At 42.3% G+C, this 111,482-nt stretch carries 123 protein-coding genes and 1 pseudogene (2 of these 124 cut by a window edge); 55 read left to right on the forward strand and 69 right to left on the reverse strand.

From position 1 onward, the window contains the following. The 17 genes from QEP08_RS01930 to QEP08_RS02010 all read right to left on the reverse strand — a co-directional run. On the reverse strand, window positions 1-638 hold the start of the coding sequence (locus tag QEP08_RS01930) for a hypothetical protein (protein ID WP_285055118.1). The gene continues 2,362 nt to the left of window position 1, outside the view; only the first 638 of its 3,000 coding nucleotides appear in the window; it begins with the start codon at window positions 636-638; its stop codon lies off the left edge, out of view. A gap of 10 nt (window positions 639-648) precedes the next feature. Further along, window positions 649-1,092: a hypothetical protein gene (locus tag QEP08_RS01935; protein ID WP_285055120.1), complete on the reverse strand. Its 444-nt coding sequence runs from the start codon at window positions 1,090-1,092 to the stop codon at window positions 649-651. Between the two features lie 41 nt (window positions 1,093-1,133). Further along, complete coding sequence (locus QEP08_RS01940; RefSeq protein ID WP_285055122.1) at window positions 1,134-2,996, reverse strand: hypothetical protein; 1,863 nt, start codon at window positions 2,994-2,996, stop codon at window positions 1,134-1,136. Continuing rightward, entirely contained in the window at window positions 2,993-4,993 is a 2,001-nt protein-coding gene (locus QEP08_RS01945) for a sialate O-acetylesterase (protein ID WP_285055124.1), read from the reverse strand. Before QEP08_RS01945 ends, QEP08_RS01940 begins: the two co-directional genes overlap by 4 nt. Beyond that, window positions 4,986-6,866, reverse strand: a complete 1,881-nt coding sequence (locus QEP08_RS01950; RefSeq protein ID WP_285055126.1) for a hypothetical protein — start codon at window positions 6,864-6,866, stop codon at window positions 4,986-4,988. Before QEP08_RS01950 ends, QEP08_RS01945 begins: the two co-directional genes overlap by 8 nt. 6 nt (window positions 6,867-6,872) lie before the next feature. Beyond that, window positions 6,873-7,385: a hypothetical protein gene (locus QEP08_RS01955; protein ID WP_285055127.1), complete on the reverse strand. Its 513-nt coding sequence runs from the start codon at window positions 7,383-7,385 to the stop codon at window positions 6,873-6,875. Further along, on the reverse strand, window positions 7,382-8,206 hold the full coding sequence (locus tag QEP08_RS01960) for a hypothetical protein (protein WP_285055128.1): 825 nt from the start codon (window positions 8,204-8,206) through the stop codon (window positions 7,382-7,384). The genes QEP08_RS01955 and QEP08_RS01960 overlap by 4 nt, the downstream gene beginning before the upstream one ends. Then, window positions 8,203-8,736 (reverse strand): hypothetical protein, encoded by a 534-nt coding sequence (locus QEP08_RS01965; RefSeq protein ID WP_285055130.1) that lies wholly within the window; start codon window positions 8,734-8,736, stop codon window positions 8,203-8,205. The genes QEP08_RS01960 and QEP08_RS01965 overlap by 4 nt, the downstream gene beginning before the upstream one ends. Beyond that, window positions 8,733-8,921, reverse strand: coding sequence for a hypothetical protein (locus QEP08_RS01970; RefSeq protein ID WP_285055132.1), 189 nt, complete (start codon window positions 8,919-8,921; stop codon window positions 8,733-8,735). The genes QEP08_RS01965 and QEP08_RS01970 overlap by 4 nt, the downstream gene beginning before the upstream one ends. A 6-nt stretch (window positions 8,922-8,927) precedes the next feature. After that, window positions 8,928-9,227: a hypothetical protein gene (locus QEP08_RS01975; RefSeq protein ID WP_285055133.1), complete on the reverse strand. Its 300-nt coding sequence runs from the start codon at window positions 9,225-9,227 to the stop codon at window positions 8,928-8,930. Then, complete coding sequence (locus QEP08_RS01980) at window positions 9,227-9,745, reverse strand: hypothetical protein (RefSeq protein ID WP_285055135.1); 519 nt, start codon at window positions 9,743-9,745, stop codon at window positions 9,227-9,229. Before QEP08_RS01980 ends, QEP08_RS01975 begins: the two co-directional genes overlap by 1 nt. After that, window positions 9,742-10,722 carry a DUF6712 family protein gene (locus QEP08_RS01985; RefSeq protein WP_285055137.1) on the reverse strand — a complete coding sequence of 327 codons (981 nt, stop codon included), beginning with the start codon at window positions 10,720-10,722 and terminating at the stop codon, window positions 9,742-9,744. Before QEP08_RS01985 ends, QEP08_RS01980 begins: the two co-directional genes overlap by 4 nt. After that, window positions 10,709-12,094 carry a hypothetical protein gene (locus QEP08_RS01990; RefSeq protein WP_285055139.1) on the reverse strand — a complete coding sequence of 462 codons (1,386 nt, stop codon included), beginning with the start codon at window positions 12,092-12,094 and terminating at the stop codon, window positions 10,709-10,711. Before QEP08_RS01990 ends, QEP08_RS01985 begins: the two co-directional genes overlap by 14 nt. Next, window positions 12,091-12,390, reverse strand: coding sequence for a hypothetical protein (locus tag QEP08_RS01995; RefSeq protein WP_285055140.1), 300 nt, complete (start codon window positions 12,388-12,390; stop codon window positions 12,091-12,093). The genes QEP08_RS01990 and QEP08_RS01995 overlap by 4 nt, the downstream gene beginning before the upstream one ends. Before the next feature lie 295 nt (window positions 12,391-12,685). Then, window positions 12,686-14,347: a hypothetical protein gene (locus tag QEP08_RS02000; RefSeq protein ID WP_285055142.1), complete on the reverse strand. Its 1,662-nt coding sequence runs from the start codon at window positions 14,345-14,347 to the stop codon at window positions 12,686-12,688. Beyond that, on the reverse strand, window positions 14,322-14,987 hold the full coding sequence (locus QEP08_RS02005) for a hypothetical protein (RefSeq protein ID WP_285055144.1): 666 nt from the start codon (window positions 14,985-14,987) through the stop codon (window positions 14,322-14,324). Before QEP08_RS02005 ends, QEP08_RS02000 begins: the two co-directional genes overlap by 26 nt. Then, window positions 14,974-15,648: a hypothetical protein gene (locus QEP08_RS02010; RefSeq protein ID WP_285055146.1), complete on the reverse strand. Its 675-nt coding sequence runs from the start codon at window positions 15,646-15,648 to the stop codon at window positions 14,974-14,976. The genes QEP08_RS02005 and QEP08_RS02010 overlap by 14 nt, the downstream gene beginning before the upstream one ends. A 76-nt stretch (window positions 15,649-15,724) precedes the next feature. On the opposite strand from QEP08_RS02010, the gene QEP08_RS02015 reads away from it, so the two are divergent. Further along, window positions 15,725-16,402 (forward strand): hypothetical protein, encoded by a 678-nt coding sequence (locus QEP08_RS02015; RefSeq protein ID WP_285055147.1) that lies wholly within the window; start codon window positions 15,725-15,727, stop codon window positions 16,400-16,402. Between the two features lie 48 nt (window positions 16,403-16,450). Here the strand turns inward: QEP08_RS02015 and QEP08_RS02020 are convergent, their stop codons facing one another. From QEP08_RS02020 to QEP08_RS02055, 8 genes are all read right to left on the reverse strand, one after another. Next, a complete protein-coding gene (locus tag QEP08_RS02020) occupies window positions 16,451-16,657 on the reverse strand; it encodes a hypothetical protein (protein ID WP_285055148.1) in 207 nt (68 codons plus the stop codon). A gap of 12 nt (window positions 16,658-16,669) precedes the next feature. Next, on the reverse strand, window positions 16,670-17,227 hold the full coding sequence (locus QEP08_RS02025) for a hypothetical protein (RefSeq protein WP_285055149.1): 558 nt from the start codon (window positions 17,225-17,227) through the stop codon (window positions 16,670-16,672). 3 nt (window positions 17,228-17,230) lie between these two features. After that, window positions 17,231-17,554, reverse strand: a complete 324-nt coding sequence (locus tag QEP08_RS02030) for a hypothetical protein (RefSeq protein WP_285055151.1) — start codon at window positions 17,552-17,554, stop codon at window positions 17,231-17,233. Between the two features lie 53 nt (window positions 17,555-17,607). Beyond that, window positions 17,608-18,837, reverse strand: coding sequence for a hypothetical protein (locus QEP08_RS02035; protein ID WP_285055153.1), 1,230 nt, complete (start codon window positions 18,835-18,837; stop codon window positions 17,608-17,610). A gap of 13 nt (window positions 18,838-18,850) precedes the next feature. Further along, entirely contained in the window at window positions 18,851-19,954 is a 1,104-nt protein-coding gene (locus tag QEP08_RS02040; RefSeq protein WP_285055155.1) for a Clp protease ClpP, read from the reverse strand. A 71-nt stretch (window positions 19,955-20,025) separates the two neighbouring features. Further along, the gene (locus QEP08_RS02045; protein WP_285055156.1) at window positions 20,026-20,460 is read right to left on the reverse strand and encodes a hypothetical protein; all 435 of its coding nucleotides are present in this window, start codon (window positions 20,458-20,460) and stop codon (window positions 20,026-20,028) included. Beyond that, the gene (locus tag QEP08_RS02050) at window positions 20,438-20,866 is read right to left on the reverse strand and encodes a hypothetical protein (protein ID WP_285055158.1); all 429 of its coding nucleotides are present in this window, start codon (window positions 20,864-20,866) and stop codon (window positions 20,438-20,440) included. Before QEP08_RS02050 ends, QEP08_RS02045 begins: the two co-directional genes overlap by 23 nt. 3 nt (window positions 20,867-20,869) lie before the next feature. Further along, entirely contained in the window at window positions 20,870-21,382 is a 513-nt protein-coding gene (locus tag QEP08_RS02055; protein ID WP_285055160.1) for a hypothetical protein, read from the reverse strand. Window positions 21,383-21,397: 15 nt separating this feature from the next. On the opposite strand from QEP08_RS02055, the gene QEP08_RS02060 reads away from it, so the two are divergent. Beyond that, on the forward strand, window positions 21,398-21,799 hold the full coding sequence (locus tag QEP08_RS02060) for a hypothetical protein (RefSeq protein WP_285055162.1): 402 nt from the start codon (window positions 21,398-21,400) through the stop codon (window positions 21,797-21,799). Window positions 21,800-22,828: 1,029 nt separating this feature from the next. On the opposite strand, the gene QEP08_RS02065 is transcribed toward QEP08_RS02060, so the two are convergent. From QEP08_RS02065 to QEP08_RS02135, 15 genes are all read right to left on the reverse strand, one after another. Then, on the reverse strand, window positions 22,829-23,296 hold the full coding sequence (locus QEP08_RS02065) for a hypothetical protein (RefSeq protein WP_285055164.1): 468 nt from the start codon (window positions 23,294-23,296) through the stop codon (window positions 22,829-22,831). Then, complete coding sequence (locus QEP08_RS02070; RefSeq protein WP_285055166.1) at window positions 23,293-23,508, reverse strand: hypothetical protein; 216 nt, start codon at window positions 23,506-23,508, stop codon at window positions 23,293-23,295. The genes QEP08_RS02065 and QEP08_RS02070 overlap by 4 nt, the downstream gene beginning before the upstream one ends. Before the next feature lie 16 nt (window positions 23,509-23,524). Further along, a complete protein-coding gene (locus QEP08_RS02075) occupies window positions 23,525-26,479 on the reverse strand; it encodes a BT4734/BF3469 family protein (protein ID WP_285055167.1) in 2,955 nt (984 codons plus the stop codon). A gap of 166 nt (window positions 26,480-26,645) precedes the next feature. Next, window positions 26,646-27,149, reverse strand: coding sequence for a hypothetical protein (locus QEP08_RS02080; RefSeq protein ID WP_285055169.1), 504 nt, complete (start codon window positions 27,147-27,149; stop codon window positions 26,646-26,648). A 12-nt stretch (window positions 27,150-27,161) separates the two neighbouring features. Beyond that, complete coding sequence (locus QEP08_RS02085; protein WP_285055171.1) at window positions 27,162-27,491, reverse strand: helix-turn-helix domain-containing protein; 330 nt, start codon at window positions 27,489-27,491, stop codon at window positions 27,162-27,164. A 21-nt stretch (window positions 27,492-27,512) separates the two neighbouring features. After that, window positions 27,513-28,580, reverse strand: coding sequence for a phosphoadenosine phosphosulfate reductase domain-containing protein (locus QEP08_RS02090; protein ID WP_285055173.1), 1,068 nt, complete (start codon window positions 28,578-28,580; stop codon window positions 27,513-27,515). Then, complete coding sequence (locus tag QEP08_RS02095; protein WP_285055174.1) at window positions 28,577-28,984, reverse strand: hypothetical protein; 408 nt, start codon at window positions 28,982-28,984, stop codon at window positions 28,577-28,579. Before QEP08_RS02095 ends, QEP08_RS02090 begins: the two co-directional genes overlap by 4 nt. Next, window positions 28,981-29,286, reverse strand: a complete 306-nt coding sequence (locus tag QEP08_RS02100) for a hypothetical protein (RefSeq protein WP_285055175.1) — start codon at window positions 29,284-29,286, stop codon at window positions 28,981-28,983. Before QEP08_RS02100 ends, QEP08_RS02095 begins: the two co-directional genes overlap by 4 nt. A 61-nt stretch (window positions 29,287-29,347) precedes the next feature. Beyond that, window positions 29,348-29,749 carry a hypothetical protein gene (locus tag QEP08_RS02105; RefSeq protein ID WP_285055177.1) on the reverse strand — a complete coding sequence of 134 codons (402 nt, stop codon included), beginning with the start codon at window positions 29,747-29,749 and terminating at the stop codon, window positions 29,348-29,350. 74 nt (window positions 29,750-29,823) lie between these two features. Next, a complete protein-coding gene (locus QEP08_RS02110; protein WP_285055179.1) occupies window positions 29,824-30,213 on the reverse strand; it encodes a DUF3127 domain-containing protein in 390 nt (129 codons plus the stop codon). Between the two features lie 27 nt (window positions 30,214-30,240). Continuing rightward, window positions 30,241-30,573 carry a DUF4406 domain-containing protein gene (locus QEP08_RS02115; protein ID WP_285055181.1) on the reverse strand — a complete coding sequence of 111 codons (333 nt, stop codon included), beginning with the start codon at window positions 30,571-30,573 and terminating at the stop codon, window positions 30,241-30,243. 286 nt (window positions 30,574-30,859) lie between these two features. Continuing rightward, window positions 30,860-31,297 carry a hypothetical protein gene (locus QEP08_RS02120; protein ID WP_285055183.1) on the reverse strand — a complete coding sequence of 146 codons (438 nt, stop codon included), beginning with the start codon at window positions 31,295-31,297 and terminating at the stop codon, window positions 30,860-30,862. 11 nt (window positions 31,298-31,308) lie between these two features. Next, window positions 31,309-31,863 carry a response regulator transcription factor gene (locus tag QEP08_RS02125; protein WP_285055185.1) on the reverse strand — a complete coding sequence of 185 codons (555 nt, stop codon included), beginning with the start codon at window positions 31,861-31,863 and terminating at the stop codon, window positions 31,309-31,311. Further along, window positions 31,863-32,144, reverse strand: coding sequence for a hypothetical protein (locus QEP08_RS02130; RefSeq protein ID WP_285055187.1), 282 nt, complete (start codon window positions 32,142-32,144; stop codon window positions 31,863-31,865). The genes QEP08_RS02125 and QEP08_RS02130 overlap by 1 nt, the downstream gene beginning before the upstream one ends. A 1-nt stretch (window position 32,145) precedes the next feature. Continuing rightward, the gene (locus tag QEP08_RS02135) at window positions 32,146-32,367 is read right to left on the reverse strand and encodes a hypothetical protein (protein ID WP_285055188.1); all 222 of its coding nucleotides are present in this window, start codon (window positions 32,365-32,367) and stop codon (window positions 32,146-32,148) included. A 178-nt stretch (window positions 32,368-32,545) separates the two neighbouring features. Here QEP08_RS02135 and QEP08_RS02140 point away from each other — a divergent pair, with 178 nt between their 5' ends. The 4 genes and pseudogenes from QEP08_RS02140 to QEP08_RS02155 all read left to right on the forward strand — a co-directional run. Then, a complete protein-coding gene (locus tag QEP08_RS02140) occupies window positions 32,546-32,932 on the forward strand; it encodes a hypothetical protein (protein WP_285055190.1) in 387 nt (128 codons plus the stop codon). Between the two features lie 453 nt (window positions 32,933-33,385). Then, window positions 33,386-33,976 (forward strand): Crp/Fnr family transcriptional regulator, encoded by a 591-nt coding sequence (locus QEP08_RS02145; RefSeq protein ID WP_285055192.1) that lies wholly within the window; start codon window positions 33,386-33,388, stop codon window positions 33,974-33,976. Window positions 33,977-34,070: 94 nt separating this feature from the next. Then, entirely contained in the window at window positions 34,071-34,823 is a 753-nt protein-coding gene (locus tag QEP08_RS02150) for an SDR family NAD(P)-dependent oxidoreductase (RefSeq protein WP_285055194.1), read from the forward strand. A 7-nt stretch (window positions 34,824-34,830) separates the two neighbouring features. Next, window positions 34,831-34,929, forward strand: a pseudogene (locus tag QEP08_RS02155) (SDR family NAD(P)-dependent oxidoreductase); the annotation flags it as partial. Between the two features lie 18 nt (window positions 34,930-34,947). On the opposite strand, the gene map reads toward QEP08_RS02155, so the two are convergent. Beyond that, window positions 34,948-35,706 (reverse strand): type I methionyl aminopeptidase, encoded by a 759-nt coding sequence (gene map / locus QEP08_RS02160; RefSeq protein WP_285055196.1) that lies wholly within the window; start codon window positions 35,704-35,706, stop codon window positions 34,948-34,950. Between the two features lie 106 nt (window positions 35,707-35,812). On the opposite strand from map, the gene QEP08_RS02165 reads away from it, so the two are divergent. Beyond that, a complete protein-coding gene (locus QEP08_RS02165) occupies window positions 35,813-36,652 on the forward strand; it encodes a helix-turn-helix domain-containing protein (RefSeq protein ID WP_285055198.1) in 840 nt (279 codons plus the stop codon). Here QEP08_RS02165 and QEP08_RS02170 read toward each other — a convergent pair whose 3' ends face one another. After that, entirely contained in the window at window positions 36,653-37,924 is a 1,272-nt protein-coding gene (locus QEP08_RS02170) for a GDSL-type esterase/lipase family protein (protein ID WP_285055200.1), read from the reverse strand. A gap of 139 nt (window positions 37,925-38,063) precedes the next feature. On the opposite strand from QEP08_RS02170, the gene msrA reads away from it, so the two are divergent. The 3 genes from msrA to QEP08_RS02185 all read left to right on the forward strand — a co-directional run bounded on the left by msrA (window position 38,064) and on the right by QEP08_RS02185 (window position 40,041). Then, window positions 38,064-38,555 (forward strand): peptide-methionine (S)-S-oxide reductase MsrA, encoded by a 492-nt coding sequence (gene msrA / locus QEP08_RS02175; RefSeq protein WP_285055201.1) that lies wholly within the window; start codon window positions 38,064-38,066, stop codon window positions 38,553-38,555. 216 nt (window positions 38,556-38,771) lie between these two features. Next, window positions 38,772-39,137, forward strand: coding sequence for a GntR family transcriptional regulator (locus QEP08_RS02180; protein ID WP_285055202.1), 366 nt, complete (start codon window positions 38,772-38,774; stop codon window positions 39,135-39,137). Window position 39,138: 1 nt separating this feature from the next. After that, the gene (locus tag QEP08_RS02185) at window positions 39,139-40,041 is read left to right on the forward strand and encodes a slipin family protein (RefSeq protein ID WP_285055204.1); all 903 of its coding nucleotides are present in this window, start codon (window positions 39,139-39,141) and stop codon (window positions 40,039-40,041) included. Here the strand turns inward: QEP08_RS02185 and QEP08_RS02190 are convergent, their stop codons facing one another. The 5 genes from QEP08_RS02190 to QEP08_RS02210 are packed head-to-tail and all read right to left on the reverse strand — an operon-like array spanning window position 40,042 to window position 45,086. Further along, on the reverse strand, window positions 40,042-40,998 hold the full coding sequence (locus QEP08_RS02190) for a 2-dehydro-3-deoxygalactonokinase (RefSeq protein ID WP_285055206.1): 957 nt from the start codon (window positions 40,996-40,998) through the stop codon (window positions 40,042-40,044). Next, a complete protein-coding gene (locus QEP08_RS02195; RefSeq protein ID WP_285055208.1) occupies window positions 40,991-42,307 on the reverse strand; it encodes an MFS transporter in 1,317 nt (438 codons plus the stop codon). The genes QEP08_RS02190 and QEP08_RS02195 overlap by 8 nt, the downstream gene beginning before the upstream one ends. Next, a complete protein-coding gene (gene dgoD, locus QEP08_RS02200) occupies window positions 42,301-43,449 on the reverse strand; it encodes a galactonate dehydratase (RefSeq protein WP_285055209.1) in 1,149 nt (382 codons plus the stop codon). Before dgoD ends, QEP08_RS02195 begins: the two co-directional genes overlap by 7 nt. Before the next feature lie 14 nt (window positions 43,450-43,463). Then, window positions 43,464-44,087 carry a bifunctional 4-hydroxy-2-oxoglutarate aldolase/2-dehydro-3-deoxy-phosphogluconate aldolase gene (locus QEP08_RS02205; protein ID WP_285055211.1) on the reverse strand — a complete coding sequence of 208 codons (624 nt, stop codon included), beginning with the start codon at window positions 44,085-44,087 and terminating at the stop codon, window positions 43,464-43,466. A gap of 9 nt (window positions 44,088-44,096) precedes the next feature. Continuing rightward, window positions 44,097-45,086 (reverse strand): SMP-30/gluconolactonase/LRE family protein, encoded by a 990-nt coding sequence (locus QEP08_RS02210; protein ID WP_285055213.1) that lies wholly within the window; start codon window positions 45,084-45,086, stop codon window positions 44,097-44,099. Between the two features lie 235 nt (window positions 45,087-45,321). Between QEP08_RS02210 and kaiC the strand changes: the two genes are divergently transcribed. The 4 genes from kaiC to QEP08_RS02230 are packed head-to-tail and all read left to right on the forward strand — an operon-like array spanning window position 45,322 to window position 49,433. Next, window positions 45,322-47,067, forward strand: a complete 1,746-nt coding sequence (gene kaiC / locus QEP08_RS02215) for a circadian clock protein KaiC (RefSeq protein ID WP_285055215.1) — start codon at window positions 45,322-45,324, stop codon at window positions 47,065-47,067. An 11-nt stretch (window positions 47,068-47,078) separates the two neighbouring features. Further along, window positions 47,079-47,357 carry a circadian clock protein KaiB gene (kaiB, locus tag QEP08_RS02220; RefSeq protein ID WP_285055217.1) on the forward strand — a complete coding sequence of 93 codons (279 nt, stop codon included), beginning with the start codon at window positions 47,079-47,081 and terminating at the stop codon, window positions 47,355-47,357. After that, window positions 47,357-47,671: a circadian clock KaiB family protein gene (locus tag QEP08_RS02225; RefSeq protein WP_285055219.1), complete on the forward strand. Its 315-nt coding sequence runs from the start codon at window positions 47,357-47,359 to the stop codon at window positions 47,669-47,671. The genes kaiB and QEP08_RS02225 overlap by 1 nt, the downstream gene beginning before the upstream one ends. A gap of 16 nt (window positions 47,672-47,687) precedes the next feature. Next, window positions 47,688-49,433 (forward strand): ATP-binding protein, encoded by a 1,746-nt coding sequence (locus tag QEP08_RS02230; protein ID WP_285055221.1) that lies wholly within the window; start codon window positions 47,688-47,690, stop codon window positions 49,431-49,433. Between the two features lie 4 nt (window positions 49,434-49,437). On the opposite strand, the gene QEP08_RS02235 is transcribed toward QEP08_RS02230, so the two are convergent. The 4 genes from QEP08_RS02235 to QEP08_RS02250 form a co-directional block, all read right to left on the reverse strand. Continuing rightward, a complete protein-coding gene (locus QEP08_RS02235; RefSeq protein ID WP_285055222.1) occupies window positions 49,438-51,609 on the reverse strand; it encodes a pyrroloquinoline quinone-dependent dehydrogenase in 2,172 nt (723 codons plus the stop codon). A gap of 43 nt (window positions 51,610-51,652) precedes the next feature. After that, entirely contained in the window at window positions 51,653-52,501 is an 849-nt protein-coding gene (locus QEP08_RS02240; RefSeq protein WP_285055224.1) for a sugar phosphate isomerase/epimerase family protein, read from the reverse strand. Between the two features lie 73 nt (window positions 52,502-52,574). Beyond that, a complete protein-coding gene (locus QEP08_RS02245; protein WP_285055225.1) occupies window positions 52,575-53,207 on the reverse strand; it encodes a DsbA family oxidoreductase in 633 nt (210 codons plus the stop codon). Window positions 53,208-53,256: 49 nt separating this feature from the next. Beyond that, complete coding sequence (locus QEP08_RS02250; protein ID WP_285055226.1) at window positions 53,257-53,808, reverse strand: hypothetical protein; 552 nt, start codon at window positions 53,806-53,808, stop codon at window positions 53,257-53,259. A gap of 53 nt (window positions 53,809-53,861) precedes the next feature. On the opposite strand from QEP08_RS02250, the gene tam reads away from it, so the two are divergent. Continuing rightward, entirely contained in the window at window positions 53,862-54,656 is a 795-nt protein-coding gene (gene tam / locus QEP08_RS02255) for a trans-aconitate 2-methyltransferase (RefSeq protein WP_285055227.1), read from the forward strand. A gap of 135 nt (window positions 54,657-54,791) precedes the next feature. After that, window positions 54,792-56,219, forward strand: coding sequence for a Gfo/Idh/MocA family protein (locus QEP08_RS02260; RefSeq protein WP_285055228.1), 1,428 nt, complete (start codon window positions 54,792-54,794; stop codon window positions 56,217-56,219). 59 nt (window positions 56,220-56,278) lie between these two features. Here the strand turns inward: QEP08_RS02260 and QEP08_RS02265 are convergent, their stop codons facing one another. Further along, the gene (locus QEP08_RS02265) at window positions 56,279-57,043 is read right to left on the reverse strand and encodes a peroxiredoxin family protein (protein WP_285055230.1); all 765 of its coding nucleotides are present in this window, start codon (window positions 57,041-57,043) and stop codon (window positions 56,279-56,281) included. Between the two features lie 66 nt (window positions 57,044-57,109). Between QEP08_RS02265 and QEP08_RS02270 the strand changes: the two genes are divergently transcribed. From QEP08_RS02270 to QEP08_RS02280, 3 genes are all read left to right on the forward strand, one after another. Then, complete coding sequence (locus QEP08_RS02270) at window positions 57,110-57,466, forward strand: gamma-glutamylcyclotransferase family protein (protein ID WP_285055232.1); 357 nt, start codon at window positions 57,110-57,112, stop codon at window positions 57,464-57,466. Window positions 57,467-57,626: 160 nt separating this feature from the next. Continuing rightward, window positions 57,627-58,094, forward strand: a complete 468-nt coding sequence (locus tag QEP08_RS02275) for a rhodanese-like domain-containing protein (RefSeq protein WP_285055234.1) — start codon at window positions 57,627-57,629, stop codon at window positions 58,092-58,094. 88 nt (window positions 58,095-58,182) lie between these two features. After that, window positions 58,183-61,908, forward strand: coding sequence for a tetratricopeptide repeat protein (locus QEP08_RS02280; protein WP_285055236.1), 3,726 nt, complete (start codon window positions 58,183-58,185; stop codon window positions 61,906-61,908). A gap of 58 nt (window positions 61,909-61,966) precedes the next feature. On the opposite strand, the gene QEP08_RS02285 is transcribed toward QEP08_RS02280, so the two are convergent. Next, entirely contained in the window at window positions 61,967-62,575 is a 609-nt protein-coding gene (locus QEP08_RS02285; protein ID WP_285055238.1) for an FMN-binding negative transcriptional regulator, read from the reverse strand. A 132-nt stretch (window positions 62,576-62,707) separates the two neighbouring features. Here QEP08_RS02285 and QEP08_RS02290 point away from each other — a divergent pair, with 132 nt between their 5' ends. The 3 genes from QEP08_RS02290 to QEP08_RS02300 all read left to right on the forward strand — a co-directional run bounded on the left by QEP08_RS02290 (window position 62,708) and on the right by QEP08_RS02300 (window position 65,761). After that, the gene (locus QEP08_RS02290) at window positions 62,708-64,423 is read left to right on the forward strand and encodes a sensor histidine kinase (protein WP_285055240.1); all 1,716 of its coding nucleotides are present in this window, start codon (window positions 62,708-62,710) and stop codon (window positions 64,421-64,423) included. Continuing rightward, complete coding sequence (locus QEP08_RS02295) at window positions 64,420-65,178, forward strand: LytR/AlgR family response regulator transcription factor (RefSeq protein ID WP_285055241.1); 759 nt, start codon at window positions 64,420-64,422, stop codon at window positions 65,176-65,178. Before QEP08_RS02290 ends, QEP08_RS02295 begins: the two co-directional genes overlap by 4 nt. Before the next feature lie 82 nt (window positions 65,179-65,260). Continuing rightward, a complete protein-coding gene (locus QEP08_RS02300; protein ID WP_285055242.1) occupies window positions 65,261-65,761 on the forward strand; it encodes an ExbD/TolR family protein in 501 nt (166 codons plus the stop codon). Between the two features lie 19 nt (window positions 65,762-65,780). Here QEP08_RS02300 and QEP08_RS02305 read toward each other — a convergent pair whose 3' ends face one another. After that, entirely contained in the window at window positions 65,781-68,003 is a 2,223-nt protein-coding gene (locus QEP08_RS02305; protein ID WP_285055244.1) for an outer membrane beta-barrel protein, read from the reverse strand. 141 nt (window positions 68,004-68,144) lie between these two features. Here QEP08_RS02305 and QEP08_RS02310 point away from each other — a divergent pair, with 141 nt between their 5' ends. The 3 genes from QEP08_RS02310 (at window position 68,145) to QEP08_RS02320 (ending at window position 71,117) form a co-directional block, all read left to right on the forward strand. Beyond that, entirely contained in the window at window positions 68,145-69,170 is a 1,026-nt protein-coding gene (locus QEP08_RS02310; protein ID WP_285055246.1) for a sensor histidine kinase, read from the forward strand. Continuing rightward, window positions 69,160-69,870, forward strand: a complete 711-nt coding sequence (locus QEP08_RS02315) for a LytR/AlgR family response regulator transcription factor (RefSeq protein ID WP_285055249.1) — start codon at window positions 69,160-69,162, stop codon at window positions 69,868-69,870. The genes QEP08_RS02310 and QEP08_RS02315 overlap by 11 nt, the downstream gene beginning before the upstream one ends. Window positions 69,871-69,944: 74 nt before the next feature. Beyond that, on the forward strand, window positions 69,945-71,117 hold the full coding sequence (locus QEP08_RS02320) for an ATP-binding protein (RefSeq protein WP_285055250.1): 1,173 nt from the start codon (window positions 69,945-69,947) through the stop codon (window positions 71,115-71,117). 44 nt (window positions 71,118-71,161) lie between these two features. Here the strand turns inward: QEP08_RS02320 and QEP08_RS02325 are convergent, their stop codons facing one another. From QEP08_RS02325 to QEP08_RS02335, 3 genes are all read right to left on the reverse strand, one after another. Next, on the reverse strand, window positions 71,162-73,546 hold the full coding sequence (locus QEP08_RS02325) for an ABC transporter permease (protein ID WP_285055253.1): 2,385 nt from the start codon (window positions 73,544-73,546) through the stop codon (window positions 71,162-71,164). Between the two features lie 146 nt (window positions 73,547-73,692). Continuing rightward, on the reverse strand, window positions 73,693-74,136 hold the full coding sequence (locus tag QEP08_RS02330) for a VOC family protein (protein WP_285055255.1): 444 nt from the start codon (window positions 74,134-74,136) through the stop codon (window positions 73,693-73,695). Between the two features lie 86 nt (window positions 74,137-74,222). Further along, window positions 74,223-74,726, reverse strand: a complete 504-nt coding sequence (locus tag QEP08_RS02335; RefSeq protein WP_285055258.1) for a hypothetical protein — start codon at window positions 74,724-74,726, stop codon at window positions 74,223-74,225. A gap of 170 nt (window positions 74,727-74,896) precedes the next feature. On the opposite strand from QEP08_RS02335, the gene QEP08_RS02340 reads away from it, so the two are divergent. Next, complete coding sequence (locus QEP08_RS02340; RefSeq protein WP_285055261.1) at window positions 74,897-75,376, forward strand: DUF6265 family protein; 480 nt, start codon at window positions 74,897-74,899, stop codon at window positions 75,374-75,376. On the opposite strand, the gene QEP08_RS02345 is transcribed toward QEP08_RS02340, so the two are convergent. Then, complete coding sequence (locus tag QEP08_RS02345; protein ID WP_285055263.1) at window positions 75,357-76,013, reverse strand: class I SAM-dependent methyltransferase; 657 nt, start codon at window positions 76,011-76,013, stop codon at window positions 75,357-75,359. The genes QEP08_RS02340 and QEP08_RS02345 overlap by 20 nt on opposite strands. A gap of 140 nt (window positions 76,014-76,153) precedes the next feature. Here QEP08_RS02345 and QEP08_RS02350 point away from each other — a divergent pair, with 140 nt between their 5' ends. Together QEP08_RS02350 and QEP08_RS02355 are read left to right on the forward strand one after the other, a co-directional pair. Then, a complete protein-coding gene (locus QEP08_RS02350; RefSeq protein ID WP_285055265.1) occupies window positions 76,154-77,125 on the forward strand; it encodes an aldo/keto reductase in 972 nt (323 codons plus the stop codon). 43 nt (window positions 77,126-77,168) lie between these two features. Then, window positions 77,169-77,978, forward strand: a complete 810-nt coding sequence (locus tag QEP08_RS02355; RefSeq protein ID WP_285055270.1) for a helix-turn-helix domain-containing protein — start codon at window positions 77,169-77,171, stop codon at window positions 77,976-77,978. A 53-nt stretch (window positions 77,979-78,031) separates the two neighbouring features. Here the strand turns inward: QEP08_RS02355 and QEP08_RS02360 are convergent, their stop codons facing one another. Beyond that, window positions 78,032-78,472, reverse strand: a complete 441-nt coding sequence (locus QEP08_RS02360; RefSeq protein ID WP_285055271.1) for a hypothetical protein — start codon at window positions 78,470-78,472, stop codon at window positions 78,032-78,034. 142 nt (window positions 78,473-78,614) lie between these two features. On the opposite strand from QEP08_RS02360, the gene QEP08_RS02365 reads away from it, so the two are divergent. Continuing rightward, window positions 78,615-79,208 (forward strand): Crp/Fnr family transcriptional regulator, encoded by a 594-nt coding sequence (locus QEP08_RS02365; RefSeq protein ID WP_285055272.1) that lies wholly within the window; start codon window positions 78,615-78,617, stop codon window positions 79,206-79,208. Here the strand turns inward: QEP08_RS02365 and QEP08_RS02370 are convergent. Next, window positions 79,203-79,508: a hypothetical protein gene (locus QEP08_RS02370; RefSeq protein WP_285055274.1), complete on the reverse strand. Its 306-nt coding sequence runs from the start codon at window positions 79,506-79,508 to the stop codon at window positions 79,203-79,205. The genes QEP08_RS02365 and QEP08_RS02370 overlap by 6 nt on opposite strands. Window positions 79,509-79,764: 256 nt before the next feature. Then, the gene (locus QEP08_RS02375; protein WP_285055276.1) at window positions 79,765-80,109 is read right to left on the reverse strand and encodes a hypothetical protein; all 345 of its coding nucleotides are present in this window, start codon (window positions 80,107-80,109) and stop codon (window positions 79,765-79,767) included. Window positions 80,110-80,256: 147 nt separating this feature from the next. On the opposite strand from QEP08_RS02375, the gene QEP08_RS02380 reads away from it, so the two are divergent. The 7 genes from QEP08_RS02380 to QEP08_RS02410 all read left to right on the forward strand — a co-directional run bounded on the left by QEP08_RS02380 (window position 80,257) and on the right by QEP08_RS02410 (window position 86,266). Further along, a complete protein-coding gene (locus QEP08_RS02380; RefSeq protein ID WP_285055277.1) occupies window positions 80,257-81,090 on the forward strand; it encodes a DMP19 family protein in 834 nt (277 codons plus the stop codon). A 167-nt stretch (window positions 81,091-81,257) separates the two neighbouring features. After that, window positions 81,258-82,502: an IPT/TIG domain-containing protein gene (locus QEP08_RS02385; RefSeq protein WP_285055279.1), complete on the forward strand. Its 1,245-nt coding sequence runs from the start codon at window positions 81,258-81,260 to the stop codon at window positions 82,500-82,502. A 185-nt stretch (window positions 82,503-82,687) separates the two neighbouring features. Then, the gene (locus QEP08_RS02390) at window positions 82,688-82,936 is read left to right on the forward strand and encodes a hypothetical protein (protein ID WP_285055281.1); all 249 of its coding nucleotides are present in this window, start codon (window positions 82,688-82,690) and stop codon (window positions 82,934-82,936) included. Between the two features lie 44 nt (window positions 82,937-82,980). After that, window positions 82,981-83,793: a toxin-antitoxin system YwqK family antitoxin gene (locus QEP08_RS02395; RefSeq protein WP_285055283.1), complete on the forward strand. Its 813-nt coding sequence runs from the start codon at window positions 82,981-82,983 to the stop codon at window positions 83,791-83,793. 344 nt (window positions 83,794-84,137) lie between these two features. Continuing rightward, on the forward strand, window positions 84,138-84,698 hold the full coding sequence (locus tag QEP08_RS02400; RefSeq protein WP_285055286.1) for a hypothetical protein: 561 nt from the start codon (window positions 84,138-84,140) through the stop codon (window positions 84,696-84,698). Beyond that, window positions 84,698-85,600 (forward strand): hypothetical protein, encoded by a 903-nt coding sequence (locus QEP08_RS02405; RefSeq protein ID WP_285055287.1) that lies wholly within the window; start codon window positions 84,698-84,700, stop codon window positions 85,598-85,600. The genes QEP08_RS02400 and QEP08_RS02405 overlap by 1 nt, the downstream gene beginning before the upstream one ends. Window positions 85,601-85,618: 18 nt before the next feature. Continuing rightward, window positions 85,619-86,266: an energy transducer TonB gene (locus QEP08_RS02410; protein ID WP_285055290.1), complete on the forward strand. Its 648-nt coding sequence runs from the start codon at window positions 85,619-85,621 to the stop codon at window positions 86,264-86,266. Between the two features lie 148 nt (window positions 86,267-86,414). Here the strand turns inward: QEP08_RS02410 and QEP08_RS02415 are convergent, their stop codons facing one another. After that, window positions 86,415-86,729 carry a hypothetical protein gene (locus QEP08_RS02415; protein WP_285055292.1) on the reverse strand — a complete coding sequence of 105 codons (315 nt, stop codon included), beginning with the start codon at window positions 86,727-86,729 and terminating at the stop codon, window positions 86,415-86,417. Window positions 86,730-86,905: 176 nt separating this feature from the next. Here QEP08_RS02415 and QEP08_RS02420 point away from each other — a divergent pair, with 176 nt between their 5' ends. Then, the gene (locus QEP08_RS02420; RefSeq protein ID WP_285055295.1) at window positions 86,906-88,096 is read left to right on the forward strand and encodes a threonine aldolase family protein; all 1,191 of its coding nucleotides are present in this window, start codon (window positions 86,906-86,908) and stop codon (window positions 88,094-88,096) included. 33 nt (window positions 88,097-88,129) lie between these two features. On the opposite strand, the gene QEP08_RS02425 is transcribed toward QEP08_RS02420, so the two are convergent. After that, a complete protein-coding gene (locus tag QEP08_RS02425) occupies window positions 88,130-88,879 on the reverse strand; it encodes a CPBP family glutamic-type intramembrane protease (protein WP_285055298.1) in 750 nt (249 codons plus the stop codon). Window positions 88,880-89,057: 178 nt separating this feature from the next. Between QEP08_RS02425 and QEP08_RS02430 the strand changes: the two genes are divergently transcribed. Both QEP08_RS02430 and QEP08_RS20895 read left to right on the forward strand, forming a co-directional pair. Continuing rightward, window positions 89,058-89,711: a DUF4279 domain-containing protein gene (locus QEP08_RS02430; protein WP_285055301.1), complete on the forward strand. Its 654-nt coding sequence runs from the start codon at window positions 89,058-89,060 to the stop codon at window positions 89,709-89,711. Between the two features lie 239 nt (window positions 89,712-89,950). After that, window positions 89,951-90,100 carry a PLD nuclease N-terminal domain-containing protein gene (locus QEP08_RS20895; protein ID WP_431844603.1) on the forward strand — a complete coding sequence of 50 codons (150 nt, stop codon included), beginning with the start codon at window positions 89,951-89,953 and terminating at the stop codon, window positions 90,098-90,100. A gap of 20 nt (window positions 90,101-90,120) precedes the next feature. Here QEP08_RS20895 and QEP08_RS02435 read toward each other — a convergent pair whose 3' ends face one another. Continuing rightward, window positions 90,121-90,822 (reverse strand): hypothetical protein, encoded by a 702-nt coding sequence (locus tag QEP08_RS02435; RefSeq protein WP_285055303.1) that lies wholly within the window; start codon window positions 90,820-90,822, stop codon window positions 90,121-90,123. A gap of 252 nt (window positions 90,823-91,074) precedes the next feature. On the opposite strand from QEP08_RS02435, the gene QEP08_RS02440 reads away from it, so the two are divergent. From QEP08_RS02440 to QEP08_RS02450, 3 genes are all read left to right on the forward strand, one after another. Continuing rightward, window positions 91,075-92,070, forward strand: coding sequence for a hypothetical protein (locus QEP08_RS02440; RefSeq protein WP_285055306.1), 996 nt, complete (start codon window positions 91,075-91,077; stop codon window positions 92,068-92,070). Window positions 92,071-92,086: 16 nt separating this feature from the next. Beyond that, a complete protein-coding gene (locus QEP08_RS02445) occupies window positions 92,087-93,298 on the forward strand; it encodes a hypothetical protein (protein ID WP_285055308.1) in 1,212 nt (403 codons plus the stop codon). A 270-nt stretch (window positions 93,299-93,568) separates the two neighbouring features. After that, a complete protein-coding gene (locus QEP08_RS02450; RefSeq protein ID WP_285055310.1) occupies window positions 93,569-94,420 on the forward strand; it encodes an energy transducer TonB in 852 nt (283 codons plus the stop codon). Window positions 94,421-94,491: 71 nt separating this feature from the next. On the opposite strand, the gene QEP08_RS02455 is transcribed toward QEP08_RS02450, so the two are convergent. Further along, the gene (locus QEP08_RS02455; RefSeq protein WP_285055313.1) at window positions 94,492-95,556 is read right to left on the reverse strand and encodes a hypothetical protein; all 1,065 of its coding nucleotides are present in this window, start codon (window positions 95,554-95,556) and stop codon (window positions 94,492-94,494) included. A 92-nt stretch (window positions 95,557-95,648) separates the two neighbouring features. Here QEP08_RS02455 and QEP08_RS02460 point away from each other — a divergent pair, with 92 nt between their 5' ends. The 7 genes from QEP08_RS02460 (at window position 95,649) to QEP08_RS02490 (ending at window position 103,830) form a co-directional block, all read left to right on the forward strand. Beyond that, window positions 95,649-96,878: an IPT/TIG domain-containing protein gene (locus QEP08_RS02460; protein WP_285055315.1), complete on the forward strand. Its 1,230-nt coding sequence runs from the start codon at window positions 95,649-95,651 to the stop codon at window positions 96,876-96,878. A 268-nt stretch (window positions 96,879-97,146) separates the two neighbouring features. After that, entirely contained in the window at window positions 97,147-97,557 is a 411-nt protein-coding gene (locus QEP08_RS02465; protein ID WP_285055318.1) for a DUF805 domain-containing protein, read from the forward strand. 539 nt (window positions 97,558-98,096) lie between these two features. Beyond that, entirely contained in the window at window positions 98,097-99,494 is a 1,398-nt protein-coding gene (gene dgt, locus QEP08_RS02470; RefSeq protein ID WP_285055321.1) for a dGTP triphosphohydrolase, read from the forward strand. 44 nt (window positions 99,495-99,538) lie between these two features. Beyond that, the gene (locus QEP08_RS02475; protein ID WP_285055324.1) at window positions 99,539-100,288 is read left to right on the forward strand and encodes a hypothetical protein; all 750 of its coding nucleotides are present in this window, start codon (window positions 99,539-99,541) and stop codon (window positions 100,286-100,288) included. A 276-nt stretch (window positions 100,289-100,564) separates the two neighbouring features. Next, window positions 100,565-101,794: a phospholipase D family protein gene (locus QEP08_RS02480; protein WP_285055326.1), complete on the forward strand. Its 1,230-nt coding sequence runs from the start codon at window positions 100,565-100,567 to the stop codon at window positions 101,792-101,794. A gap of 105 nt (window positions 101,795-101,899) precedes the next feature. Then, the gene (locus QEP08_RS02485) at window positions 101,900-102,220 is read left to right on the forward strand and encodes a helix-turn-helix domain-containing protein (protein ID WP_285055328.1); all 321 of its coding nucleotides are present in this window, start codon (window positions 101,900-101,902) and stop codon (window positions 102,218-102,220) included. Continuing rightward, window positions 102,220-103,830 carry an Eco57I restriction-modification methylase domain-containing protein gene (locus QEP08_RS02490; RefSeq protein ID WP_285055329.1) on the forward strand — a complete coding sequence of 537 codons (1,611 nt, stop codon included), beginning with the start codon at window positions 102,220-102,222 and terminating at the stop codon, window positions 103,828-103,830. Before QEP08_RS02485 ends, QEP08_RS02490 begins: the two co-directional genes overlap by 1 nt. A gap of 63 nt (window positions 103,831-103,893) precedes the next feature. On the opposite strand, the gene QEP08_RS02495 is transcribed toward QEP08_RS02490, so the two are convergent. Beyond that, window positions 103,894-104,031, reverse strand: a complete 138-nt coding sequence (locus tag QEP08_RS02495) for a hypothetical protein (RefSeq protein ID WP_285055332.1) — start codon at window positions 104,029-104,031, stop codon at window positions 103,894-103,896. 272 nt (window positions 104,032-104,303) lie between these two features. After that, entirely contained in the window at window positions 104,304-105,362 is a 1,059-nt protein-coding gene (locus tag QEP08_RS02500) for a hypothetical protein (RefSeq protein WP_285055335.1), read from the reverse strand. Window positions 105,363-106,285: 923 nt separating this feature from the next. Between QEP08_RS02500 and QEP08_RS02505 the strand changes: the two genes are divergently transcribed. From QEP08_RS02505 to QEP08_RS02515, 3 genes are read left to right on the forward strand one after another with little or no spacing between them, the layout of a single operon-like run. Further along, window positions 106,286-106,813, forward strand: a complete 528-nt coding sequence (locus tag QEP08_RS02505; RefSeq protein ID WP_285055337.1) for a hypothetical protein — start codon at window positions 106,286-106,288, stop codon at window positions 106,811-106,813. Between the two features lie 25 nt (window positions 106,814-106,838). Next, a complete protein-coding gene (locus QEP08_RS02510; RefSeq protein ID WP_285055340.1) occupies window positions 106,839-107,276 on the forward strand; it encodes a hypothetical protein in 438 nt (145 codons plus the stop codon). A gap of 32 nt (window positions 107,277-107,308) precedes the next feature. After that, complete coding sequence (locus QEP08_RS02515; RefSeq protein ID WP_285055342.1) at window positions 107,309-107,590, forward strand: hypothetical protein; 282 nt, start codon at window positions 107,309-107,311, stop codon at window positions 107,588-107,590. A gap of 135 nt (window positions 107,591-107,725) precedes the next feature. On the opposite strand, the gene QEP08_RS02520 is transcribed toward QEP08_RS02515, so the two are convergent. Continuing rightward, window positions 107,726-108,277 carry a hypothetical protein gene (locus tag QEP08_RS02520; protein ID WP_285055345.1) on the reverse strand — a complete coding sequence of 184 codons (552 nt, stop codon included), beginning with the start codon at window positions 108,275-108,277 and terminating at the stop codon, window positions 107,726-107,728. 100 nt (window positions 108,278-108,377) lie between these two features. Then, window positions 108,378-109,439, reverse strand: coding sequence for a hypothetical protein (locus QEP08_RS02525; protein ID WP_285055347.1), 1,062 nt, complete (start codon window positions 109,437-109,439; stop codon window positions 108,378-108,380). Between the two features lie 321 nt (window positions 109,440-109,760). On the opposite strand from QEP08_RS02525, the gene QEP08_RS02530 reads away from it, so the two are divergent. The 3 genes from QEP08_RS02530 to QEP08_RS02540 form a co-directional block, all read left to right on the forward strand. Beyond that, the gene (locus QEP08_RS02530; protein WP_285055352.1) at window positions 109,761-110,600 is read left to right on the forward strand and encodes a hypothetical protein; all 840 of its coding nucleotides are present in this window, start codon (window positions 109,761-109,763) and stop codon (window positions 110,598-110,600) included. Window positions 110,601-110,662: 62 nt separating this feature from the next. Continuing rightward, window positions 110,663-110,989: a hypothetical protein gene (locus tag QEP08_RS02535; RefSeq protein ID WP_285055355.1), complete on the forward strand. Its 327-nt coding sequence runs from the start codon at window positions 110,663-110,665 to the stop codon at window positions 110,987-110,989. A 177-nt stretch (window positions 110,990-111,166) separates the two neighbouring features. Continuing rightward, window positions 111,167-111,482 carry the 5' portion of a hypothetical protein gene (locus QEP08_RS02540; RefSeq protein ID WP_285055358.1) on the forward strand. Its footprint extends 449 nt past the window's final position, so only the first 316 of its 765 coding nucleotides appear in the window; the start codon lies at window positions 111,167-111,169; the stop codon falls past the right edge of the window.

Raw genomic sequence — 111,482 nt, forward strand, 5'->3', positions numbered from 1 at the left:
ACTTGCATTGTGGTAGCCTGTATAGTTTCCATGGAAACATTGCCATCATTGAGCTTTGCTGTCATATCTACTATTGCAGGAATCGTCTGGTCAAATATTTCCCCACGTACATTGGTGAAAGTGAGCAGTAACCCCTCAGATTTTGTGATGACATCATCATCTACTCCTGTTAACCTCATCAGCGATCCTGCCAGCTCGTCCAGCTGCCCTTTAGTTCTACCTGCTATACCGCCAGTAGATTTGAGGGTCGCTTGAAGTGATGCCTGCCCTTGTTCTGATTCAGAATATGCCTGTTGTGCTCCGGAAACAAAGTTTGACAATGCGCTTACCGCCGTCTCAATCCCCTGGGCTAAAAGGTTACCACCTGCAATCGCTACAACATCACTCCAATTTCTTTTTAAATCATCCGCCTCCGTGTTTATACCCTTCATCTCTTTACGATATTCTTCCAGGGCGCGATTGAGTAATATCAGGTCTGCTTTCTGTTTAGCGTAACCCGGATCAGTCGACTTCATATTTTTGAACTCAGCGTTGAGCCGCCTCTGAGCGACTTCTAGCTCCCTTTGCGACGCTAACGCTTGTTTTCCATTGATAACAAGGTTGATTACTGCCTCGGTGTCTACTCTGCCTTTAGCCATTGGTATTCGATTAGGTTTGAGAGGTGATGATTTCAGAAATATTTTTCAGAACTGTCTCGCTCATTTTATCTGCAAGCAGCTCTCTCAGCCTGTAGATTTCAGCCATTTTCGGACGGTTCAGCCAGCGTTTTTCGGTACGGTTGACATAGCTAACATTAGCTCCGTATCTTTTAGCAGCGGTACGCATTTGTTTATTGGTGCCACGCTCGTAAGCTTTCAATCCTCTGCCTACATTCATATCCCGGAACCTGCCATATTGCAGGAATTTAAACAGGATACCCAGCAGCTCCCCTTGCTGGGATTGCACCTGATCCTTAAATGAATTATAAAGCTCATCAGTTACCCCGATTTTCTTTTTGCGGAGCTCTTTTTGCCAGCGCTCAATAGTTAGCTTCGCCCAACCCTGGACATATCCGCGGATCTGCATTTGATCAAATAAGGAATTACTGGCCATGGTATAAAAATCCGTTTACCCGCCCGCATGGGAAAGGACAGCTAAAAGATCACCCAAACCGGACTAGGGTCATAACCAGTGCTCGCCACAGGAATGACATACACGTATCCGGGACCGGACAGGAACGGATATTTACGTCCCTGGTACACCAGGGATGAAGGAGTGAGGCCATATACCCTAAACTCAGTTCCCGAATAATAGCCATCACCCGCATTGGTCTGGTACATAAAGCCGATATCACCACCAACCCCGTTTTTATCCGTGGGGACTTTTATAGTGGTGCTGTCGAATGTTTCTTCACTGTCTACATACCGCATTAGCTTAAACTCTGTGATAAAATCCCTCTCCGGATCGAAATAAACTTTATAGGTCATCGTGCCTTTCTGCGCTAAGATATCCGGTGTTTTCTGTATGGTTACCGCGGTATCAGCGGATATGGCTACCGTTTTCGCTTCAATGATGGTTTCAATGAGTTCTGTTCGGTTATTGGTATGGTTAAAACTGATCTGAGTAGGAATCGCTAAAATTTCGTTTCCTTCTGCAGAGCGGAAAAGGATCTTATGGTGCGGACGCATTTTACTCAATAGTCCGGGTGGAATGGATGCTTGTATTTTCACGGGCTTTCCGTCGTTCAGAAACCTGTAGAAGTCAGCGTCTGCCAAAGTTAATTCTACCGGCTCTGCTTCCGGAAACGTGCCGCCACCTGGTACATCGTACATTCCTTTGTAATAAAGCAGCCTGAGCTGCCAGCTGGTCAATTCCACGCTGAGGTCAGTTCTCATCCGCTGCTGGCATAGTGGAAAGCTATACCCCGCCTCCTGAATGGTTGCACGCAGTGTGCCGATGTCCAGGTTTACCTGGGTTTCCCCGTCACCGATGTTCAGCGTGTATTCCGGGTTGAAATTTGGGACTTCACTTGTTCCCAGGTTCATGGCAGGGTCTGACTCATCTACCTTTAAAGTAACGCTGTATCCTTTTTTATCCGGCGAATCGATTTCCTTAATTCTATTTACGTAGGGCCTGATGTCGTGGTAAAACCTGCTCGAAAGAATGTCAGTTGCGCTTTCTATGTATACCTTTTTTGCCATCAGGTCCACATCGTAGTTGAGTTTAAGACGCTCACGAACCTGCTTTAAAAAGTCGCCGATAAACATATCAGGCATGTATCCGTTTGAGGGTTTTGATTTGTTTCCCAGGCCCGGAACCCTGGTGAACAGGCATAACCGGTTATAGTAATCGCTTTCAAAAAAGCTTCCTTCCGCTTCAAATCCTAATATCTTGAATACCTGTTTGATAATATAGGTAAGCCTGAAGAATGGGACAATAATATTGTTTTCTGTAAAGTCGCCGGAATCAAACTGCTCGGTTTCGATGTCCCAAGAGTTCATCACATTGTTCCACAATGGCCCTTCTTCAACTTCATGCCATGCGGGGTTAAACACGGGGAAATGAACAGCCGGGTAACTGAGCGGATTCAGTGCCGTTTGTTTCATGTAAGCCTCAATAGCAGGTGTACTGGTGATCGGAGTTTCAGCGTCCACAAAATATGCCTCAGAAAGTTTGACAGTTTTCATGTAGGCTGCAACAGCGCCCAGATTAACCTTTAAGGTAAACTGTATCTGGCCATCGGCAATCTTGTATCGGAGGTTTCCGGAATAAAAGGACTCGCCCTCATCATAAACCCTGATGTCCGTTAATTCATAAAAGCTATTTTTTGTTTCCACCAAATGCCCGTTCTGAATGAAAATCTTATTGTTTTCCGTCAGCGGGGCTTTAGACTGATAAGACACATCCTGCACCAGTTTGTCATTGTCGCTGATCAGCGGCAGGTTTCGCTCAACAGGGATTGTGGTGTTGGCGAATAAGTCCAGGGCGCGGCCGGAAGGGTTTACGATGCGGATCATAAGTCCTTAATAAGGTCAAACACCTGTTCTCCCAATGAGATTGAAGATGCTGCATTGAAATGGTAGGAGTCCAAAAGTGCGGCTGCACCCATATCAATAAAGAAACAGTACGGATCTTCAGAAGCTATTTTTACTTGCGCCGCTTTGACAACAGCAGAATATTGTGCTGAGACGGTACTTATGGAGCCATATATTACGGGCAGCTTCGGGTTGTCAACTATTCCCCTCACGTAAGCTATTACGTTTTTAAAATTCTGATAGTAGTCATCCTGAGCTGGTGAAGCATAGTCGCCCTCTCCCTGATGCCAGATAAACGCTTTAAATTCGAATGCCGAACTTGCGGCTTTTGCTGCCCGGATCTGTTGCTCTAAAGAATTCATCAATACAACCCCGGACGGGACCCGCTCAAAGTAAGCATCCCAATAGCCACCTCCGTTTGTACCGAATTCAGATATCGCACACCCGCCTCTGGTGCGTTTTACGACGTAAATGTCATCATTTAAATAATCCTGAAGCATTTGATAAACGACCATATCATACGCCCATAAGGTGCTTGCATTGCTGTCGGATCCTGGATTAACTCCCAATTTAAAATCAGCAAACGCCTGAGAACCCCTGTTCCACATTTTAACACCGGCTAAGGTCGGATCAGCTTGATTCAACCAAATTGGGGCATCCACCATAAGTACCCGTCCATCCGTATTGGATTGACCAGCTGCAATGATTCCATATTTCTTACCAGTAAGATCTGGTTTTGAGGCCTTACCTCTCAGGAATAAGTTCTGCGATTCATTATCAGAGGTTAGAAACGCAACATTTTCTGGCGCAGCTCCCTCCAATGCTGAAATGCGATTTTCATTTAATGAATTTCTAACGTAGTCCGCAAATATACCCGTACAGTCTTTAAGGGCTTGAGATTTATTTTTGGTTATAAGGATTAATGTATTCGGATCCTTTAGAACATCATCACCCCATCGGCAATAATATACCGGAATAATCTCTGCAGTAGTGCCAACAAAATCGGACTTTTTAACGTAACACGTTGTTGCATTTGTCGAGTCCAGTGTTATAGTCCTGGTGCCGGAACTGGCTATCAAGTGCGAATATCTGTTGACTGAACTTGAAGGATCATTGGTGTAGCTCAGGAGAATAGGTCCTGTCCATGTTATGGAGAGTCCGCCACTGATTGCGGTCACCACAAACCCGTAGTCCGGAGACCCGGCCCCGTTATCCATAATCATCAACTTGTTGCGCATTGGGGTTAGATCTGCAACATAGACAAACTGCGAATCATTCTGAAGTTGAGATGTTTTAGTGACTGGTGTCAATAGCCATTCAGGTTTAACTTTCTCTCCAACATCAAAGGAACTTGCCCCTTTTCTAATCTTTATATTTGGAAGATCAGTGTTATGGGCGTTTATCCCAAATTTAACAATTCCTACTGTGCTAGGGGCGGTGAGTATCCAATCAGCACCATCTGCGACAAGAACCGCACTTCCTTGATAGAATAACCTGGAGCCAGTAACGCTGAAGTAATGAGCAAAGCTACCCGCTGTATTGGTTTTGGTAGCTGAAGTCATCCCTTGTATAACAAACTTGTCACCGGGAGCGCAATCAATAAGGTTAGTATGATTTAACGTTGCTGATGCAGTTATTGCACTCGAATCAACAGCGCTAGACGCCCAATAACCTGTTGTCATAGCTGTGATTTTATCGGGGGGAACAGCAAACAAGTCTGTTTTTTTTGTAAGCTCAGAAAAATATTCTACCAGTTTGTTATCTGCATAATCCGTACCACTCCACCAATATGTTTTATAGGGAGCAGCTGCTCCAATTTCCACGAACTTGCCTTTACGGTACGACTCGCCTTCTACCATGGTATTTGGTATGGCTAAATTTGCGGCTGCAAGCGTAGGGTATGGCCCTCTTGAGTCATCAATGTTTCCAGGATTGGTTAGCTTGATCCGCTTTGCTTGCTCGTTAGGTGTGCTACTCATCGATTAAAGTGATTATAATGGTTTGCGGTAATGTATAAGCAACTGCCATTTGCATGACGTTAACTTCGTAGTTTAAATCATCTACGATCATGTCAGAAGCCTGGAATTCGGAGGTTACATCTTCGTCTGCTGTGATGTTGTAAGCGGTGGCCAGTTTTTTACCCGGAGGCGTGGCCACGACAAAAATGCTATTGGTGCCGGTTACAAGTGGGAATCCATAAACGTCCGGACTCTGGCTGTTCGGCAATAAAAAAATATCGTCTTCATTGGCAGGCACAGTTGGGGCGAAGCCAAAATAGACAAGTCCGGTTAGATGTACCGGCGGCTCAGGTTCCCCTTCTATGTCACCCTCGGTGTAAGCATGGTCATCAAACAGGTATTCATACTCGAATTTCTGAGCATAGAGATTATTGCCGTCTTCCTGTTCCGGAATTGATTTCGAAGTCACCTTAATCGGAAGCAGTAGGTTATTGTACACCCGGTATTTTAATACCGAGGCAAAGAAATCCCGGTTAAAGATCAGTTCCGTCTTATTTTTTACAAACCCGGTGGTGACACTGAATTTTGTGGCAATGCTGATATTAAAAACCAGTGATTCGCCTTTTGAAATTTGTTGAGGATTATGGTCGCTCTTTTCCGCTTCTGCCTGAACCAGTTCCAGTTCCGTACTGCTTTTGCCGTAGAACATTCTGGAATCAAATGTTCCCCAGCTGGACCAGTTTAAAAAGTAACGATAGAATTGCCTGTAGTCGTAGTCAAGTATCCAGAATCTGCTCTCTGAAATAACAGCTGCCGCATCGTTTACCAGCCAAACTTCATATTTTTTTACAGTAAGGGTGGGATGATCTTCCGGATCAAAAATATGATCAAATCTGATATCAAAACCATATTTCCGATTCAGTAAGAAGCTAACGCCCTCATAAAGGTCAATTGTAGATGCAGTGCCATTTGTAAACCAGAATTTGCATTTCATTGTTGCCGTCACATTCGCCCTGGTGTTAAAGAAATACAGATACTGTGGCTGGTCCGTCCGGGTGTGCTGTTCAACATATCCCTGTTTTAAGAACCTGTCTGATTCGACCGCACCAGGAGCAAGCAGTTCCGCTAAATCTTTAGTGGCCTGACCTATAGTAGAAAGCCCGCCGTGCAATACTGTAAACTCAGATGATTTGTGCAGTTTCTGGATCATCGGCACATCTCCAAATATTTCCGCATACTCGAAATAATACCGCCTGCAGCTTTTTTTACACTGCAGAGGATCTTCGCCAGGGATGTCCGGCATCTGCTCCCTGATCGCTGCCATCATATAATCGTGCAGCTTGTCGTTGAGCACAGCCTCTGCGGTTCCTTCGTCACCAATTAAAACGGTAAGCTCCGTTTCATAGATGTTTTCCCACGCAAGGTTCGCCGCGTTTTCGCAGTATAGTATAAATTTTACCTGCAAGTTGGGTTTGATTTCCTCTTTTACTCCCGGTGTAATGTTATAGGTGTCGATGTTAAATGAAATCCCTTTTTTTCTGGCGATCAGCTGAATACCGTCGACGGCTGAGGCAATAATAAAATCATTCTGAAGGATATAGTTGCCGCGCAAAAGCTCTGCCTGGTATTCATTGTTAAATGGTCCGGATGAAGAAGCTCTGCTTTCCAGCTGGGTGCCGGAATCATCAGGGGTGTTCGATACAGTGATGGTAACCTGCTTGCCGCCGTATATAAGCGTCCACGACATCCCTACGGATAGTTCCTCATCCAGATAAATCTTATTCACTGCGTTGTTACCGGCATCGGATACCGCGTCAGGAATGGTAAATGCCGCCCTTATGCGGTCGCCGCTAAATGCAAATGCAGGAGGGGGAGTGGTAAGGGCTATGGACATCGGACATTAAATAATATCCCGCCAAATTGTCGAATTTACCTGGTAGCCAAAAGGACAGCCAAACTGGAAATAAACGACATATCCATGCCAATCATCGCACATTGGTCCAACTTTTTCATATGGGATATCATTGATCCTGAAATCAACTTTTCTATCCGGATTGATCAGTTGTTTTTTGCCGTCCCGGTTTATCCGTCCCAGGGTGTCAATGATAATCTGCATGCACTCATCCCGGGTCTGGGCAATACTTTTGCTGTTGGTTTTGCGGGACAAAATGAAAAACCCGCCGTCGATATCCTGGTGAAAACTTTCAGAGGCATTATCCTGAAACGACCCGTTGTCAGCAATAAGGAGCATGAAATATTCGCACCGGGCGTTTCTCAACTTATCGTCAAACTCATCAAGATTGTTCGGATCATCTACGTAAGCGAATGCATCGATGCCATTCAGTGTATGGTTAATCTGGGTGTTTGCGATAGCCAGATTTTTAAAATAGTCTATATACTGCTGCTCTCTCATTTCCTGCTGTTTTTTAGGTTCTCCAATGCCTTGATCTCATCTGACAAATGATCCAGGAATAAATAAAGCGGGGTGGTAGCCGTTTCATTGAAGCTGCCGAACTTTCCGCCAGCAACCACCTTAATCACGCCCTCCATATCATTCAGGCTATTGCTACCCGTACCTGATCCGGATATAAAGATTGTCGGGTATTTACCCACTACATGCGCCCTGCACCCTTCATAATTAAATAGTATCATCTTGCGGGTGGTCTCATTTAACCGGGCCATCACCGGCGCACGTTTCTGCACCCCAAGTTCAGTAAGCACTTCCCTGGGATCATTATCCGGATGTACCTTGCCTTTTGGTCGGTATAGCGTTGCAATCAGCATATCCAGCGCGGCTTCTGCGGCTTCACCTTTAGTGGCTTGATAGGCGTTGTAATAAAGTTCAGATGCCCTAAATTCTTTAATGGTTGATGTACCCAGCCCGCTAGTGGGGCCAATGTGTTTTTTAAACCTGCTTGTGATTTCAGGGATGAGCCATTTGGTCAGTTTGTTGCCTTCGCCCAGAAAAGTAAGCGTATCAATCAGCTGTATCTTCTGCGCAGAATTCAGGCTGAAAAACAATTTTTTGCTGATCTTATAGAAGTGGATTGCCGCAATCATCAGCGCCTGTTCACCGCTGATGTTCCGCTCGCAGATCCTTTGCCAAACAGCCAGCTGCTCTGCGCTTACCTCATTCCATTTGGCAGGCGCAATATATGCCTGATCATTGATCCGAACAGTAGTCCATCTGTCCGTATCTAGCTCTTTAGCGGTATTTGCGTTAGCCCTGCTCATTTAGTTTTGCGCAGAATAAAATAAACCAAACCTGTAAACCCGATCAGAACACACACTGACCAAACCCAATCAGGTATAATTGGCTCTTTGACCTTATGGTCAGAAGTATCTTTAGAGCTGAAACTTGCGGAGTCTTTTTGCCTCTCGTTTTTCGACTTTCCAAGGTTCTCGGATACGCTCTTGAAAAACTCTAATGTGGCCGCATTCCATCCTTTACCAAACTGCTGATCTGAAAGTTTCTTATACTGAGCAAGTAGTTCCAGATATGACTCCTTCATTTCATTCGTTGCCCCAGACAAGTCCGGCGTGGGACCAGGTTGCCACGGGGTTAAAGGGCTTTTATCAATGCCCGGAATAGTAAGCTTCCAGTGCTCTGTACTCGTTCTTTTTGAAGTGTCCACCTCATTAGATAAGAGTTCCGAACTTCTGCTATGGGTTTGCTGGCTTTCAGTTTTTGTGTGGTCTATCTTACGAAATAGCCCGCAACCACTGATCAGTACAACAATAAGAGGTATGAGTATTTTTTTCATGGCTTAAGTTTTTCAAGGGTAAGAGTTGCTTTTTTCATCTGCTGTGCGGCAGATTGTAAGCTGTCGACACTTGTAAGAAAGCGCATTCCAGGACTTTGCTCCTTTACGAATGATCTATGCTTTTTTGTTGGTGTACCTCCTGAGAACAGCACAATAACAGCTAAGGAGAATAATGTCTTTTTCATCTTAATTTATTTAGGTTTGTTTTTGGAAAGACTGTCCACCTTTTGAGATACCTCAATAACTTTTGTTGCTGCAGTTACCACGGTATCAGCGGCATTTTCCATTTTATCTCTAGTTGGTCTCAGGTAGTCAATCATTTTTTCATACAGCTTCGCCTGAAGCTCATTCTTTTCACGTTCTGACCGGTAGTATAAAACAAACAGAGTAATGATTGCTGACATCTGTAAAGCAAACAGGAAGGTAATAAACCCTGTCCGCAAGCCTTTGGTAATTCCCCAAGTGGTAAGTTCTTTTTCGTTTGCGTCCATTATTTTTTAATCCTTGGATAGATGTAACCATAAACGTTTAATCCGGTAGGGGTAAAGCTTCGGGTGATGGTCCTGAGCTTTCGAGCTACACAGTTGCCTTCCCTGCTGCCCGAAGCGTTAGTATTGCCCTCAATGGTTCCCATCGTATTGCTTTTAAAGTCCACCCACTCAACCATAAATTCATGACCTGCCGGACCGTGCCCCAAAAGGCAGACGCATACAGCACCTGGTTCCGGGATCAAGCCCGTTTCAAAAACGCCGCCCGCTTTTACATTGTCGAATGTTTGCTTTGCGCTCCCGTTAAATTGCGCGTTGACCGCTTGAAGCAAGTTGCCGGTAAATAGTTTGCGGAAAACCATTTTGATAAAAAATGCACACCATGGCGCACCCTTGTACCATCCTGCAGCCGTAAGTTCTTTTTCAAACTTCGGATCATGGAAGCCGGAATTTTTGCTCTTCTCGGTCCTGCCAATGTACCAGGCAGTAAAGACTATAAAATTTGTGACAATTGTGCTCATAAAAATGCATATACATTAGGTGCGCTGCCGTCATTCATATCAAAATCTTCCGGCACGGCATAGTCTGGGAAATCTGCTTTATTGGCTACAAGCCACTTTGTGATTGTTGCAAGCTCGGTCTTGCCGTCACAGAGGTATCCGCTTCTGGCAGTCATTAGCTGTTTTTCCTGAGCAGGGTTTCTGTTCTCTACGTTGCCGGAAATACCACCCACGGTTTCACTAAGCTCATAAGCTCCCGATTCATCTACAGATACAGGCAGATAGACAAGGGCTTTAGCCATGGTGAAAAATGCTACTGCTGGCTGCAGCTTAGTGATCAGTGCTTTTTGTTTGGCATTGCCGGTACTTGTTAAGACAAATCCTCTCAGCATATCCATAAGTACAGACCCAATTAAAGGTTCTATATGATCACTCTCAACTTTGCGCTGATAGATCCTTAGTGCCTGGTAAAACCGGGATGATGAACCGATGTTGACTCCGGCAAACTGAAAATCATATGCGGTATTGATCAATAGTGACCTGTTGGCAATGTGGTTTACGGAATTCTTGTATTCGGTGAAGTCATTAATATTGGATTCCAGAAAATTAACAGCTGCTTCAAGCGCGTTAAAGGCATCAAACAAGCTCTTCCTTTTTAGGATCATCAGTTTTTTATCTGATGCAGGGGCGCTGTTGCTGCTTTTAATTACGCTGATGCCAGCGCTGTTAATTTGAACGGCGCCAAAATCCGCATAGGCTCCGACCATGAAATTAACGGCAGCTTTTTGAAGCAGGAGCAATACCCGTTTCCCTTTGCTTCCGTCTGCATAGCCGCCTTTTCCTGCCACAATCACATCAAACTGCTCCTGACCGATAGCCGGAACAAGATGTTTTAAAATGGCGTCATCAATGAATGACTGTACATTTTGCAAATCAATGTTTGCGGCGACGGCACTGTTGTGCAGTTTTACTTCGGCAGGATTATCAAGCAGCGACATTCTCGTTTGAGTTTACAGGGTTAGGAACTACAGCAGTTTTGTGGGATTTATCCAGGGTTTCCAGTTCCACTTCCAGAACCACGAAGCGCAAACCCGGATGGGTTTTATCCCATCCGTTATATTCTGCCACAAAGTATAGCGGCTCTAAAATGACATCCCGGTAGGGTTGAAGCAAAGCAACCAGAATATTAAATGCCACCCGCTTATCTGATCCGCTACCGGCGTCTTTCCCCCGCCCTGGTCCGTTACCTACAATGGTCGGATCAAGGTCAAGACATTGAAGCATGTATTGAACCGCTTCCTGGCTGTCTTCCAGGTATTGCCCATCTTTCAGAATATTGTCAATCGGAATAATTTTAAAAGCTGGGATCTCTTTGCCCAAATCATCAAATCCGATCTCGCTAAGAATGGTTGCTCCTGCGTTGTCTATGCCTGTCAGCTTATCGTTAATTTCCTTAACGACTTCTTTTTTCTTGGCTTTCTTTTCAGCAGGAGTCAGTTTAGCCCAATCATCGAAACGCTGTGCCCAATAGGTAACAGGTATGGTCAGAATGTATTTTGCAGACAATACCTTTTCCATCAAAGTTTTTTTCCATTTCGGTATTTTAGCTTTGATGTCGCACCATTCTGAAAACAGATACTGCGTCCATGGTGCTAGTGGGTAATACGCCTGACCAGGTGACGGATAATTTGCAGGATAAACCGCCCGTTTGTCTTTTGATTCCCTGAAATCCTCCACCATTGAATGTGAATATGGATCGAGTACAGGGTAGGTCATCACCTTTGTATCATCATCGGCCTTCGCATCAGGCCATTGTGCAGATACGTAGCAGGTGTCAATATCACCGTCATCATTCTGTAGTCCCCATCTGCACCACGCGGCGTCATGAGTTCCCAGATAAGCGATTTTATCTTCGGATTTATCCTTAATGATGTCAGGGAATACATTATGGAACCAGGTAAAATCAACGCAAGCTTCCCGCCAATACCTCTTAAATTTTCTTCCCGCTAAAAATCCATTGATCGCTAGATCATTGATCCGCTGAGTATCATAGTCCTTTTTATCTTCGTTCCATACCAGCTGTACGGCAATAACCTCTCTGCCTTGCAACAAGCGCCCTTTTTTATCAAGTAAGGAAAGCAAGCCTAAATCTTTTAAAGCCCGTTCAATAACATCCTGCGGGAAATTATTGTCTTCGCCCCATGGAGCTACTAGTGTTGATCCGGATGTGTTTTTCTCCTTTGGTGACTTTGGCTTAATGGTCCCCGGCGTTGGCTCAAATTCACCGGCCATAGCGATGATAACACCGCTTTCAGTGATGGCCATGTTATCGCTGATAAATTCAGCTCCGGATTTGTTTTTTTTACTCATAACATGATTGGCCGTTTGTTGAACCTGGTAACTAAATAGGGACGAAATTTCAGAACCTGGTCACTGTCCACATCCCTCAGCAGCCGGGTATAATTCCGGTAGTGATTCGGGTTGCGTAGTGAGGACTTACTGCGCGGACCGCTGGCAATAACCGCCCGTTTTATGGTGATCTTTTTGCCTCCGGTGCCTTGCGTTTTACTGAAAGTGACAAAGGTGATCTCATTAGGGATCAGCTCACCGGCAGAGTCCCTGAGTTCCATTGTTTTCAGCATGTCCATGATCGAAATTGCATCCATTGTCCAAAAGTCCGTATACGCGCAGGCGTGCGAAAGGACAGGTAAACAGGGAAAGCGCTGCCAACACAATTCAGTGAAGTGAAATTTTTTGTAAAATTTTGGCTATTAGGGAGATAAATTTAAATTCTGAAAAAAATAGTGACAGTGACACAGAGTTGACCACGCCACGCACTATTCGACAGGGAAGGTCAGACGATCCTTTTTCCGGATATATGAAATGGGCTTTTTTTATTGATTTTAAGCCAAAAAGCCCCTCCGTAGGGCAGGAGGGGCTTTAGATAGGGAAAGTATATCTTTAGATGATAATGATGTCCATATCAGCAGGAGATCCGCCATACTCATGCTTGTTCATGCCTATGTATACGGTATCCAGCGCATCACTCTGATGCGGCGCTTCCTCCTGCGGGTAGTTGGTATTCTTTTCAGGTCGCTTGTCTTTCTCATATCCGTTCTTACCTGTGATCACTCCTGTACGCTGCACAGATACGATCACACTTTGGGCATTCTCCTGATTGAACCTGCACGGCACGAACCTTGGATCTTTCTCAGTGAATACCACCTGCCACATCCGGTATCTGGTCTCATGCCTTGGCTGCTGTCCTATGTATATCCTGTTCACCTGCCAGCCTCTTAGTATCCAAATACCCGTGACGATATCAGCAATGTTTTGGGTCCTGGTACTGTCCGTATGCAGCGAGGTATGGTCATAGTAGTAGTTGATCACCTTATGTGGATGTGGTGCGTAATAGTCAGCAGCAGCCTCTACCACATCATGCACCCTTAATGGCGCTTTAACGTACATAGACTTAAGCACCTTCATTGCCCTCCCTTTACCTGTGTGCGGGTCAGCCCCGTGCTGCGATATAATCAGGCTGTTAATACTTGCATTATGGTCCATACCTATGCTAAGGGGCTGATCTTTATCAATATCGCTATCTTTACGGCAATCGTTGAGTACTCCGGCAGGTAAATGCAGACCCAGACTATCGATGTAAGTGTAGTCAATAGCATTGTAGGTGTGCGCCTCCTGGTCGAACAGACCATAAAAACCGTTCTCCAAGTGAACTAATCGCCGGTTCAGAATCGATGCCTGGAATACCGGCCACATCATTTCCCTGCGCCATTGTTTGATCTGATCAATACCCAAAATAGGCAGGTTATCTTTCCAGCTTCCTTCGTGGTAGTATACCAGGCCACGGCGCAATTGGTTCATCAAACCTGCGTACTTATCCATCAGACGTTTCAAGTAAACCTTGCGGTTTTCAGCCGTCCCTGGCGTCTCAAACTCAAACTTTAACTTGTTCCATTCCAGCTGCAGAAGCATGGCCTTATTGCACTTAACGGTGTCCATTTGCTCCTGCTTTTCGAAAATCCATGCGCCTTGCGGGCTGGTCGGCATATCGGTATACATAGTGATCATGTGGTGTTCGGCCAGATGTCCAAAATGTTCACCGTTACCCCTGTTGGTAGGGGCAACATCATCCACATACCGCTTATGGTTTAAAAACCGTACCTCATCGGCTGCGATTGCATCCAGGTTCTTACCGTTTGCAAGTCCCGGCTTATCCTGGGAAATAAAATGAAAAACGTGGCCATTCCACCAGGTGATTGAGTGTTCAGGATGTAATACCGGATAAAGAGCAGAAGGGATTTTTAGATGCCTTTCCGGGAAACGTCGAAACCAGTAATGTACTCCCTCATAATAGCCAAATTTCTCCCAGGCTTTAAGTAGTGGGGGCACCGTACGGTCCAGGAGCTGCATGTAGGTGGTGCCAAGTAATCCTGTGGCCCCGCGAGGCATCAGATTTGCTGCCCTGATCGTTCGCAAGGCAAACGGCCCTTGCGTTTTACCCCAGGCACGCGGACAAACTCCGTATTCCTCCTTTGCTCCGATCAGGTAGGCTATTTTCTGGCCTCTGTGAAGCCATATCTTATTCTGCCGTTTCGTCTGATTCATAATCGATATCTACAGCATCATCCATGATCTTATTGACCGTTTTCTGTTTGAAATCCCTTTCAAGCTCTCTGACCATCTCCGCAAAGTTTTCAATAACCGGAAATGGCGTTTCCAGCTCGGACGGATGATTGACAATGAGAAATTCAGAAGGGACAAGGTGTTCAGGATTGATCGTTTCCGGATCTACGCGTTTATAGCCGGAAATCTCGTTTACTTCCTTAAAAAATGCATGGGCCGACTTATAGTCCCCGGTTGCTTTTGCCTCCCACATCAGTTCATCACCAATGGCAATACGCTGACCACGGCCGATTTCTTTATCTTCCCTGGTCTCGGTATTGGCAAAAAACCGTTTTGTCATATCGATGTCGATGTATGCCTGGCGGTGCGAGACTTTGAAACGCTCGACAATCCATTCACATAGCTCTTTATATCGATAAGGAACGGTGTATTCATAATCTTTTCCCCTGATCTGTTTTTTCACAGGCTTGCGGGCTGTCATCTGCCTGTCGATCTCGGTTATCCGGGTATAGATTTCACTATCGCTTGCAGACAGTTTGTCCAGCTCGTGAGCAATGAATGCTTTATAAATCCGGTCAAGTGGCGTTTCTTCGCCAATCTGGTTGACTTTAATCACGCTCATAAGCCAATTCTTCTTTTAGTTGGGCAATACGCTGCAGGTTGGTGGTGATCAGCAGCTTTGTTTTTTCTTTGTCCCGGCAATGAGGGTTTTCCAAACGTTTCTCCGCTTTCCAGTTGCTGGTATAGAGTGCGTCCAGTTCCTGTTTTGGCGTTTTAACCGTTTCAACTGTTTTGGACACAATTGGAAAGTGGTTGTGCTCGTCAAAAAAATCCAGCAGATCGTAAATGCCGGTGATCTTATCCTGTAGGGTTGAAAGTGATGCAGCTGTCTTTAGTAATATGCGCTGATCAGTTGAAACGTCAAGCAGTACCATGTTCCGCTGAAAATGGTTGTAGTGCTGCTTCAATGTCGCCTTCAAACTCAGGTAACGCTGCATATCTTTTGGATTTGCGATGTTCACCGGCGTTTCCTGATCACCTGTGATTTGGTGATCAGGAAGGGCTTCATCTATAGAAATATTAGGGGCATCGAAGGAAACAGGAGCAGGTTGTGCTGGGGCGAGGTCTATGAGCTCTGCCGCCAGCTTTTTGACGTTATATTGCGTGGCGCCTTGTTCATGTAATATCTTTTTGAAAAAGCTATTGGTGCCATACTTCCCGTACAGCGCCGATCCGGCGTTAAAATCCCGATCACTATTTAGCCACGCATTGATCTCCTGCATGGCGCAAATTGCTCATAACAGGGAAAGTCAGAAAGGACAGGGAAAGTACTTATATTGCATAAAAATTAGTTTAATTATGCCTGTTGATATCGACTCTATTCAATCTTGGACTGCTATAATTTCAACCATTGTAGCTTGTCTGACCGGATTTTTTATCGTCCAAACTTTTAAACTTCAAGCGAAGACAATGGTTGATCAATCTATCGCGTTGGAAAAACAGAGTAAACTGATCGCTCTTCAAATGGACAGTATTTACAAGGAAAAATATCCAGTTTTTAGAGCGATGCAGACACAGCGTGTTGACAATGGATACATAGTTTTTAGTTTAGAATGTGAACTCATAAAGGGGGATGTGCATTCTTACCATAGTAATATCATCGGTAACAATGAAGCTTTCATAGAGCTATTTGAATTTGAAAAATATACTAGCCAAATTATTAGAGGGTTTGTCGAGGGAACAAAAATTATAATTAAATATCGGGGTCATCAAGACGCGATTAAGGAATTTCTGAAAGTAGGGAAAGATTCCGACTTACGGTTTTCCGTCAACTTTTATTACTCGGATATCGTAGGAACCTTTTACCAACAGGAGATAGGTGTGATATATAACCGGGATCCTTTTGTGTATCCCGCAATTATGCCGGGACGTACACACTTGATTGACAAACGGTACCACAAAAAAAAGGTTGACAGGTCGTTTTATCCAAAAATAGAAGAAACAAATGTGGTCATTACCGACAAATTCAACGTTTAAAAAAAAGCCTCCCAATCCTGAGAGGCTTTAACCAAATATAAAACTAAACTATGAAACTCTCTTTTTTCGCTTCACTCCTGCAGGCTGGATCTTTACAAGGTAACGGGTTCCCGCATTGAATAAAGCTTCTGCCTGCTCTAATGTTGCTTTTCTAAAGTCCAGGTCACCGATCTTGCTGTGAAGCAGTGGAGAATCAGTATTGACCACTTTAAATTTTCCAACCAGCTCAGGACTCAATTCAAATTTCGGCTTCATGATTCCTGATGGTTAAGGTGCAACTTCGGGAAGATCCCCTTCGTAAACGTACCAAGGTGTAAAATCGTAAGCTTTCAGGGTCAGTTTATAACCAACTTCACCACCTGGTCCTGTACCTAATCCGCCAGGGATATCCTGCATTTTCAATGTCATCTCTTTCGATCCGACCTGAATAAAACCTGTGGTTTGACTCGGCCTACGAATGAACAAAATCCCTCTGAAATTTTTCAGGGAAACAATTCCACCGATGGCGTCTGCTTCAACCTGTGGAACAAATAACTCAATATCTGTTTCCATGATTTTCGAACCAACTTCACCGGCCAGTTTAAATGCCAATCCCGATTTCTCGTACATTGGCTGACATGGGATGCCATAGGTTCCATCCTTTAATATGTGATCAGTGGTGATAGTCACAATACTTGCAGCTGTGGTTCCAACAGCTGAAGGCAGCGCTTCTGTCTCTATGCTGTTACGCCAGAACAGGTATGCCTGCTCTTTTATCCCTGATGGGTTTTCGAGGCCGTCCTGAACTTCGAATTTCAGACCGGCGATACCGCTATAATTTCTCATACCTTAATCCTCCACCCGTTTTACAGCCCCTGAACTGTTTTTTACCAGTTCAGCCAAAACTTTTTTATTTTTGGGATCAACCAAATCTTCTTTGGTATATCCGTCCACACCGAATAAAACCTCGTACTCACTTTTATCAAGCTTTCCGATGAATTTTTTAGGCAATTGAGCCTCATACTTGCCAACTTTCGCCAGGGCATCTTCTGCGATTTCCTCGGCATCAGTTTTGCCTTTTAATGCAAGTGTCAAAGCGGCCTGAACATCTTTCAATTGCAGTTCCTGTGCATCGAATGCGGCTTGCGCTTCCTCTAAAGTTTTAAATTTCATTTGAAAATATATAATGGTCCGGAAGTAATCCGGACCGTTTTACAATCGGTTAATTAATCAGCATCAGTCATTGTGATTTCACTACCATCCTGATAGTTGAAACCCATTACACCACTCATACCCATTTTCACGCTATACACGTCCTGGATAACGTTGAAGGATTCCATATCGCTGAGAAGGTCAGTTCCCATTTCAAAGTTTTCCTTTGGTCCAGAGAAGATCACATTGGATTTCGACATCCAGGTAGCAGGGACAATTAACCCCTTTTTATTTGTACCAGCCAGGTACATGTTACCACTGCCATCGTTCTCAGTGTATTTGCCGACTTTGGTTTCAAAATCGTCATACAGCTCTTCTGTTTTAGTGGTAGGGGAATAGATCACCACACCTAGATTTTTCCTTGCATCTGAATGTGCGCGGAATACTTTTTTGTAAAGATCGTAAGCCGACAAACTGCCAGCAGCAATCACCTTAGTGATATCACCGCTTGTCCTTCCTGCGAACAGCTGAGTACCCAGGCCAAGGCAAATAGCCAGAGCATTGGACTCAGTCCATTTTTCCGGGTTGGTGGCAGGAGACTGACCGGCTGTAGTAGTCGCTTTCGCGGTGAAATACTGCACCTCTCCATTCAGAGTGAAGTAAACCCTTTGACCAGCGGTGTAAACACTGCCTGCATTGAATGCAGCAAACGCTGCTTTACCTACACCATAAAACCCTGTCTGATCATTCAGGATCGCAGCATCGTTTTCTAATACACGTTTCAGGGTGTATGCCTCAAAAGGAATCGATTTGTTGTTTGTTCCCTCGCCAGCACCACGCTCATAAGCAAAGTGAGATTTTCTATACAGCGATGGTGTAATCAGCAAATCGCGCTGGAAGGCTTCAACCGTCAAAAGACGCGGATTATAGTCCAAATCCCCAGCCATCGGGTTAAAGTTACCTGTTGCCGGTTTAGGTCCGCTTTTTATCGTTAATGAGGTACTTACGCTTACGTTTTTAATATTAGGTACGAGCGAAATATCTTTTGATATGTTCATTGCGTTGACCAGCTTCGGAATAATGCCCTTTCGAACTTTACCGATATAGGTTGCAATTTTAGTGATATCCGGGTTGATCACATCAGCGCGGAATACATTTTGCATCGGCTCTTTGTAGGTAGCGATTGCTACCCCCAAAAGACCAGCACCGCAGGCCAATCCGTATTGTGGTGGTAGGCCGAAGCAGGAGGCCAGTAAGCTTCCCATGATCAGGAAGGCAAAAATTAGTTTGAAGGTGTTTTTCATGACTTTATTGTGATTATGGGATAAGGTTAGTTACTCTGTTAATTTCTGCGACTTCACGATCCTGTACAGAAAGTTCTTCTTTGCCTGTTACCAGATCGCCAGTGGTATTATCCACTTTTTCGGTTTTAGGAGCTGTCGCAGGAACGATAGGTTCGCCTAATTTTTTGGCCTGTTCATCGATAACTTTTTGAAGGTCTAAGATCTTTTGATCTTTTTCCTTTACCGATGTATCCAAGTCGGAAACTTTTTGCTCCAACCCATCCACCTTGTCAGCTTTTGTGATGGTTTCCTGCAGATCAGCATCATACACTAGGGTAATACCGGGTATGCCTTCTGATTCCAATTCCTGATTTGCCTCAACCAGCAGTTCAGCTGTGCGGTCATTTACTGCCACTTTACCAAGTGCAGTAAGCTTTGGTAATTTGTTTCCAATGCTAATTAGTGCCATATTTTCATTATTAAGTTGTGCGGGGTTTGTTTGATTTCCGTTCTTAGGTGCCCAAAACGCAGCGATCTTGTCAAGCGTCTGATTCTGCACGTTCTCAGGAATTGGCTGAATGTCATACTCTTCAATGACAAATAATCCGAGCGCTGCACCTTCAGTTGCGGTGAGCCAGTGATCTTTGCCGTCAAACCATTTGTTTTTTACCTCATCCATGGTCATCCCGGTAGCGTCGCAGATTACGTCCATCAGTACGTCATCATGCTTGTCAAGAATGTCAGCCTGTTCTCTCAGTTCGCCTGAATTTCCCCAGGTGATTGTTGAGGCTTTATGGAACATGGTCAGTGAGGCTTTTGCGGCGTGGCGGCGTTCTTTTTTAACAGCAGCCATCAATATTATTGCCATCATTGAACAGCAAATTCCATCATTCCAAATGTGAATTTCCTTTTTTGATGCCTTAATGATGTTAACCATCAGCAATCCCTCGTGAACATCGCCACCGGGACCGCATAAGTGAATATTGATAATAGGAAAATCGCTGACAAGCGACATTTGATACTGCAGGTTTCTGGCATTAACAGCGCTGTCGCTGTACCAGTAATCGCCGACAATGCCATACAGAAAAATATCTGCTGATCTTTTGCCTTCGTTCCTTACAATGAAAATTTTATTCATACCTGAGATGTTGGGTTCCTGTAATCAAGAACCCAAAACTCAGCATATGCGCGCAGGCGCCAAAGGACAGGCTAATCCGTAATTATTGCGGGAAAACTCTGATCGATTTCAAAGCTATACCTGATCCCGTTTTCAGTGGCGTACCTGGCGCCGGTAGATCCTGATGAGGTAATGGTTACCGGCGCCCCAGGTGCCCCGATAATATAGGTGCGGTTGTTCATGTCTTTAACCCTCATAATACTGGTTTGACCAATATACGGCTTCATCAGCGCGGTCACCTCATCCCGCATTCTGTGAAAAAATAAATCACCCCGATAGCCGTAAATGATGCCGTTATCACTATCCTTTTCTGTAGGATCTATGTGTCCGGTTTCTTCTTTTGACAAGATCTCTTTAAAGATTTTTCCCGGCACGAGTGTAAGCGGGTTCAATTTTATAACGTTGTAATGTTCGATAAGCTCGACGGATTTCACCCCGCCAATATTATCGCCTTGATAATCTTCCATATTCTATGTATTTATTAATAAATTCAATTGTATCCGGATGTCCATAGATAGCTCCGGTAGCTGTATTTACGAGGATTTTTTTAACCTCAACATCTCTATAGTTCCGTTTATCTTTCGCCCATTTTTGACGTATCCTTTTCTTTTTGCTCACTGGAAATCGATATTGCTTGCTTTCATATGCTTTGTCAATCCAGCGAGAGGGTACAAGTTTACCCACCAGCTCAGGTTTGATGCCCAGCGCATGTAACATCGCGGCGCTCGCATGCTCATGGTCTTCCATAAAATTGCAATCAGTATTTGACATTTTTATTGGCGTGAAATCGATGTTTAAAGCCTCATCTATTATTACCTCCGGCGCGGATCTTCCGCTCCAAAGAACCGGACTCTGGTATCTGTGCTTATCCATAACTTAAAATATAAGCTCCATTTGCGGCTCGTACCGTTTCTCTACCCTAAGATGCTCTTCCAACCTGATCCGTTCGCGGTAGTACCACCGCTTTAAATTATCAAAGGGCAGCTCATCTTCCCATATGCCGTAGAACTCCCGGAAACGGTTAATGTTGTAGTCAACCACATGATCATTGTTTTCGCCTGGCGATTGGCAGAACCTGAACATATCTTCCCGCATCATGTTGTCGATGCTTTCATTAAACCTGATGATCTTCTCTCTGCTCAGGTAAAGGCCGCGCGATTCCTGGTATTTATCTCCGATGTATACTTTATAGCCAAAGTACTTTTTATCATCAATTAGCCTTTGATTCGGTTTTACGACACCGGGATCGGCTTTTTTATGTTTCTCCAACATCAGGAACAAGAGCATGGGGATGGTGCCAATGTCAGAAATAGCCATTTCGGGACCAAACTGGACCGTAAGATATTTTTTAATGTGGGCCTTAACAGGCAAAAGAATTCTAGCGCTCATCTGAAAACAGTTTAAATGGCGCAGTTGGTAGGAAATATGTTTGTTTGGGCTGATGTAAATATAATAAAATTGTTAGGATTTAAAAAGAGAAATACAAATTCTATTTTACGTATGCTAAAAATCTTAGTAATTTTGTCTCCCTTTAAAATATTTGTTATGCCCAAAAAATATCACTTCCGGAAAATGCACTTCATTTGCACAGACAATCGGGTCATAGAACCAGAACATGAATTTGTTCCGGCATTTCAGTACCGGAAATATGCAGAGACAATTCGTGTGCAACAACAACCAAGCGGAAGGTATGAATGGGAGGACAAGAACAAGCCCATTCCAAAGAAAACGGTTGAAGGATTTTATCTGGTGCATGAAAGCCTTTATGAAGAGATTCTCAAGGCTCATGATGCGGGTAAAAAATAATTTTTTTTTATTTTTCTGATTTCCCGCAACCTTATGTTTTTCATTGGATAGTCTGGATAGTTTGGATAATAAGTTGTAACTATCTGATTATCAAATATAATTTATATCCAGTGCTTTGAAAATAAGCCCAAAAACTATCCAACAGTATCCAGTGTGTCAGGACAAAGGACACCAAATAGCGATTTGTTGGATACTGTTGGATAGTGTTGGATAGTATGAGGCTGATTTTTGAAGGGTATTGGATAGTGTAAGTAGTTAGTAATTAAATAGATAATCTTATAAAACTTAATACTATCCAGACTATCCAATGCTTTATTCAAAAAATCTAAAAAAATCCGGCTGCATTTTTATTGCGCTGACTCAAAGGTGATTAACGAAAATATTGTAATGTCCATAAACAAGAAAAGCACCCGTTAAGGTGCTATTTAAATCGATTTTCATGTGATCAGGGTAAAATATAAATTCTCCCCTCACTTATTTTCTCCTTCAACCATTCGACATTGGTGTCGTCATCGATCCATAAAAATAACCATCCGGTATCTGTTAACTGGAAGTAGTGAAAGTGCATATGACGCTTCCCATCCAAGGTGAATGGAGTAAGGTCAGTTGCCCGCACGACGTCGAAGGATATAGTTTTTGTTTCCATTTATGTTATTGGTGTGTTTTTAAATATCAGGATATTCATCTTTATGGTCCATAATGCAATCCTTAGAACAATACACCTTGCCCTCAAAATCATGCTCGGGCTTGGCATATCTGTTAAGACAATAGCTGCACACTATTTTTGGTTCGACCCTTATATTCTCCCATTTTAGCTTTAGAAAGAAAAATAGCGTAATTGACAATCGCCATACAGCACCTTCATTTTCTCTATCCAGATAAAGGTTTATGTAAAAAAAAGTTTTACTATAGCTAGTTGTTATAATTCGTGATATGGAATAACCAACTGTCAGAAACTCAATTCCGTAACCGTAAAAGGCATTTGCGGTCACTTTAAATAACGAAAAACTAAGTCCGGAAAATTTTGATTTATTTTTCATCTGTCTTTAGGCTTAGTGCTACTTCCTTGTAATATGGGGTGACGCTGATATCTACATAAAATTCGGGGTCTGGCTCATACAATCTTTCACCATCATTGCCTCTACCATAGTAGTATCCGCCTCTGTATAGGTTTATCACGTATGAGCTTCGGTTACCTGGAAGTTTCGAGTACATATACCCTCGTTCAAACATTTCCGGCTCAGGGTATCGGATGGTACCATTTAGAAATGCATCGAGTGACGTAATCAATTCAAGGTGAGGATATGGGTTATTACTCCAAGGGATGGCTATAAGGTCAAAGTCCCGATTTAGGCTGCCATGTATTACCAGGTTATAGCCCAACTCTTTTGCGATCTCCTGCATTTTTGGAAAGCATACAGCGTAAAATTGTGGCTTAGGTTTGTTAGGTTTATCGGGAATGTTATGTTTTAGGGTTTCTTCCTTTGTGGGTTTCATGAGTTTCCTCCTTCCTTTGATTTGCCAATTCTGATGCAGTGCTCAACTGTAGACACACTGACATCATATTTACCCGCAATCCATTTTTTTGAGCGTGTTTTGGGCTTACCCGCTTTACACATTACCGTATAATCGTGGTAAATATTTTCTTTGGTTTGAACAGATACCTTTGCGTTTTTGGCTCTTTTTGGTATCCCTAAAAATTCTCTCATGTTCATATAAATAAATTTAAAATGGTGTTTCCTCATCATTACCCTCAGTACTGATCCCTGCAGGTTCTTTTTTAATTTCCGGTTTGGTTTCCAAGCTCATTGTGGATTGAACTGCCTCCGGTTGCTTTGCCTTTACCGGCTCATCATCCTCATATTTCAGTCCCATCGCAGCATACTTAATCCTTAGCTCTTCCGAGTTTGCAGCTCGCACCAGGTTGATACCAAGCTCAGTGTATTTGAATACAAAGCACCAGCGCTGACTGCCGCCGAAAAATTTCTTTTCCCTGTTTATAAAGCTTCTCGGATCGTTTTCCAGGTAATTGCGAAGTGTTGCCTCATCCAGTCCGGACGGGTCACGGCGTTTTTGCATTGCCTCGGCATAGCCTTGATATATATCCTGTATCCGGATATACAGTTTCGAGTCTTTAATGATAAAATCCCGGTCTTCAATTACCTGACCATCCCGGAAGAGCAGCTCTACAATGTTCCAGAATTTACCGATACTGTCACTGCCACGAAGAACAAAGAATTGTTCCATCAGCGTTTTACGGCATAGCTCTCTCAATTCAGAGATATTAAAAGGAAGTGTCTCCAAGTCCTTTAGGATGGTGCCAATAGCGCACACAGCTGCATAATTATTGATGAAACGATCATCTACCTCATGGTTGTTGACGGCAGTATACAACAGACTTTGTTCATCGCTAAAAGCTTTCTTGAAATTTTTGGCGATGTAATCTCGGTGCCTCAGCAAATAAACGGTAATTGCACTTAGCCCATCTCCTTCAAGTTCTTTAAGGGTTTCAAAGTTTTTGCGGGCCGCTTCTGTCTTTACCGGCTTGGTGGTGATCAGCAGAATAAACCGGCTGAACAGGGCTTCTTCAATAATTGGCATCTCCTGCCCGGACACGATCACCGCACTGTCGACCCGTGTACTTTCGGTCTGAAAGGTGTTGTCTTTTTTTCCGCGCTCATATCCGATCCTGTCGAAAAGGTTCTTTATTGATTCGATCACATTTGTTTTAACCGAGTTCTTGTATTCATCCAGCCATACCAGCCCATTGCTGAACTGCCCGCTTTTTCGCATAAAACCTACCACCGTACTTGCACCGCCCAGCATGAGCTGCTTCTGACCTAATCCGAAAAGCTTCATCATGCTTTCAATCATTGTACCCTTACCTGTTCCTTTTTGCCCGTATACGTTAAGCATCGGGAACCTGTCACCCATCACCCTGAATATGATATCTGAGAAAAGGGCCATCACATAAAAGCACAATGATATTTTCCCGATATCGCCATACACTTTGCAGTAAAGCGATGACCAGTCCTTAAACTGGATATCCCTGTCGACATATAAAAACCGTTTGTCGTTCACATAGGTGTCTTCCTTATTGATGAACATGGAAGAAAGGGCAGGGATAAAGAAGTTGAGCGGTTCCATTTCATCACCGTTCAGCTGGTAATGTTCGACAATTCCCATACTATCCGCCGGAACGAAAACTTTCAGGTGGCAGTCATACAATCCATTTGCCCAGGCATAAAAATTATACCGCCGGTTGTAGCCCAACTGCTTAACGAGTTCAGTTTTCCGCTCATCCCGCTGCAGCTTATCCTGCAACCGGCACAAGTCAGTATCAGTGCCTTTGAAAAGAAAATTTCCCTTTCTGGCAATACGTTTTTTGAAAGAAGCTGCACTTACAAAGTCATCGGTGTTCATTTGGATCGTTACATCCAGCCCGAAAATGTTTTTTATCTGGATCAGGCGGTACGCTTCCTCATCGCTGGTTTCCACGTGGTAAATGATGCGCATTTTAAAATTGGTGATTTCAAGCTTTTTGCCTTTATCAGATAAGGACCAGTATGTCCGGGTATTCTCATTATAATAAAACCCGTACACCGACATGTCATCTACCTGCTCTTCATTATCCAGCAGGTCCCGGTAGGTTACCTCATCTTTCTTCTCAGCAATGGTTTTAGGCAAATAGATCTGCAGCCCGTATTCCCTGGCAAGCGTGAAAAATTTATTGGGCGTGGTAAACTTTGTAGTAGCTACGGCATTGTCGAACTTTTCATCTGTTTTTTTCTGATCATACTCGCTATAAATTTTACTCACCCTGTGGAATAGTGACCGTCCATCTTCTTTGAAGGTTGCCAGGGAGAAAGCGATCAGCTGCCAGTCATCATATGCGCCGGTAAGATCCACCTGATCGCGCTCGGCCTGATCGACAACATAAGTAGCCCGCAAAAGATTTTTATTGTGCTGGAACTGTTCGCTCGGCTTTAGAGGTTTAACTTCACCTGCTTCTGACGTTTCTCCGGGATCGTTTTCTGTAGCCGGAGAATTATCGGCCTCTTTTGCCTCTACAACAGGCTCATCCTTTTTTACAGGATTATTGGTGATTTTGAAAGTTCTCGCTTTTTCATTGTAATATGCATCTGGATCATAACTAACGAAGCATGCTCTGGATACATCGTTGACACCTTTATCCAACACCAGGCTATATTTCTCTTTGTACAGGGATTCGATTCCGTGAAAGGCTTCCAAGTGTTCTTCCTGGCTGGCTTTAAAAACAACTTTATAGCCGGTGCCAGATGCAGAGGTGAAAAGGCATAGGGTATAGGGATCAGCTTCCAGATCTTTCCGGACCTGTTCAAATTCATCGATTAATCGCGGATTTACCAGCTCCGGCTCCTTTGCTTTGCTTTTTCTATAAGGGTCAAGATCGACACAGATCAAACCACTATGCTTTACAAGCTCATCATTGTGCCTTTTTTTAAACGTACCAGAGAATGTAAAGTAATCAAGCCCCCTTTTTCTCATGTCCTTAACAGCAGGGTCCGTTGCCTCCCGAAGTTTTTCTATTGCCTCCTTATACTTAATGCCTGTGATGGCGGTGACCGCTTCCTTAATTGTGATTTCGCTATGAGGCTTGGTTACTCTGATACCGCCTTTGTAAAATGAGAATTTTTGCATTTATGGTTTGTTTGATGTGGTGGCTTATTTGTGTTTTTCGAGAATAAGGATGTAAGATTTGGTGCGGCATTTTTCGCAGATTAATAACTTTCGCAGGTCATATATTTCTCCGCAACCAGGACAAGTATACCAGCGTTCATGGTTGAAAAGTTTAAGAGTTGGCGCTTTAGATTTTTGCATCACTTTCATTTTTCAACTTCATGAACTCAGATTCCAATATTTCCGTCATATCCTCGTTCGGCGTGAAACTACACCTGTAATCGACCTCCATCAGTATTAGTTCTTCTTTCCAGATAACACCAGGACAGTTAAACCAAGTCATATCATGAGACTGAAAGCTAAAGCCAACAATTTTATTGAGATCATCATAGCTAACCACCGGCAGGGCTTTAATCTTGTCGAGTATTGGTTTATTGACCTTGTTTATTTTCGGAAAGAAATAGCCATAATAGTTTTTTGAGGCATCTCTCCATCCATCAGGTTTTGAAGCCATTTTAACGCCAGACAGTCCCCCTGCTATGTGAAAAGAATGGCCTAAAATTGTTCCTTTTTCATCACCGCCTATTTCTTTGGCTAAATCTGTAGATGCTTTATTGCACCTTCTTATTTCTTGGTTCAGGTCAACCAGTTTCTTAAAGGTCTCTGACCCTTTGAGTATTTTATATTTCATTTGATCAGATTTTTATTTGCCGGTTACTTCACTGTACAACTCAATTAGTTTGCCTTGCAGCCTAATTATTTCTGCATGTTTCTGTTCGATATCAGTTTTAAGCAACCCGATATTTTCCCTATAGATCGACTCAGGGTTTTCACCTTCCGGACTAATCAGAGAAATTGGGTGGACCTTAAAGAATTCAGAAATTTGTTTAAGCCTGGACAGGTTGATGTCCGTCAGTCCAGTTTCGATTTTAGAGTAAGCGGGTGTAGATATGCCCAATTTCTCAGCGACGTTTGTTTGACTGAGATTTAATTTTTGGCGTAAAGCCCTTATATTTTTTCCTGTTGTGTTCATGATTTAATTTTTAGATTGTTATCATAATAGTTTTGTTTGAGTACCAACTTCCGACATAGGCTTGTAGGGGATTCCGCAGAAAATCATTACTTCTTTGAGATTACACTTGTTGATTACGATATCGTAATATTTTGGGTGACTGATTGCTAACCTCTGAATTCTATTGTTTTTTTTCTTATCATCCATGTGAATTCCAAACTGACAAAACAAACATCCAGTGCCCTTTTCTCCAGGTAGATATCTCTCTATGAATGATCCGTCGATCTGCTCAACCATTTTTACACGGTCATAATAGACTTCGCAGTGTTTAACGTGATGAAGATTTGCATAGTCCCACACATCTTTCTCTGTCCAAATTGATATAGGACGGCATTTTTCCTTTCCTGCCTCAAAAGAATTGCACCCGGTGATGTAATACGATATTTTCCTTTGTGCAGACTCACCTACTGTTGTTCCAATAATCGGCCTTTTGCCAGTTTCATCCTCAAAACGTCTAAAAGGTTCTTTTTTAAAGATATCACAACACTGATCAGAAACTAGAAATGGAGCATCCAGCAATTTCCTCCACCTTTTGGGCAGCATTGAGCCTATTGAAATACTCCCATCTTGTTTGATCCCATTTAGATAAAGATTCTTAGTGGCTGCATTACTTAATTGTGGATTGGCGATATAGCCTTTCAGCCTCCTGATCATCATGGCAATCTTCTTGCTTCCAACTGCAACCCCAACCTCCTTGATTACCTTAGTAAATCCCATTTTTGGTTTAAGTATTCGTACTCGGTCGAACGATTTCACATAAGTGACGATCTCAGGAAATTCTAACCCTGTATTGCAAAATATATTCGGAGGTTTTTGGTGAGAAATTACCTTTTGGTAAATATGTGTCGGTAAATGATGTTTGTATCTGCCATCATAAATACCTTCAATTAGGTCTAATACAGTTCTGGAATCTTTGCCGCCTGAAAAGCAATTATATACCTCTCCATCAACTTCTATCATAAATTCTGCAATTCTATTAACAGCCCATTTTATTTTGAGATCTAATGGCCAGTATAGACGAATTGCTAATTCCTGAGGTGTTACTTTCATAGTTTCTTGCAAAAAGATTTCGTGTATTTAAGTATCTCCCTGTAATCTTCATACCAGGTAGACACCATTTTTCGCATTAGACCGAGGTCTTCACCTTTTGCCCAAAGCGCGATTATTTCTACTCCGTGAGCCCAAGCTGCACCCATCTCACAGCAAGCATCTTTACCACACGGACCGTAGTAAATAAACAGATTGCACTTTGTGGCACCATTGATGTCAAAAACAAATGACCGATCTGCTTCTTCCGTCTTGACCCACTCTTCAAACGAAAAACCGCCGAGCCCTTCTTTATTACAGTTTTCAATCCAGCTAACTACCTCATGTCCTTGTTCTCTAAGCAAAGACGTAAGCATTTCAACACCATGCTTATTTTTCCATGAACTGGCTATATATATCCTTTTCATGCCGCTTTCACCTTCCTTTCCATATAGTGTTCATTGATAATTCTAAGATTGGCGTAGCGTCTCCGGTATGCCAGCTTTAACGCCTTAGCCCTAGCGATCATCATCGCTTTTATGCGAGAGGCTTGCAGATATGCGCCGGTAGGGGTGTTGTATTTTTGAAATTTGCCATTTAAGCAAACATGCACATCACCGATCATGGCGCTATAAGTAAATAAACCTGAACCTTCTGTGGCCCAGGTGCCGACTGCCGGGGCTTTGGTGATTAGATAATTAATTCTGTCTAATGGATTCAGTAAGTCCATCAAGTGATCATACTGACCAGTATTAAGTTGGCTTGGCTTAAAATGAAAAACCACACTGAAATTATCCATTTGTCACCTCCTCTGCTTCCGTGCGGCTTTTCGGCCTTCTAGTCAGGTACGGATTCATCACCTCAACCATATCGAATTGATTCTCTGGTAAGTCATACGGCGAAATATTCTGCGAAACAAAAATTACCGTCGGAATTGGCAGGTGTCTACGTGAGAAGTTAGTGACAATAAGATTCCAGGTATCAGTGACCATGTTAGGGTCGGTTACCTCTTCAAAAATCACCAAACGGCAGACACCCGTATTAAGAGCAATAGGTAAAGTGCCGGAAGAGAATAAACAAAACCTTCTGACTTCCTTTTCAGGAAACATAGCAGCAATGCTGAAAGACAGCTTTGTTTTACCAGATGCTGGTGAGCCTAAAATTACCAGCGCTTTTTTAAATTGTTTTTTCATCTTTGTATTGATAATAAATTATACAATTGCATTAGCCCTGGCCTCGAACACCAGGGCTTTTGCGTTAGGAATTGCTACCAAGGTTTAGGTTCTGCACCTGTACCGCTCGCGGTTTGAGTTTGTGCGGGAGCAGCAGCTGTTGCATCCGCATAGGTAATTTCTGCCAGTGTAGCATTGATAATCCAGCCCTCTGTATTATCTGACTTCTTAGTGTATTTCTGTCCGTTGAGGTAAATGGAACATTTTGCCTTTTTACCCTGGTGATCGCGGGTCATTGCAAATTTGTCCACGTTGTCACCCATGACAGCTATTTCCCATTCTTCATCTTTGCCCCTTATGTCCCCATACTCATCCCGATATGCGGGAATTTTTAAAATGAAAGTCTGTTTTTTGGTGTTTTTTTCTCCGACGGTTTCGGGCTGGTTAACAGTTAGGATCATGCCCTTTAGTTCTAATTTTGCCATTTTGATTGATTTATGATTAGTGAAAAATTAATTGCTTGTTGCAGATATCCCTTCCAGGAAGAGCTTTTGATTAAAAACCTCCATGCCCAGGCTGAAAGCTATCTGGTATTCGACTAAAGCGCCACGGCTACCATACCAATTATCCAGCATGATCACAACATCACAGTCCATCAATGCTGTAATACACCTACGCATGCAAAGCGACCACTGGTCCTCAGTAAGACCGTCACATAATTCATGTGGATTTACCACGATGTAACCGAGATCACGGAAGGTTTTGGTGGCCTGCGCAAAGGCGGCCTTGTTTAAATCAGGAATTCCTGTGATGGCCCCTGATATGTAAATTTTTGGCTTGTTCATGGTTTGGTGGTTTGTATTGGTTAAAAGCGTTTGTTCATTTTTTTAAGTTTTTTGTCCGCCCGGTAATCCAGGTAGAAGAAAATTGCCATCGCAATTGCAGCGACGATGTTGAAGATTGTTTGCGAATCCATAGTTTTATATTTGGTTAGGGTAAAAACTCCTGCAGGACACACACCCGCAGGAGCAATTGGTTTTTGGTGTTGAAAGAACGATCTTCTATTCAGTCAGAGAGAAGCCCCCTGTTTGTTTTTCCCCGGCAACGGCATCCGGGATTAGCCTAACTTTCCTATAAACTGCTTTGTGCCGTTAAATTATCTTCGTTTTGATCTTCTCTCGAACAGCAGAAGTCAAGTATTGGAATGATCTTGTTTTGATAATCAGGATAGAACTTACTGTCAATAGGAGGGGCAAAAGCCTCTAACAATGGGCGTCTGTATTCCACAAAATCACATACTTCTTTGAATGACTTTTTTCTGACGTCCCCGATCCAGGTTAAGAAAACAGATATGTTTTTATAATACTTCGTATTTGCATGGGATCGCTGATTTAACCAGTGTGTGAGGGTTTCTAAAATGTAAACCTTGTTACGAGTTCTGACACGCTTGTGTGCTTCTTCGATGCTATCCACCATAAAGAAAGGCTTGCTGCCAAAATCTTCGTTTGGATCTGAAAACCTTACAAAAACAAGATTTTCGCTTCTTTGATCAATTTCAGCGTGTATCATCGGCATATTTTTTAGATGAGTTTATTTTTAACAGCCCACACTCCAATTGCAACTTTTCCTTTTGCCCCGATCTTCTCTTCAATATTGTTTTTGTGGCTTCTAAGGGTATCTTGTGAAATAAATAGTTCTAAACATATTTGATAATCACTCTGTCCCAGCGCTATTCTAATGGCAATTTGTACCTGCCTTACTGTTAAACCACCGGGTATTTTACACAGAAGGCCATGGGCTTTACATGTTTCTCTTTTTGGACACGGACCGTACTCCTTTGGGCCTAAGGATGAACCACAGGCAGACACATCAGAACTGCCATCAAACATTGAATAGTTACAATCATAATGTTTGTTTACCCTATTCGCTTCCCCTTTGATGTTCAGGCGGTCAAGGCCCCTTTTTGCTTGTGGATCATTATTAAGATCCGTTAGAAGGAGATTGTAAAAATTCACCGGTAAAACCTCAATATTCTCGGTAATTCCGTTACTGGTTTTATACATCATTTCACTTAAAGTGAAATATTCTGACGATACAGTTGTTAAAGCGGGCGGAATGAGCGTAGCGTTTTCCATTATTTTTCTACTAGAATAAAACATACAGATGAACCGCTCATGCTCCATTGTTCGTCCAACTGCAGACTAAAGTATCTTCGTATTTCGCCAAGCTGAATCCCTGTTAAAGTGATATTTTTGCCAATAAAACCAGCACTCGTCATCATTCTCCATCCTTTTTCCTCACTCCAAAGTATCTCGGGATATTTTGTGTACTTGTAATTAAATCTGTAGATCTTTTTAAGGATTTTAAATCCCTCTTTATGCCTGTCAAAACGTGCATGTCTAACTTTAGCCCCCATTTTATATTTCTTTAATTAAGTTTTTAATTGATTCTACTTTCTCCCTTTGCTCATTAATCAATGCTAATGCTGTTTCAATCACAGCTGGATTAAATCTTTCTGGCTTAAACAGCGTGCTCTTTACAGTTGCTACACCTAAGCCCGTCCGTGCTGCTATTTCATCATAGCTGCCAGTAGGAAGGGCAGTTCTGATTTTTTGTAATTCTCTCTTAGTTACTTTCACAGTTTTATGTGGTTTACGTTGTCACTCTTTTGTCTCACTTTTGTACTAATAAATAGTATTATATTTCTACAATAATAGAAGTTAATATCTATTATATACAAATATTCGACTATAAAAATTACCATATTCGACGTAACTTATTGAATACCAATAGAAAAAAAATTAGTCATTTTGTGAAATGGATTATGTAATAGGGGATGCAATTAGAAAAAAAGTGGAGGAAAAGGGGATGACTTTTGTCTCCTTTGCTGATAAGTTTGGGATTACAGATAGAAATCTACAGTATGTATTTAAAAAAAGTGATCTCTCGATTCAACAGGTTGTTAGAGCATCAGAAATACTGGAATATGATTTCTTAACAGAATATCTTATGCATAAAAAATCCAAGTTTAGGTTTCAAAACTTCATACCACAACAAAATGACAGGGATTCCAGAGGTAAATCTGAGCGTATTACAATGACATTTAATATTTCCGGTGCTATAGAGACTTACTCAGAAAAATTTCCAGAATTGCTGAAAAACGTATCTATGGAAGCAAAAAAATTAGGATTTGAAATTGCATAATACAAAATATATGATGACAAGAAAAATGAAACAGAACCCATACCCGAACGGTACCGTTCTTAATATTAATAGCAGAAGATATGGCTTAGTTAAAGCAGAAGTGATCAAATATATTCCAAACGACGAATGGTACTGTAAAATAATAAATTCCCATGAAGACATAACAAATCCTGATTACTTTGTTAAAGAAGAGATCTTGAGTGTGGATTTAAACCACTTGGTTTAAACATACTTATGTAAACCGTTAAAAATCAATAAAATATAAACCTGAAAAACCACCGGCGCTGGGTACAAGAAATCTTCGGGGCTCCCGAAGATTACCGAAGAAAAGTCCTCTATATTTATATAGAGGACTTTTCTTGTTTTAAGGTAATTCAAAATGTCCTTTCCTGATGCTGATTACATAAATAAGATCAAAAAGGCTATTTTTGATCTTATTATATAGATATTTATATGACGTCGAATTTTGAAGCGCTGTTTGATTACGTTCAAAAACTTTCTGGCAAGATACTTTCAGCAGAGGAGAAGCAAGTTTTTATCGCACATTTTAAACCAAAAAAACTACGAAAGCGACAATATTTTCTACAAGAAGGGGATATATGTAAATATACAGGGTTTATTGTAAAAGGTTCAGCCAGGACATTTACCGTAGATGAAAAAGGGCATGAACATATTCTGAAATTAAGTGTCGAAAACTGGTGGTTGAACGATTTTGAAAGCTTTTACCAATTAACACCAAGCCGGTTTAATATACAAGCACTGGAGGATATGGAAATTCTTCAAATAACAAATGCACTTGTTGATGAGTTTATAAAGCCTATTCCAGCCTTTTCGGCAATGCAAAATGTCATCAGTCAAAATTACACCATTGCAGCCCAGAAAAGGATGCAGTCCGCCATAAGCCATTCAGGTGAGGAGCGTTTCCAGGAACTGGTCAATCAATATCCACATTTTCTACAGCGGTTTCCACAAAACATGATTGCCTCTTACCTCGGTTTATCTCCCGAAACTTTAAGCAGGATAAGAAAGAACTCCTTAAAATGAATTGATTTTTATCAAGTGTATTTAATGACATAAGTCAAGTCGCAGCCAGTTATAAGGCCGCAACTTTGGATATGTTAATTAAGTCATAAAAATCATGAATAAGTTAAAAAACAAAGTCGCAGTAATTACAGGCGGCAATAGCGGTATTGGATTTGGTATTGCGGAAGCATTTAAAAATGAAGGTGCAGTCGGAGCTGTTGTTGGCAGAAATCAGGAAACTTTAGCTAGTGCTGTGGGACAGCTTGGCGATGATTTCATAGCCATCAACGCCGATGTAACCAACCTTGCCGATCTGGAAAAAGTATTTAAAGAAACCGCTGAGAAATTTGGTAAGATAGACGTTATCGTAGCCAACGCTGGTGCCGGAACTACCGGAACAGTCGCTGATACGAACGAAGCCGACTATAACAAAGCCATGGATCTGAACCTGAAAAGTGTTTACTTCACTGTTCAAAAAGCTCTGCCTTATATGAATGACGGCGGTTCTATTATCCTGATCGGATCCAATGCAGCACATCGTGCTTACCCGGCATTTGGCCTTTACGGTGCGGCCAAGGCAGCAGTAGTCTTTTTGGCAAAAGGGTTTTCTAATGACCTTTTAGCTAGAAAGATAAGAGCAAACGTAATTACACCTGGCACGACCGATACACCGGCGTTCGACAAGTTTGTGCCAGCGGAACAAGTTGAAGCTGTAAAAACACATTTCGCAAGTGTGATGCCGATAGGCAGGATTGGACAACCATCTGATATTGGTAATACAGCGGTATTTCTTGCTTCAGACGATTCTTCCTTTATGTTGGGTGCCGAACTCCTGGTCGACGGTGGCATGACTTATCTATCTAAATAATTTCAAAATGAATAAATTAAAAAATAAAGTAGCGGTTGTTACCGGTGCTTCAAAAGGAATAGGTGCGGCTATAGCAAAATATTTTGCTGCAGAAGGTGCAAAAGTTGTAGTGGTATGTATGGCTCTATATTCCATTCGCCGCTGTCAGAATTATTGGCTTGCCGGAGGTGATCAGTATCGTGTGTTCATGCTGGGCTACAAATCCTCCTTCATTGCCTTCAAAAGCCCAGCCATCTGACATGGTTTTAATATGTTTAGATCTTGTGGAGATAAATGTTTCGATAGCAACCACAGAATCTTTTCTGAATCGCCTGCTGTCAAAGCGGTCGTAAAAATTCATGATCCCGTCGGGTGCTTCGTGTAAGCTTCGTCCGACCCCGTGGCCTCCTAAATCCCGGATAACAGTATATCCTGTTTTCCGGGCTTTGGTTTCGATAAGCTTGCCAATATCGGCGATCTTTATGCCTCCGCTAATTTGAGAAATCGCATAAAGTAATATTTCTTTTGATGTATCTATCAGATGCTGTAAGTTCTGAACATCCTCTCCGACAATAAATGAACATCCATTGTCAGACCAAAAGCCATCGAGTTCAGCAGATACATCAATGTTAACGACATCTCCATTTTTCAAAATGACTTTATCTGAAGGGATACCATGAGCAAACTCTTTGTTGACACTGATGCAGCTGTAACCGGGGAATCCGTAGGTTTCAAATGGGGCAGACTTTGCACCAAGAGCTTCTAACAGTTGCCTTCCGTATTCGTCTGTGTCTTTTGTGGATAGGCCAATCTGAGCAAATGTTCTCATTTTTCGTAAGGTAAGTGCAACAGCGTCACTCACTTTCTTCATACCCTGTAGCTCTTCTTCTGTTTTTATAACCATATCCCATTTTGTTTTTACAAAGTTAGGGGTATTGGAACTGTGCTCATAGTAAATATTAGACATGACATTATTCTCCTTACAATAGCATTTCCCGTAAATTTGCGGCATGCCAATAAATTATCTGAAGAAGATACAACTGGGAGAATTTAATAAAGACGGTTATAGAATATGCCCTTCAAAAGCGGTTGAATCTGTTATCGAAGGGTTTTATGTTTTCTCCAGAGATCCTGAGAATCATACAGATCTTATTTTCAATGATGGTTTTCCTGTGCTGGTGTTTTTGCAAAGTCGCGAAGATGCAGTGAAGGTAACACGGCAAAATGGATCATTTGAAATTAAAGGGGCATGGGCAAGCGCGGGCCCGATCAGGAATATATATGTAAAATACAGCAGTAAAGCAGAACAGGTTTTTATAGTTCGTTTCTATCCCGGGGCTTTCTATCGGTTATTTGGTTTAGACGCTCAGTATTTCAGACGCAATCCGGTTGCCCCATTTGAATATATCGCTAATAACAATGGCTTTAGCCTGGCAAAATTTTTTGAATGCAATTCTATTGAAGAAAAGGCGGCATTTGTCGGATCGTATGTCGGGCATTCTTTTACCGGAACCGACACCTCTGGAATCTTACATAAAACATTGGACTATATTCACAAAATAAAAGGGAAAGGTACTGTACGGAATGTGACCAAAGATGCTGGTGTAAATTATAAGTGGCTGGAAAGGAATTTTGCACAGCATATTGGACTCCTGCCCAAAGAATACATTCAGCTCCAGCGCTTTATGCATGCGTACCTTGACCTTGTTGGATGGAGAGATGTAGATTTGATGCGCATCGCGATATCAAACGGGTACTACGACTCAAACCACTTTCTGAAAGATTTTAAAGCCTATACCGGAAAAACCCCGCTGGAATATCTTAGACTTCAGGCACAGCCTGCAAGCTGATCATTTTACTTCCTTTATCGTATTCATGCTTTGTGCAAGATTGATTAAAGGATCGGAAACACTTACTTTTTTCCCGTCGAGCGGCGCGTATAATTCAAGACTTGATTTTAACAGGGAATCTTTTGCGAGATATTTGATTTCATCCGGATTCATGGCCGATCTGTAGAACAGCCAGTTTTTATAAGCCAGCTTTTTGGGAATATCGGTCCCGCCGATCCTGACACTGGTAGTTACCAGTTTTTCGGCTAATGTGCCTTGTAAAGTGCTGTCGCAATAAAGCATGGTGACCCCTTTTGCATAATAATGTGTGACAATGACTTTGTGCCATTTGCCATCATTGACTATACTGGTTCCGCTGACAGCTTCTGACCCGGGCGATGAATAAACAAGCCGCCCTTCTTTATTGACTGAGATTGTTCCTTTTCCTGCAGCATTGGTAAGCTGGAGCAATACTCCGGAATCACCTGTCTTAAAGCTGATGGCTGTGGTAAATGGATGCACAATATTTTCCGGAGTAAATAGCAGTGATTTGCTTTCAGACCTGTTTTTAGCTGACTTAATATAAGAGCCTTTTATTCTTTTAGGCATTGGCTTCCTGCTTTCCAGGGCATCAAACAATGAGGGGACAATGGTATAAGACATCTCTGTATGTCCGGCATCGTTTGGATGAAATCCGTCATCCCAAAACCCATTCACCCAATGACCGGAAAGATCATCTATTGCACCAAGCAGGTTGATACTTGGGACATCCCATGTATGGATTAACAGGTTCATTTTTTTTATAAAACTGTAGTCCCTTTCATTGTAGTCGTTCCGGGTATAACTATTTGTAATGACGGGAGTGTAACCGTCAGCTCTTGCTTTGCTGATCAGGATTTTGATGTTCTTTTCAAACTGATCGAACATCGGTTGTCCTTTTTCATGAATGCCTTCATTGCCCAATGCCAGCGCAAAAATGACGTATTTGCCATTTTGCGGTAAGAAGTCGGTTTTATACCTGTTCAGTACTTTTACGGTGTTGTCTCCTCCAATACTTATATTGACGGTTTCCCATACATAGCCACTTGCCGAAGTACGATTTTTGAGGATATCTGAAAATAAACTGGTATATCCTTTATGGTTGGTAGCGCCCTGGCCGTACGGAACAGAAGAGCCGAAATAAACAATCTTTAAATGATTTTCGGGCGGTTTTGGCTGCTGGCTTTTTGCGGCAAATGAGAGGAGGGCCGCTAAGACGAATATTAATCCTTTTTTAAAATAGTTGTATGGCATTGTTCGATTAATTTTAGGAATTCCTCATGATATGATGCTTTCGGCAATTCAATTTGCAAGCTTAATGTAGAAATAAAATCACAATTTCGAATAGAAAAGATAAAGATGTAGCTTTGTTCAACAAAAAAAGGATAGTTATATGAATACTGAAAAAGCCATACTGGCCGGCGGTTGTTTTTGGGGAGTTGAAGAACTGATCAGGCATTATCCCGGGGTCATTTCAACAGTGGTCGGATATACCGGCGGGGATGTTCCTAATGCAACTTACCGGAATCACGGAACACATGCTGAGGGAATTGAGATCATATTTGATCCCGCACAGCTGCCGTATCGTAAACTTCTTGAATATTTCTTTCAGATCCATGACCCTACAACGCGAAATCGCCAGGGAAATGATATAGGGACATCTTATCGCTCGGCCATTTTTTATCAGGATGAAACACAGCGCGAAACCGCTAATGCACTGATCGCTGAGATGGACGCTTCAGGTGTCTGGCCGGGTAAAGTGGTAACTGAAGTTGTGCCGGCAGGAGATTTCTGGAATGCTGAAGCCGAACACCAGGATTATTTGCAGAAGAACCCCAATGGATATACCTGTCATTATGAGCGCCCAAATTGGAAAATGGGTTAGCCATATATTTGATTGAGAATAAATAAAGCCTGTTGAAAGAATAATCAGCAGGCTTTTTTATGTCCTGGGTTTTTCGTCTGTTGAAGTACTGCTGTATAAATATCACCCGAGCCAGCTGCGGGTACACCCGGCTTGACATTATTTTAAAATAAAGTTTGTTAATACAGATTTAGTTGTATGTTTGTAATATATATATAGTACAATAGAACTTTAAATATGATCGACTTTAAATTAGATCCCAAAACCGGCACTCCATTTTACCGGCAAATCATAGATCAGATCAAGTTTGGAATTTCTGCCGGAAACTTGAAAACGGGGGAACAGTTGCCTACGGTACGTTCATTGGCTGTAGATTTAAAAGTTAATTTAAATACAGTTGCTAAAGCCTATAAGGAGCTGGAGATTCAACGAATTTTGGAAACGCAGCAGGGGACCGGAACATTTATCAATACCATAAAAATCCAAATAACTGACCAGGAGCGAAATGCCAAGTTAAAGGACATTTGTAATGAGTTTACCTCCATTGCATTCAGCTATGGTTTTACAATAGATGACATTATTAACCAAATTAAAAAAACATAAGATGATCACTAAAAAGAATACAAAGTTAGGGCTTAACCCAATTTCAGCAACGGTTTTTCTTGCCCTGGTCGGAATATCAATTGCACTCTTTTATTTTGACTACACAAATGTCCTGGTATTTATCTCGTCACTGCTCATTTCGCTGATTCTGGCCAATGGCCTTTGCATAGCCGATCAGTGGGAAAAGGCGGTTGTTTTGAGGATGGGCAAGTACAAAGGTCTGAAAGGACCTGGAATATTTTTTATCGTTCCGATCATCGATAAAGTAGATAATTACATTGATCAGCGGGTCAGGGTCACCGAATTTAAAGCAGAGCAAACGCTGACAAAAGATACGGTCCCGGTTAATGTTGATGCCGTTGTCTATTGGACAGTCTGGGATGTCGAAAAAGCCGCACTGGAAGTACAGGAGTACGAAACTGCGATTTCTTATATCGCACAGACCGGTTTAAGGGATGTGATCGGTAAACATGAACTGGCGGAATTGCTGCAGGAAAGAGATAAAGTTGCCGAAGTCTTTCAAAAAATGCTGGATGAACACACCAGCCCCTGGGGCATTACCTGCCAGAATGTGGGGATTAAAGACATTATTATCCCGCAAACATTGGCCGATGCGATGAGCAAGGAAGCGCAGGCAGAAAGAGAGCGCCGGGCAAGGGTAATTCTCGGGACTGCAGAAACAGAAATTGCAGAGAAATTTGGAAAGGCAAGCGAACAGTATATCAATAATCCTGTCGCCCTGCATCTCAGAGGAATGAATATGTTATTTGAAGGTTTGAAGGAAAAAGGATCAATGGTCATTGTGCCAAGTTCGGCACTGGATTCTATGAATCTGGGTGCTATGGGCGGTTTGATCTCTTTGGCAAAATCAAATGAACAGCAGCAGGGTCACCGTGAAGAGTAACTATAGATCGCGGAATACATTCTGAAAAATGATCTGCTGCCCTTTTATTAAAGCTTCATCGGCATCCATTGATCCCATAATATTGACTCCCGTGATTTCGCAAGCCAGGGTATAAAGAGGTAGGTGTGTTGCGCCGCCCAGCAGGTAAACAGGAACCGAAGGTTTTAACTCCTTTAGTTCCGAACCGATGAGCAGGCCACTCAGGTAATAGAGGTTCTGTTGTTTAGAAATGTTTTTTAGTACCTGATTGGTACGCACCATAAAGCTGGCATGGAGCAGATCTGAATGTTGGCTTGCCTCAATGCCCTTTATGAAATTTTCACGGTTCAAAGGGTCATTAAAATCTCCGCCTTTTTCAACAGATGCCGACAATATACTTTTTGTAGAAAGCAGGTCAAAAAACTCACCCGTCATAAATGTTTTGAAACTAACGGCCTGCTGATCTTTTATGATGATGTGCTTCGGATGCGTTCCGGGGAGAATAACCAGTTGTTCTTGTCCGGTGCTGCCTAAATCAGGCGCGCAACCTATTATTTTTGTCTCCTCTCCCCGCATGACATCATCTTCTGTCCTGGCTCCTGATATAACAATGAGGGGGTTCAGATTATTATTATTTAATGATCTTACTTCCAGGTCAGAGCCATCTGTCTGAAACGGAAATTCTTTGTAAGGCAGATCGATGAGGCCAATTGTAGAGGAAGCCATCCCAGACAACATTACAGGAATCCCATCCAGAAGAATACTGGTTTTCTGGCTCAACTGGCTGATCTGGTCATTGAGAAAGGCAGTATAATAGGAGATACGATCCGGATTGCCCGGACTTTCCTGCCAGGATTTAAATGTTCCTGATATGCCCTGGTCGTTCTTTATTGAAGCAATTGTCTTCAGGTCTTTCGTATCGATCAGCCGAAGCCTGAATGCGCTTGTTCCCCAGTCACAGCTTAAAAACTTATCCATCAATCTGCTTTTCCGGTGATACCATGTTGCCATTTGATTTGATACGTTCCACATTGCCCACCAGGAAAAGATAAGAACAGGCTCCTAAAAATCCCAGCAGGGCGACAAAGATCAATGCCGGGGCGAAGTTGCCGCCACTGGCCAGCAGACCGATCACTATGGGCACAATAATCCCGGAAAGCTGTCCGATAAAATTGAATACGCCGCCTGTGATGTTAATGAGGTGTTTCGGCGCGAGGCTTGAGACAAAGATCCAGGTTATGGAAGCAAAGCCCACCCCAAAAAAAGACAATGACATAAAGAAAATGATCAATCCGGGAGTATTTACATAATTGGCACCAAGAATGAATACCGAGGTCAATAGTCCGATGATTATAGGCCGTTTGCGGGCCTTGGCTGCGGAAACACCTTTTTTTATGAGGTAATCTGAAAGAAAACCCGAACACAACACACCAGTAAATGCTGCAAGATAAGGTACCGATGCCCAGTATCCGGATTTGATGAAATCCAAGCCCCGGTAATCAACCAGGTACTTGGGAAACCAGGTCAGGAAAAACCATAAAGTAGAGTTGACGGCAAACTGGCCAATGTAAATGCCCCATAGCTTTCTGTGAGACAAGACTTCTTTAAGATCTGCCCATTTAAACTTCTTCTTTTCGGTATCTTCAGTTGACTTTCCATCCAATAAACCGCCTCCGCTTTCGATGTGTTTAAGCTCAGCCTCGTTTACTTTTTTGTGTTTTAATGGATCGCGGTAAAAAATGTACCATATGATCCCCCAAAGTATACCAATTAAACCAGTTACGACAAACAAGCCCTTCCAGCCAACGTGCAGTTGGATCTTTGAAAGTACAGGCATTAAAAAAGCCAGCCCCAGGAACTGCCCCGAGGTATACACTGCAATGGCAGAGGCCCGCTCATTGTCAGGAAACCAATTGCTGACCACTCTGTTGTTAATCGGAAATGCCGGTGCTTCAAACGCACCTGTAGCCATCCTGAGTCCAAATAAAGTAACGAAACCTCTGGCGAAACCTTGTGCAACAGTGGCAAAGGACCAGGTAATTAAACTAAAGGCATACAACACACGCGGACTGAAGCGGTTGACCAATATTCCCCCGGGGATTTGAAACAAAAGATAAGTCCAGCTAAAGGCAGAAAAGATCAGTCCCATTTGTACCGGTGAAAATTTAAACTCCTTGCTGATCTCAGAAGCAGCAACGGCCAGATTGCTTCTGTCCATGTAATTGATCACTACATTCACAAATATGAGGAACAGGATCTGGTACCGGATCTTTGTTGGCTTTACCATTCTGCTATGCTCCCATCTTCATGTCTCCAAACGGGATTTCTCCAGTTGTGCCCAACTTCAGCCATTTTCCGGACATGATCTTCATTAATTTCAATACCCAGGCCAGGTTGATAAGGGATATTCACATAGCCTTTATCGTATTCAAATACAGTTTTGTCGGTTAAGTAATCCAGCAGGTCACTGCCCTGGTTATAGTGTATGCCCAAACTTTGTTCCTGTATAAAAGCATTGTGGCAGGTCGCGTCAACCTGCAAACAGGCCGCCAGCGCAATCGGGCCAAGCGGACAATGCGGGGCTGCGGCTACATCAAAGGCTTCGGCCATGGAGATGATTTTTTTGCACTCCGTGATGCCGCCTGCATGAGACACATCCGGCTGGATGATGTCCACATATCCTTCTTTCAATAAGGTCTTAAACTGCCACTTGGAAAACATCCTTTCCCCGGTGGCGATGGGAATAGAAACATGGTTGGCAATTTCCCGTAAGTCTTCATTGTTTTCCGGCAATACGGGCTCCTCAATAAACATAGGTCGGTACTGCTCCAGCTCTTTGGCAAGGATCTTTGCCATTGGCTTGTGCACGCGGCCGTGAAAATCAATCCCGATTCCAAATGCCGGGCCCACAGCTTCCCTTACAGCAGCGATGCGGGCGATGGCCTGGTCTATTTTGTCATAACTGTCCACATATTGCAATTCCTCCGTAGCATTCATTTTTACGGCAAGGAAACCTTGTTCGGCCATTTTCCTTGCTGCCAGCCCTACTTCTGCAGGGCGGTCGCCGCCGATCCAGGAATAAACCTTCATTTTATCCCTTGCCTTTCCACCCAGCAGCTGATGAACTGGTGCGTTAAAGAATTTACCTTTAATGTCCCATAAAGCCTGGTCGATACCTGCAATCGCACTCATCAGAATTGGCCCGCCACGATAAAACCCTGCCCGGTACATCACATTCCAATGGTCTTCGATATGCATCGGGTCTTTACCTACAAGATATTCCATAAGCTCGACCACAGCGGCTTTCACTGTGGCGGCTTTACCTTCAATTACAGGTTCTCCCCAGCCTACGATGCCTTCGTCTGTTTCAATTTTTAAGAACAGCCATCTTGGCGGTACCTGGAATAATTCGTAGCTTCTGATTTTCATTTTCGGGATAGGATTTAAGATTGAACTGTCTTAACAAAATTTTGTGCTTTTGCCGTCAGTTGTAAAAGGTATTCTTCTGTTATTTCTTCTTTGGTGTTTACCAGGGAACTGCCGACGCCGAATCCGACAGCGCCTGCATTTTTAAACGCTTTGATATTTTCAAGCGTGACGCCGCCTGTAGGCAAAAGCGGAATCTGCGGCAAAGGCCCGGCGATATCTTTTAAGTAGGAGGGGGATGTCGCAGGAAAGACCTTGACAATATCAGCACCATTTTTATATGCATGATAGATTTCGGTGGCGGTATACGCGCCCGGGATATTGATGACCCCCAGGTTTTTAGCTGTATGAATGACCTCGAGGTCAACTATTGGAGAAAGCAGAAAGCTTGCTCCGGCCTCAACCGCTTTCCGGGCTGATTCCACATCTAAAACAGTCCCCGCACCAAGAATCATCCGATCGCCCATTTTATCTTTAACTTCTTTGATCACGTCCAGGGGGTCAGCAGAATTCATGGTGATTTCAAGGATCCGGATTCCACCGGCATACAATGCTTCGGCTATCTTTATCACATCATCAGGATTTGCACCCCTTATGATGGCTATGATTTTATGTGCTAAGATCTGAGAAAGTATGGACATGATATATAATTAAAGGCCTGCTTTTTTGTTAAGGTCTACTTTTAGTAAATAATCATCGGCAGTAACGAAGAGTGTTTTATAGTCATTGGTAAACGCACAATTTGAGGTGCTGCCATTTATTTTTATCTTTCCAAGCAGGTGGCCTTTTTTATTATAGATCCGGACACCGCCTTGCCCGGTCGCAAAAACATTCCCTTCTTTGTCTATTTTGATGCCATCTGTAGACCTTTCCTTTATAAAGATCCTGCCATTGCTGAGCAGTCCTTCTTTAGTCACATCATAAATATAGATGTTGGGTTTTTGAGGGTCTGAATTTGCGACTAATAAACTCTTTTCATTGGGAAAAAAGGCAATGCCGTTTGGTCTTGAGATGCTGTCGGTCAGCAAGGTTACTATTCCTTTTTTAGAGATCCTGTAGACTCCCTGATAAGGAGCTGCTTTTGAAGGATTTTTCACTCCTTTTTCCAGCCCATAGGGCGGGTCAGTAAAATAAATATCCCCGTTTTTCCTGATTGCAAGATCATTGGGACTGTCAAATTTTTTCCCTTTGTATTCACTTGCCAGTGTTGTATAATCGGCTTTAGGATGATCCAGAGAAGCATTCATGAGTGCAACCCGCCTGTCACCATGCTGGCACAACAACAGCCGGCCCTCTTTACTGAGTGCCAGACCATTAGAGCCTAATTCTTCGGCCCTTGGTATTTTCTGCGTATAACCTGAATGCGCTAAATACAGTTCTTTCCCTTTCTCAGCTGTCCATTTATAAACATTGTTGTTCAAAACATCCGAAACCAGCAGCATTTTTTGGCTTTCTATCCATAAAGGTCCTTCTACCCAGCCAAAACCATCGGCAATAACTTCAACTTTTGCTGTTACAGTTATTATGGCATCAAGTTCCGGACTTATTCTTTCAATTACTCCTTCAGGCGGCTTACTGGCAGTCTGTGCATACAGCTGACCTGTATATAAAACAATTACAGCCAAAAGTGAATTTTTCATAACGGGATAAGTTGAAATCTTAACAAGTAGGAAAGATAACAGAAAACATTTAAATACAACAATCAAATAATCCACTGAAACAGTTGGATCATCTATTTTGGGCGCATTTCTATTATTTGCTGATAGCCAGTTATTTCTAAACTTTAAAACATTTCAGCACTCCTTATTGTTCCAATACTTAATTTAGCAAGGTTATAAGATATCTATAACGCATTACAAGTATTGGGGAACATTTATGTCAAAAAAAATTGCGCATTTAAAAAAATCAGCTGATCAGACCGAACTGCAAAAAACACCTACCGGAATACCTGGTCTTGACGAGGTCACACTAGGTGGGCTACCTACCGGAAGACCCACGCTGATTTGCGGCGGACCAGGTTGTGGCAAAACCTTATTTGCCCTGGAATTTATAGTTAGAGGAGCTGAACAGTACAATGAACCGGGAGTTTTTATAGCCTTTGAGGAAAAACCTGATGAGCTGTCGGCTAACGTTACCTCACTTGGTTTTGATCTCGAACAGCTGCAAAAGCAAAAGAAATTAAAAATAGATTATGTCCATGTTGACAAAACTGAGATAGAAGAAACCGGGGAATACGACCTGGAAGGCCTTTTCATCCGCCTGGGCTACGCTATTGACAGTATCGGTGCAAAGCGGGTAGTGCTGGACACTATCGAGAATTTGTTTTCGGGGTTAACCAATGAAGGAATCCTAAGGGCTGAGTTAAGAAGACTTTTCAGCTGGCTCAAAGAGAAAGGTGTTACAGCAATAATTACCGGTGAAACAGGAGAAAAGACACTAACCAGGCAAGGACTGGAGGAGTATGTTTCGGACTGCGTCATTCTGCTTGATCACAGGATCATCAATCAGATCTCAACCCGTCGGTTGAGGGTCATTAAGTACAGGGGCACTATGCACGGTACAAATGAATATCCTTTTCTTATAGATGAAGAAGGAATCTCGGTATTGCCCGTCACTTCATTGAAACTTAATAAGCAGGTTTCAACAGGGATCGTTTCTTCTGGTATCAAGCCTCTCGACAGCATGCTTGGAAAGGGAGGTTTTTATAAAGGGAGCAGTGTTCTGGTTTCCGGAACTGCGGGTACGGGTAAAACCAGCTTCGCTGCAAGTTTTATTGATAAAGCCTGTGAGAGAAAAGAACGGAGCCTGTATTTTGCATTTGAAGAATCACCCAATCAGATCATCAGAAATATGAGGTCTATCGGGATCGATCTGCAAAAACACATCGATAAGGGCTTATTGGAGTTTTATGCCTCCAGACCTACCTTGTATGGATTGGAGATGCACCTGGTATCTATACATAAGGCCATTCGTAAATTTAAGCCACAGGTAGTAGTGCTTGACCCGATCACTAATCTGATCACTGTCGGGTCAGTTAGTGATGTGAAATCCATGCTTGTCAGGTTAATTGATTTTCTGCAATCTGAGCAGATTACAGTAATGTTTACCGCGCTGTCGCTGAACACCATTGTGAGTGATCAGACAGATGAAGGGGTGTCCTCGCTGGTCGATGCCTGGTTGCTCATCAAAGATATTGAGCTGAATGGAGAACGTAACCGGGGATTGTATGTAATCAAGTCCAGGGGCATGCAGCATTCTAACCAGATCAGGGAATTTATAATCACTGATAATGGTCTGGATCTGGTGGATGTATACCTCGGACCGGAAGGAGTGCTCGTTGGTTCTGCGAGGGAGGCACAGAAGTTGCTGGAACAAACAGGACAGGCGCTTCATACTCATGCCATCAGCCGCAAGGATCGCGAACTGACACGCAAGCGCAGATTGCTGGAGGCGCGGATAGAGAGCCTGAAAACAGAATTTGAATCAACTGAAGAAGAACTCAACAAGGTTTACATTGAAGAAGATATAAAAAGGGGAATTGCACAGGAAACGCGTCAGTTCATGACAGAGTTTAGAGAAGGTAAGAAGGAAGCCATAAAAGGAAACAAAAGTAATAAGTAAGGGGAACAGGTTTGGAACAGAAATATGAATTGAGGCTATATGTAGCCGGGAAGACTCAGAAATCAGTAACTGCACTGAGCAATTTGAAGAAATATTGCGAAGAGCATATGAAAGGTGAATACCATATAGAAGTGATCGATTTGCTTGTTCATCCTCAGCTCGCTGAGGGGGATCAGATCCTTGCGATACCTACATTGGTGAAAAAGGTGCCAGAACCGGTACGCAAGATTATCGGCGATCTTTCTAATCAGGAAAAAGTGCTTGTAGGACTAGACATCCGGCCAAGATAATGGGATATAATGAGGAGAAACAATCGAATTGGGATGGCCGGGAAAACCCGGTTTACAAATTAAGATTATTTGTAACAGGAACTTCTGCCGTATCAGTAAGGGCCATCAATAACCTCCAGAGTATTCTGAATGAATACCTGACTGACCGCTATGAACTGGAAATCATTGATGCCCATCAGCAGCCGCTGCTGGTAAAGAGCGAAAATGTAACAGCTGTTCCCATGTTGATAAAATCGTACCCGGATCCTAAAAGACGTTTGATAGGTGATATGTCTGATAAATTGAAAGTTTTAAGAGGATTAGGCTTAACTTGATATTAAAATTTAGCGATTGAAAGACAACAGATCACATACGGAACTATTGGCGGAGCTGGAAAGATTAAGGGCCGAACTTCGAGGTAAAGAAATTGAGCTTGAGGAGGCTGCTGATATTATAAATGCCATTAGAAACGGTGAAGTTGATGCGCTTGTGATGAAATCAGATCATGGGCACCAGTTATTTACACTTAAGAGTGCCGATCAAACCTACCGTATTTTTATAGAGCAGATGACTGAAGGCGCAGTGACATTAAACCCATCCGGAAACATTTTGTATGCCAATTCCCAGTTTGGTGCCCTGCTTGATACCCCATTGGAAAAAATTACCGGTAATGCATTTGTTAATTTCATAGCAGAGACAGACAGATTGTATTTTGAAAGTTTATTTGAGCGTTCATGGCAGCACAATAGCAAAGGTGAGCTCAGTCTGTCTGGCATCCATGGCAATTTGGTGCCCGTACAGATCTCCTTAAACATACTGAGTCTTGATGAAGGAATGTCTATGAGCATCATCCTTACAGATCTCACTGAACAAAAGAAAAGTCAGCGTATGCTGTACCAAAAAAACGTAGAACTGGAAGCTGCCCAGGCACTCACCAGAAAATTTAACCTGCATCTTGAAGACACCGTAAAACTGCGTACAAAGGATCTCGAAAACAGCATCTACCAGAAAAATTTAATTGAAAAGGAACTGCGCAACAATCAGGAGCAGTTGACGCGTGTGCTGGAAACTATGGCCGAAGGGGTAACCATTATTGATTTTGGAGGCAATGTGATCTATGCAAATCCTATGGCAAAGAAAATTCTCGGATTGAAGGATGATGAAAACATCAGAAATATTTACAATGATACCAGCTGGACCAATGTTACACTTGATGGAGACGTTTTACCGGAAGATAAACACCCGGTGGCCATCACTTTAAGTGGAGGTCAACCGGTGTATGACTATGAGATCGGCATACAGCCGGCAGATGGCGAGCGGTTTTATATCTCAATAAATGCGGCGCCCGTCAGAGATGAAAAGGGGAAGGTCACTTCCGGTATTGCAACTTTTATGGATGTAACGCACCGTCGCAAGGTCTTTGACCAGAAAGACGAATTTATCAGTGTGGCCAGTCATGAGCTCAAAACGCCTATCACCAGTTTAAAGGCGTCCCTTCAGTTGCTGAGGAGATTAAATACAGGAGCAGAGTCTGAACTATTTCATAAATTAATGGAGCAGGCCAACAAGAGTATGAACCGCGTGAGTGTATTGATAGAAGATTTGCTAAATGCTTCAAAATTTACAGGCGGACAACTTCATTTGAATAAAAAAGTCCTTAACCTCTATGAACTCATCGCCAGTTGCTGTGACGAATTTAGACTGGAAGATCAATATCACATCACAATGAGCGGGGATAAGAACTTTGACGTTGAAGTCGACGCCTACAAAATTGAGCAGGTGCTCATCAATCTTATCAACAATGCGATCAAATATGCCAACGGGTCTTTCGAGATCCTGATCAATGTAGAGCGCTCCGGAGCTGTGGCAAAAGTAGCTGTGACAGACAAGGGACCTGGTATACAGCCAGAAGTCATCCCTCATCTATTTGAAAGATATTACCGCGTAGATCCCACCGGCAGGCAATATTCCGGACTGGGACTGGGGCTTTATATCAGTTCAGAGATCGTCAAGAAGCACGGTGGTCAGATCGGGGCAGAAAGTGAACCCGGAAAGGGGAGTACATTCTGGTTTACCCTTCCCTGCCTGTCTGAATAATGGACTATTTTAGGGCGTAGGCTACATAACTGTCGCCTTTTTTTGTGCCGAGTTTACCTCCTCCGCATGCAATTACAACGTACTGTTTTCCATTAACCTCATAAGTAGCGGGGGTGGCATACCCAGCGGCCGGCAGTTCAGTTTCCCAAAGAATCTCTCCATTTTTTTTATCAAACGCACGAAACATCCCGTCCTTTGTAGCGGCTATGAACAGCAGTCCGCCGGAGGTGACCACTGGTCCGCCGTAATTTTCAGTTCCCGTTGGTGCGATGCCCTTTGCCGTAAGTTCTTTTAGTTCACCCAGTGGCTTTTGCCACAGGTGTTTCCCGGTATTCAGGTCTATGGCAGTCAATGTGCCCCAGGGAGGGTTGATAGCAGGATAACCGTTATTGTCCAGGAATTTATTGTAGCCATCAAATTTATATGGATTATCGGTAACAGCTGTTTTGCGTCCTGCTGATACCGATGCCGCCTCAGTCTTTTCCTCGTTGTACAGAAAATCAATAATGGCTTGTTTCTGCGTTGCAGAGATGGAAGTAAAGCCTGGCATCATGCCTTTTCCGGTAGCGATCAGTCTGCCGATTTCTTTCCGGTCTGCCCGCGCCCTTATATTAACAAGAGAAGGATAACCGCTGGTTGGATTGCCCTTCAGCTGCGGACCGTGACAGCCAATGCATAGATTATTGTATAGCAGATGTCCCGCAGTCAGATCACTTTGATCATTAGTTTGCTTCCTGCTCAGGCTAAACAACCATGGCATCTCATTGGAATTCACATACATGATCCCATTAGGGTCTGCCGCCGCACCGCCCCATTCTGCGCCACCATCAGCACCAGGAAGTAAAATGGTCGGTACAGATAAACTTAAAGGCTTGTAGACCCCTTTTTTTGCTTTGCGAAATATTTCCAGCAGCTCGATTCTGTTTTCAGCCATTGTACTGATGTCCTTCTCAGAAATTGTCTGCCTTGCAAACGGCGCCGGAACTCTTGGGACCGGTTGTGTAGGCCAGGTTTTTTCCCCCGGCACGTCAGAAGTCGGAAATGGTTTCTCATCAATTGGGAACAGTGGCTTGCCGGTAGTTCGTTCAAAAAGAAAGACATAACCATGTTTAGTCACCTGCGCCACCGCGTCGGTAGTTTTTCCTTTGTGTTTTACCTTCACCAGATTGGGTGGGGCGGGCAAGTCCCTGTCCCAGACATCATGATGTACGATCTGGTAATGCCAGATGTATTTGCCCGTCCGGGCGTTTAAAGCCAGCAGGCAATTGGCATACAGATTTTTACCTTTTCGGTTGCCGCCATAGAAATCAAAAGCAGCCGAACCAGTTGGCACAAACAAGATTTCCCTTTTGCGGTCTATGGCCATGCCCGACCAGTTGTTGGCCGCGCCCACTTCGCCTTTTTTCTTTACATCTGCAGGCCAGGTATCGGCACCCGGCTGTCCCGGATCGGGGATAGTTTTAAATACCCAGACCAGTTTTCCGGTTTTCACATTAAAAGCCTGAATATAACCCATAGCCGCACCATCCTCTTCACCTAATCTGAGTGGCATCACAATGAGGTCTTCAAATAAAGTCCCCGGCGTATTGGAGATGACAAACCTGTCCCTGGCGCCGGCTTCCAGTCCGCTTTTCAGACTCACCGCCCCATGGTCTCCAAAAGACATTATAGGTTCTCCGGTTTCGGCATCCAAAGCATAAAGAGAAGAATTATAGGCATAAAGTATGCGCTTATCTAATCCCTCCTGCCAGTAGGTTACACCACGGTTGGTATTTGAGGTAACTTCACCTTTCTGTATATATTTCCATTTCTCTTTTCCTGTAGCAGCGTCGAGGGCAAAAATCTGGTTAGTTGCCGTTACACCGTACAGCACATTGTTGACAATAATCGGGTTGCACTGTACCTGACCAGAATCCGCGGACTTGTATTCCCAGACCTTTTGAAGCTTAGAAACATTGGTGGTATTGATCTGTGAAAGCGGAGAGTAGTGGTTGCGGTCCGGCCCCCCAAGATATTCTGACCATTGCTTTTCATCCGCAGGTGCTTTAGTTTTTATAGTAGCACTATGAAAAACAAATACCGCTGAAATTCCGGCAAGAAGAACGTAGTTATAATGAGGCCATCTTTTCATCGAGTGCGGTCTGGGTTGTGGTTCTTCTCCAACCATGCCCTCCATTCTGCGCGGTTTACAGGATGTACAGTTTGTATCTCTTCCATTGTTAATTGACGGTATTAAAATGCTGAACAGCCGCTTTCACGATTTTCTGGTTGTCTTCCATATTGTGCTCGCATTCCACATGCGCATATCCGGAAAATTTTTGTCGCCTCAGTTCTTTGACCACTGCCGGATAATCTATTGATCCTGTTCCAAGATCTACATCTGTTTCATGATCTGACTTGTCAATGTCTTTCAGATGAATGCCTATGATGTGACCATCCAGCATTTTGAGGCATTTTACCGGGTCAAGACCGCTTCTTACCCAGTGACCGAGATCGGCGCAGGCACCAATATTTTTATGACCCTTGATTGCCGCAAGGACTGAATCCGGATGCCAGTAGATGCTGCTCCCTTTTTTATGCTCATGAATGGCTATTTTGATATTGTAGATCCCAGCCAGACTGTCTATTGTGTTCCACTGCGACTTAGACGGTTCACAGACCAGGTATTTAATACCCAGTTCACGCCCCATATCAAAAAACTTCTTCCATTCTGTAGCATTTTTTGCATCAGAAACATATATAGACGACATAGAGAGGCCATTGTCCTTCAGCATTTTTTTTACTAAGGCAACTCCGCTTGCGTCCAGGCCCCCCATTGTTTTATTGTCAAAATCTGGTCCCATATTGTGAAAGGAAAATCCCTCGACAAACTTTACCTCAGATTCTTTTGATAAAGAGAGGGCTTTCCTGAAGGGGTAACGGTTGAATGAATACAGCGCGATGCCTGTTTTCCATTTTTCATTTTTTGAAGCTTTACCGTTTGTGCTTTTAGCTGTGAAAGCCATGACGATTATCGCAGTAAATGCTAATGCAAGTACTGCTAGAAGGTAATTTGATATTCTGCGCATAATAATCGGATGAACATATTAAAGGTTGGTCCTTTATAAATATACAAAATCCTCAGCATAACTTACTTTCTTTTTAGCCTGCCCAGGCTTGCTGCAAGGCGCCCAGAAAAGTTTCAGGCGGTTGCGCACCTGATACGCCAAGTTTTTGGTCGAATACAAAAAAAGGTACACCTCTTACGCCAATGTTTTGTGCGGTCTGCTCATCATAGCGTACCTCGTCGGTAAAGTCAGTACCACGCAGCATCGTCTCTACTGTTACTTTATCCAGGCCTGCAGCCGTGCCTATTTCTACCAGCGTCTGATGGTCGCTGATATCTTTGCCACCGGTAAAAAAAGCTTCAAATAAAAGTTCTTCAATAGCATCGCCAAGCCCTTCAGTTTTAGCAAGCTGGATAAGGCGGTGGGCATCAAAAGAATTGGCCACCACAGAAATACCAAGGTTAAACTTCAGCCCAACCTCTGCTGCGGTCAGGGTCACATTTTCATGCATTTCTTCCGCCCACTCCCGAGGTCGGCCATAGCGGTCGGCCAGATAATCCACGGGATCGGCGTCTGGTTTGGTTTCTGCATTTGGATCCAGCTCAAAGCTGTGCCACTCTACTTCAACCTGGTCCTTGTGTTCAAACTGAGCCAGAGCAGTTTCAAATTTTCTTTTTCCTATATAACAGAACGGGCAGCGCACGTCCGACCAAATGTCAACTTTCATACAGGCAAAGGTAAAACCACAGTTTCGTTCACACACACAATCACCGATATTATGATGTTGTCGTGATGGAAGGAAAGTATTTCCAGTCCGGATGTTCGCGGTAAGGGATGTTATGATCAGCGGTCATTTTTTTAATACCCTGTTCCAGTTCCATACTGAATTTTGGGATGCCGAGGATCTGGTCATTATCGAGTTTGATCATGAAGTAGGCGTAGGTCTCAGAGACCATTAAGAATGAAGAGAACGGATAACCGGCATCACCACTTTCTGTACCAATGTACAAATGGTCATCGTTGATCTCCAGGTTTATGGCTGAACCGGCTAGTGAAGAATAGTTCTTTCTGATAGATCTTCTGAGCGCTCTTTTGTAAGCAAGCCTGGTATACCAATTGCCAAAAAAAAGGTACAACACCGCGATAGCGAGAAAAGTAAAACCAATAAAAAGATCTTTAAATATAAAGCCTCCTATACCTATTATAGCAGTCATCGCAATGACATACCAAAAGGACCTTTTCCTTTTCGCAATTTTCTTTTCATTGGTGGAGATGTCATAAAGCAGCGGATTTAGAATATCGTCTAGTGAGAGCTTATAAGTATACATGGATGTTGATTTTGCTGCAATATAATGCGTAATTTGGTAATAATATAATCATTATGGAGCTACCTGGGAAAACCAAAGCCGACACCTGGTCTGCCGGACAATACACTAAATTTGAGAAAGAGCGGAACCGGCCGGTCAAAGATTTGCTTGCCCATATTTCAACTGACCGGGTAAGAAAAGCAATCGACATCGGATGCGGACCGGGAAACTCAACAGAACTGATCCGTCATCAGTACCCGGACGCTTTAATATCTGGCATCGATAGTTCCCGGGATATGATCAGCGCAGCCCGCAAAAGACTGCCTGGCATTTCCTTTGAAATTGCCGACATTTCGAACTGGCAAACAGAAGACAAATATGACATCATTTTGGCCAATGCTGCACTGCAATGGGTGCCGGATCATGCGCAGCTGTTCCCCCGGCTGATTGCAAAATTAACAGAAGGCGGAAGCCTGGCGGTGCAGATGCCCGATAATTATAATGAACCGACACACCGCTTAATGCGTACAACCGCTGCAGAAGGTCCCTGGGAAAAAAAAATTGAATATGCAGCAGAAAGAGTTGCGCGCCAAAGCCCCGATTGGTACTACCAAATCCTAAAGCCCGAAGCCGCTTCGCTTAACATCTGGCGAACCACTTATTATCATCCACTGTCCGGAGGTGCAAAGGCAATTGTAGAATGGTTCAAAGCAACCGGGCTGCGCCCGTTTCTTGATCCCTTAGATGCCGGCGAGCAAACCGCATACCTGGATGCCTACACTTCAGCAATTGAAAAAGCTTACCCGGCTTATGCTGACGGAAGCGTTTTATTGCCATTCCCCAGATTGTTTATACTGGCGACACGCTAGTCTTTTTCAAAAGTTAATCTAACGCAAACGTTTGTGCTTCTTTTGATTCTGGTAATGGTTTTAAATTTGATAATTTAGTTTTGTTAATCTGGGAATCAACACCGGACTTTTTTTTAACCAGCCAAAACTCATAAAATGAAACCAAACCGCAGAAAATTTTTACAGCAGCTTGCCTTAGGAACAAGCGCCATGGCCGTAGGCCTGCCATCTTTTGCAACAGAAGGCACAAATAAAGAGGAAATACTATCAACACCAGAACATCGCAGCAGCGCCCCAGGGTTTAACATGAGCGGATATGCTGCGCCAAAGATAGACAAAGTAAGGATCGGTATTGTTGGACTGGGAATGAGGGGCCCGGGTGCGGTGAGCAGAATGTCGATGATAGAAGGCGTAGAAATTAAAGCACTTTGCGACAAGCTTCCGGAAAGAGCGACAAAAGCACAAAAATATTTAACAGATAAAGGATTGCCAAAAGCAAAAGAATATTCAGGTGAAAACGGCTGGAAAGAGATGATAGAGAAGGAAGACCTGGATCTGATCTATTCCTGTACTCCATGGTATCTGCATACCCCAATAGCTGTGTACGCCATGGAACACGGCAAGCACGTCGCAACAGAAGTTCCGGCAGCGCTGACGATTGATGAATGCTGGCAACTGGTACAAACCTCAGAAAAGACCAGGAAGCATTGTATGATGCTTGAAAACTGCTGCTATGACTTTTTTGAAATGCTGACCCTGAACATGGCCCGTCAGGGATTGTTTGGAGAGCTGGTCCATGCGGAAGGTGCATATATCCACAATTTGCTTGACTTGAATTTTGATAAAAATGGCTATTATGACATGTGGAGGCTCAAACAAAATATCGGAAGCAGCGGGAACTTGTATCCTACACATGGTTTGGGACCGATTGCGCAATGTTTAAACATCAACCGGGGCGACAAAATGGACTACCTGGTTTCGATGTCGACCAATGATTTCCAGATGGGAAAAGAAGCAGAGGAAAGAGCGAAAAAAGACGAGTTCTACAAGCAGTTTGTAGGCAAAAAATACCGGGGCAATATGAATACGACCACTATCAGGACAGCCAAAGGCAAGACGATGATGATCCAGCACGATGTGACCTCACCAAGGATCTATTCCAGAATCCATTTGTTAAGCGGAACAAAGGGTTTTGCCAGTAAGTGGCCGGAACCAGAACGCATATCTTTCGGCGAAGAAAGAGTCAAAGAAGCCGATTTGAAAGAATTATATGAGACCCATACACCACCACTAATCAAACACGTAGGCGACATCGCAAAAAAAGTTGGCGGCCACGGCGGTATGGACTTCATCATGGACTGGCGCCTGATAGATTGTTTAAGGAACGGCCTTCCGTTAGATCAGGATGTTTATGATGCTGCAGCATGGAGCTGCATCCTTCCTTTAAGTGAAAAATCAGTGGCCAAGCGCTCTTCGAGTGTAGATGTGCCCGATTTTACCAAAGGATCCTGGACCAGTAACAAGCCGGTAAACCTGACCCTTGACGGAGGTGGCAACACCACAGTGAGAAGTATAAAATCATAATCCTTGTAAATAAACTGGCAAAGCCCTGGGGAGACCCGGGGCTTTTGTTTTGCGGATGACTATAAGATCTCTTTGAAGGTTTTGTAGAGTATGCGCGGCGTCATCATCGCATTATTGGTGATTGAATAGACGATCTTATGATTTTTATCGGTGAGTACAATAACTGGCCTGTTTTCAGTTTCATATGCACTGGTTACGGCTCCCGCGTCCACAATATGCTGCGTATTTACGATCGGGTTTTTCTTGAGTGCCTCTTTGGCAACATCTGTCGGGTGGTGCGTGATCGTCAGTATTTCCAGCTTGTCTGGATTAAAGTACATGGACAACACCTCATTGACTGCCGAGTAGGCATCAGGCGTGCTCCCTGCAAAACAGCCATCACACCAGAAGATCAGCATGACTGCTTTTCCGTCAAATGATTTACGGTCAATGTCTTTATTTAAAGGCCTCAGGTCCAGTATTGCTCCTTCCTGCAGCTTCGGATTTTTCGGCCGCAATGCGCTTTTCGTAGCGGAATCTGATACAGCCTGACGTGCAGGATTTATCTTGGTTAACAGTTTTTTATACTCGCCCTGATCATTTTTTTTCCAGCCCAGCATGTACTCGTAGGTTTTCAACAGCGCCACTGCCTTCGCAGAATCGACTACATTACCAGCGCCGTCATAGAACCTGGGGTCAGTAATTTTGACGTTGCCAAACATTTTTTGAAGATCTGACCCTTTTATAGTTACTCTTGTTGTGGTCACAGTGGCGGCACGTTCGGCCTGTGCAAAAAGAGAGAAAAACAGAACAGACAAAAGCCCGGTTAAGATTAAGCGTTTCATTGAGATGGTTGTTAGAATCAGTAAGGTAATAATTCTCTACCTTTATCTCAAAAATTTTGCTGTTACATGAACGAATACCTATTCTCCTACGGAACACTTCAAAAAGATAAAGTACAGCTCGAAACATTCGGGCGGTTGCTACAAGGCTCAAACGACACCCTAAAAGGCTATAAACTATCGACCGTTAGAATCACAGATGAAGATGTGCTCAGCAAGAGTGAGCAGGAATATCACCTGATTGCTATCCCCTCAGAACAGGAAACTGATGCCATCGACGGCATAATTTTCGAAATCACACCTGAAGAACTGCTGGCAGCAGACGGCTATGAGACAGACGCCTATAAAAGGGAAAAACTGACATTCAGGTCCGGAAGAACGGCATGGGTCTATGTTGCTGCTTCTCCTGCTTCACCAGCACACTGATCAGGCAATTGTTAAAATAAGTTAAAGGGAGCGATATCTTTCGCATATTTTGTTTTTTTGATTAGGAGCAGCTGATAATTATTATCAATGGTTTTCAGAAGAAAATTGTCGATAAACTACCTTAGATGATTAGAGCTCAAAATTTCGTATCTTGGATCGTATGAAAAAATCAGCTTTTAACATTTCATTTGTTGTCATGCTTTTGTGTGTTGTCGCAAGTAAATTGAATGCCCAGGCCGTCAATCCCGGCGCGTTGCAAAGCAATCCCTGGACTGTGAATGAACTGCTGCAGCCCGGCATACTGGCCAAGATGATCAGCAGCAATCAAAAAGTACGCATTTACAACATTGGTGTAGTGCAGGACATCAAAGGAGCAATCAATGTTGGCGCTGCCAGCAAAAAAGAAAGCCTGCAAAAGTTCGCCCAGGCAATTAAGACAAGCCCGAAAGATGAAATGATCGTGGTGTATTGTGGCTGCTGTCCCTTCGATAAATGCCCGAACATCAGGCCTGCCTTTCAATTGCTCAAAGCACAGAAATTTTCAAAACCCTATTTGCTAAACCTGAGCACCAATTTAAAAACTGACTGGATCAGTAAGGGATATCCGTTGGCGAAACCAGAGCAATAAAGCGGCTGGCTCTTCTAATTATTTAAAAAAATAAATAGAAGGCAAATTCAAATTTGGTTAAAAATTTGTTTTTTTATATAATTACGCCATGAAGTTTAAATTAACATTTCTCATTTTTTTAGTGGCTCTCACTGCTCACGCGCAAACAAATTTAAATATAGGTTGGGAGTTTTTTCTTAAAAATGACCATACTAATGCGCGTTCTTTTTTCAACAAACAGACACTTAACCCCGCTACAGCCGACGAGGCGCTTGTAGCCCTGGCTATGATAGGCCAGGTTGACAGACCTGATGCCGAGGGATTTTCTTATCTCAACAAGCTGGCAGGCACATCCAAGAACCCGACGCCTTATCTGATTGCACTATGGAGCGATCCGGCCAATTATTCCGGACGCATAAAATCGGCAGAACAGCTTGAATTCTACAGGAAATTGTCTACAAGAAAAGATGTTGACGGGGCACTGAATGCAATGGCATTTTCGTTGCTGGGGGCCCATTACCAGCAGTTGAAACAATTTAAGGAAGCCGACTCCTATTTTGCAAATCTTGGCGAACTGGAGAACTGGCTGATCACGGGGGAGTATGAAAATATCTCTACCAGTGGGTTCGATAAGCAATACGATGTGATTGCCCATCCCGAGACCAATTACGTGTTTACCGGTAAAATGAATAGAAAGTTTAGCTGGAGGACGGTACCCCACATCCGTCACGATCGCTGGTTCGATTTTACATATTATAACGCCTACCACAACGCAATTCAATTTGCTCAGACCTTTCTGAATGTCCCGGAGGAAGTAAATGCACAGATCCGGGTTGGGGTTTCTGGTTCTGTGAAGGTATGGGTCAATGACCAGCTGCTAATCAGCGAGGCAGAAGAACGCAACAATGATCTGGATTCTTATATATCAAACGTCAAACTAAGCAAGGGATACAACAGGATACTGGTGCAGGTAGGAGAAAGCTACGCAGGCAGGTCGAATTTTATGGTAAGGGTAACAGACGTTAATGGCCGGCCGCTTCCTCAGCTGACCACCAGCAGTGAACCAAAGCCTTATACAAAGGCCGGTGCTTCAGTTGCGGCGTTGGTAAAATCGCCCGGGTTTCAATATTTTGAAGACGGTTTAAAAGGTCAGTCCGGAACTTACTTCAGCCAGCTGATGCTTGCTAAACTATACCTTCATCAGGGTAATATCTTCGAAGCACGCTTACTACTGGAACAGCTAAAGTCGAAGTTTCCTGAAAGCACTTATCTTAACCTTTTGCTGATCAACCTCTTTAACAAGGCTGATAACAGGACAGGGATTGAAACCTTAAACGAAGAGATCAAACAGCACGACCCGGAGTCCCTCCTGGCATTAGAACTCAAATACAATGAACATCTGTCTCAAAACGATGATGTGAAGGCTAGCGAAGTGCTGGCTAAACTCGAAAAGATTTACGGAGAAGATGAAAGTGTGCTGCTCAAGAAGCTAAATATACTTGTAAAGCAGAAGAAGGAGCCGGAGGTGATGGAGCTCGTCGAGCGTGTTTACCCTAAATTTAATAATATCCCGAAGATCGTTGAACTGAAATACCTGATAGAGTCGCAGTTCAGGAACAATCCGGATGCGATGGCCGTGCTTCAGAAATATATAGATACCAATGATGACTATGCTTCTGCCAAATACGTTGCCAAGCTCTATATTGAAAAGGGGCAGACTGACAAAGGCATTGCCATTTACCGTAAAGAAATTGAAGGAGACCCGATCGGATACGCCATTTATACCGATCTTGCCGCCATCTATACGAATCTGCAAAAATACGATGAGGCTGAAAAACTGTATAAGCAGTCGCTGGAAATAGACCCGAACAATGCGGGAGTCTATGAGGAGCTGGGTCAGTTGTACAAACTTGCAAAAGCCAAAGAAAAAAGTATTACCGCTTACGAGACCGCTTTAAGGATCAGCCCTAACAATTATGAAGCGATAAAGTCGCTTCGCGAATTGCAGGGTAAAAAATATGTTTTTGATTACTTCGTACAGCCGGATATAAAGGACCTCATCGCAAAGGCGCCTTCAAAGAGCGATTATCCGGATGACCATGTTGTCATGTTGAATAATGAAGTGCAAAAAGTTGTCTATAAGGATGGTGGTTCGGAAGAAAAACACTTCATTACCGCTAAGATCCTTACACAGACAGGCCTGGAGAACATGAAGGAATATAGCATTGGATACAATAATGATCAGAATCTGTATATAGAGGTTGCTGAAGTCATCAAAGCCAATGGAAGTAAGGTTCCTGCTGAAACCGATCAAAATCAGCTGGTATTTACAAACCTGGAAGTTGGCGATTTTGTAAACATCCGTTATAAGATGGAAAACTTCCACATTGGAGCAATGTCATCTCATTTCTGGGACACATTCTATTTCAGCGACGGGCTGCCACATGCAAACATCAAATATTCGCTGCTGGTCCACAAGGAGAAAATTTTTAAGCATTTATTCTCCCAGCAGGAAATAAAGCCAGAGAAAACTGTGCGTGACGAATTCGATCTTTATGTCTGGCAGAAGACCAGACAGCCATCACTCCGTTATGAAGACAAGATGCCGGCGATGGATGACGTTGCCAATGTCCTTTATATCTCGACGATCCCCGACTGGAATTTTATCTCTCACTGGTACGACAATATAGCTTCTGCAAAGGCCAGGAGCAGCTATGAAATTCGTAAAGTGGTAAACGACCTTTTTGCAGGTAAGCAGAGTTTGAGCCAGTTGGAAAAGGTTAAAATGATCTACAAATACATCACAACCAATATCGCCTATAGTTCAGTCGGTTTCAGGCAAAGTGGTATTGTTCCTCAAAACCCCTCTGCCGTTATTAACACCAGGATCGGCGATTGCAAGGACGTATCTACGCTTTTTGTTGCAATGTGCAAGGAAGCGGACATTAATGCTAACCTGGCATTGGCAAATACCAGGGACAGGGGGCAAAATACACTGCTGCTACCAAGTATGGAGTTTAATCATTGCATTGCGAAGGCATCCATTGACAACAAGGACTATTGGGTAGAGCTGACCTCAGGAACCCTTCCATTCAATACGTTCGGTAATTCCTTCCTGGGTTCTAATGTACTTGAAATCGGTAAACCGGAAAGCAAACTGGCTAAATTCAGTCCGGCCGAAAGAGGAAGAAACATTATGGGCTATAATACCTTTGTGAAACTGGAAGAGAAGGATATGGTCATATCTGAGAAGAATTGGAACACAGGATCTGTGAGCAGTTTCCTGAGAACCGAGTTTAGTGATCTGAGCAGCTCAGACCAGGTTAAGAAAATGAAGGAACAGCTTGCCGGTTCCTATCCGGAAAATGAGGTTAGTATACTCAAATTTACCAATCTTGATCCCAAAAAAAACTTTTCAGATACAGTGGGTACGGAGAGTGCTTATAAACTCTTAAATGTAAGTAAAACTGTAGCGGGTATGTCAATCTTTTCGCTTCCGTGGTCGGGCAAGGCGTATGCGACAAACCTGAAGATGGTTACACAGCGCTATTTTGGTATCGATTTGGTGCAGCTCTTTGGTGTGGATGAATGCAATCAGGAGCTGCTGCTCGAACTCCCTGCCGGAAAGAAGATCGTTGAAGCGGTTAAAACTGTTAAACTGAGCAATGAGTTTGCTGATTACCAGTTGCAAACTTCGGAAAGTAACGGTAAGCTCGTGCTAAAGCGCAGCTTTGTAATGAAGAAAGATTTTGTGCCTCTGGATAAGGTCGATCAGTTCAAGGTCTTTTACAAGGAGATGTGCGACATCGATGATCAGCAGATTGCAATGAAATAAATTGGGCGAAGCCGCAAGTGCAGTTTGGGTGATCTACCAGCTGCAAGACAAATAGTTTTTATTTCATTGCCCCGGCAATTTTTAATGCATCCGGATCACCGCTACCTGAAAGATTGGCAACTATCGCATCCCTGTTCTCCTGCGGATGGTTCTGGCTCAGCTTGAACACATGGTCCAGCGTTTCGACAGTAAGCTCAAAACCAGCAATAGCAGGAAGCAGTCTTTGGATATAGGCCTCATCCATTTTGTGAAATGCAGCAGGGCTGTTTGCCGGGTCTTCATATTGGTCTGTTAGCTTTTTTATCGCCTCATAAGTGCCTGCAGCATCTAAAAATTTAATACTTCCTTTGGCGTGTACGGTCATGTAATTCCATGTAGAAGCTGCAGCGGGTTTGGTATAAACTGATGCGCTGACATAAGTATGCGGGCCAGTGAAAAGGGCAAGGGCATTAGGGTTCTTCAACAATGCCTCATAATGATCCGTGTTTTTCATCATGTGGCCATGTAGCACCAGGCGGCCTTCTTTGTCTTCATTCAGCTGCACCGGAATCTGTGTCGCAACAGGAAACTCACCGTCATGACCTATCAGGGTGATGAATGGATTTTTATTCATAAACTTCAGGACTTCAGCCTGGGCCTTGGCTTTGAATTTTGCAGATTGGTACATAACAAGCTTGAGAGATAAAATGCTAATTTACAAATTCTAGCCCATTTCTGCCAGTTACTCAATCTGTATTGCCTGCCTAAGCTGTAAAATACATTTTTGTGATGTAACAATTAACCCTTATACTTAAACATCATGAAAAATTGCGCTTTACTTTTGTTTTATCTTGGCTTGCTCATCTGGAATCCCTCAAGATCTCACGCTCAGTCGGCAGACCGGTTTGGCAACAACTTTAATTTTGACTTCACGGGTATCTTTGATGGTCAAATAGCGATGAATATAATACATATACCTGATACCGCTATAGGGCAGGTATATGTAGATATGGGAAACATGGAAAACAAAATGCCTAAAAGTCCCATTCTCCTGGGTGTAAAATTAAATCCTGACAGACTATTCCGGATGCCGTTATATGTAAAGACTCTTTCCAAATCCTACCTCAGTTATTTCATCCCCGACGGATCGGACGGGGTCGTTGTTGCTATGGGAATCAACAAAAAAAATATTGCAGATTACCGCTACCGGGTCGTGGAAAATGACAGCACGGAGATCGTACCCTGGTCTAAAATCCCGAAGCTGGAACAGAACTATGGAGCCAAACAACCTTATGGCTTTATTGGCAGATTTCGGAAACCCGGCAAACTGTTACTTGTTGAAGTGAAGAATGTCAAAGATTACAGCATCAGAGAAGGGGTTATTTTCGATTGGCGTACCACTCTGAAGCCAACACTTCAGGGGATTTCCATATTTGCCAGAAGAAATGGCAGATTAGAATATGGCAAGCTGAAAGGCAGCGAATACGCAAAAGAGTTCGATCCCAAAACAAATATTCCAGCTGACTTTAAGTTTAAACAGAAAGAGATTGAAGACATCCAGTTGTTTTTCAATGATCATTTTGGTCTGCCTTACTCCATTGCACTTCGTCGCATTGACAGCGAGAATTACAAAACTGATTATCGCTTTCTTGAACTTGAGATGATAGAGAATTCCTACATGATATACAAAGACCATTTCGATTATCCCGGTAAATACGAGATCTTAGTCAATCGCGGTGACCGGTATGGTCCCCTAGCAAAAAAGGACATACTTCGCATTCCCTTCGAAGTCATGCCACAGCCTTTTCAGTTTAAAAAGCCAAGCACTGAGCAGGTCATCATTGTCGCGGTGGTCATCCTTGTTATAGGGGGGCTGATCTTCCTCCGGTACCACAAGCGGAGCAAAGAAAGGCTGCAAAAATCCGCACAGGAAAAACAACTGGCCGGACTCAAACTCAAATCCATCCGCAGTCAGCTCAACCCGCATTTCATGTTCAACGCACTCACATCCATCCAAAACCTGATCAACAAAAACAACATAGAAGACGCCAATTTTTACCTCTCTAAATTCGCTGGTTTAACCCGGCAGGTGCTGGACAGCAACAATGAAGAGCTGATCAGTCTGGAAGAAGAGGTCAAACTGCTCAATGACTACCTGCAAATGGAACGGCTCAGGTTCAATTTTAAATATGACATTCTCGTCGATGAAAACCTCAACCAGGCCAACATCGAAATCCCGGCCATGCTCCTTCAGCCATTTGTGGAGAATGCGGTTAAACATGGCATATCCGGCTTAAAAGAAATGGGAATACTCTCCATAAAAATGAAGACAGAACACAAAGATATGGTACTGAGCATCCAGGACAATGGCAAAGGATTTAACAAAAGAGCAGGCACGACTGGTTATGGCCTAAAACTCAGCGAAGAAAGGATCACGCTATTAAACCAATTGTACAAAGATCAACTATCTTTACACCTCAGCCCGGGTGATACCGGTACATTGGTGACCATACGCTTATCAAACTGGATATCATGAAGATAAAAGCCCTGATCATAGACGACGAACCCAATAATATAGAAAACCTTCAGCTCATTATTGACAAGTACAGTGCAGATGTATTTATAGCAGGTACTGCAGACAACGCCGAAGCCGGTGCTAAGCTGATCCGGGAACATGAGCCTGACCTGGTTTTTTTAGACATTCAAATGCCGGAGAAATCCGGCTTTGATCTGCTCTCCGCTCTGCCCGGAGTCAACTTTGAAGTCATCTTCATTACCGCATACGACAAATATGGCATACAAGCCATCAAGTTTTCAGCGCTGGATTACCTGCTCAAACCCATCAATATTGAAGAGTTTAAGCTCGCCATTGAAAAAGCGAAACAAAGGATACAGCTCAGCAAACAAAGCAGGAACATCGACAACCTGCTGGAGTACCTCAAAGTAGGGCAGAAGGGAAGTCCCAAAATCGCGCTGCCTACGTTAAAAGAAACCATGTATGTCAGGATCAGCGATGTCATCCGTTGCGAGGCGACCAACAATTACACCACCTTCCATTTGCAAAACCAGGAGCAGGTACTGGTCTGCAAAACACTAAAGGACTTTGCCGATCTGCTCAAACCTCACGATTTTATTCGCACACACCAATCCCATCTGGTCAATCCGCAATATGTCAAAAGCTATCTCAAAGAAGACGGGGGCACGCTGCTGCTGGAAAACCTTCAAAAAGTCCCCATCTCCAGGCAAAACAGGGAAACGGTCAAAGCAAGCCTGAGCGGGCCGGGAAGTTAAATCTCGTACCGGCAAAGACTTTTTTTAGTTATGGAATTAAGCCAGATCCTGCATCATAGTTTAAAACTAAACCAAAACGATCATGGCTGAATTAAGCTTATCCCGAACCAGTAGATCAGTACCGAAAGTAGACCTTACTGCAATGGTTGATCTGGCATTTTTTATGCTCACCACCTCGTTGTCCAAGCCGGTGGCAATGGATGTTGCCAAGCCAGACGAACCCATCAATGACAAACAGCTACCATGGCCCGCTTCCCGGACCATGACTATCCTGCTCGGCGCAAACGACAAGATCGCCTGGTACATGGGCGAACCGGGTAAAAGCACACCTACAATAGAAGACTTCAGTCAGATCAGGAAGTCCATTATTGCCAATCAGGAAATGGTTGCCAAAGCAAACCACAATGACCGGAAAAAACCATTATACATCATCATCAAACCAACCAGCGGCGCCAATTACAAAAACTTTGTCGACATCATGGACGAACTTAAGCTGGTAGATTTAAAAACAGCACCAGCTATAGATGACGATCATATCCTCAAAGAAGAGCTCGATTTCATGAAGCAAAAAGGAATCAGGTAGGAGGCAGGCGCAGGCAGTCTCAGGGATTAATTACCCTGTTCTGCTCGTCCCTTGCGCCGTTCCGGTCCCTCAATCGCTTATTGTCTTTCGCATTCCGGCTGATCCTGTAACTAAACGAAAGCATCACCGATCTGCTGTCCTTACGGTTTCGGTAGCTGCCATCAGAGCCAGTAACATTCAGGACTCTTCCCCTGGTGCGCACAGAATAAAACAAGTCACTGCCGCTCAGGCCCAATGAAGCATTGCCCTTGAACATCTGCTGTTTGATACCTGCACGCAATGCAGCGGTGCCGGAACTTGTATTTTGTCCCGAGAATGACCTGCCGCCCCAGTTCATCACAACTTCCGCAGAGCAGTCTTTGCTCAACGTAAAACGGTTGAACCAGTTAAACGAATGGGCAAAATAAACGGTATCCACACGCTTTCCGGCCAGCAATACGTCCATGTGTACCCTTTCCGGATTAACAGAAAAATCCGCATTCCACCATTTAAAAATGTCCCTGTTGTAAGTGACCATCGCACCTGTGATGCGAACATTGCCCGTATTGGCCGGACGCCTTACATAAACATCGCCCACAGGACTGATGACCTCACTGCTGACATTGGACAGCTCAGAATAATAAACAATGGTGTTCAACTGCTCCTTAAACACATGGGTCAACTCAAAAGTATTGGTGAAATCAGGCCTCAGAAATGGATTCCCGGCCACCTGGTTATAGCGCTGCACCAGCGACAGAAAAGGATTGAGCTTATCATAACCAGGCCGCCCGATTCGTCTGCCATAATTAAAGAAAAACTGGTTCCTGTTTGCAGAGTCTGGTTTAAAAGAAACAAACAATGTAGGAAATACATTCAGATAAGTTCTGTTAAAAGACGAATCAGCTGCCAGTGCGTTGCCAAGCTGGTGACCCTCAGACGCCGTCCGTTCTGCTCTCAGCCCAGCTTTCACACCAAACCTTTTGAACTCCGTATACCCCTCCAGATAAGCTGCTGCAATGCTTTCATTATACAAGAACGTATTGCTGCGGTTATAGTCCGGCTGCTCAAATGCCCTGTCGCCGGTAAAATAATCCGCTTTGTTGTCCGTGCTGACTTTGCTCATTTTCAGTCCTGTATTCAGTTTTAAACCATACTTAAGGGGTAAAGATAAATCCGTCTTTGCTGAATAAATCCCAATCTTACGCGGAAGCGTACCGCGGATTCTTTGACTGTTCAGCAGCACATCCTGCGGAGAAAAAGTGCGGTTGCCAAAGATCTGGTCAATTTGTGTCTGGTACTTACCGTAGTCCAGATCAATACTCCACTCCGTACCCAGGGAGTCAAACAGATGGACCATATTCACATTCACCAAATTGTTCCTGAACTTGCTGTTCGCGTCATTCGCAGAGTAAATGACAGAATCCAGCTGGTATACGCCACCGCGCATCAGATTACGGTTGTCACCTCTTTCGAGGAGCGAGTTGCGGTTCGTATTCCATATCACGCCAACCGTAGCTTTTTTATTGAGGTAATAATCTGCACCCAGCTTGACATTTCCCGTGTTGCGGGTATAAGCAATTTCGCTCTCCTGCTCCAGTATCGAAGCAGCTGAACCATCTGCATTCAGGAACCGTCTTAACGCCGAAGCATTTTCGAAATCCTTGGGGCTCCCTGCGCCGGCATTGGCAAACAAATTTAGCTTGCCTACCCGGTAATTCATATTCAGCGAACCATTGACCTTACGGTAAACACCCGTTCCCGCATTCGCCGAAACAGAAGCATTGTAGCCCGGTTGTTTATTCTTTTTAGTAATGATATTGATCACCCCTCCGCTTCCGGCCGCATCGTACTTAGCCGGTGGATTTGGCATCAGTTCGATTTTATCCAGCAGATCTGTGGGCAAAGACTTCAGATAAGCCACCAGATCCGTTCCTGACCAATTGGTAGGTTTGCCGTCTACGTAAATCGTAGCCCCTTTACCCATCAGGTTGATGTTCCCGTCATCAGTAGCCCTCAAACCCGGCAGGCGGCCCAGCAATTCCATGGCATCAGTGCCGGCTGCAGTCGCAAAGGCCGAAACATTGACCACGGTGCGGTCTATCTTCCGCTCGATCATTTTCTTTCGGGTATTGATATTCACTTCCTTCAATAGTTTTTCATCTGTTACCGTGTCTTTTTTAACACTATCGGTCAGTTGTTTCTTGTCCTGTGCATTTACAGCAAAGCATACAGTACACATCAGCAGCAAAAAGTATTTTCTCATAGCAATCGGTTTTGGTGATCTGCTGTCGAAATTACTTTTAGTGATGCCCGGCAAAGAGCATAATCGTTGAACACGGGAATGTCCTCGACAAACATTGAAAAACAGGCATATGGCCGTTCGTTAAATAACGTAATTTTGGATATGAAGAAAAACCTCTGGCTTCTGTTTGGTACTTTTATTGTTTTTTACATTCTGGTTCACTTTATCGGGCATTTTCCAGGTTTACTTCGCGGAAAATGGACGCTCGTAGATGAACGCAGTTTAGCTGTACAGGTCTTGAGTATAACCTCAGGTCTCAGCATATCCTTCCTTTATGTATTGGCAACTTATGCCACGATGAATAAATATTACCCCAACAGGAAATATACGCGCCTGTCACTCCAGGTTGGCCTTATTGTAAGTATAGCTTTTATAGTTTGTTTTTTGACCAATTATGTAGCAACCGCAACACTATCACAGGATCCTGTAAGGTTAAGCCTCTTTTTTAGGAACAACATACTCATTTATATCCTGAATACCATTTTTGCAATGGTATTCTATTTCATCGGGTATACCCGTCAGAAGGAACTGGAGCAAAAAGAACTGGAGCTGCAGAACCGTACATCAGCGCTTTCATTCCTTCGCTCACAGGTCAACCCGCATTTCCTGTTCAACAACCTCAATACCATTTATTCCCTGGTCTATCATAAATCCGAACAGGCCTTACCAGCGATCTCCGGGCTTTCAGAACTGCTGCGATACATGCTTTACGACAACAGTGAAAAAATCGAACTGGAGCAGGAAATCAGCTACATCGAAAAATACATTTCCCTTCAGCAATTACGTTTCGAAAACCCGGTTGCCGTTAAAATGAAAGTAACCGGTAATGTAAAGGAAATGAAGATACCACCCTTATTGCTCATTCCCTTTGTAGAAAACGCCTTTAAACATGGAGCCGTATCAGAAAACAAAGAATGGCTCTGGATAGACATCAATATGACCGGCACTGAACTGATATTTTCCTGTACCAATACCAAAGCAAATAAACACAAGGATCTTACCGGAGGTATCGGAATAGACAATGTAAGGAAGAGACTTGAACTGCTTTTTAAAGAGCGGTACACATTAGATATCAGAGACCATGAAGATCAATTTACCGTTAAACTAGAGCTGAACAATGAAGAGTAGTAAAGCCCTGCGCTGTATCGTCCTCGATGACGAAATCCATGCCGTCAAACTGCTGGCAGATTATGTAATCCGTACGAATGGGCTGGAACTAGTATTACATACTACGGACCCGGCAGCAGCCATCAGTCTCATTCATGAGGGTAATATTGACCTGATCTTTCTGGATATTCAGATGCCGGATCTTACGGGCATCGAGGTGATGGCCATCATTCGCCAAACGCAGACAAAGGTAATTCTTACCACGGCCTATCCGGAATATGCTTTAAGTGGTTTTGAATACGATGCAATTGACTATTTGCTAAAACCCGTCACCTTTGAGCGTTTCCTGGTTGCAGTAAATAAAGCAAAAGAAAGAATCAGCGTTAAAGCTTCAGAGGCTCCCGAACCGGATCATATTTTTGTTAAAGTCGAACACCGCCTGCAGAAAATCTTATTTTCCTCCATCTTTTACATTGAAGGTCTGGGAGATTATATCTGCTTCCATGTTCTGGCAGGTAAAATACTTTCACTGGAACGCATGAAACACATTGAACTGATCCTTCCTCAGCCGCTGTTTTTAAGAATCCATAAATCTTACATCATCAATACCAGCCATATTGATTTTGTAGAACGGGGACGGATCATTATCAACAAAGAATACCTGCCAATAGGGGAGTCCTACAAAGAAAAAGTAAGACAGCAGCTGGGCTTGGGAAGTTAGAAAACTCCGGCAATCAACCTAGTAAATCCAAACTTTAAGTTTGGATTTACTAGGTTGATTGCCTATATTTGTTTATGATTAAGCGGAAACTGGAAGCGGAAATAAGACATAAACTAAATAGATCACCGGCAATAGCCATACTTGGGCCAAGGCAGGTGGGCAAAACCACGCTGGCCAAAAACTTAAAAGCGGAAGCTTCAGATTTCGTTTATCTGGATATGGAGAAACCGGAAGACCAGGCAAAGCTAAATGATGCTTACAGTTATTTAAGTTCACTTGAGCATACATTGGTCATTATTGACGAAATTCAATTAATGCCATCTTTATTCTCAGTTTTGCGTCCCCTGATCGATGCGAACAGAGTAGCAGGAAGATTTATATTACTAGGTTCAGCCTCCCCATTGTTGGTGAAGGGAGTTTCAGAATCACTTGCAGGCCGGATTTCTTATACAGAACTCACACCCATAGGCCTGGCAGAATTGCCAAATGATATCAGCTATATAACAGCGTGGTTCCGTGGCGGCTTTCCTGAGGCATTGCTTACAGCCGATGACGAAGACAGTAAAGAATGGCTTAGCGATTTTATCAGAAGTTATGTAGAGCGTGATCTTGCAATCCTTTTTGGAGTCAATCTCTCAGCGGTTACATTAAGAAACTTCTGGAGTATGCTGGCACACTCCAACGGAAATTTGCTTAATGCTGAAGTATTTGCACGTTCACTCGGTGTTAGTGCTACTACTGTCATGAAATATCTGGATTTTTTAGAGGGAGGTTATATGGTAAGACGTCTTCAGCCCTGGTTTGTAAATGCCAAAAAGAGACTTGTAAAGTCTCCCAAAACTTATATCAGGGACACGGGGATCTTGCACCGGTTATTAAATATACCATCATATGACTCTTTACTTGGTCATCCGGTAGCAGGCAGTTCATGGGAAGGCTACGTCATAGAGCAAGTCTACCAGAATAAACCAGCTCATCTGGACCTATTTTTTTACCGCACCCAAGCCGGTGCGGAATGTGACCTGGTTTTGGTTGAAGGCATTACACCAGTTATTTGCATTGAGATCAAGCTGTCAAATGTGCCTGCTGTTTCAAAGGGATTTTTGAACTGCATCGAAGACCTCTTACCAAAACATAGCTATATCATCGTTCCGGAAAGTGAGACATTCACAACTACACACGGTATAACAGTAACGGGCTTAAATGATTTCCTGACTACTCTTCCGGATTTTTCCACTAACGAATAGTTCACCAGCGGCGGTAAGATAGACCTTCAACCCTTCTGAAGGCTTTACTGCGACCTTAGACTCTTTGCCGGGTTCATCATCGCCGCCTTTACAGACCTGTAGCCAACCGTCATCACCGCCACGGTCATATTTACCAGGATGGCCAGCACGAAAATCCCGGCACCTATGCTGATGCGGTAAGGAAAATTCTGCAGCCAGTTGTTCATCACCCACCAGCCCAGCGGGGCGGCCACAACAAAAGCAATCAACAGCAACCTGGTAAACTCCCTGCCAAACAACCAGACAATACTCTGCACACTGGCACCCAATACCTTACGCACACCCACTTCTCTGGTCTTCTGAGCAGCCATAAACGATATCAGACCATATAAGCCAAGACAGCCGATCACAATGGCAATACCAGCAAAAACCTGTATCAGATTCAGTATCACACGGTCCCGCTCATAAAACCTAGCAATACGGTCATCCAGGAAATCATACTTATATACATTATCAGAGAACACTTTTGCCCACACGTCCTTCATCGCAGCAAGCGTAGCCTGCATGTTAGCCGTATTCATTTTAACCGCACAATTGCCATAATTATCGCGCAAAGTCGTTATGTAAAGCGCATCAATGCCCTGGTGGAAAGACTTGTTGTGGAAATCTTTTACCACACCAACCACAGTCCCCTTATATCCGTTGATGACCGCAGTTTTGCCGAGGACATCATTATAACTCTTTATGCCCAGCTTTTTAACGGTAGTTTCGTTAAAAACAAACTCGCGGACCGTATCCGAAGGAACCAGATTACGTCCCGCAACGAATTGCAAACCAAACATAGAAGCATACTGCGCATCTCCCGCCTTAGTCGATATTGAAAATTCTTCGGCCTCCGGACGTGAATCAAACCGGACTTTAGTCCCTGGTGCAAACTCAGAAGCTGGCGCATCACCACAAAACGTCAGGTTTTCCACCCCGTTTATTCCGGAAAGCCCCGTTTTGAGCGCACTGAGTTTAGCTAGCTCATTATTCGGAACCGGAAGCATGACTACAGCATCCTTACGGAAACCCATATCAGCCTCCCTTGAATACCGCACCTGACCAGCCACCACAAGGGTACCAATGATCAGCAACTGGCAAATCGCAAACTGCGTGATCACCAGCCCCCTCCTCATAGAAATGCCGCCCGCATCCTTTTGAGACAATTTTCCCTTTAAGGCAAGCACAGGCTGCAAACCAGCCAGGATCAATGCCGGATAAGAACCCGAAAGAACGATCATCACCAACAACAATACCAGCAGAAACGCAAACATACGTACATCGCTGAACAGATGAAGTTCCACCTGCACATCAAAAAGCTGGTTTACATAAGGCAAACTCAATTCGGCCAGGATCAGCGCAAAAACCATGGCCAGTACAGTAATGGCAGCAGTTTCGACCATGAACTGCCAGAATAGCTGCCAGCGTTGCACACCCAGCACCTTCTTTATCCCAATTTCAACAGAACGCTTCAGTGCCTGCGCGGTAGCCAGGTTGATGAAATTCACACAAGCCGTAACGACCAGGAAAAGCCCGATAAACGACAAGGCCCAGAGATTCCTTTTCTCAACCGGGCCGTGAAGCTTGGGATTAAAATGGATGTCGGAAAGCGGTTGTGCCCTGAACTGAAAATACTTAGCATCCTTCGCGTTGTAATGACTGTTGGACATCGCAATCAGCGTTTCCTTTATCCTTGCCGGTGTTACCCCCGGTTTAGCCAGCATAAAAACCTGCAAGTTCCGGTTTACACTAAACCACCAGTCCTTTTCAACCATCCAGGGACTATGCACTTTCAGGTGTTCAAAAGGCACATAGATTTCCTCAGGCCGGTCCGTATTTACCGGCAGGTTTCTGAGAATCCCTGTCACGGTCACGCTAAAAATATTGTCTATGCGAAAAGACTTACCGATGGGATCAGCCTCTCCGAAATATTTTTTGGCAATACGTTCTGTGATGAGCGCAGTATTGGGTGTCCGCAAAGCAGATTTCTGATTTCCACGCAGCAAAGGTAAATCCAGGATAGCAAGGAAGTCGGGTTCGGCAAACGCAACGCTTTCCTCAAATTTTTCCCGGGTACCTTTGGCTGATGGAAAGGATATCACCCTGTCAGAAAGTGCCGCTACATTGGCCACCTTCTCAGCAATAGGATAGTCGTTGCGGAAGGTTTCAGCAAGAGGTGAGGTTACACCAGTGCTATAAGTAAGCTCTTCTCCGTGAAATTCCGTCGTCACCCGGTAAATCCGGTCAGCTTTAGAATGATAAGCATCAAAGCTCAGGTGATAACTGACCAATGCGAATATAAGCACCGCAGAAGCAATCCCCAGCGCCAGTCCGAGCACATTGGTCAGTGTATATGATTTATTGCGTTTAAGGTTCCGAAACGCGATCTTGAAGTAATTTTTCAGCATAACATAAGTTTTTAACCGGAACCAGTCTTGCAACAACATGGCCACAAGGCCAAACTGCTTTTTTTAACTGTACGGGCGGTTTTACTGAAAACTACTTGTGCGGATATGAACACCTACTGTCCGAAAACAGACAACCCCGGGTTAGATTACTTATTTTGGTTTTCGTTGCCGGGATTATAACTGATCATCCAGCAAACGCCAAATTTATCTTTAAAACTACCAAAATAATCACCCCAGAACTGGTCTTCCATAGGCATTTCCACTTCGCCGCCTTCTGAAAGACCATTAAATAAGCGATCGGCTTCTTCCTTACTCTCAGGGCTGATGCAAATGTAATTGTTGTTGCCGACTATCAGTTTGTGACCCGCAGAAGGCATGATGTCTGAAGCCATCAGGAGATCACCGCCTGTGATGGGCAAGGCGACATGCATTACCCTGTTTTTTTCCGATTCAGGGACATTTTCAGCGCCGGGCATTCCGCCCATTTTCATGATACCTCCCCTAAATTCGCCACCGAATATGGATTTGTAAAAGTTGAATGCTTCTTCGGCATTGCCGTCAAAGTTCAGATAAGGATTCAATTTTGCCATAATTGTAATTTTAAAGTTATTGACTATAAACTAACAACTGAAAGCTAAAAAAATAAAAAATAATTGAATATTTTTTTCTTGTGAAATCAGTGCGATGCCGAATTGAAAACTCCATTGTTGTCAATTGAGGTATCTTGTTTCACAGAGCCGTTTGCGACATGGACAATATAACTGCTTGGGTCATCACCAATGATCTTGGTCAGGTCAAGAGCAATAGTGATCCTCTGGTCGGGATTGCAATTTTCCCCGGCCTCATTTACCAATACCAGTCTGATCTGGGCTGGATACGACAATAAGGCGACACCGTCCCACACCGCTTTAAATTTCTCTTTTACACAACCCCCTTTTACTTCAACATTTAAAGTGGAGCCTGTTCTGGTGATGTTTTCAATGCTGAAAGTTTGTCCGTTGCCAGATTCACGTTTCGATAGGAGTTCCGTGAATTGCCGTTGACTTTTTAAAAGGTTCGCAGCTAAAACTTTGTCTTCACCGCCATCAGGTTTTGATTTTTTGCAGGCCGAGAACGTCAGCAGGGACACGACAATAACTGCCTGAAATACAGACTTAAGTATTTGTAATTGACTTTTCATACGTTGTTTATTTTTGGTTTTTTTATCGCTAAAACGGTATTGATTACCGAAGCGCTACAGCACCAATGCGTTATTATTTTTATATTTCCGGAAGAATACTTCAAAGAAACAACCTTCTCATGAAATTCACCAGGATATCACCACCGTCGTAACTTTGAAAGAAAAACAGTATGAAAATTCAACAACTCCCCCTCATCATTACCGCCTTAGTCATCATGGGTTTTGGTAATGCAGCCTGCGGACAGGAAAGTGCCGTACAAAAATTTAAAAAGCTCGAATGGCTGGCCGGCAACTGGCAGCGTACAAATTCCAAACCCGGACAATCAGGTTACGAAAACTGGTCTAAAGTCTCCGGGACCAAACTTACCGGGAAAGGCGTAACCCTTAAAGGTAAGGAAACCGTTTTTGTAGAGCAGCTGGAACTCAGCATCAAAGGAGACGATATCTTTTATACCGTGGTGGTTACCGGCGAACCAAAACCTATTCAGTTCAAGCTGACAGCCATCAGCAAAAACGCTTTCGTATGCGAAAACCCGGAACACGACTTTCCGAAAAAGATCGCTTACACCAGGAATGGAAACACAGCAAAGGCAGTAGTTTCCGGCAACGGGCAAACCCTGAATTATGAATTTACCCGGCAGCAGCAGTGACTTTTCCGATCAATACCAGATCGGTAAGCATCACACCGTCCCTGTCAGGAGAACTAAAATGATTTGAACTGATCACCTCAAAGTTATTGTCCAGAAGGGCCCGGGTCAAATCATCTTCCCGGTGATAATTTACATACACCTGATCACCGGAGCTTGATGTCTGAAATCTCGATTTGGTGATCTCATCCTCGATCATAGTGCTCAGATAAAATATGCCGCCGGGAATCAATAAACCCGAAACATCAGCGATTAATCGCCTCGTTTCCTCCAGCGTCAGGTAAGGCAGGCAGAAGCCGCAGGTGATGCCATCAAATCTCTGTTTGATGGTACCGATTTCACGGCAGTCCATCAGTTGAAACCAGGCAGACGGATTGTTGATCCGGGCAAGATCCAGCATATTAGGAGAGAGGTCAATTCCCAATATTTTGTAGGCAGGCTTCCTGTCCAGTAAGTACTTGATGATATTTCCCGGGCCGCAGGCAATATCCAAAATCGCGGCATCATCACCGGTCAGGTGGTCACAGAAGAAATCGAATGTGCCGGCAAACAAACTGACATCCATAGACCTGTCCTGATATATTTTCGCTGATTTATCAAACGCCTCAGCTGCCTGTACTACTTTCATCTTCTCATCCATGACTAAATATAAACATTTACATAGAAACCACAGCTTTAAAACAGAGAGAACTGAGCTGTTCAGACAAGTAAATTGAGCCGTTCAGGAAAAGGGCGCCGGGCTGCAGTACCGACCTTTGTTTCTATCAGATACAATCAAAAATGGAACAGATCAAAAAAATAAACCTTGGCAGCAACGGCCCGCTGGTATCTAAACTGGGGTTGGGCTGCATGCGCATGTCATCCGTTTGGGGAGGTCAGGCCAATGACGAAAACGAAAGCATCGCTACCATTCATGCCGCATTGGATAATGGCATCAACTTCCTGAATACAGGAGACTTTTACGGGAGCGGGCACAACGAACTGCTGGTTGGCAAAGCCATCAAAGACAGAAGGGACCAGGCCTTCATCAGTGTCAAATTCGGCGCCATCTTTTACAACGGCCAGTGGCTCGGGCTGGACCTGAGGCCGATGGCCATTAAAAACTTTATCAACTATTCCCTCGTCCGACTCGGCATCGATACCATTGACCTTTACCAGCCCTGCAGAATGGACAACAGCGTGCCTGTCGAAGACATCATCGGAACAGTAGCCGACCTGATCAAAGAAGGCAAAGTGCGCCACCTTGGCGTCTCTGAAATCACAGCAGAGCAGTTACGCCAGGCCAACAGCGTACATCCGGTAACCGCTTTGGAAATCGGGTATTCCTTGGCCGATCGCCAGATAGAAAGCGACCTGCTCCCCACAGCAAAAGAACTGGGGATCGATGTAGTGGCCTTTGCCAATACCGCCGAAGGCCTGCTTACCGGTGAGATGACAGCGCCGCTCCCGGCTGGCAGCTACCACAACCACTTCACGCGCTTTCAGGGCGAGAACCTGGTCAGGAACCTCGAAAAAGTCGAAGTACTGAAAACCATGGCAAAAGAAAAAGGAAGCACACCAGCGCAACTGGCAATCGCCTGGGTCAATGCACAAGGTGATCACATTATGCCATTGGTCAGCATGAGCCGCAGGTCAAGGCTGCCAGAAAATATCCATGCCATGGAGATCCGCTTCAGCCTGGAAGAAATGAATACCCTGAACACCCAATTTTCCCCGGGTGCCATACTAGGCGGGACTTACCTGCAACGATAACGGCTTGGGCTGCAAAGCCCGGCCTATTTTATATCTTTATGCCATGACCAACCCAACCGAAATCATTCCCGGAATCGTCTTTTACTCCTATTTCTCCGCCCGGAGAAAAGAGAAAGTGGGATTTTTTGAGCACAGTACCCTGGTATTACAGGTCTCGGGACAGTTCAGTATGGAAACCGCCAGTGAAAAAATTTCGATGAAAGGTGGCCAGATGCTGCTGATCAGAAAAAACCAGCTGGGCGAAATTACCAAGACACCGCTGGAGCATGAGCATTACGAAACCGTTATCATTTGCCTCAAAGAAGACCTGCTTAGGCAATACGCACTGGAAGAACAAATAGAACCAGGGCAAAAATACACCGGCCCGGCCAACGTCCTTATTCCGGAAACTGATTTTCTGAAAGGCTTTTTCCAGTCCATCATACCCTATGTCCGTCATTCAGAAGCGCAGATCACCAGGGATCTGGGTATGCTGAAAGTGAGAGAAGCGGTGCAGCTTCTGCTTCATGCCATGCCCGAACTCAGGGATTTTCTGTTTGATTTCTCGGAGCCCTATAAGATGGACCTGGAAAAATTCATGCTCAATAACTTTCATTTCAATGTACCCGTTGAGAAATTTGCGCAGCTCACCGGACGAAGCCTTGCCGGCTTCAAGCGTGACTTCCAAAAAATATTCGGGATGTCTCCGCGGCACTGGCTCCAGGAAAAACGGCTGACAGAAGCGCGCCATCTCATAGAAAACAAGAACAGGAAACCATCCGCAATCTACCTCGATCTCGGATTTGAAAGCCTCTCACACTTCTCGCATTCCTTCAAGAAAAAATTTGGCAAGGCGCCGACAGCCTGGGGGTAATTTTAAAAACCCGCTTTGTTAATTTTCCTTTGTTGTACATATTGGTAAACCGATTATGCGATAAACAGCACGAGTATGACCAGCAAAATTTTACCGATCAACGGATCTGTGGGGCCGCTTGCCAGGGGTGCACCAACCGGCACACGGGTAAGGGTTTCGTTTACCGTAGGGATCATAGAGAGAAAAAAGCTGAACGAAAGGAAAAAGTTTTCAAAATAACGCGCCCTATTGCTCTCTGCCTTTCTCTTATGGAGAAGGAATGCGCAAATCACAAGTACCAGTACCAGCAATGACAAAATATGTCCGGGGTTAAAACCCCCATGTTTACTCAGGCCCAAGGCAGTTAATGAAGTAATGACAGTCCCGTAAAAGTACGTGCTTCCGCTTTTACCCGCCAGATTTATTCTTCCATACTTTAAATAAGATGCTAAAGCTGCAATGATGGCAATGATACCGACCACGGTATGAAAAATGCCTAAATTTGATAGTCCCATTTTGAATTGTTTTTTTTCCAAATCTCCGGGTAATCGAAATGTATTTTTTTCACTTAAGTTAAAATATCCCGAAATATTATTACCTAATTTGAGTCCGGATGATCAGTAACAGCAGGATGCACTTATATCATTTACAAGGACGATGATGACTAAAAATGAAATTATAGCAAACCATCTGCGGAAATTCGCCGCTTTGACAGATAAAGACATCACCGAGGGCCAGGACTTATGGAAACCACGGAAGATCAATAAAGGTGATTTTTTTAATATGCAGAGTATGGTCTGCAACGACCTCGGATTAGTTGTAAAAGGAATCTTCCGCATCTACTACCGTGATCCCAAAACAGAAACCGACAAAAATATCTTCTTCTTTTCTGAGAATCAGTTCGTCGTTTCTTTCAGAAGTTTTATCTCTCAAAATCCCTGCTGGTACTTCATAGAAGCAATGGAAGATGCGGAGATTGTCTTTATTTCCCATAAAGACCTCAACAGTCTTTACGAAACGAATAGCAACTGGCTGAAGTTCGGCAGACTGCTGGCAGAATTGTTTTTCGGCTATGCACAGACACGGGCAGAAGAATTTATGTTTTTCTCACATGAAGAACGTTACCTGAGATTGCTCGAAGAACACCCGAATATCATTGAGCGCATTCCCGCTTATCACATCTCCTCTTTTTTAGGCATCACCAATCCATCATTGAGCAGGATCAGAAAACGTTTAAAAAACTCCTCATAAACTTTTATTGATTTCCTTCAGCATTGCTTTCAAATCGTCAACAAAGGCCTGAAGATGTAAAGGATCATGTCCGGTCTGCAATAATACCAGCTTAGCAGATTCAGCAAGTCGTACCGAATCCGCACTTTGAAATTTACCCAAAAGATACGCAGTCCTGACCTGAAACAAAGGCCCGTTCCTGTCTTTCCATACCGCATAACAATCACGCAGTATTTCGACTTTTTCGGCCGTCCAGTCCTGATCATAATATCTTAGTGCAGCTTCCACAGCAGGGGCCGGGTCTTCGATTTTGGGATCCATGGAAACTGACCTTTGTCCGGTCCCTATGAATGATAGCCCGAATCGCCGCTTTTTAAACTTGGCTCCAGTGACAGTCCTGAAAAGTTTTTTGATGTCGAGCGCCATGAGAGGTATGATAAATTCTTTGCACTAAGGTAGAAAAAAACGGTTGCTTCTAGAAAAATGCAACGCTTTATTTAACATAATATCATAAAGCCTTCCTAAAAATCACATGCTGCGGGCATATCCAGGAAAAGATCATAACTGAGTTGCCCGATTATGGGCTTATGGTTTCAATTCCGTGCTCATCCGTTTTGCTTTCCCCGCCCTCATTCTCCGATATTTCCGGCTCATCCTTTTCTTCTTCTTTTATTTCCGGGTTATCCTTCGGTTCTATGTCATCAGCATTGTCACCAGCACCTACACGTTCCTGATTAGGTTCAGTAGAAGTTTTTGCTGGCTTAGCAGGAGCCTCCGCTGGCTCTTTGGAACTATCAGCCGGGGCCTCTTCCTTTTCCGTACTTGGAATCACTGTTTCTATTTCAGCACCAGGATCAGCATTGGGTGCGGGGTGTGTATTTTCCTGTTCCAGGTCTTTGTTTTTATCATTTGAGTTTTCCATTTCAGTAGGTTTTGTTTTAGATCAACAGATCAAAACCCTACATGTTTGCATGAATTATAACTTCTATGAGTTAAAATTTTAATTCGATGTAGTTGTTATTGCTAACTATTATCTCAATATTTAAAGAACTATAAATAACGCTTCATTATGTTCAAAAATCCTTTTTCCTTTAACGGTCGAATACGCTGGCTGGAGTACGGGTTGAGTAATCTGATATTTTTTGTGCCATATATTCTAATTGGGCCTTATATAGAATCTGGGACAGCAATGGAACAGGCAGTGATGCTGATTCTGTATATCCCTCTTTCGTGGTTCATTTTTGCCCAGGGCGCCAAGCGCTGTCATGATAAAGGAGTGAATGGTTGGTGGCAGTTATTGCCATTTTATAGTTTGGTGTTGCTATTTTATAGAGGTGACGAAGGCGCAAATGAGTATGGCCCGGATCCTAAAGGAAAATACGCTCAGGTTGAGGGCGAGATTAAAGAACCTGAACTCATCACCCCAAGTGAAAAACCTCCATTTCATATGAAAAACCTAAGCCAGCTTCTTGATGCAGAAGACCAGAACGGCAGTGTCATTGAAATTGACAACTTCATTAATTCGTGCCAGTACGGAGAAAACTTTGAGAGGCTATCTGTGCCTCAAAAGAATTTTTTATTCAATCAGAATCTGGAGCGGGAAGTAAATAACGGGGGGTTCTGGCAGTTTTTTGTCAACTCCAGCGGAGAATACGCTCATGAAACAGTTCATTCATTACAGGAGATCGGAGCAATTAAAACTGCGGATATCGTTCAAAAAGCAATTGACCGGTTTCCAGTTTCCAAGGTTCCGAAAGACTGGGCAGAACGGAACAAGCTTGTAGAGGATATTGATCCTGAAAAAGAACTATGGGGCGACCTTGATAAAGAATTTTTTGAATACCAGGAGGATTTGAATGCATTGAATATGGGATTTGTAGCAAAGCACAAAGACTCATTTTAAAAGGACGCGAAGCGTATCGATATGGCAAAAAAAAAACCGTCATATCACCATCAATCCAGGTTTTTGTTGCTTAATTTAAGAGACAGGACTCATTTAAAATTTTTCGAATTATAATGAAGATTTAAAAGAAAAATATATCTTGCACAAATCAAAAATTAAAGTCTCTCATGATTCAGAATCTTTTTTCTGCTGTTTACAGAATACACAGATTGGCGTACGGGTTGTCGTTCATTATAGTCATTACCCTATTGGTATTTTCAGGTTGTTCAAAAGGTAAAACTCCGGACCCCGATCCCGTAACCGTACCCGAACAAAAACCTGAACCAGAGGAGGCGACAGTCAAAGCTGAAACCATAAGCTTATCTTTTATAACCCCTATTGCTGTAGAGATCAGGGGAAAAATCATCAATGAAGGCAAGAAAACGATTTTAGATCGTGGATTCGTTATTGCTTTTGGCACCAATACCGGCCATAAAGTATACGTTAAACCTGACCCGGCCTCAGATTTATTTGAAGTAAAGATCGATAACTTTCATCTTCCCCTTGTGGATGGAGTCCTGCTTCCTGCGGTGGCCATAGCCTTTGTCACTGACGAAAAGGGGACACACTATGGAAACGCACTTTCACTCGAAATAGGGGGGATGGCCAGTAAAATCCAGCAAACAGGTGGTAAAACAGGTGACATCATTACCCTTGCCGGAAACTACCTGGATATGAAGAAGGAAGACACTAAGGTTCAGTTTGGACAAGTAGACGCCCAAGTCATTTCAGTGACAGATAAAGCCATTACTGCGGCAGTACCCCGGGGGATCAACGCTATCCATGGCGACCCAATGGATGTAACGCTGGTGTGGCGTGGACAGCATCAATTGGTGGCCAGGTCTTTCTTTATCTGGGCGAATATAAAAGATGCCCAGCCAAGGACAGGCCCCTTAGGTACAGTTGTCCGGTTTACCGGTGACAACCTGCCCCTCGAAAATGCATCAACTGCCCTGAAGGTATCATTTGGTGGTGTTCCTGTTATAGCGGATTACGACACAGAGTATTTCTTCCGTGTCCCGTCAGAATTATCGAAGGATAAGGTCAAACTTTCTTACCAACAGGGACCTCAAAGCGTCGAATTGCCTTTCGAATTTACAGTAACGCCTCCTGTGATTAAATCCATAAGCCCAAACCCGGCATCTAAAACCGATCCTATCACCCTAAAAATGGAAAACTCACTGCCCCACTGGGAAGGCGAAAAAGATGCCATAGTAGATGTTGGAGGTTTCAAAACCACCGCACGGGCCAATGAACAGGGAGACCTGGTATTTCTACCCTTCAGGGCCTTTCCAACTGGTCAAAACTATACGGTTACCATCACGGTTGGACCGCATACGCTTACAGCTCCTCAGCCACTGGTGTATAAGTAGATTTAGTCATACGCTTGCTATACTTATTTCTTCTTGCCTTTATCCCAGCGATCCCGGAAGCACAAGGAAATCTATCCTCTCTAAAACAGGATGTTGATCGCTATGCCGAGGCTGACCCATGAACTGGAACGCTACGATGTGTTTTACCTTCAACCCAATAGATACTTCCATGCAGACAAAATTACATGGTTTATACGCTCTTTCCGAAATTATATACTCAGCAGCAGTTTAATGCAGATATTTCAGGTATTTATGATTTTGAGCCGCGTAAGAATTTACATGTGTTGTCAAAGGATGAGAAATCCCGGGTTTTGGTGATTCATAAGGACAATTGGCTGGACATAGAGATCTTGTATTACTATACAGCCGAAACTGAACCTTATCTTGAAGATGTAATGAACGAAACGAGGCGGATGCTGAAGTTTAGGTATTGAATTTAAAAAATAAATATTTGTAGATTTAATTGAAATTAGCGCTTATGTTTAAAAATCCTTTTGCTTTTGGTGCGAGAATTCTGTTTGCAGTTATTCTCGTTTTTGTTGGTTTAGCTGTTAGTAGCCAAGAGGTTCAGAAACTGGACTTCTGCAATTGCATAGATAAAATTGATCAAACCAGTCCTAGCCTGAACGGAAAGTTTCAGCGCGAGTGTGATGGCAAATTGAATGAAACCGGTGCATTTGAAGCAGGTGTCAAAGTTGGAGAGTGGGTTACCTACAGCAAAAAGGGTACGGTGATCAAGAAAGTGAATTACAGCAAGGGAAAGCTCAGTGGCCCTGTCGAGTTATTCTATTTTAATGGAAAGCCCAAATTAAGGGCGTCATTTGAGGATGGAAAACCTGCGGCCGAGTGGACCTACTATACCAGCAATGGTAAAGTTCTGATCAGTGGAAAATACGATAACGGTAAACCCATTGACCTCTGGACCATATACAAAGGCAGCAAAAGTGTGGTTCAATACGATTTCAATAACTCAAAGTACATTGTAAAATCCCAGCCTGATACCCGTAGTTCCGGGAGTTTCATGAGAAATGACAATACCGGAGAATATTTCTTCTTTTATTTTTCTACTGAAGGTCCGGTGGAGGAGACGGCCCCATTGGGTGGGCAAAAGTTTGCGATCAGCCTTCTTCAGGATTTGTATGAAATTCCGCTCGACTATTGGGATACTTTTATCCAATACGAATATCTGGCAGCGGTGTCTATTGCCAAGACGCATCAGGCCAACTTTTCCATTAGTCGAACTGATAAGGAATACAGTATAAACAATGAAATTGTTATCCATTTATTATAAAGACAAACCCTGATTCAAAGATTAAGAAAGTGGATCATACGGAATTGTCCAGAAAGCTACTGGACATGAAGATTGAAGAAACTTTCAGTTTCTTACCTCCATGGGTTTTCAGCGGACAATCAGAAGTTAAAATACGCCTGCCTTATGTTGTAAACCGCATAAACCGCCAGGCTGATTTAGACAAGCCCAAGGAGAGGGAATACAATTGAGGAATGTATTTTATATAAAGAATTGTTAATTTAGAGGCAACGCTTATCGTAATGACATTAAAATCCAATTTCTTCCGGGCCTGTTTGTTCGTTTTTGCCTGGGGCCTTCTGTGCAGCCAAAAGCTATACGCCCAAATGGACTACATTACCAGGGTGGAGAAAGCCTGCAAATGTCCGGAGTTTAATAAAACACAAAGCTTTTATAAGCTGCTGCCCATCGGCAAATCACCAAATGAAATTGAAATAAGGCTGGTCAGTCACGGTATGACCGGCCCAAATTATTCGATCATTAGTTTTGACAAGGGAAAGTACGCTGCGGTATATTATGCGACCAGGTATTTTACACAGCGTCCGAGCAAACTAAAATTAAGCCCATATAACCGTTTTGAAATTAAGAATAAAAGACTGGATACGGTCATGGGCAAATTGCTTAAACTAAAGGTTTCCGAATGGAAAGATCCGGGATTCAGGATCACTAATATTGCTGATCTCGGTGTTATGGATATCCATTTCAAGATAAACCAGGATACAGGCAGTTACAGTTTTCAGTCACCAGAAGCATTGCTGCGGGCCCATCCGGATGTTGAAACCTATCAAAATCTCAACAAGATTGTAAACCTTTTTTATTCGATCACCAAGGATGCCCGTTATAAAGACGCCAGAAAAAGGGGGTACAGGGGGAAAAAATATCAGTGATGATGTCAAAACCAGCAAAAGTGAAATTAGCCATTATACTGGTGTTGTGCACGTTGTCGGTGGCCGCTCAGGTACCAGCGAAAACACAATCAGAAGCGGAACAATTTTCTTCTAAATACGGTAAGCCAATCGCATCGGCAAGCCAATTGAAGGACTCTGTTTCCAGTATTTCAAAAGTCCCCGCTACCTTTCGTTTCAATCCTTATTATCAAAAATACCTTAACGCAGTCGGATTACCCATTATCGGTTCCTCAAACGTCAGCGACAAAGCCTTCTACAAGACCAGGGAAATCGTACTTATGATGCTCAGGAAATCGCCCGCTATAAAAGCAAAAATGATCGAAAATAATGTCCGGATCGCCATAATCGGAAAATACGAACAGCTCACTGATTTGCCGGAATATAATAATATGGACAAATGGATCAATCAAAGAGCAAGGGGTCTTGGAGGTTTGATAGATTTCCCGCTGACAAGTTGTGCAGAGGAAAACGTTTTGGGTTTGAGCCCCGATCGCTATAACGGAGAAGACATACTGATCCACGAGTTTGCACATACCATACACATGATGGGAATTTCGCTTGTAGACAAAGATTTCAATGGTCAGCTTAATTCCTGCTACGACAATGCACTTGCTCAGGGATTATGGAAAAACACGTATGCAATATCCAGCGTAGGTGAATATTTTGCAAAAGGTGTTCAAAGCTGGTTCAATGTTAACAAAGATGTACTAACAGCCAATGGAATTGATAATGAAATTGACACAAATGCAGAGCTCAAATTATATGATCCCAGTCTCTACAAACTGATCAGCAAATATTTCAACAACGAGCAACAGAACAGCAGCATTCATTTTGAGAAAAAAATAAATAGAAAATGGATGCCATGGGATGCACGGCAATAAACAGAAAAAATATCAAAGATGAAATCAATTTACCTCCTATTACTATCGGCACTTTTAAGTGTATCCGTTTACGGACAAAAGACAGATACTATCTATTACGATTCGGACTGGAAGGCATCCACTAAGGAAAAAAGTTCCTATTACCGCATCACAAAACCAGCACAGTCAGGTAAGGGATATGATGTTGAAGACTATTTCAATTCCGGGAAGATCCAAATGAGAGGAACCTACACTTCTCTTTCGCCGGAAGTGAAAAACGGGACATTTATCTGGTACTATGAAAATGGAAATAAGGAAACTGAGACCGTTTATGAAAACAATGTGCAGAAATCGACACAGCACTGGGATCAGGCTGGTAATATAGAGGCCAGAAAGATTGAAAAACAACCAACATTCCCAGGCGGAATGGGCAACTTCTACAAATATATTTCAGAAAATTTCAGGTACCCGAGCGTCAATAATTACCGGCCAAAAGGCATCATCAGAATCAGTTTCGTAGTAGATAAAGATGGCAGCATATCAGACGTATATGCCAGCGAAACCTTAGATCCATACCTGGATGCCGAAGCTGTCAGGGTAGTGAAGAATTCGCCGAAATGGGAACCAGGCATTCAGGACGGGAAAGTCGTAAGAGTAAAGTATAACGTACCAATTTCTATGAAATAACTAATAACCGCTCTTATGTTCATAAATCCTTTTTCTTTTCACGGCCGGATAGCATCCAGAGATTCGCGGTAACCACACATTTTACTTAGATCAACAGATCAAAGCCTCACATGTTTGCAGCTTCTTCATTTCGGACATGAAGGAGCATTTATTCCCCGGCTCTTTCCAATTTTTCATACTTATAAACCAGCATCTTGCCACTGGCCCTAAAGATGCTGTCTTGTTGTATATCCTTACGGTACTCGGTCAAAACAACAAAGTCTGAACTTACCAGGATCGCATTCTGATTTGTTGGGGCCTTTCCATTCCGGGAACTAAACATGGCAGGTATTTCCTTTTGCACTGAGGATCTGTACAAATCTCTTTTCCAGTTATAGAGGTTGGTGTCGTCGTTGCTGAATTTATCTTTTTTACAGCCGAGTACGGCAATTAGTAGCAACGCTATGAGAATGTTCTTTTTCATGTGAGTTCGTTTCCTGAAAATAAGTAAATAAAAGCGATCTCACCAAATTTACCATTGCGATTTAACACTTATTAACTTAACACTTAGATCTTTACTCCCGTTAAAACTTATCGTTTTGATTTAACAGAACAAAAGGCCATTTTTATTAATCCTGGAACGACCCTAAAAATCACATTATGTCTGCATATAAACGTCGCGATTTCTTAAAACTCACTTCTCTGTCTGCCCTGCCGCTTATCACATCCGCTACTATGCCAACAAATACATTTGCAGCAGAACAAGCAGGGCTGTCAAAAGATAGCGAAGCAGTTTACTTCATTAACGACGGAATTTTCTATCGGCCGGAAGATTTTATCAGCAAGCTCCAGGAGATTAATATCAGCAATCCAATAGAAAGAGACAGCTATGGTGAAGGAGGCTCCATAGAAAAACTTTTAAAGAAATTTATAGAAATTACAGGAAAAGAAGCTGCTGTTTATCTGCCAACAGGGACATTAGCCAATCAGCTCGCAATTAGTTTTTTATGCGGAAACAATACCAAAGCATTTGTGCAGGAAACCAGTCATGTTTACAGGGATGAGGGAGATGCAGCGCAAACCTTGTTTAACAAAAGACTAATTCCCTTAGCGGAAGGAAAGGCGCATTTTAGCTTAGAAGAACTCAAAGCAGCCATCAAATACCATAAAGACGGAGAAGCATTTATTGGTGAAGTTGGAACTGTATCTATAGAAACGCCCGTCAGAAGATGCGACAACCAAGCTTTTCCGTTAGAAGAAATTAAAAAGATTTCGGCCTATTGTAAAGAGCAGGGATATAAAATGCACCTTGATGGCGCCAGGTTGCACATGGCAACAGCATTTACAAACTCAACAGTGAAAGAATATTCAACTTATTTTGATACAGTTTATATGTGCTTGTATAAATATTTGGGAGCAACCGGTGGCGCTATATTATGTGGCGATAAAGTTGTGATTGACCAAATGCACCATCTCATCAAAATTCATGGCGGCGGAATTTTCACCAATTGGCCGAGCGCTTCCATCGCTTTACATCATTTAAACAATATTGATGATGTAATGGAAAAAATTAAGGTAAAATCAGCCAACCTTTTTAATCTGTTTAGCCAACTTAAAGGCATCAAAATTCATCAGGTTACGAATGGTACAAATCAATTTAAGGTTTCAATAGCCAGAGGAATTGACCCGGTTAAACTAAATACAAGGTTAAGAGGAGAACATAATATTATTTTCGGCCTGCCGAGAGAAGAAGGTTTTGTAAAAATTAAAGTAAATCCAACATTGCTGAGAAGAGGTAATCAGCGAATTTTCGATTCCTTTAAAGAAGCAATCGCATTTGCGAAAGTGTAATTCTAATGATCCAGGACAGAGAAATACCCTTAACTATCTCAAAAACCATGCTATTGGTATCGCAATCAAATTGAAACATGTATGAAACAGCATAGAATAAGGCAGTCCGTATTTTAGCCTGGTGTATCCCATGCTCAGGCCGCCAAATATTTGAGAGGAAACATACAATAAAAATGAGGGGTCTGCGAAGGTCAACCCCTTTGCATTTGTGATATGGACCAGACCAAATATGATGGCCGTAAAATAAAATAAGAATATAAAGTAGCGCCTCCATGCCCGGCTCGCCCGCCTGCCACGAAACCCATTCATCAGGGCGTGAAATACCAGGGCAACTGCCAATAATATCACTGCCCCACAAAACAGTATATAATCGTTTTCAGTAAACCAGAACATGCTAAATATCAATGAGAGCATCACAAAATAGATGCTGAGCACCGGCTTTCCCAGTTGCCAGCGAAATATACATTCCTCGATCACTGGAGCCAGGACGCCACCTAACAGCAAGGCCACCGGCAACCCCCATTCGAACATGTCGGCTTCCTCATATTCCCTGATTAGTTTCAGACTAAGCAAAGTATAAAAAATGCCCATGACCAGCGTAGCAAACAGGAAATCTAAAATCAGCAGGGCTATAAAGTCATTTTTGAGGTTTTTTTTGCTGGACGATATTCTCAATAAGTGCGGGTATTTCAGGAATTGCCAATAAGCTAAGAGCGTCGCTTTCATCATGAACGTGATCTTTTGAAGTATCTGTGAACCCACCTGATAGAGCGTTGAGTTCATATCGCAATTTAACAAAATTCGATAGCAATCAAAATGGGTTGTAATTCTTACTATTATCTCAATTTTTATTAAAAATAACGCTTTAATGAGGCGGACGAAGACTTAATATTTTAGAATGAATACCGGGAAGATCTTCCAAGGATATTTACGCGTATATTTAAAATAAAAATTATTCGCTTTGATCTCAGATTCAACAATACAAATGCTCGTTACAGAGGAGCTTAAATCCAGGACACTCGGTGTTACCGAGCAATATTTTGAAATTCTGGATGTATATTATGATGACGGTGTGCCAAGGATTGCGAGAATTGATAGAGAAGGAACTGGTGATGTAGTTGTAGTATACTTACCCGTGGCGGATGAGTGGTTTTATCTTGCAGTATATATTGATGCTGTTGAACAGAAAATTTTTAACATAGGGACTGAGTCGAGAAATAAAGTTGTCTTCCGAGCTACTTCGGAAACCTATAGTATGGATGACCTTTTGGGCAAGACAAGTTTGCCTGTACTAACTAAATGGAATAAAGGTGAATTAAAATCCAACAGAAAGTCGGTTAATAAATTCAGCTGCATTGAAATTGAACCTAATGTAGAACCAGACTCAGCAGAAGATAAGCTTACTAAGCTATTTAAATTACTAGCACAGGATAAAACAGGAATAGCTGATTTGGTAACGAATGCTGACGGATATATTCAGGTTATTATGGATTTTCACGGAGGGAATCAACTACTAGGAGGACTTTCTTTAAGTAAAGAACACATACAAAAAATGTCAGAATTGAATGTGGGAATTGAGGTTGATGTCGCATCATGGGGAGAACCCTTTAAATAATCCATCTATACCGATTTGATGCGGATGAAGAAGAGTTTGATACCTAAGTAACTTGCTATTGGCACTACGATCAAATTGAAACACGTGTGAAAAGATTAGGAAAGAGAAATGATTTATCATCTCAGTTGTAAATCCTGAATATTATCTCAATATTTATTAAAATTAGCGCTTCATTATGTTTAAAAATCCTTTTTCTTGAGATGATTCACGCTATCCTGCTGCTAATCGTGCTCGGCTATATGACATACGGCATTGTTCATATTGTTAAGAACAAATCACTTAGCCGCGTCGCAAAGTTCGCGTGGATAGCAGCCGTGATTTGTTTTCCTGTTTTGGGTACGTCATTTTATTTACACTCTAGTTTTGAGGAGAGACATGGAAGGTGGTGAGAGCGCAACATTTATTATCATCAATCCAATCCCTTCTCTTTTCTGCGCATCCGTAAATTCTTTTTTGCCAGCTTGTTGATTCTTTTACTTTCTATTTCCATATCCGCATGATAGCAGTCAAAAGCTTCTTTAGTCAGTGCATAAAATATTTTCAGCAAGGCATCATACTTTTTAAAGAGCACCTCATCCGGATATTGTTGTAAATTCTCATCAACATAGCCGAAGCTATACTTTCTAACTTCATCATTCACCTTGAAATGAACCTCATTTGCCTTAAAGAACCTGGTCTTTGTAACAGTTTGATCGGGTAAGGTAAAGATACCAGCTTGAGTAAGCGCGTTCATTACCGAATCCAGATCGTGTCCGGTAACATTGTATTTAAATGATCTGATGAACCATTCTTTCTTTACCCTATCATATGTATTGACCCGCTGATACAAATAGATGTGCGCCTCGTACACATTATTTTGACGTGTAATTTTTAAAGCGTTTTCTTTGCCGCCATGGTTTCTACTGAACCACCTGATCTCCAGTTCCGATTTGGATTTTTGTATGTCCGGAAGTCCGGGCAAACCACCGTCATCCAAACACTCCTTACAAAGGTGAGTCTCGACCAATTTACGGGAAGACTTGTATGCTTTGCGACCGACCTCCTGAGCATCTGCCAACAGGAAGCAACAAATTAAAGCCACGGTCAGGAAGCCATCCAATTTTGTAATCATTCTCTTACCTCCATATAAAATTTCAGGAATTGCCAATAAGCTAAGAGCGTCGCTTTCATCATGAACGTGATCTTTTAAAGTATCTGTAAACCCACCTGATGACAAAAAATAATAAGACCAGGTTGAGGATTGGCAAAAGCGTGATGAGGATGGAATGGAGCGTTATGTTCATTCTGCAATTTAACAAAATCCGATAGCAATCAAAATGGGTTACCAAATGCACCTGCGCGTATTAAGGGAAAACTAACCAATATGCGCTCCACACGTTTCTTGCTCAGCCTTCTGACTTTTTTTATTTTCACCAATGTCGCCCAGGTGCAAATGGACACTACGTATGTAGAAATCTGGGGTATGCCCAAAGGTTATTCCGAATTGGGATACATGCAGTATCTAAACCAAAAGAAGGTGACGCCCTGCATGGTCGATCTCAACAAATTTGGATACAAGGAGGGTTATGCGCTGGGTATAGAAAAGTTGCGGCTGCTGGTACTCAGACGTGCTCCGGTGTATAGTTTTAGCCCGCCTGTAAAGAAGCAAAAGATTTACCCGCCTAAAAAAGTCATCGACCTGCTCTATTTTGGAATAGACAATGACGAAGTCAACTTCCTGAAACAGAATTATATCGATTTTCACTATAAAGACTCCGCTGCGGTCGATAAAATCGTCGGTTTATATAAACAGGCAGGCGTTACCGTTCCAAAAGACAAGATTTATGCGCGATTTTTTGACCTAAAAAGCCTGGACAGCAATGACAAAGACAGTTGCCTCCGTTTTCTAAAGCTGACCGCCGAGCCCAGGATGAAATCTGCGGCTTTACTGGGTTATATGTCGCAGGTAAAAACAAAAGCAGATATGCTCGCCCTGTTTCCCTTGCTAATGGATTTCACGGTGGGCGATGAGGTAAACGAATATCTGATGGGTTATTTCAGCCGGAATCCATTGACAGCCACCGATTGGTCAAAACATCACGCCATGTTTGTGCGGATCCTTAACTGTCCGGAACCTTACCGGGTACTGCGACTGATGGTCATGTACCAGAAAGATAAACATTGCAAGCAGTACGCCAAACAGATCCTTGGGGAAGGAAATATAACTATTTTAGAGATCCTCAACAGCAGGCGCAGGGAGTTGAGTGAACTGAGGGCAACGACGGCGAGTTTTTTGACTTATCTCACTGGGGAAGGCTATGGGCAGGATTATCAGGCCTGGGTGAGGTATATTGGTGGCGTGAGGCGTAATTCTAAATAGAAATAAAACAGGTGTCATGAAACCCCAGATAGCATTAATTTTAATCCTATGCCTCTCGTCTTTTCAGACTGCGTTTTCTCAAATAAAAAAAATAGAAGGCGACACCACTTACTGGTTTAAGGGAGATAAAAGCTTTCAAAAGCAATTGGATTTAAAAGACTTTGAAAAATCTAAGGACGAATTTAATTTCAGGTTTCGGAATCATGGGCAAGTAATTGAAATCACCAAAGACAGTTCGGGTCTTAATGGTACTATAACGAATTACATCTATCATACTAAAAAAACAACTGAATATGATCAGGACACATTGTACAATAAAATAATTTTGTCACTTGAACAAGCTCGAAATGTTTATCGTATCGTTCAAAGCACTGGAATTTTAGAATTACCATCTGACAATGAGATAAAAAAATGGAGGCATGGTCTTGACGGAATCACTTACTTTATTGAACATGCTGATCAACAGGTTTATTGGGCAAAACATTATTGGACGCCATCTTCGCAAGATTCCATCCCAGAAGCAATAACAGTCCGGAATTTTTTAAAGGAATTGTCGGATACGTTAAATCTGGAAGAAATCTACACCACTTTTAGAAATGACTTACCAAAACACGGTTGTTATAGTTCAGGAGGTACAGGTGTTACTTGTTATGCTTCAAATTCTTTAGAACTGGGTTATAGCGGAGCGACAAAACTACCGTTGGGATTCTACGGATCCTACAGTGCATCATATATAGGCAAAGCAGCAGTAAATTCAGGCATTGCTTTGCAATACAATTTTGACAACTCTGGGTTCTACCATTTGAATTTCCAGGCCTCGAAATGGAATATATTCTTTAAAAAGGCGAGTTTTTATGATTTTATTGCTTACAACTATCAAAATAGAAAGCTCGATATACACCATGCAACCCATCAATTTGAAAATCATCAAATTAAATACGGGTTAAACCTGAGTAATTTCGGTTTTGGAGCTGGACTTGATTATCTAAAACATGACGATGAAAAAATGGGAGGTCATATATATGCCTCTAAATGGTTTTCTAAAACAAAAATCAGTACAGTCTTGATCTCATCAATATTTGACAATCAAATCAATTACAAACTAGATCTGCGCAAATCTTTCTACCTGAATCAAAGATCTCTTATCAGTCAGTTCTCTTTAGGACTGGCTTATGAGTGCTTCTTTGGATATCGCGATTTATATTTCGGACTTTACTTCTCATTATGATGAGCATGGCGGTAACTTATATAATGTAATTCCCAGAATAAAGATTTTTATATATTAGCTCTACAATTTTAACGCATGTCTAACAACTCATTTCCTCGTTCTAAAGCATTTTTATTCTTCGTTTTGTGTTTTATCACAATAGTTCAGTCCAATTTTAATGCTTATGGTCAATTTAAAGAAAACGACTTATTTCAGTCCTGGATACTTAACGAAATCAGTCATACGGATCAATCTGAATTACCAGACGACAATATCCTGAAATACTCCTTTGTGAAGTACACATTTGAAAGGCCAACATCATTTTACCAATCTCAAACCCCTGGTAACCTTGGAAAGAAAATGGGATTTGAGGTCAAAGGCAATAAATTATCGATAAAATCTCCAGAGGGATTTGTCGTAAATACACTAAAGATCATCAGAGTCAGTGAAAATGAACTCATCCTGGTTCAGCCAGGTGTATATGGCCTTGAGGACCCTAAAGCACTGCTATACCGTTTTTCAAGAGAACAGGATGTTCTAAAAACGATCCTATTAGATGAAAACAGCGTGTACAAAAACCAAACCGGTGATACCGTATACAAACAAAGTTCAAAGGTATTTGCAGTTTACAAAGGTGGGGATTTTGAAGATGATTTAAGGGTGGGAGACGGGGACTTTATGACTGGCAAAAGCGGGCATTTGGTTGCCAGTTTTCTGGTCGGCAAGAACGGCAAGGTCGACAGTCTAAAGATTATAAAAAGTATTAGCCCAGCTTACGATAAATTATTCATAAAGGAATTTAACAGGTTCAAGAAGGACTGGAAACCGGCAACTATCGATGGCAAACCAGTAAACGTCGAAATGAACTGCGAAAAGCGTTACTTGAAATCTGAGGATGCCCTTCCGGCCCTCATGTATAGCATGAATGCAGGGGATTTATTCAGAGCACAGGAGTATGCTGGCGCACTTGAACAATACAATCTTGCACTTGCCCTGCGGCCCGATGACATAGATGGCTTGTATTGCAGATCGATTTGTTATAAATCTCTTGGTAATATGGAAAAGGCTTGCGCAGATTGGAAGACAATTGCCAGGCTCGGAAGCCAGGTTTCAAAAAAATTACTGGAAAAGTATTGTAAGTAACTTGATAGTCATCATTGGTTCCACAATTGAAGCCCTCTGGTTTCATGAGCAATCGAGAATAATAAAGTAATCTACTTCCTCGTCTTAATAACAATACCCCATAGATAACCTTCCACCTGATATTCTTTTTTCAGTGTGGCTTTGTCAATGACAGATAGACCCTCAAAAATAGTAGCGTTTAGTCCTGCAAGGTCCCCTTCATGATTTTTTAAAAGCGGTTTGCCATTCAAGATGTATACCACTTCATCCTCTTTCCCGGGAGCAGACACCAGTTTCAGGTATTCCTTAGATTTGGTTGACAACAAAGTCCAATATCTTTTTCTAACAAATGCCTTGGTTTCTATGTAGATCAGGCCATTCTCTGCCTCTGGTCCAAACCGGTCCGTCGCATTTTTGTCTTTGTACACCGTAACTGCAGCAATGGTATTCGGGTCTACAATCTGCATTTCATCCCGGAACATACGGAGGCTGTCTATTATAAATACCGGATCATTGGTAGTTTCCACTAAATTGACGTGCTCTCCCGATGACACAAAACAAGAAAGCACCAGGTCGATCCCTACAACAGGTTGTTCCAAATAGTACGCTTCATCAATTGGATACAGAGGCTTTTTTGCCCGGTCAATCTTGACAAAAAAGGATATAGTATCGTTAGAAATATTCCAGTAGTCAGAACAATCTCTGGATCCCCATTTTCCTTTCAGAGCCGGAAAGCGCTCAAAAACGTCTTTTGCCTTCAATTGGCTGACATTGATGTCTTTACCATCTGTAAACACACCTTTGTAGTCAGTAGTAAGCCGTATTTTACCAATCAAATCTCCATTTTTTCCCTGCTGGAAAATAAGTCCTGGTTGTTTGCTGGTGGCATAGCCCTTTTTAGCAACATATCTGGAGTCGAGCGGCTCACAACGGGACGAAAAATCCATTTCTTCCACTGCTACTTCGTGAAGGTCAGCATAGTCCTTTTTTAGTTCAGTTACCGAAGTGCCACATAGGGAAAAGCTGGAAATGACTACAACTGGTTTGGTCGTTTTATTTGCCTGTGGGTTTTGTGCGTTTAGGGATAGAGAAAAGCAAAGGGTTAGGGTGAAGATTGGATATAAGGTGATGACAATTGAGCGGAGCGTTATATTCATTCTGCAATTTAGTAAAATACGACACCAATTAAAATGGGTTGTAATTCTTAACTATTATCTCAATATTTATTTAACCAAATTAACGCTTCATTATGTTCAATAACATTTTTTCTTCTAATGGCTGCACATACCGGTTAGGATACAGGGTTTTCTCCATGATAGCCATCACGCTATTATTATTTTCAGGTTGCTCCAAAGACAGAGGCAAAGAGCCGGAACCCGAAAAAGAAATACCTCCAGCAGGCATTGAAACAACTTCATTAACTTTCCTGACGCCTGTCTTGGTTGAGCTCAAAGGAAATATCATCAATGACGAAAATCAAAAAATTTCAGATCATGGTTTTGTTTATGTCTTTGGTACTGAAGCAGATTTGTCTAATAGTTTAAAAGTACCTATTGCGGATGCCATTACTTCCGGATCCTTTAGTATGATACTTAAGGATTTTCAGTTTCCAATGGTAAACGGCGTAAAGGCTAAACTATTTGTAAAGGCTTATGTCACCGATAAAAATGGAACCCACTTTGGAAAGGCGATTTCCCTTAATGATGGTGGATTAACGGGCGTAGTCAGCCCGCTTGGTGGCAAAACAGGAGATGTCATCACAATTACCGGAAATTACAAAGGTCTAAAGTCTGCTGACATAGAAGTCACTTTTGAAGATGTTGCAGGTCAGATTAAAACGATAAGTGACAATGCACTAACAGTGAGTGTACCAGTGGGAATCCCCGCCGGCCATGGAGACCAGATTGTCGTGAAGCTTCAGGTAGGAAATGTTGCTGTTGACGCGACGACAAAATTTTTCATGGCTGCAAATATCAAAGACATTATCCCAAAGTCTGGTCCCATAGGGTCAAAAGTTAATTTGGTTGGTGACAATCTGCCTCTTTACGGTAGTCAATTGTATGTGTTTTTTGGTAACGCATCGATGGTCAGCTGGGGTCCAATAAATGATTGTTATGTTTATGTTCCTGCAGCGATACCCAGCGAAAAGGTCAAATTATACTATAACATCATTGACGTGCCGGTAGCATTGCCCTTTGAATTTACCGTTACACCACCGGTTATAAAATCTATTACACCCAATCCTGCTTTTTATAATGAGCCGGTGACCATGCATATTGATAACATGAACCCTCGAGATGTTGGTGATGCTCCTGTGTTGAAGCTTGGGGATTTCTCACAAAGTTTTCGCCCCAATGCAAATGGAGATTTTGTTATTGATGCGCCATATGTCTTCAAGCCCGGTCAGGTTTACACCATTTCGGTTACGTACGGACCCCACACTGTTACAGCACCAATGCCTTTGACGATTAAACCGTAAAATCATAATCGATCCTGCTTCTAATCTGCTTCCTTATTGAAAGGTATTCCTCACGATCATTGTACAATCGTTGTATGATGGTTGGATCATCCCTGGTAGGTCCGGAAGACCTTTCAACTATTTCGTGGCGATGTGGGGACGATGGCAGGAAGTACAAGAGGAGAGCCTGACAGATACCAAGCAAGTGCCTGACATGACTAAAACATAAAGTGTGATTGTAATTGTAAACTATTATTCCAATATTTATTTAACTAAATAACGCTTCATTATGTTCAATAGCATTTTTTCATTTCAGGGCCGGATACGCAGACTGGAGTATGCTTTGAGCTGGGTGATTTATTACATTTACAGCTCAATGGCCTATTTCATATTGTTATCATTTGGACTAATCGATCAAATGATCATTCACATGAAATTTATGGACATCAAGATACCGAACAATGTGCTGGACTCACCAATTGTGATGATGGTCTACCTTCCGGTATTGTGGTTTATGATCACTCAGCGGGCCAAGAGGTGTCACGACCGCGGCAATAGCGGCTGGTTTCAGATCATTCCATTTTACGGTCTCTGGATGCTGCTTGCTGATGGAGATACCGGGCCTAATGATTACGGCGATAATCCTAAAGGATGGGATTATGATGATACGGATGAACCAAAGAATAATTTTTTAGAATGAAATATCTTTTTGAGCATCTGTTACTGTTTTTGACAGCAACTGCGGAGGCTCGGCAGCATACAAAAGGGAAGCCCGCTAAAGGATGCAAGAAAGAAGGGGTATAGTTGTAGAATTGGGCTGGCGCTACTGTGTACCCTTAGTGATCCCGTGGTGACTGCTTCGTGATCCCTTGTTAATACGGGAGCACTAAGAGTGATGTGCGAGGGAAGGGCGGAAGGAGTTTAAGAGGAAGGAGAGGGGGGCTGGAAGGGTGATGTTCATAAAATTCTTAAAATGAACGACAAAATTTTACACCAAATAGTTGCGAATGTTAATTATTATACTAAAATTTGAATTAACCAAACAAATCTTGTATGAAATGCGCATAGGGAGCGCATTGCTGGATCTGGTAAGTCGTGATGATTTTAATCAGGTTGGCAGATTTTATTAACGCTCGACTCACCTCAATTTTTCTGGTTTGATGCCGTTGTGGTATGTATCTGTTTTTACAGCAAATTTCGTGTAGGGGTTTGATTGGTTGAATATTTATTTAACCAAATATGAGTAAACTAAATTGGACAAAGTTATTGTCTGACAAAAGGCTTTATGCAAAATCTTATAACAAAGAAGTGACTGACTTTGATGCTCGCACTGAATTCCAGAGAGATATTGATAGAATAGTTTTTTCTTCGGCATTTAGACGGTTACAAGATAAAACTCAAGTTATGCCATTACCCGATAGTGATTTTGTAAGATCTCGACTGACCCACAGTATTGAAGTTGCTAGTATCGGTAGATCAATAGGGAAAATTGTTGGTAAGTTTGTAATCAGGAGAGAGAATTTAGATAAGAAAGCAATTTCTTCTGATGATTTTGGAAATATCATTGCGGCTGCTTGCCTTGCTCATGATATAGGCAATCCACCATTCGGTCATTCCGGTGAAAAGGGTATAGGTAAATTCTTCATTAAGTTTTTTAAGGAGTATAAAAAGGACTCTGATGTTAAAGGCTTGAGTGAAGCACAGAAAAATGACCTTATTAACTTCGAAGGCAATGCTGCCGGTTTTAGAATATTAACTAACGATCATCCTTCAGGATCGAAAGGTGGATTAAAATTGACTTTTGCAACACTAGGTGCTTTTTCTAAATACCCAAAATCCTCACTAAAATCCCCTCTGAATAAATTAGGGAATAAAGTTGAAGCGAGGCAATCACAAACAAAATTTGGTTATTTTCAAGAGGAACGAGAGTTATTTACAACTGTTGCAGAAGAGTTAGGTCTGCTTAAACTCTCGAAATCGGGAGATGAACCGGCGTGGTGCAGGCATCCATTGTCGTTTTTATTGGAAGCGGCGGATTCTATTACTTATAGCATCATAGACTTTGAAGATGCTCATAAACTTGGCTATGTAGAGACTAAGGAAGCAACATCAATTTTACATCAAATTATTGTCAATACTCCTGACTCGAGGTGCGAAACCAAGGATTGGAAGAAGATTGAAGATTCTGGTGAAAGGATGGGTGCTCTGCGAGCCAAAGCTATAAACGCTTTGATATATGAATGCGTTCAGGTTTTTAAGAAGAACTATAAAGCTATTATGAGGGGTGTTTATGATAAAGAATTACCAAATGAAATCCCGTCTAAAGATTTATTAAAAAAAATTAAAGAGCTGTCTTTTAGTCAATATTTTAGCCATTCTACTGTTATAGATATTGAATTAGCAGGGTTTGATGTTTTGGCTGGACTATTAGAAGCATTTGTTTTTGCAATTAAAGATCCAAAGGATGATAAAAGCAAAAGGCTTCTTCTAAAAATGCCAAGGCAATCGCAATTAATAATAAAATCAGTAAATGAAACATTTTATAAGAAATTATTAGTGTGCTCTGATTTTGTATCCAGAATGACTGATGGGCATGCAATGAAGTTATACAAGAAGTTAAAAGGGATTGAATTTTAATTGCAATGTGAAACTCACTTGTTTAAAGCCATAATAAGAAATAAATGATCGAAAATTTTGCTCTCTCTTCAAAGGCCTTATACGGAATACTAAAGAAAAAAGGTGTTGAATATCTCTATCACGCTAACACGGTCGCCACTTCACTTACCTTTATTAATGCAAAATGTTTACTATCTAGACATCAAGTAAATTTGGATGGCTTAAATCAAAGTTATCAAAAATCAGATGATCATGATAAATTACATGACGTTTGGGATCACATTTACGTTGATGGTACGGATCACCATACAATATATAGCAGGTCAAATTTTTACGGACCCGTTCTGTTTCGATTTTCCGTCAACATTTTGACGTCTCCTGCCTTTAAAGATATTTTCATTATGAAGAGCAACCCCTATTACTGGAATAAAAAAATGACATTGGAAGATAAATTTTATTTGAACATTGAAGATGTCAATAGAGATTATATGACAGGCAAGAAACTTGACTCTCAAATTATGTTTACTTTTCGTAATCCAAAAAGAGAGTTCAAGTTGAATAAATTTCTACATTCTATTTATATTGATGAGCCTTCGGTTTTAATAAAATTGAGATCGGGTGGAGAAATGCTAGCAGGTAGTTATATCCGTACAGTAATTGGAGATTCGCTAGATAGAAATGGGCTTTCCCATATTCCGTTATTAAAGCGCCATGAAAAGCCTCTGTCTTTTTGTAAGTGTGCGGCCCAGTATACTTATATGTACAATTTCGAACCAGACGAATTTAAAAGAAGGTTTAGTAGGAATGCTATTTAATGTAATGAATAGGGACTTTGAGGAAAAACTAATAGTGGATTTATCAAGCTTTACAGTACATAAAAATTTGATTCTATGATAAAAAGAAATACAATTAACGAAAGACAAGAATTGCTTTTTAGAATTATCACTAAGATTTATTCAAATTAGCGAAATGCATAGAATATCTCTAAATTTTAATTTAACAATGCTTGACCGAAGACTCGTTAAATTAATCATCAAAAATTTTAGATACATTGATAAACAAAGGCTATTTTGCCAAAATAAATAAATAAAATGAAAATTTCTTTTTTAGGGCAGGGCTTTGAAGAACAATCAATCGATGCTGTCGGTAATCACATAATTCGTTTTTTAGCTTCATCGAATTTTAATTCTTTTACCTGCATCTCCGCTTTTGCGAGTGAATCCGGTGTTTTTGGATTGGCAAGCCACTTGAATCCTTCTAAGGCTAATTTCAAAGAAATTACTCTGGTTGTCGGGGTTGATCTTCAAGGAACCTCGAAAGAGGCACTCGAGGAAATTCTTGCACTAAATATTAATAGTTATATTTTTTATCAAAAGGAGCAGCCAATATTTCATCCTAAAATTTATCTTTTTGAAGGGGATAGTGAGTTTAAAATTATAGTTGGTTCATCAAACCTAACTCGAGGCGGTTTGTTCACCAATGTAGAAAGTTCGATGTTGATTGAATTTGATTCAACGGATAAGGATGGATTAAAATTAATGAATGAATTAAAAGGATATTATAAGTCACTGTTTGATTTTTCTGACCCTAATCTTTTTAAAATTAGTACTAAGGTTATTGATGATTTTTATGCTGATGGAATAATCCCGGATGAAAAGACAAGAAGCCTTAATTTCAATAAGAAAACCTCACCTGGAGATCCTTCATTGCCGTCAGCTACTAAGAAAGTGTTGCTTACAAAGCGAACACCAGCAAAAGTTCCAGCGGCTTTTCCTATGAAACCAAAAAAAGTTTCTATGCTTTCCCCAATTGCTGCTCATGCTGTGGCACCAATTAGTACTGTCTCGATTCCAGCCAAAGTCAATACAGTGATGCACGTAACGAGGCCACTGCTTTGGGAAAGTGGTCCTTTAACCGAAAGAGATCTATCCATTCCAACAGGATCTAATACAAATCAAACAGGATCGATTTTATTTAAAAAGGGCAGAACCTTGGGAATTGATCAAAGAACATATTTTAGGCATGTAGTTTTTAATAAACTGGCTTGGGCCTTGGACGCGGCACCCAGGACTAGTCATATTGAAAGATCAACAACATTTTTTAGGATTATTATAATGGGGACTGATCATGGTGTCTTTCCTTTAAGTCTTTCGCATAATACTAAGACCAACACCAAAACCTATCTGCAGAATAACTCTATGACTTCATTGAGTTGGGGTAAAGCAAAAATACTTGTTGCTCATACTAATTTAATTGGGAAGTCTGCTAAGTTGTATGAGGACACTATAGTTCCAAATCAATTTATTTTGGAAATCAGTTAAGTTCCTAACATTAAAACTATGGAAAATCTCATATGTGAATAAATAATTTAGATTTTTCTTTTGGTCTAAAAAACAATTCATACATTTGGACTGAAGTTGTCCAAAATGGAAATAGAAAAAACATTCGGAAATAAAATAAAGTCACTTCGCGAAGAAAGAAAGATGACCTTACGCGTGGTTTCTGGATATTTGGGTATTGACACTTCGATGCTTGGGAAAATTGAAAAGAATAGCAGGAAGCCTACAAAGCTGCTTATAGAGAAATTCGCACGCCTATATAACGTTAGTGAGAAGGAATTAACCATTGAATTTCTTAGCGACAGTGTTGCTTATCAAATAATGGATGAAGAAAACTTTGCCTCAGAAGTTTTAAAAGTAGCTGAGGAGAAGGTAAAATACTTAAGAACAATAAAAAATCTCAAATAATGAAACTTATTACCGATGCATCAGCTGAAAAGCTACGAGGAGGTTTTTACACGCCTGAACCGTTAGCAGAATTTATTTTGAGATGGGGGATTAATGGTAAAGCCGATTGCGATATTCTTGAGCCAAGTTGTGGAGACGGTGTTTTTATTGAACAACTCAGAGATTTAAAATTAAAATATAATTCTATCGTAGCGGTTGAACTTGACGAGACAGAGGCGAAAAAAGTTGAACAAATAGAATTGGAAAGTAAGCTAGTTATAAATGATGACTTTCATGCATACTGTAACAATACATTACAGCGGTTCGATTTGATTGTAGGTAATCCGCCCTATATAAGATATCAATTTTTCGACAGGCAACAGCAAATTGAAGCTGGAGATATTTTCATTAAAGCAGGGTTGACCTATTCAAAACTCACTAACGCTTGGGTTTCTTTTGTTGTTGGTGCATCTCTTTTACTGAAAGATAGTGGTGGAAAAATTGGCTTCGTCCTTCCTGCAGAGATTTTACAAGTATCATTTGCTTTGCAATTGCGTAAATTTTTGGCGCAGTTTTACAATAAGATCAATATTATTTCATTTGAAAAGCTTGTCTTTCCAAATATACAACAGGAAGTAGTACTACTACTTTGTGAGAAAAATCTGACAAAGGATCATAATATTGAACATATAGAATTGAAGGATGCAAGTGATTTAAAAACACTCGATATAACAAGACTTAAAAGCCCTCAAAAAAAGGTCGATTTTAAAACAAATAAATGGACGTTCTATTTTTTAGAACAAGAGGAAATAAGCTTCTTGGAGAATATAGCTAAAAGACGGAATATACCTACACTTGGCAAATTTGCCGATGTTGAAGTAGGCATTACCACAGGATCAAATCACTTTTTCACTGTTCCACTAACAACTGTTGAAGAATATAGTCTTCAAGACTACGCAAAACCTATGGTTGGCCGAAGTGTTCAAGTTAATAGTGTTGTTTTTACTGAACAAGATTGGGAGAAGAATAAATTTTCTAAAGCGAAAGCGCATTTGCTTACATTCCCCGATAAAAGGAATCTTAATCAAAAAAACGGAGCTGTAAGATATATTGCTTATGGGGAAAGTTTAGGCATTCACAAAGGTTATAAGACAGGGATACGAAATGATTGGTTTGTTGTACCTTCTTTGAAAGTTTCAGATGCACTTTTTATAAGAAGAAACAATCTCTATCCCCGCCTGATAATTAATCAAGCAGGTGCTTATACTACTGATACAATGCATCGTGTGTTCATGAAACAGGGTAATGACATTAATGCACTGACAGCAAGTTATTATAATTCTCTCTCTCTTGCATTCACTGAGGTAAGCGGAAGAAGTCATGGTGGTGGTGTATTGGAACTTATGCCTAATGAAGCCGAGAAAATTTTACTTCCATACCACCCAGATAACGCACAATTACTTTTACAAATCGACGATCTTATACGCAATAAGATTGATATTGAAGAAGTACTAAAAATTACTAATCAGATAATTTTGAAAGAAAGATTTGGTTTGACTGAAAGTGAAATTAGTTTAGCACACGGTATTTGGAGAAAGTTATCATCAAGGCGACTTAACAGAGGTAAGTAGGAATCTTATAGAAATACTCCTGAAACAAGAAAATAGTCGCACTACTAATAGTTGTACTAAAGTTTAGTCTTTGCACATTTCAGACTCAATATTCTCCCAAACGTCTAACAAACCATTGGCGTTAGTGGAAGCTGAGTCGTATGCCAGCATACCCTTGTCAGTTAATTTATAGGCATTCCCAACTTTAACTACCAGTTGCATAGTGCTCTATGCATACTCTGGGATATCAATTAATATGGTCTATAAAAATTCGTAAATTTAAAAATCAAAATTATCGAAATAAATAAGAAGATAAAGTCTTTGATTTGAAGTCCATGCCAAATAAAAGAACTATTGAATATTTTGATTTTTCCTATTGTTAAATCAAAAATGCAGTAAATGATCCCTACGGCAAATAAGAAAGCACTAGTAACTGAAATTAAGTTTAGCACGGCGCTCATATGAAAAGAAAGTTTGAATATAAGGAAATTGTTTTATTCGGGTAAATCTTTATTATCACTAAATTGCTTAAGGGCCTTATTGAGATCCTCCGGCGTTTTTATATTGAGACTATCTTTGTATTTGTGGAATAGTTCTTTTTTCATAACCATATCGTCGCTGTTTTTGAGAAATTCGGAGATAGATTTAAGAATGCCTGGTAAACCTTCAGTTTTTAAAGATCTCCCCTCCTTGTCCTCATATCCCCCTCCCGCTACAAGTAGTATTAAGCCCATTAATATTGTAGTTTTCTTAATCCCCGATTTAAAATCCAATTTGCCGGGGCTATTCAGGTTAACTTCAACTTCGAGACTTTCCGTGTTAACTTCCACATTTGCGTAATTAGCATACTCATCTAATAATTGAAGTAGGTCGTAACCAAGTCCAAAGAGATCTTTAGCAGGTATTCCTGTTTCTTTGCGTACATCAAGAATTATATGCGACATACCCTGCATCACATATAGATCATTTAATGATCTTTCAATTATCTGAGCATACTTTCCAACATTACTTAGCGTCTGATGAGTGACAAATAGTTTGTAAAGATTTGGATCCAAACTATTTCTAGATATGTGAGTTCTCCATTTAACTTTTTTCTTAAGCTCATAATCACACTTAATTTTGCTAAATTCCTCATCGTTGAAGAGTGCTAGATTATTTTCAACTACTTCACCAATGCTAATCATCTCAGAATTAGAGGACGGTATAATTACAATGTCCCCCTTTGTTATATCATATAGGAACTTATGAATTTGATTAGACTTTAAGCTAACCTGCCTACTGTTATCTTCAATGAAGGCATCGTCGGCCATCATTTCATTGGCAACAGAGTCTTTTATAGACTCTAAAATTTGTAGCTTGTCACCTCCAGCCTTTTTCTCGAATTGCTTAATTTGTATTCTGCTGATTCTGCTGGGTTTGATTGCAATAAAATTATTATCTCTAAAATCTTCGTAATAATTACCGGACTGGGTTCTGATTAACCAATACTTTTTTTCAGAATCAATATGTGGTAAATCATTTATTAGTTTGTCAAGTTGTTGATCAATAGTCATTAATTTCGAAATAACGTTAAAAGGCTAAGTTAAAATATTAAAATTAAAATGTGATGCTTTTTTACTTTGATGATTTGTTAGACATTTTTTGTAATGTCGGCCAAATTGTCCTTATATCATGGTAGGCGTTTTCTATTTTGCTCAAAGTCCAATCATTTTTAACAAGAGCATAAATGGTTCGCTGTGAAAATACATCAAGACATAAGCAATTCCAGACAATTATTTTTAACCTAAATAGCATATAAAACAGGAAAAATAGTTGTGCTAAAAGTTTAGTCACTACCCATTTCTTGTATACATTTACACCAAACAAAATGATATGTAACAGCTAATATTATATTTTTGCCAAATAATCCAAGAAATTGGAGCATTTAGCACTTAAGAATCTCGCCTTAGAAACCTGAGAACTTCAATTGGAAACGAGAGGATAAGTGAAAAGTGCCCACGCGTAAAAAGCGTGGGCCTTGCTTATTCGTTTCCAGGCCTCTCAGGGCCTCTAAGGCGGTAAGTGGGGTTCCGCGCTTTTTGCGTTTATAGGTTTTCTGATAATACAATTACAAGAGATCAGATTTCTGACTAAAAGTTAAGCTTAAACGTCAGGCCGGGAAAATATCAAAGCCACCCCTCCCCAGATTCCATATAATATCAGCTTAACAGCTAATAATGGAAATACAGATTAACATTCTTTTCTCACTCATTCTTTGTCCGCCCGACTAGGGTGCCGACTCTTAAAAGCTCACGGAGATCGCATGACTACTGCAGTATGACTGCTGTAGTCTCTCGCGCACTTCCTGCAGCACTGCTGCGGTAGTCCTGCGGTTAAATGTACCTGCTAACCGCAGAAACCTCGCAGAAACTAAGCGGAAAGCGCGTTGCAGTCGCAGAAAAAACCAATCAAACTAACAACTCATAAAAAAACAACAATGAACAAAACGACATCATTCATCGCAATGACAGTGCTGTGCCTAAACTTCTGCTACGGGCAGGAAAAGCAGGACTGCTCCAGGCAAACAAAACCATCAAAAAACTCATTACAGGTAAAGCCAAACAACAGCTCTGTAAATCAACCCTACAAATTCGATTTATCCGGCTTTAAGTCCGGTTACCAGCCCGGCTATATCGTCACCGATGATGCATTTATGAAAGGCAAAACCATCGTCGTGCGCAATTACACCATTACCCAGCTGTTTGCACTCGCGCTGAGATTGCGCGTGGTCAAGGATGCTTCTGATAAACAAACCAGCGGCAATGACCAGATCATCGTCGAGGTGCGCCAGCCGGAAAAGCTCAAATCACTTCACTGCTATAAGCTGGTAGTGCCATTTTACCTCACAGACAATTTCTACGTCATTATGCACCAAAGTCTGAACGAGGAATTCCCCCGGTATGTAGTAAAAATGGAAAGAAGGGGCGGGGAAGATGTGATGGTCATCAGGGATAAGGAATATTGAACCGGAAAGGAAAAGGAAACATTTTATGAAAAGAGCCACATATCCTACATCGCATATTTTAATCAGGGCCAATAACAGCGATGACATTGAGCTGGTACACTTTGCCATCAAGGAAGTCACTATCGATTGGCTGATCATGGTGCAGCGGCGTTTTATGATGACCCGCTCAATGGCCAGCGACAATGACCTTTACGCTGATGCCTTTTGGGATCCGGCTATAGATTATTACCGTAATCCTAAAGACCGGGATTTGGTTGCCGAGGTGCTGGAGTACGGGGAAGACTGGGCCTACATTGTCCTGGAGGCTGGTGAGCTGGAATCTTTTGTGCCTGTTGATCCGCTGGAGGCGCATCAGCTGCTCATTACTGCTAATGGCCTGGCTTTATTTAAGGCCTATGACAAGTATACCGGAGCGGAGTACTGGACGGATGATATTCGGCTGGATGGGTTGCTGCGGTTGTAAGGAAAGACCTTTTATTTTACTAACTTCATAACATGAAAATCAATTATCGCATCTCTGATTTTATATTTATTGGCATCCTGGGACTTCTTATAGCTAGCGCCATTGTCCAGTCGGTTATCTTTGGTTATCTGGTCACAATCAACAACTACTTGGGATTTGCCGGATGGGTGACAGCACTGGTTCTGATGTTTACTCGCTTTCGCTACCGGAGATATGGAGTGGCAGTTTTATTAGTCAAATATGAAAAAGAGTTAACTGTTTTTGAGAAGGTAAATAAGGTAGGAGAAATCAATATAGTGTACGAAAGTCACTAACAGCACTATCGCTACATTTCCGGTAGCCCTGATAAGGAATGGACTTCCTTCCACCTTCCTGGCTGGTATAGAATCGATAACGGACTTTAAAATCAGCTGGATGTCCGCGTCTTTTTTCGTAAGGTTGATGCATAGCTACTCCGACCTCTTTAAATATTTACTAAAAACATTGATATAGCGGTCGTCAAAGGTGACTACAGTTATGTGTTTCCACTTAAACTCCGTCGTACTGGGTCGGAGTATACCTTCAGCATTAAAGTACCTGATTCGAACATATTTTTCCTTGACCTTAGTAATCGGCCCGATATCAAAAGTACTTTCTTTAGGATGCTCATTTTCAATAATCACATTAAAACCAAGTTCTTGGATGCTGATAAAGATTGTCGACCAACTTGTCAAATCAACATTGTGCGTATAGTTAATTTTATCCCAAACCTTCTCCGACCGCATGATCTTGTCGTAGCATATATCATTTTGATTGTATCGAATCTCTATAATGGTATTTAAAGGAATGATTTTAAATCCTTTTAAAAGGAAGTCGTCACTTTCCTGCAGGACTAAAAACTCTTTCGTGTAGTCAACAATATATCCCCCGAGGCTATTGGCAAATTTGCCATCAACTTCCCGAAGTATTTTGCAATACCTTTTTAGCTTACAGTGTTTTTTGATTTTCGAGAGCAAATTCATAGCCGAATTTAATTAATTATTTTAGATTGAGAATTTAACAGCTGTAAAATGAGCGATGCAAGTAATGTATTAAAGCCGAGTTTTTTCATATATCACTGTTTTACATTTTGTCTGAACCTTTGGCACCAAATACATAACCCCTGGCTTTTAAAACGCCATCCTTCTTAATAGAAAACAAATCTTCGCTATAAACCCCCGTCAGGGGGTATGCTTTGTCTCTGGTAATCTTGAAGTATGGTTTTGGGTATTTTTCCGCTATGACTGATTTGTATTCGTTGCCGATGTCAAATGACAGGTTTTCTTTAAACTTCAGCTTCTGTGCTTTGAAAAGCTTTGGCTGATTAGTGTCAAATCGGTAGGGGTCACCCGGGCGCGCCCATCTGCCGTCAGCTGTAGGGTAGATATCAAAATACTGGTACTTTTCATGAATCAACTGGCCGCAGTGTTCGCTCACAAATAACATTACATATTTATAATTTAAAAATGGTGGTTCTCCGTAGTGATCGAAGGCCATAAAGGTTATGGTATCTTTGGAATAATCCCCATAAATATTTTCAAGAATCTTGTATTTCGCTTGATACCTGGAATCCTTGCTGATCCAAGAATGCCCGTTTTCCGGACAATAGTTTGGAGGAGCGTATTTTGCGCCGATCTTTTCCGCAATGAAAACATATAGTGTCGGATTTTTATCATCACACCTGACCATAGGTTCGCAAGGCAGTGGTTCTAAGTTAATGCTGATATTTTGCTGTTTGATCAGGTCTTTGACTGCGTGTCTTTGGGTGATGAAAAGATGAGATGTGAAAATTAGACTATCAGTTGGTTGAGCAAGAATTTCAAATTCACCAGCTTGATTGGGCGAGACTACAAAGCGCTTGTCTTTAGAGAGTTCTTCCCAAAGCGATACATTAACGGAGTCCTCCTGATTTTGTGCTGAGGTCCTTTTTCCAGGTTTCCTTTTGTTTAAAGCTGCATGCAATTTTGCGGCGCCTCTTTCAAGAGTGTCATTTAAAATGACCATGATTCTGTCATTGCCGGCGTTAACGTTTTTGATCGTGTCTCTGACCAATCCCTTGACTAGTATTGTTTGTGCATACGAGGAATTCCCCAACGTGAGCACAATGAGCAGGAATATAGATAGGAAGAGCGTTTTTGCATTCATGATCGTTTGGGAGTCAAACTCTAAGCTACGAGAAATTCTTGTTTTCTTACAAAATCCTCTGCTCTGTTAAAGGCCAACTGGATTCCTGGTGAGCAGGAGTTCGAAAGTGTGGAAAGCTATTTCGAAGATTTACTTTTTTTCTTAAAAAAGCGGGCTAACCTGCTGGAGCACTGGATGAGGGTACAGCTGTAGGTAGCTTAAGGTCATTCAAAATCTGAATAACTAAATTACGAATTTTTACTAAATTCGTAATTACGGCTTCTATGTGTTTAAGTAGCATTAAAAGAAACTAATAAAAATAATAAATCAACGCAATCATTAATGGATACACTTGTTTCTGTAGACCAGGCTATTGCCAGAGGGAAATATTTAATAAACTGCCCCGTACTTTTTCTTTTTTTCGGATCTATGGGTCTGGGTATTTATTTACTCGTAACCGATAAGTATTCAGCGTTGGAAGTCACAATTGCAACTATTGTCATTGGGACTGGTTTGGGTTGGTTATATTGGAGTATCGCGATCACCAAATGGCGGATTTGGGCATTTCAAAATGTGCGTAATGTTCATGAGCTGAAAAAGCGTGCAATTCAGGAAAAGCTGATTTGGCCTGATGGAAGCGTGTTTGTAAAAACTGAGATCAGAACCCGGGTGGATAAAGAGCGATTGAATGATTTGGAAAGTAAATTTAAACTGGAAGATGAGTTTCATGATGATCTATCTGTACCGGCCGAAACTATAATTTTTTATGCAAGGGTCAAGAATTTCTTTCAAATGATTATGATGCTGGCTGGGGTTGCAGGAGGAGTTTATTTTCTGAAGGAAGGTGATTATTATATTGGTGTGATCCTTTCTGCAGGTGCTGCCTTTTTAGCTTACAATGAATTTAAGGAAGCTACGAATGCCACACCTCAGATCATATTAAACGATGAGGGAATACAGACCATCTCGACTCCGTTTTATAAATGGGAGCAGATTCGTAACGAAGAGGCGGTGACTGAGGAATATAGCAAGAGAAGTAGAGATTATCTAATTTACGATCATCCTGAGGGGTCAGAACATTTGCTGTTAGATGAATACAAAATTGATAAAAGATCATTGAATAAGCTGCTTATTCTTTATCGTGGACGGAGTAGAGCGTCAAGTAGTTCTCGAGATCGTTAAAGTTCATGAATGAATCAACTAAGAAGAACTTGTCTTAAAATAACAGCGATGATATTGAGCCGGTGCACTTTGCCATCAAAGAAGTCACTATCGATTGGCTGATCATGGTCCAGCAGCGTTTAATGATGATGCGCTCGCTGGCCAGCGACAATGACTTTTACGCTGACGCCTTCTGGGATCCGGCTATAGATTATTATCGTAATCCTGAAGACCGGGATTTGGTTGCCGAGGTGCTGAAGCATGGAGATGACTGGGCTTACATTGTTCTGGAACCTGGTGAGCTGGAATCTTTTGTACCCGTTGATCCGCTGGAGGCACATCAGTTGCTCATTACTGCTAATGGCCTGGCTTTATTTAAGGCCTATGGGAGCGGAGTACTGGACAGATGACATTCAGTTGGATGGGTTGCTGCGGTTGTAATTGATGTTGTTAAATTATTATTTATTTCATAGCTGGCAGACATGACGCTTATTAGGTAGTAATTGTTAAATTCGCACCAACAATTATTATATAAAATGAGTTTCAAAATTACGCTCTCCAAATGTTTAATTCTACTGGTCTTATTGTTGACTGCCTGTAGCAAGGACAATCCGGTTGATGAAACAGAAGTGCCTGAACAATCAGGGCCCTTCGCAAACAAACTAAAAACCGAAAAGCAATACGGAACGGTTCCTACGGTAACGGAATATGTATACAATAGTGACAAAACACTTCACATGACTACAACTATCCTTGATGGCGGTTTATCCTCTCAGTTTCGCTATACCTATGCTGGTGGGATACTGGTGTCTGTCGCGCTGTTTAGTGAAGATATTTTTACTCGTGAATATTTGGCGCAATACCTTTATACCTTGAAAAATGAAAATGGCCTGCTTGTGGAAG

It is taken from the genome of Pedobacter ginsengisoli, from assembly GCF_030244015.1.
Lineage (GTDB): Bacteria > Bacteroidota > Bacteroidia > Sphingobacteriales > Sphingobacteriaceae > Pedobacter > Pedobacter ginsengisoli.

Excerpts from the sequence above, each read along its gene's own strand:
- QEP08_RS02370 (WP_285055274.1), bottom strand. The coding sequence starts at position 79,508 with ATGGATCCCAAAATCGAAGACCCGGCCCCTGCTGTGGAAGCTGCACTA.
- QEP08_RS02115 (WP_285055181.1), bottom strand. The coding sequence starts at position 30,573 with ATGAACAAGCCAAAAATTTACATATCAGGGGCCATCACAGGAATTCCT.
- QEP08_RS01960 (WP_285055128.1), bottom strand. The coding sequence starts at position 8,206 with ATGAGCAGGGCTAACGCAAATACCGCTAAAGAGCTAGATACGGACAGA.
- QEP08_RS02525 (WP_285055347.1), bottom strand. The coding sequence starts at position 109,439 with ATGAATGCAAAAACGCTCTTCCTATCTATATTCCTGCTCATTGTGCTC.
- QEP08_RS02490 (WP_285055329.1), top strand. The coding sequence starts at position 102,220 with ATGAAACTTATTACCGATGCATCAGCTGAAAAGCTACGAGGAGGTTTT.
- QEP08_RS02350 (WP_285055265.1), top strand. The coding sequence starts at position 76,154 with ATGGAACAGATCAAAAAAATAAACCTTGGCAGCAACGGCCCGCTGGTA.
- msrA (WP_285055201.1), top strand. The coding sequence starts at position 38,064 with ATGAATACTGAAAAAGCCATACTGGCCGGCGGTTGTTTTTGGGGAGTT.
- QEP08_RS02520 (WP_285055345.1), bottom strand. The coding sequence starts at position 108,277 with ATGAATTTGCTCTCGAAAATCAAAAAACACTGTAAGCTAAAAAGGTAT.
- QEP08_RS02010 (WP_285055146.1), bottom strand. The coding sequence starts at position 15,648 with ATGCAGGAGATCAATGCGTGGCTAAATAGTGATCGGGATTTTAACGCC.
- kaiC (WP_285055215.1), top strand. The coding sequence starts at position 45,322 with ATGTCAAAAAAAATTGCGCATTTAAAAAAATCAGCTGATCAGACCGAA.
- QEP08_RS02260 (WP_285055228.1), top strand. The coding sequence starts at position 54,792 with ATGAAACCAAACCGCAGAAAATTTTTACAGCAGCTTGCCTTAGGAACA.
- QEP08_RS02390 (WP_285055281.1), top strand. The coding sequence starts at position 82,688 with ATGGTTTATACGCTCTTTCCGAAATTATATACTCAGCAGCAGTTTAAT.
- QEP08_RS02340 (WP_285055261.1), top strand. The coding sequence starts at position 74,897 with ATGAAAATTCAACAACTCCCCCTCATCATTACCGCCTTAGTCATCATG.
- QEP08_RS01990 (WP_285055139.1), bottom strand. The coding sequence starts at position 12,094 with ATGAGTAAAAAAAACAAATCCGGAGCTGAATTTATCAGCGATAACATG.
- QEP08_RS02050 (WP_285055158.1), bottom strand. The coding sequence starts at position 20,866 with ATGGATAAGCACAGATACCAGAGTCCGGTTCTTTGGAGCGGAAGATCC.
- QEP08_RS02400 (WP_285055286.1), top strand. The coding sequence starts at position 84,138 with ATGGACTACATTACCAGGGTGGAGAAAGCCTGCAAATGTCCGGAGTTT.
- QEP08_RS02285 (WP_285055238.1), bottom strand. The coding sequence starts at position 62,575 with ATGTACCAATCTGCAAAATTCAAAGCCAAGGCCCAGGCTGAAGTCCTG.
- QEP08_RS02140 (WP_285055190.1), top strand. The coding sequence starts at position 32,546 with ATGGATTATGTAATAGGGGATGCAATTAGAAAAAAAGTGGAGGAAAAG.
- QEP08_RS02280 (WP_285055236.1), top strand. The coding sequence starts at position 58,183 with ATGAAGTTTAAATTAACATTTCTCATTTTTTTAGTGGCTCTCACTGCT.
- QEP08_RS01940 (WP_285055122.1), bottom strand. The coding sequence starts at position 2,996 with ATGATCCGCATCGTAAACCCTTCCGGCCGCGCCCTGGACTTATTCGCC.
- QEP08_RS02210 (WP_285055213.1), bottom strand. The coding sequence starts at position 45,086 with ATGAAAAATTCACTTTTGGCTGTAATTGTTTTATATACAGGTCAGCTG.
- QEP08_RS02205 (WP_285055211.1), bottom strand. The coding sequence starts at position 44,087 with ATGTCCATACTTTCTCAGATCTTAGCACATAAAATCATAGCCATCATA.
- QEP08_RS02130 (WP_285055187.1), bottom strand. The coding sequence starts at position 32,144 with ATGGGGGCTAAAGTTAGACATGCACGTTTTGACAGGCATAAAGAGGGA.
- QEP08_RS02165 (WP_285055198.1), top strand. The coding sequence starts at position 35,813 with ATGCCAATAAATTATCTGAAGAAGATACAACTGGGAGAATTTAATAAA.
- QEP08_RS02385 (WP_285055279.1), top strand. The coding sequence starts at position 81,258 with ATGATTCAGAATCTTTTTTCTGCTGTTTACAGAATACACAGATTGGCG.
- QEP08_RS02015 (WP_285055147.1), top strand. The coding sequence starts at position 15,725 with ATGCCTGTTGATATCGACTCTATTCAATCTTGGACTGCTATAATTTCA.
- QEP08_RS02410 (WP_285055290.1), top strand. The coding sequence starts at position 85,619 with ATGAAATCAATTTACCTCCTATTACTATCGGCACTTTTAAGTGTATCC.
- QEP08_RS02330 (WP_285055255.1), bottom strand. The coding sequence starts at position 74,136 with ATGGCAAAATTGAATCCTTATCTGAACTTTGACGGCAATGCCGAAGAA.
- QEP08_RS02510 (WP_285055340.1), top strand. The coding sequence starts at position 106,839 with ATGAAAAGAGCCACATATCCTACATCGCATATTTTAATCAGGGCCAAT.
- QEP08_RS02530 (WP_285055352.1), top strand. The coding sequence starts at position 109,761 with ATGGATACACTTGTTTCTGTAGACCAGGCTATTGCCAGAGGGAAATAT.
- QEP08_RS02335 (WP_285055258.1), bottom strand. The coding sequence starts at position 74,726 with ATGAAAAGTCAATTACAAATACTTAAGTCTGTATTTCAGGCAGTTATT.
- QEP08_RS02080 (WP_285055169.1), bottom strand. The coding sequence starts at position 27,149 with ATGAAATATAAAATACTCAAAGGGTCAGAGACCTTTAAGAAACTGGTT.
- QEP08_RS02185 (WP_285055204.1), top strand. The coding sequence starts at position 39,139 with ATGATCACTAAAAAGAATACAAAGTTAGGGCTTAACCCAATTTCAGCA.
- QEP08_RS02505 (WP_285055337.1), top strand. The coding sequence starts at position 106,286 with ATGAACAAAACGACATCATTCATCGCAATGACAGTGCTGTGCCTAAAC.
- QEP08_RS02060 (WP_285055162.1), top strand. The coding sequence starts at position 21,398 with ATGGCGCAGTTGGTAGGAAATATGTTTGTTTGGGCTGATGTAAATATA.
- QEP08_RS02345 (WP_285055263.1), bottom strand. The coding sequence starts at position 76,013 with ATGGATGAGAAGATGAAAGTAGTACAGGCAGCTGAGGCGTTTGATAAA.
- QEP08_RS02315 (WP_285055249.1), top strand. The coding sequence starts at position 69,160 with ATGAAGAGTAGTAAAGCCCTGCGCTGTATCGTCCTCGATGACGAAATC.
- QEP08_RS02405 (WP_285055287.1), top strand. The coding sequence starts at position 84,698 with ATGATGTCAAAACCAGCAAAAGTGAAATTAGCCATTATACTGGTGTTG.
- QEP08_RS02465 (WP_285055318.1), top strand. The coding sequence starts at position 97,147 with ATGTTCAATAGCATTTTTTCATTTCAGGGCCGGATACGCAGACTGGAG.
- QEP08_RS01935 (WP_285055120.1), bottom strand. The coding sequence starts at position 1,092 with ATGGCCAGTAATTCCTTATTTGATCAAATGCAGATCCGCGGATATGTC.
- QEP08_RS02325 (WP_285055253.1), bottom strand. The coding sequence starts at position 73,546 with ATGCTGAAAAATTACTTCAAGATCGCGTTTCGGAACCTTAAACGCAAT.
- QEP08_RS02485 (WP_285055328.1), top strand. The coding sequence starts at position 101,900 with ATGGAAATAGAAAAAACATTCGGAAATAAAATAAAGTCACTTCGCGAA.
- QEP08_RS02035 (WP_285055153.1), bottom strand. The coding sequence starts at position 18,837 with ATGAAAAACACCTTCAAACTAATTTTTGCCTTCCTGATCATGGGAAGC.
- QEP08_RS02515 (WP_285055342.1), top strand. The coding sequence starts at position 107,309 with ATGAAAATCAATTATCGCATCTCTGATTTTATATTTATTGGCATCCTG.
- QEP08_RS02170 (WP_285055200.1), bottom strand. The coding sequence starts at position 37,924 with ATGCCATACAACTATTTTAAAAAAGGATTAATATTCGTCTTAGCGGCC.
- QEP08_RS01975 (WP_285055133.1), bottom strand. The coding sequence starts at position 9,227 with ATGGACGCAAACGAAAAAGAACTTACCACTTGGGGAATTACCAAAGGC.
- QEP08_RS01965 (WP_285055130.1), bottom strand. The coding sequence starts at position 8,736 with ATGAAAAAAATACTCATACCTCTTATTGTTGTACTGATCAGTGGTTGC.
- QEP08_RS02415 (WP_285055292.1), bottom strand. The coding sequence starts at position 86,729 with ATGAAAAAGAACATTCTCATAGCGTTGCTACTAATTGCCGTACTCGGC.
- QEP08_RS02045 (WP_285055156.1), bottom strand. The coding sequence starts at position 20,460 with ATGGAAGATTATCAAGGCGATAATATTGGCGGGGTGAAATCCGTCGAG.
- QEP08_RS02270 (WP_285055232.1), top strand. The coding sequence starts at position 57,110 with ATGAACGAATACCTATTCTCCTACGGAACACTTCAAAAAGATAAAGTA.
- QEP08_RS02375 (WP_285055276.1), bottom strand. The coding sequence starts at position 80,109 with ATGGAAAACTCAAATGATAAAAACAAAGACCTGGAACAGGAAAATACA.
- QEP08_RS02360 (WP_285055271.1), bottom strand. The coding sequence starts at position 78,472 with ATGGGACTATCAAATTTAGGCATTTTTCATACCGTGGTCGGTATCATT.
- QEP08_RS02100 (WP_285055175.1), bottom strand. The coding sequence starts at position 29,286 with ATGGACTTACTGAATCCATTAGACAGAATTAATTATCTAATCACCAAA.
- QEP08_RS02420 (WP_285055295.1), top strand. The coding sequence starts at position 86,906 with ATGTCTGCATATAAACGTCGCGATTTCTTAAAACTCACTTCTCTGTCT.
- QEP08_RS02380 (WP_285055277.1), top strand. The coding sequence starts at position 80,257 with ATGTTCAAAAATCCTTTTTCCTTTAACGGTCGAATACGCTGGCTGGAG.
- map (WP_285055196.1), bottom strand. The coding sequence starts at position 35,706 with ATGGTTATAAAAACAGAAGAAGAGCTACAGGGTATGAAGAAAGTGAGT.
- QEP08_RS02090 (WP_285055173.1), bottom strand. The coding sequence starts at position 28,580 with ATGAAAGTAACACCTCAGGAATTAGCAATTCGTCTATACTGGCCATTA.
- QEP08_RS02025 (WP_285055149.1), bottom strand. The coding sequence starts at position 17,227 with ATGAGAAATTATAGCGGTATCGCCGGTCTGAAATTCGAAGTTCAGGAC.
- QEP08_RS20895 (WP_431844603.1), top strand. The coding sequence starts at position 89,951 with ATGACATACGGCATTGTTCATATTGTTAAGAACAAATCACTTAGCCGC.
- QEP08_RS02225 (WP_285055219.1), top strand. The coding sequence starts at position 47,357 with ATGGGATATAATGAGGAGAAACAATCGAATTGGGATGGCCGGGAAAAC.
- QEP08_RS02030 (WP_285055151.1), bottom strand. The coding sequence starts at position 17,554 with ATGAAATTTAAAACTTTAGAGGAAGCGCAAGCCGCATTCGATGCACAG.
- QEP08_RS02070 (WP_285055166.1), bottom strand. The coding sequence starts at position 23,508 with ATGAGAGAATTTTTAGGGATACCAAAAAGAGCCAAAAACGCAAAGGTA.
- QEP08_RS01950 (WP_285055126.1), bottom strand. The coding sequence starts at position 6,866 with ATGTCCATAGCCCTTACCACTCCCCCTCCTGCATTTGCATTTAGCGGC.
- QEP08_RS01970 (WP_285055132.1), bottom strand. The coding sequence starts at position 8,921 with ATGAAAAAGACATTATTCTCCTTAGCTGTTATTGTGCTGTTCTCAGGA.
- QEP08_RS02105 (WP_285055177.1), bottom strand. The coding sequence starts at position 29,749 with ATGAAAAAACAATTTAAAAAAGCGCTGGTAATTTTAGGCTCACCAGCA.
- QEP08_RS02125 (WP_285055185.1), bottom strand. The coding sequence starts at position 31,863 with ATGGAAAACGCTACGCTCATTCCGCCCGCTTTAACAACTGTATCGTCA.
- QEP08_RS02275 (WP_285055234.1), top strand. The coding sequence starts at position 57,627 with ATGAAAAAATCAGCTTTTAACATTTCATTTGTTGTCATGCTTTTGTGT.
- QEP08_RS02110 (WP_285055179.1), bottom strand. The coding sequence starts at position 30,213 with ATGGCAAAATTAGAACTAAAGGGCATGATCCTAACTGTTAACCAGCCC.
- QEP08_RS02190 (WP_285055206.1), bottom strand. The coding sequence starts at position 40,998 with ATGGATAAGTTTTTAAGCTGTGACTGGGGAACAAGCGCATTCAGGCTT.
- QEP08_RS02365 (WP_285055272.1), top strand. The coding sequence starts at position 78,615 with ATGATGACTAAAAATGAAATTATAGCAAACCATCTGCGGAAATTCGCC.
- QEP08_RS02055 (WP_285055160.1), bottom strand. The coding sequence starts at position 21,382 with ATGAGCGCTAGAATTCTTTTGCCTGTTAAGGCCCACATTAAAAAATAT.
- QEP08_RS02480 (WP_285055326.1), top strand. The coding sequence starts at position 100,565 with ATGAAAATTTCTTTTTTAGGGCAGGGCTTTGAAGAACAATCAATCGAT.
- QEP08_RS02440 (WP_285055306.1), top strand. The coding sequence starts at position 91,075 with ATGCGCTCCACACGTTTCTTGCTCAGCCTTCTGACTTTTTTTATTTTC.
- QEP08_RS01945 (WP_285055124.1), bottom strand. The coding sequence starts at position 4,993 with ATGAGTAGCACACCTAACGAGCAAGCAAAGCGGATCAAGCTAACCAAT.
- QEP08_RS02005 (WP_285055144.1), bottom strand. The coding sequence starts at position 14,987 with ATGAGCGTGATTAAAGTCAACCAGATTGGCGAAGAAACGCCACTTGAC.
- dgoD (WP_285055209.1), bottom strand. The coding sequence starts at position 43,449 with ATGAAAATCAGAAGCTACGAATTATTCCAGGTACCGCCAAGATGGCTG.
- QEP08_RS02020 (WP_285055148.1), bottom strand. The coding sequence starts at position 16,657 with ATGAAGCCGAAATTTGAATTGAGTCCTGAGCTGGTTGGAAAATTTAAA.
- QEP08_RS02180 (WP_285055202.1), top strand. The coding sequence starts at position 38,772 with ATGATCGACTTTAAATTAGATCCCAAAACCGGCACTCCATTTTACCGG.
- QEP08_RS02300 (WP_285055242.1), top strand. The coding sequence starts at position 65,261 with ATGGCTGAATTAAGCTTATCCCGAACCAGTAGATCAGTACCGAAAGTA.
- QEP08_RS02295 (WP_285055241.1), top strand. The coding sequence starts at position 64,420 with ATGAAGATAAAAGCCCTGATCATAGACGACGAACCCAATAATATAGAA.
- QEP08_RS02460 (WP_285055315.1), top strand. The coding sequence starts at position 95,649 with ATGTTCAATAACATTTTTTCTTCTAATGGCTGCACATACCGGTTAGGA.
- QEP08_RS02355 (WP_285055270.1), top strand. The coding sequence starts at position 77,169 with ATGACCAACCCAACCGAAATCATTCCCGGAATCGTCTTTTACTCCTAT.
- QEP08_RS01955 (WP_285055127.1), bottom strand. The coding sequence starts at position 7,385 with ATGAGAGAGCAGCAGTATATAGACTATTTTAAAAATCTGGCTATCGCA.
- QEP08_RS02075 (WP_285055167.1), bottom strand. The coding sequence starts at position 26,479 with ATGCAAAAATTCTCATTTTACAAAGGCGGTATCAGAGTAACCAAGCCT.
- tam (WP_285055227.1), top strand. The coding sequence starts at position 53,862 with ATGGAGCTACCTGGGAAAACCAAAGCCGACACCTGGTCTGCCGGACAA.
- QEP08_RS02195 (WP_285055208.1), bottom strand. The coding sequence starts at position 42,307 with ATGGTAAAGCCAACAAAGATCCGGTACCAGATCCTGTTCCTCATATTT.
- QEP08_RS02425 (WP_285055298.1), bottom strand. The coding sequence starts at position 88,879 with ATGAACTCAACGCTCTATCAGGTGGGTTCACAGATACTTCAAAAGATC.
- QEP08_RS02495 (WP_285055332.1), bottom strand. The coding sequence starts at position 104,031 with ATGCAACTGGTAGTTAAAGTTGGGAATGCCTATAAATTAACTGACAAG.
- QEP08_RS01995 (WP_285055140.1), bottom strand. The coding sequence starts at position 12,390 with ATGGATGCAATTTCGATCATGGACATGCTGAAAACAATGGAACTCAGG.
- QEP08_RS02395 (WP_285055283.1), top strand. The coding sequence starts at position 82,981 with ATGTTTAAAAATCCTTTTGCTTTTGGTGCGAGAATTCTGTTTGCAGTT.
- QEP08_RS02445 (WP_285055308.1), top strand. The coding sequence starts at position 92,087 with ATGAAACCCCAGATAGCATTAATTTTAATCCTATGCCTCTCGTCTTTT.
- QEP08_RS02310 (WP_285055246.1), top strand. The coding sequence starts at position 68,145 with ATGAAGAAAAACCTCTGGCTTCTGTTTGGTACTTTTATTGTTTTTTAC.
- QEP08_RS02250 (WP_285055226.1), bottom strand. The coding sequence starts at position 53,808 with ATGTATACTTATAAGCTCTCACTAGACGATATTCTAAATCCGCTGCTT.
- QEP08_RS02500 (WP_285055335.1), bottom strand. The coding sequence starts at position 105,362 with ATGACTATTGATCAACAACTTGACAAACTAATAAATGATTTACCACAT.
- QEP08_RS02265 (WP_285055230.1), bottom strand. The coding sequence starts at position 57,043 with ATGAAACGCTTAATCTTAACCGGGCTTTTGTCTGTTCTGTTTTTCTCT.
- QEP08_RS01985 (WP_285055137.1), bottom strand. The coding sequence starts at position 10,722 with ATGTCGCTGCTTGATAATCCTGCCGAAGTAAAACTGCACAACAGTGCC.
- QEP08_RS02040 (WP_285055155.1), bottom strand. The coding sequence starts at position 19,954 with ATGAATAAAATTTTCATTGTAAGGAACGAAGGCAAAAGATCAGCAGAT.
- QEP08_RS02290 (WP_285055240.1), top strand. The coding sequence starts at position 62,708 with ATGAAAAATTGCGCTTTACTTTTGTTTTATCTTGGCTTGCTCATCTGG.
- QEP08_RS02455 (WP_285055313.1), bottom strand. The coding sequence starts at position 95,556 with ATGAATATAACGCTCCGCTCAATTGTCATCACCTTATATCCAATCTTC.
- QEP08_RS02245 (WP_285055225.1), bottom strand. The coding sequence starts at position 53,207 with ATGAAAGTTGACATTTGGTCGGACGTGCGCTGCCCGTTCTGTTATATA.
- QEP08_RS02065 (WP_285055164.1), bottom strand. The coding sequence starts at position 23,296 with ATGAAACCCACAAAGGAAGAAACCCTAAAACATAACATTCCCGATAAA.
- QEP08_RS02150 (WP_285055194.1), top strand. The coding sequence starts at position 34,071 with ATGAATAAGTTAAAAAACAAAGTCGCAGTAATTACAGGCGGCAATAGC.
- QEP08_RS02235 (WP_285055222.1), bottom strand. The coding sequence starts at position 51,609 with ATGGAGGGCATGGTTGGAGAAGAACCACAACCCAGACCGCACTCGATG.
- QEP08_RS02145 (WP_285055192.1), top strand. The coding sequence starts at position 33,386 with ATGACGTCGAATTTTGAAGCGCTGTTTGATTACGTTCAAAAACTTTCT.
- QEP08_RS02085 (WP_285055171.1), bottom strand. The coding sequence starts at position 27,491 with ATGAACACAACAGGAAAAAATATAAGGGCTTTACGCCAAAAATTAAAT.
- QEP08_RS02240 (WP_285055224.1), bottom strand. The coding sequence starts at position 52,501 with ATGCGCAGAATATCAAATTACCTTCTAGCAGTACTTGCATTAGCATTT.
- QEP08_RS02000 (WP_285055142.1), bottom strand. The coding sequence starts at position 14,347 with ATGAATCAGACGAAACGGCAGAATAAGATATGGCTTCACAGAGGCCAG.
- QEP08_RS02120 (WP_285055183.1), bottom strand. The coding sequence starts at position 31,297 with ATGATACACGCTGAAATTGATCAAAGAAGCGAAAATCTTGTTTTTGTA.
- QEP08_RS02095 (WP_285055174.1), bottom strand. The coding sequence starts at position 28,984 with ATGAAAAGGATATATATAGCCAGTTCATGGAAAAATAAGCATGGTGTT.
- QEP08_RS02475 (WP_285055324.1), top strand. The coding sequence starts at position 99,539 with ATGATCGAAAATTTTGCTCTCTCTTCAAAGGCCTTATACGGAATACTA.
- QEP08_RS02320 (WP_285055250.1), top strand. The coding sequence starts at position 69,945 with ATGATTAAGCGGAAACTGGAAGCGGAAATAAGACATAAACTAAATAGA.
- dgt (WP_285055321.1), top strand. The coding sequence starts at position 98,097 with ATGAGTAAACTAAATTGGACAAAGTTATTGTCTGACAAAAGGCTTTAT.
- QEP08_RS02435 (WP_285055303.1), bottom strand. The coding sequence starts at position 90,822 with ATGATTACAAAATTGGATGGCTTCCTGACCGTGGCTTTAATTTGTTGC.
- QEP08_RS02305 (WP_285055244.1), bottom strand. The coding sequence starts at position 68,003 with ATGAGAAAATACTTTTTGCTGCTGATGTGTACTGTATGCTTTGCTGTA.
- QEP08_RS01980 (WP_285055135.1), bottom strand. The coding sequence starts at position 9,745 with ATGAGCACAATTGTCACAAATTTTATAGTCTTTACTGCCTGGTACATT.